Annotated in this window: 98 protein-coding genes, 5 tRNA genes and 1 other RNA gene (2 of these 104 only partly in view); 53 read left to right on the top strand and 51 right to left on the bottom strand. The window is 60.1% G+C overall.

Going from position 1 to position 114,608, the window contains the following annotated elements:
• A protein-coding gene (locus tag ACX3VQ_RS01340; RefSeq protein WP_462579153.1) for a LysR family transcriptional regulator crosses the window boundary here: on the top strand, nucleotides 1–243 show its end. 549 nt of this gene lie to the left of the window's left edge; 243 of the gene's 792 nt are visible here — the last part of the coding sequence; its start codon lies off the left edge, out of view; it ends in the stop codon at nucleotides 241–243.
• Here ACX3VQ_RS01340 and ACX3VQ_RS01335 read toward each other — a convergent pair.
• The 16 genes from ACX3VQ_RS01335 to ACX3VQ_RS01260 form a co-directional block, all read right to left on the bottom strand.
• Nucleotides 209–1,060, bottom strand: a complete 852-nt coding sequence (locus tag ACX3VQ_RS01335; RefSeq protein WP_462579152.1) for a sterol desaturase family protein — start codon at nucleotides 1,058–1,060, stop codon at nucleotides 209–211. The genes ACX3VQ_RS01340 and ACX3VQ_RS01335 overlap by 35 nt on opposite strands.
• Nucleotides 1,061–1,171: 111 nt before the next feature.
• Nucleotides 1,172–2,203: an AraC family transcriptional regulator gene (locus ACX3VQ_RS01330; protein ID WP_462579151.1), complete on the bottom strand. Its 1,032-nt coding sequence runs from the start codon at nucleotides 2,201–2,203 to the stop codon at nucleotides 1,172–1,174.
• 54 nt (nucleotides 2,204–2,257) lie between these two features.
• The gene (locus ACX3VQ_RS01325) at nucleotides 2,258–3,058 is read right to left on the bottom strand and encodes a hypothetical protein (RefSeq protein WP_462579150.1); all 801 of its coding nucleotides are present in this window, start codon (nucleotides 3,056–3,058) and stop codon (nucleotides 2,258–2,260) included.
• 31 nt (nucleotides 3,059–3,089) lie between these two features.
• Nucleotides 3,090–3,560 (bottom strand): A24 family peptidase, encoded by a 471-nt coding sequence (locus tag ACX3VQ_RS01320; protein WP_462579148.1) that lies wholly within the window; start codon nucleotides 3,558–3,560, stop codon nucleotides 3,090–3,092.
• Nucleotides 3,561–3,563: 3 nt separating this feature from the next.
• Nucleotides 3,564–4,418 carry a tetratricopeptide repeat protein gene (locus ACX3VQ_RS01315; RefSeq protein ID WP_462579147.1) on the bottom strand — a complete coding sequence of 285 codons (855 nt, stop codon included), beginning with the start codon at nucleotides 4,416–4,418 and terminating at the stop codon, nucleotides 3,564–3,566.
• Nucleotides 4,419–4,430: 12 nt separating this feature from the next.
• The gene (locus ACX3VQ_RS01310; protein WP_462579146.1) at nucleotides 4,431–5,393 is read right to left on the bottom strand and encodes a type II secretion system F family protein; all 963 of its coding nucleotides are present in this window, start codon (nucleotides 5,391–5,393) and stop codon (nucleotides 4,431–4,433) included.
• 1 nt (nucleotide 5,394) lies between these two features.
• Nucleotides 5,395–6,396 carry a type II secretion system F family protein gene (locus ACX3VQ_RS01305; protein ID WP_462579145.1) on the bottom strand — a complete coding sequence of 334 codons (1,002 nt, stop codon included), beginning with the start codon at nucleotides 6,394–6,396 and terminating at the stop codon, nucleotides 5,395–5,397.
• A gap of 3 nt (nucleotides 6,397–6,399) precedes the next feature.
• Nucleotides 6,400–7,791, bottom strand: a complete 1,392-nt coding sequence (locus ACX3VQ_RS01300) for a CpaF family protein (RefSeq protein ID WP_462579144.1) — start codon at nucleotides 7,789–7,791, stop codon at nucleotides 6,400–6,402.
• 1 nt (nucleotide 7,792) lies between these two features.
• Nucleotides 7,793–8,968 (bottom strand): AAA family ATPase, encoded by a 1,176-nt coding sequence (locus ACX3VQ_RS01295; RefSeq protein ID WP_462579143.1) that lies wholly within the window; start codon nucleotides 8,966–8,968, stop codon nucleotides 7,793–7,795.
• A gap of 17 nt (nucleotides 8,969–8,985) precedes the next feature.
• Nucleotides 8,986–9,609, bottom strand: a complete 624-nt coding sequence (locus ACX3VQ_RS01290) for a TadE/TadG family type IV pilus assembly protein (protein ID WP_462579142.1) — start codon at nucleotides 9,607–9,609, stop codon at nucleotides 8,986–8,988.
• Nucleotides 9,610–9,611: 2 nt separating this feature from the next.
• Entirely contained in the window at nucleotides 9,612–10,127 is a 516-nt protein-coding gene (locus ACX3VQ_RS01285; protein WP_462579141.1) for a TadE/TadG family type IV pilus assembly protein, read from the bottom strand.
• The gene (locus ACX3VQ_RS01280) at nucleotides 10,124–11,803 is read right to left on the bottom strand and encodes a TadE/TadG family type IV pilus assembly protein (protein WP_462579140.1); all 1,680 of its coding nucleotides are present in this window, start codon (nucleotides 11,801–11,803) and stop codon (nucleotides 10,124–10,126) included. The genes ACX3VQ_RS01285 and ACX3VQ_RS01280 overlap by 4 nt, the downstream gene beginning before the upstream one ends.
• A gap of 22 nt (nucleotides 11,804–11,825) precedes the next feature.
• A complete protein-coding gene (locus ACX3VQ_RS01275; RefSeq protein WP_462579139.1) occupies nucleotides 11,826–12,113 on the bottom strand; it encodes a hypothetical protein in 288 nt (95 codons plus the stop codon).
• Entirely contained in the window at nucleotides 12,103–13,551 is a 1,449-nt protein-coding gene (locus ACX3VQ_RS01270) for a type II and III secretion system protein family protein (protein ID WP_462579138.1), read from the bottom strand. The genes ACX3VQ_RS01275 and ACX3VQ_RS01270 overlap by 11 nt, the downstream gene beginning before the upstream one ends.
• 4 nt (nucleotides 13,552–13,555) lie before the next feature.
• Nucleotides 13,556–14,497 carry a Flp pilus assembly protein CpaB gene (gene cpaB / locus ACX3VQ_RS01265; RefSeq protein WP_462579137.1) on the bottom strand — a complete coding sequence of 314 codons (942 nt, stop codon included), beginning with the start codon at nucleotides 14,495–14,497 and terminating at the stop codon, nucleotides 13,556–13,558.
• 53 nt (nucleotides 14,498–14,550) lie between these two features.
• The gene (locus ACX3VQ_RS01260; RefSeq protein ID WP_462571972.1) at nucleotides 14,551–14,736 is read right to left on the bottom strand and encodes a Flp family type IVb pilin; all 186 of its coding nucleotides are present in this window, start codon (nucleotides 14,734–14,736) and stop codon (nucleotides 14,551–14,553) included.
• Nucleotides 14,737–15,685: 949 nt separating this feature from the next.
• Between ACX3VQ_RS01260 and ACX3VQ_RS01255 the strand changes: the two genes are divergently transcribed.
• The 6 genes from ACX3VQ_RS01255 to ACX3VQ_RS01230 are packed head-to-tail and all read left to right on the top strand — an operon-like array spanning nucleotide 15,686 to nucleotide 30,707.
• Nucleotides 15,686–24,001, top strand: a complete 8,316-nt coding sequence (locus ACX3VQ_RS01255) for an Ig-like domain-containing protein (protein WP_462579136.1) — start codon at nucleotides 15,686–15,688, stop codon at nucleotides 23,999–24,001.
• Between the two features lie 47 nt (nucleotides 24,002–24,048).
• Entirely contained in the window at nucleotides 24,049–24,750 is a 702-nt protein-coding gene (locus ACX3VQ_RS01250) for an OmpA family protein (protein WP_462579135.1), read from the top strand.
• 12 nt (nucleotides 24,751–24,762) lie between these two features.
• Nucleotides 24,763–26,166, top strand: coding sequence for a TolC family protein (locus ACX3VQ_RS01245; RefSeq protein WP_462579133.1), 1,404 nt, complete (start codon nucleotides 24,763–24,765; stop codon nucleotides 26,164–26,166).
• Nucleotides 26,167–26,194: 28 nt separating this feature from the next.
• A complete protein-coding gene (locus tag ACX3VQ_RS01240; RefSeq protein WP_462579132.1) occupies nucleotides 26,195–28,366 on the top strand; it encodes a type I secretion system permease/ATPase in 2,172 nt (723 codons plus the stop codon).
• Entirely contained in the window at nucleotides 28,363–29,418 is a 1,056-nt protein-coding gene (locus tag ACX3VQ_RS01235; protein ID WP_462579131.1) for a cell wall hydrolase, read from the top strand. The genes ACX3VQ_RS01240 and ACX3VQ_RS01235 overlap by 4 nt, the downstream gene beginning before the upstream one ends.
• Entirely contained in the window at nucleotides 29,415–30,707 is a 1,293-nt protein-coding gene (locus ACX3VQ_RS01230; RefSeq protein WP_462579129.1) for an HlyD family type I secretion periplasmic adaptor subunit, read from the top strand. The genes ACX3VQ_RS01235 and ACX3VQ_RS01230 overlap by 4 nt, the downstream gene beginning before the upstream one ends.
• 62 nt (nucleotides 30,708–30,769) lie before the next feature.
• Here ACX3VQ_RS01230 and ACX3VQ_RS01225 read toward each other — a convergent pair whose 3' ends face one another.
• From ACX3VQ_RS01225 to ACX3VQ_RS01200, 6 genes are all read right to left on the bottom strand, one after another.
• Nucleotides 30,770–31,822 (bottom strand): transglutaminase-like cysteine peptidase, encoded by a 1,053-nt coding sequence (locus ACX3VQ_RS01225; RefSeq protein WP_462579128.1) that lies wholly within the window; start codon nucleotides 31,820–31,822, stop codon nucleotides 30,770–30,772.
• A 253-nt stretch (nucleotides 31,823–32,075) separates the two neighbouring features.
• On the bottom strand, nucleotides 32,076–32,846 hold the full coding sequence (locus ACX3VQ_RS01220; RefSeq protein WP_462579127.1) for a cyclase family protein: 771 nt from the start codon (nucleotides 32,844–32,846) through the stop codon (nucleotides 32,076–32,078).
• Nucleotides 32,843–34,243: a peptide MFS transporter gene (locus ACX3VQ_RS01215; RefSeq protein WP_462579126.1), complete on the bottom strand. Its 1,401-nt coding sequence runs from the start codon at nucleotides 34,241–34,243 to the stop codon at nucleotides 32,843–32,845. The genes ACX3VQ_RS01220 and ACX3VQ_RS01215 overlap by 4 nt, the downstream gene beginning before the upstream one ends.
• 41 nt (nucleotides 34,244–34,284) lie before the next feature.
• Nucleotides 34,285–35,127 carry a sterol desaturase family protein gene (locus ACX3VQ_RS01210; RefSeq protein WP_462579125.1) on the bottom strand — a complete coding sequence of 281 codons (843 nt, stop codon included), beginning with the start codon at nucleotides 35,125–35,127 and terminating at the stop codon, nucleotides 34,285–34,287.
• A 20-nt stretch (nucleotides 35,128–35,147) separates the two neighbouring features.
• Entirely contained in the window at nucleotides 35,148–36,257 is a 1,110-nt protein-coding gene (gene aroB, locus ACX3VQ_RS01205; protein WP_462579124.1) for a 3-dehydroquinate synthase, read from the bottom strand.
• Nucleotides 36,248–36,817 (bottom strand): shikimate kinase, encoded by a 570-nt coding sequence (locus ACX3VQ_RS01200; protein WP_462571986.1) that lies wholly within the window; start codon nucleotides 36,815–36,817, stop codon nucleotides 36,248–36,250. The genes aroB and ACX3VQ_RS01200 overlap by 10 nt, the downstream gene beginning before the upstream one ends.
• Nucleotides 36,818–36,855: 38 nt before the next feature.
• Here ACX3VQ_RS01200 and ACX3VQ_RS01195 point away from each other — a divergent pair, with 38 nt between their 5' ends.
• From ACX3VQ_RS01195 to ACX3VQ_RS01175, 5 genes are all read left to right on the top strand, one after another.
• Entirely contained in the window at nucleotides 36,856–37,053 is a 198-nt protein-coding gene (locus ACX3VQ_RS01195; protein WP_462571987.1) for a hypothetical protein, read from the top strand.
• Entirely contained in the window at nucleotides 37,053–38,870 is a 1,818-nt protein-coding gene (locus ACX3VQ_RS01190; RefSeq protein WP_462579123.1) for a hypothetical protein, read from the top strand. Before ACX3VQ_RS01195 ends, ACX3VQ_RS01190 begins: the two co-directional genes overlap by 1 nt.
• Nucleotides 38,870–39,754, top strand: a complete 885-nt coding sequence (locus ACX3VQ_RS01185; protein ID WP_462579121.1) for a tyrosine recombinase — start codon at nucleotides 38,870–38,872, stop codon at nucleotides 39,752–39,754. Before ACX3VQ_RS01190 ends, ACX3VQ_RS01185 begins: the two co-directional genes overlap by 1 nt.
• A gap of 15 nt (nucleotides 39,755–39,769) precedes the next feature.
• Nucleotides 39,770–40,717, top strand: a complete 948-nt coding sequence (locus tag ACX3VQ_RS01180; RefSeq protein ID WP_462579120.1) for an acetyl-CoA carboxylase carboxyltransferase subunit alpha — start codon at nucleotides 39,770–39,772, stop codon at nucleotides 40,715–40,717.
• 112 nt (nucleotides 40,718–40,829) lie between these two features.
• Complete coding sequence (locus ACX3VQ_RS01175) at nucleotides 40,830–42,305, top strand: M48 family metalloprotease (protein ID WP_462579119.1); 1,476 nt, start codon at nucleotides 40,830–40,832, stop codon at nucleotides 42,303–42,305.
• A 90-nt stretch (nucleotides 42,306–42,395) separates the two neighbouring features.
• Here the strand turns inward: ACX3VQ_RS01175 and ACX3VQ_RS01170 are convergent, their stop codons facing one another.
• Both ACX3VQ_RS01170 and ACX3VQ_RS01165 read right to left on the bottom strand, forming a co-directional pair.
• Nucleotides 42,396–42,569, bottom strand: a complete 174-nt coding sequence (locus ACX3VQ_RS01170) for a Flp family type IVb pilin (protein ID WP_462571992.1) — start codon at nucleotides 42,567–42,569, stop codon at nucleotides 42,396–42,398.
• A gap of 125 nt (nucleotides 42,570–42,694) precedes the next feature.
• Complete coding sequence (locus ACX3VQ_RS01165; protein ID WP_462579118.1) at nucleotides 42,695–42,880, bottom strand: Flp family type IVb pilin; 186 nt, start codon at nucleotides 42,878–42,880, stop codon at nucleotides 42,695–42,697.
• A 63-nt stretch (nucleotides 42,881–42,943) separates the two neighbouring features.
• Between ACX3VQ_RS01165 and ACX3VQ_RS01160 the strand changes: the two genes are divergently transcribed.
• Both ACX3VQ_RS01160 and ACX3VQ_RS01155 read left to right on the top strand, forming a co-directional pair.
• Nucleotides 42,944–43,384 carry a (deoxy)nucleoside triphosphate pyrophosphohydrolase gene (locus ACX3VQ_RS01160; protein ID WP_462571994.1) on the top strand — a complete coding sequence of 147 codons (441 nt, stop codon included), beginning with the start codon at nucleotides 42,944–42,946 and terminating at the stop codon, nucleotides 43,382–43,384.
• Between the two features lie 47 nt (nucleotides 43,385–43,431).
• Nucleotides 43,432–43,508 (top strand) — tRNA-Arg (locus ACX3VQ_RS01155).
• A gap of 46 nt (nucleotides 43,509–43,554) precedes the next feature.
• Here the strand turns inward: ACX3VQ_RS01155 and ACX3VQ_RS01150 are convergent.
• Complete coding sequence (locus tag ACX3VQ_RS01150) at nucleotides 43,555–43,950, bottom strand: metallopeptidase family protein (RefSeq protein WP_462579117.1); 396 nt, start codon at nucleotides 43,948–43,950, stop codon at nucleotides 43,555–43,557.
• 143 nt (nucleotides 43,951–44,093) lie between these two features.
• On the opposite strand from ACX3VQ_RS01150, the gene folE reads away from it, so the two are divergent.
• Nucleotides 44,094–44,705: a GTP cyclohydrolase I FolE gene (gene folE, locus ACX3VQ_RS01145; RefSeq protein WP_462571996.1), complete on the top strand. Its 612-nt coding sequence runs from the start codon at nucleotides 44,094–44,096 to the stop codon at nucleotides 44,703–44,705.
• 6 nt (nucleotides 44,706–44,711) lie between these two features.
• Here the strand turns inward: folE and ACX3VQ_RS01140 are convergent, their stop codons facing one another.
• Nucleotides 44,712–45,335 carry a TetR/AcrR family transcriptional regulator gene (locus tag ACX3VQ_RS01140; protein ID WP_462579116.1) on the bottom strand — a complete coding sequence of 208 codons (624 nt, stop codon included), beginning with the start codon at nucleotides 45,333–45,335 and terminating at the stop codon, nucleotides 44,712–44,714.
• A 106-nt stretch (nucleotides 45,336–45,441) separates the two neighbouring features.
• Between ACX3VQ_RS01140 and ACX3VQ_RS01135 the strand changes: the two genes are divergently transcribed.
• Complete coding sequence (locus tag ACX3VQ_RS01135; protein WP_462579115.1) at nucleotides 45,442–47,796, top strand: TonB-dependent receptor; 2,355 nt, start codon at nucleotides 45,442–45,444, stop codon at nucleotides 47,794–47,796.
• 90 nt (nucleotides 47,797–47,886) lie between these two features.
• Here the strand turns inward: ACX3VQ_RS01135 and ACX3VQ_RS01130 are convergent, their stop codons facing one another.
• Nucleotides 47,887–48,366 (bottom strand): redoxin family protein, encoded by a 480-nt coding sequence (locus ACX3VQ_RS01130; protein ID WP_462571999.1) that lies wholly within the window; start codon nucleotides 48,364–48,366, stop codon nucleotides 47,887–47,889.
• A gap of 187 nt (nucleotides 48,367–48,553) precedes the next feature.
• Here ACX3VQ_RS01130 and ahcY point away from each other — a divergent pair, with 187 nt between their 5' ends.
• The 8 genes from ahcY (at nucleotide 48,554) to trxA (ending at nucleotide 61,414) form a co-directional block, all read left to right on the top strand.
• Complete coding sequence (gene ahcY / locus ACX3VQ_RS01125; RefSeq protein ID WP_462579114.1) at nucleotides 48,554–49,966, top strand: adenosylhomocysteinase; 1,413 nt, start codon at nucleotides 48,554–48,556, stop codon at nucleotides 49,964–49,966.
• Nucleotides 49,967–50,067: 101 nt separating this feature from the next.
• On the top strand, nucleotides 50,068–52,407 hold the full coding sequence (locus ACX3VQ_RS01120) for a PAS domain-containing sensor histidine kinase (protein WP_462579113.1): 2,340 nt from the start codon (nucleotides 50,068–50,070) through the stop codon (nucleotides 52,405–52,407).
• Nucleotides 52,404–52,847, top strand: a complete 444-nt coding sequence (tsaE, locus tag ACX3VQ_RS01115; RefSeq protein ID WP_462579112.1) for a tRNA (adenosine(37)-N6)-threonylcarbamoyltransferase complex ATPase subunit type 1 TsaE — start codon at nucleotides 52,404–52,406, stop codon at nucleotides 52,845–52,847. Before ACX3VQ_RS01120 ends, tsaE begins: the two co-directional genes overlap by 4 nt.
• Nucleotides 52,844–53,830: an aminoglycoside phosphotransferase family protein gene (locus ACX3VQ_RS01110; protein ID WP_462579110.1), complete on the top strand. Its 987-nt coding sequence runs from the start codon at nucleotides 52,844–52,846 to the stop codon at nucleotides 53,828–53,830. The genes tsaE and ACX3VQ_RS01110 overlap by 4 nt, the downstream gene beginning before the upstream one ends.
• Nucleotides 53,827–54,543: a nucleotidyltransferase family protein gene (locus tag ACX3VQ_RS01105; RefSeq protein WP_462579109.1), complete on the top strand. Its 717-nt coding sequence runs from the start codon at nucleotides 53,827–53,829 to the stop codon at nucleotides 54,541–54,543. Before ACX3VQ_RS01110 ends, ACX3VQ_RS01105 begins: the two co-directional genes overlap by 4 nt.
• Complete coding sequence (gene addB / locus ACX3VQ_RS01100; protein ID WP_462579108.1) at nucleotides 54,536–57,547, top strand: double-strand break repair protein AddB; 3,012 nt, start codon at nucleotides 54,536–54,538, stop codon at nucleotides 57,545–57,547. The genes ACX3VQ_RS01105 and addB overlap by 8 nt, the downstream gene beginning before the upstream one ends.
• Complete coding sequence (gene addA, locus ACX3VQ_RS01095; RefSeq protein WP_462579107.1) at nucleotides 57,544–61,044, top strand: double-strand break repair helicase AddA; 3,501 nt, start codon at nucleotides 57,544–57,546, stop codon at nucleotides 61,042–61,044. Before addB ends, addA begins: the two co-directional genes overlap by 4 nt.
• Before the next feature lie 49 nt (nucleotides 61,045–61,093).
• The gene (gene trxA / locus ACX3VQ_RS01090; protein WP_462572007.1) at nucleotides 61,094–61,414 is read left to right on the top strand and encodes a thioredoxin; all 321 of its coding nucleotides are present in this window, start codon (nucleotides 61,094–61,096) and stop codon (nucleotides 61,412–61,414) included.
• A gap of 3 nt (nucleotides 61,415–61,417) precedes the next feature.
• Here trxA and ACX3VQ_RS01085 read toward each other — a convergent pair whose 3' ends face one another.
• Complete coding sequence (locus ACX3VQ_RS01085) at nucleotides 61,418–62,185, bottom strand: inositol monophosphatase family protein (protein WP_462580655.1); 768 nt, start codon at nucleotides 62,183–62,185, stop codon at nucleotides 61,418–61,420.
• 29 nt (nucleotides 62,186–62,214) lie between these two features.
• Nucleotides 62,215–63,444, bottom strand: coding sequence for a bifunctional glutamate N-acetyltransferase/amino-acid acetyltransferase ArgJ (gene argJ / locus ACX3VQ_RS01080; RefSeq protein ID WP_462579106.1), 1,230 nt, complete (start codon nucleotides 63,442–63,444; stop codon nucleotides 62,215–62,217).
• Nucleotides 63,445–63,580: 136 nt separating this feature from the next.
• Between argJ and ACX3VQ_RS01075 the strand changes: the two genes are divergently transcribed.
• Together ACX3VQ_RS01075 and secA are read left to right on the top strand one after the other, a co-directional pair.
• Nucleotides 63,581–63,802 carry a hypothetical protein gene (locus ACX3VQ_RS01075; RefSeq protein WP_462572009.1) on the top strand — a complete coding sequence of 74 codons (222 nt, stop codon included), beginning with the start codon at nucleotides 63,581–63,583 and terminating at the stop codon, nucleotides 63,800–63,802.
• Nucleotides 63,803–63,899: 97 nt separating this feature from the next.
• Nucleotides 63,900–66,665: a preprotein translocase subunit SecA gene (gene secA / locus ACX3VQ_RS01070; protein WP_462579105.1), complete on the top strand. Its 2,766-nt coding sequence runs from the start codon at nucleotides 63,900–63,902 to the stop codon at nucleotides 66,663–66,665.
• Between the two features lie 12 nt (nucleotides 66,666–66,677).
• Here the strand turns inward: secA and ACX3VQ_RS01065 are convergent, their stop codons facing one another.
• Nucleotides 66,678–67,262 (bottom strand): GNAT family N-acetyltransferase, encoded by a 585-nt coding sequence (locus ACX3VQ_RS01065; RefSeq protein ID WP_462579104.1) that lies wholly within the window; start codon nucleotides 67,260–67,262, stop codon nucleotides 66,678–66,680.
• A gap of 91 nt (nucleotides 67,263–67,353) precedes the next feature.
• Between ACX3VQ_RS01065 and ACX3VQ_RS01060 the strand changes: the two genes are divergently transcribed.
• Nucleotides 67,354–68,094: a sulfite exporter TauE/SafE family protein gene (locus ACX3VQ_RS01060; RefSeq protein WP_462579103.1), complete on the top strand. Its 741-nt coding sequence runs from the start codon at nucleotides 67,354–67,356 to the stop codon at nucleotides 68,092–68,094.
• A 27-nt stretch (nucleotides 68,095–68,121) separates the two neighbouring features.
• Here the strand turns inward: ACX3VQ_RS01060 and ACX3VQ_RS01055 are convergent.
• Both ACX3VQ_RS01055 and ACX3VQ_RS01050 read right to left on the bottom strand, forming a co-directional pair.
• Nucleotides 68,122–68,196 (bottom strand) — tRNA-Asn (locus ACX3VQ_RS01055).
• Between the two features lie 108 nt (nucleotides 68,197–68,304).
• Nucleotides 68,305–69,084, bottom strand: coding sequence for an NAD kinase (locus ACX3VQ_RS01050; RefSeq protein WP_462580653.1), 780 nt, complete (start codon nucleotides 69,082–69,084; stop codon nucleotides 68,305–68,307).
• Nucleotides 69,085–69,209: 125 nt separating this feature from the next.
• On the opposite strand from ACX3VQ_RS01050, the gene ACX3VQ_RS01045 reads away from it, so the two are divergent.
• On the top strand, nucleotides 69,210–70,019 hold the full coding sequence (locus ACX3VQ_RS01045; protein WP_462579102.1) for an EAL domain-containing protein: 810 nt from the start codon (nucleotides 69,210–69,212) through the stop codon (nucleotides 70,017–70,019).
• Here ACX3VQ_RS01045 and mfd read toward each other — a convergent pair.
• The 3 genes from mfd to ACX3VQ_RS01030 all read right to left on the bottom strand — a co-directional run bounded on the left by mfd (nucleotide 70,016) and on the right by ACX3VQ_RS01030 (nucleotide 74,294).
• Nucleotides 70,016–73,495: a transcription-repair coupling factor gene (gene mfd / locus ACX3VQ_RS01040; RefSeq protein WP_462579101.1), complete on the bottom strand. Its 3,480-nt coding sequence runs from the start codon at nucleotides 73,493–73,495 to the stop codon at nucleotides 70,016–70,018. The genes ACX3VQ_RS01045 and mfd overlap by 4 nt on opposite strands.
• 14 nt (nucleotides 73,496–73,509) lie before the next feature.
• Complete coding sequence (locus tag ACX3VQ_RS01035; RefSeq protein WP_462572016.1) at nucleotides 73,510–73,788, bottom strand: FAD assembly factor SdhE; 279 nt, start codon at nucleotides 73,786–73,788, stop codon at nucleotides 73,510–73,512.
• Nucleotides 73,789–73,865: 77 nt separating this feature from the next.
• Nucleotides 73,866–74,294, bottom strand: coding sequence for a hypothetical protein (locus ACX3VQ_RS01030; RefSeq protein ID WP_462579100.1), 429 nt, complete (start codon nucleotides 74,292–74,294; stop codon nucleotides 73,866–73,868).
• A gap of 178 nt (nucleotides 74,295–74,472) precedes the next feature.
• Here ACX3VQ_RS01030 and recG point away from each other — a divergent pair, with 178 nt between their 5' ends.
• Nucleotides 74,473–76,533 (top strand): ATP-dependent DNA helicase RecG, encoded by a 2,061-nt coding sequence (gene recG / locus ACX3VQ_RS01025; RefSeq protein ID WP_462579099.1) that lies wholly within the window; start codon nucleotides 74,473–74,475, stop codon nucleotides 76,531–76,533.
• 37 nt (nucleotides 76,534–76,570) lie between these two features.
• Here the strand turns inward: recG and ACX3VQ_RS01020 are convergent, their stop codons facing one another.
• On the bottom strand, nucleotides 76,571–77,329 hold the full coding sequence (locus ACX3VQ_RS01020; RefSeq protein WP_462579098.1) for an SDR family NAD(P)-dependent oxidoreductase: 759 nt from the start codon (nucleotides 77,327–77,329) through the stop codon (nucleotides 76,571–76,573).
• Nucleotides 77,330–77,405: 76 nt separating this feature from the next.
• Nucleotides 77,406–77,482 (bottom strand) — tRNA-Pro (locus ACX3VQ_RS01015).
• A 112-nt stretch (nucleotides 77,483–77,594) separates the two neighbouring features.
• Here ACX3VQ_RS01015 and thyA point away from each other — a divergent pair.
• The 5 genes from thyA to ACX3VQ_RS00990 all read left to right on the top strand — a co-directional run bounded on the left by thyA (nucleotide 77,595) and on the right by ACX3VQ_RS00990 (nucleotide 82,465).
• On the top strand, nucleotides 77,595–78,551 hold the full coding sequence (gene thyA, locus ACX3VQ_RS01010) for a thymidylate synthase (RefSeq protein ID WP_462579096.1): 957 nt from the start codon (nucleotides 77,595–77,597) through the stop codon (nucleotides 78,549–78,551).
• 105 nt (nucleotides 78,552–78,656) lie between these two features.
• On the top strand, nucleotides 78,657–79,961 hold the full coding sequence (locus ACX3VQ_RS01005) for a 3-methyl-2-oxobutanoate dehydrogenase (2-methylpropanoyl-transferring) subunit alpha (protein ID WP_462579095.1): 1,305 nt from the start codon (nucleotides 78,657–78,659) through the stop codon (nucleotides 79,959–79,961).
• Entirely contained in the window at nucleotides 79,958–81,016 is a 1,059-nt protein-coding gene (locus tag ACX3VQ_RS01000) for an alpha-ketoacid dehydrogenase subunit beta (protein WP_462572025.1), read from the top strand. Before ACX3VQ_RS01005 ends, ACX3VQ_RS01000 begins: the two co-directional genes overlap by 4 nt.
• A 3-nt stretch (nucleotides 81,017–81,019) precedes the next feature.
• Entirely contained in the window at nucleotides 81,020–82,300 is a 1,281-nt protein-coding gene (locus tag ACX3VQ_RS00995; RefSeq protein ID WP_462579094.1) for a dihydrolipoamide acetyltransferase family protein, read from the top strand.
• An 88-nt stretch (nucleotides 82,301–82,388) separates the two neighbouring features.
• Nucleotides 82,389–82,465 (top strand) — tRNA-Asp (locus ACX3VQ_RS00990).
• Between the two features lie 13 nt (nucleotides 82,466–82,478).
• Here the strand turns inward: ACX3VQ_RS00990 and ACX3VQ_RS00985 are convergent.
• The 6 genes from ACX3VQ_RS00985 to ACX3VQ_RS00960 all read right to left on the bottom strand — a co-directional run bounded on the left by ACX3VQ_RS00985 (nucleotide 82,479) and on the right by ACX3VQ_RS00960 (nucleotide 85,226).
• On the bottom strand, nucleotides 82,479–83,537 hold the full coding sequence (locus ACX3VQ_RS00985; RefSeq protein WP_462579093.1) for an MBL fold metallo-hydrolase: 1,059 nt from the start codon (nucleotides 83,535–83,537) through the stop codon (nucleotides 82,479–82,481).
• 33 nt (nucleotides 83,538–83,570) lie between these two features.
• Nucleotides 83,571–83,786, bottom strand: a complete 216-nt coding sequence (locus tag ACX3VQ_RS00980; protein WP_462579092.1) for a DUF2842 domain-containing protein — start codon at nucleotides 83,784–83,786, stop codon at nucleotides 83,571–83,573.
• The gene (locus ACX3VQ_RS00975; protein WP_462579090.1) at nucleotides 83,786–84,358 is read right to left on the bottom strand and encodes a 5-formyltetrahydrofolate cyclo-ligase; all 573 of its coding nucleotides are present in this window, start codon (nucleotides 84,356–84,358) and stop codon (nucleotides 83,786–83,788) included. The genes ACX3VQ_RS00980 and ACX3VQ_RS00975 overlap by 1 nt, the downstream gene beginning before the upstream one ends.
• A gap of 16 nt (nucleotides 84,359–84,374) precedes the next feature.
• A non-coding RNA gene (gene ssrS, locus ACX3VQ_RS00970) (6S RNA) lies at nucleotides 84,375–84,545 on the bottom strand.
• 10 nt (nucleotides 84,546–84,555) lie between these two features.
• A complete protein-coding gene (locus ACX3VQ_RS00965) occupies nucleotides 84,556–85,035 on the bottom strand; it encodes a cell division protein ZapA (protein ID WP_462579089.1) in 480 nt (159 codons plus the stop codon).
• Entirely contained in the window at nucleotides 85,032–85,226 is a 195-nt protein-coding gene (locus ACX3VQ_RS00960) for a hypothetical protein (RefSeq protein WP_462579088.1), read from the bottom strand. The genes ACX3VQ_RS00965 and ACX3VQ_RS00960 overlap by 4 nt, the downstream gene beginning before the upstream one ends.
• 230 nt (nucleotides 85,227–85,456) lie before the next feature.
• On the opposite strand from ACX3VQ_RS00960, the gene tkt reads away from it, so the two are divergent.
• The 4 genes from tkt to ACX3VQ_RS00940 are packed head-to-tail and all read left to right on the top strand — an operon-like array spanning nucleotide 85,457 to nucleotide 90,103.
• Complete coding sequence (gene tkt, locus ACX3VQ_RS00955; RefSeq protein WP_462579087.1) at nucleotides 85,457–87,436, top strand: transketolase; 1,980 nt, start codon at nucleotides 85,457–85,459, stop codon at nucleotides 87,434–87,436.
• Nucleotides 87,437–87,451: 15 nt separating this feature from the next.
• Nucleotides 87,452–88,459, top strand: a complete 1,008-nt coding sequence (gene gap, locus ACX3VQ_RS00950) for a type I glyceraldehyde-3-phosphate dehydrogenase (RefSeq protein ID WP_462572034.1) — start codon at nucleotides 87,452–87,454, stop codon at nucleotides 88,457–88,459.
• A 12-nt stretch (nucleotides 88,460–88,471) separates the two neighbouring features.
• Nucleotides 88,472–89,671 carry a phosphoglycerate kinase gene (locus tag ACX3VQ_RS00945; protein ID WP_462579086.1) on the top strand — a complete coding sequence of 400 codons (1,200 nt, stop codon included), beginning with the start codon at nucleotides 88,472–88,474 and terminating at the stop codon, nucleotides 89,669–89,671.
• Between the two features lie 3 nt (nucleotides 89,672–89,674).
• On the top strand, nucleotides 89,675–90,103 hold the full coding sequence (locus ACX3VQ_RS00940; RefSeq protein WP_462579085.1) for a nuclear transport factor 2 family protein: 429 nt from the start codon (nucleotides 89,675–89,677) through the stop codon (nucleotides 90,101–90,103).
• Between the two features lie 22 nt (nucleotides 90,104–90,125).
• Here the strand turns inward: ACX3VQ_RS00940 and ACX3VQ_RS00935 are convergent, their stop codons facing one another.
• Nucleotides 90,126–90,881: a flavodoxin family protein gene (locus ACX3VQ_RS00935; RefSeq protein ID WP_462579084.1), complete on the bottom strand. Its 756-nt coding sequence runs from the start codon at nucleotides 90,879–90,881 to the stop codon at nucleotides 90,126–90,128.
• 152 nt (nucleotides 90,882–91,033) lie between these two features.
• Here ACX3VQ_RS00935 and ACX3VQ_RS00930 point away from each other — a divergent pair, with 152 nt between their 5' ends.
• On the top strand, nucleotides 91,034–91,924 hold the full coding sequence (locus ACX3VQ_RS00930) for a fructose bisphosphate aldolase (protein WP_462579083.1): 891 nt from the start codon (nucleotides 91,034–91,036) through the stop codon (nucleotides 91,922–91,924).
• A gap of 15 nt (nucleotides 91,925–91,939) precedes the next feature.
• On the opposite strand, the gene ACX3VQ_RS00925 is transcribed toward ACX3VQ_RS00930, so the two are convergent.
• Together ACX3VQ_RS00925 and ACX3VQ_RS00920 are read right to left on the bottom strand one after the other, a co-directional pair.
• A complete protein-coding gene (locus ACX3VQ_RS00925; RefSeq protein WP_462579082.1) occupies nucleotides 91,940–92,305 on the bottom strand; it encodes a hypothetical protein in 366 nt (121 codons plus the stop codon).
• A 94-nt stretch (nucleotides 92,306–92,399) separates the two neighbouring features.
• Complete coding sequence (locus tag ACX3VQ_RS00920; RefSeq protein WP_462579081.1) at nucleotides 92,400–92,792, bottom strand: hypothetical protein; 393 nt, start codon at nucleotides 92,790–92,792, stop codon at nucleotides 92,400–92,402.
• A gap of 70 nt (nucleotides 92,793–92,862) precedes the next feature.
• Between ACX3VQ_RS00920 and thiE the strand changes: the two genes are divergently transcribed.
• Nucleotides 92,863–93,519 carry a thiamine phosphate synthase gene (thiE, locus tag ACX3VQ_RS00915; RefSeq protein ID WP_462579080.1) on the top strand — a complete coding sequence of 219 codons (657 nt, stop codon included), beginning with the start codon at nucleotides 92,863–92,865 and terminating at the stop codon, nucleotides 93,517–93,519.
• Here thiE and ACX3VQ_RS00910 read toward each other — a convergent pair.
• Complete coding sequence (locus ACX3VQ_RS00910) at nucleotides 93,513–93,869, bottom strand: elongation factor P (RefSeq protein WP_462579079.1); 357 nt, start codon at nucleotides 93,867–93,869, stop codon at nucleotides 93,513–93,515. The genes thiE and ACX3VQ_RS00910 overlap by 7 nt on opposite strands.
• A 129-nt stretch (nucleotides 93,870–93,998) precedes the next feature.
• Between ACX3VQ_RS00910 and efp the strand changes: the two genes are divergently transcribed.
• The 4 genes from efp to ACX3VQ_RS00890 all read left to right on the top strand — a co-directional run bounded on the left by efp (nucleotide 93,999) and on the right by ACX3VQ_RS00890 (nucleotide 97,437).
• Entirely contained in the window at nucleotides 93,999–94,562 is a 564-nt protein-coding gene (gene efp, locus ACX3VQ_RS00905) for an elongation factor P (RefSeq protein ID WP_462572045.1), read from the top strand.
• Between the two features lie 5 nt (nucleotides 94,563–94,567).
• Entirely contained in the window at nucleotides 94,568–95,389 is an 822-nt protein-coding gene (locus ACX3VQ_RS00900) for an inositol monophosphatase family protein (RefSeq protein ID WP_462572046.1), read from the top strand.
• Between the two features lie 43 nt (nucleotides 95,390–95,432).
• Nucleotides 95,433–95,517 (top strand) — tRNA-Leu (locus ACX3VQ_RS00895).
• A 147-nt stretch (nucleotides 95,518–95,664) separates the two neighbouring features.
• A complete protein-coding gene (locus tag ACX3VQ_RS00890; RefSeq protein WP_462579078.1) occupies nucleotides 95,665–97,437 on the top strand; it encodes an SLC13 family permease in 1,773 nt (590 codons plus the stop codon).
• Between the two features lie 141 nt (nucleotides 97,438–97,578).
• On the opposite strand, the gene ACX3VQ_RS00885 is transcribed toward ACX3VQ_RS00890, so the two are convergent.
• Together ACX3VQ_RS00885 and ACX3VQ_RS00880 are read right to left on the bottom strand one after the other, a co-directional pair.
• Nucleotides 97,579–97,746 (bottom strand): hypothetical protein, encoded by a 168-nt coding sequence (locus ACX3VQ_RS00885; protein WP_462572048.1) that lies wholly within the window; start codon nucleotides 97,744–97,746, stop codon nucleotides 97,579–97,581.
• 11 nt (nucleotides 97,747–97,757) lie between these two features.
• Nucleotides 97,758–99,356, bottom strand: coding sequence for an isocitrate lyase (locus tag ACX3VQ_RS00880; protein WP_462572050.1), 1,599 nt, complete (start codon nucleotides 99,354–99,356; stop codon nucleotides 97,758–97,760).
• Nucleotides 99,357–99,505: 149 nt separating this feature from the next.
• Between ACX3VQ_RS00880 and ACX3VQ_RS00875 the strand changes: the two genes are divergently transcribed.
• The 4 genes from ACX3VQ_RS00875 (at nucleotide 99,506) to ACX3VQ_RS00860 (ending at nucleotide 105,629) form a co-directional block, all read left to right on the top strand.
• The gene (locus ACX3VQ_RS00875) at nucleotides 99,506–100,897 is read left to right on the top strand and encodes a helix-turn-helix domain-containing protein (protein WP_462572052.1); all 1,392 of its coding nucleotides are present in this window, start codon (nucleotides 99,506–99,508) and stop codon (nucleotides 100,895–100,897) included.
• Between the two features lie 225 nt (nucleotides 100,898–101,122).
• Nucleotides 101,123–103,243, top strand: a complete 2,121-nt coding sequence (gene prsK, locus ACX3VQ_RS00870) for an XrtA/PEP-CTERM system histidine kinase PrsK (RefSeq protein WP_462579077.1) — start codon at nucleotides 101,123–101,125, stop codon at nucleotides 103,241–103,243.
• The gene (prsR, locus tag ACX3VQ_RS00865; protein ID WP_462580652.1) at nucleotides 103,243–104,607 is read left to right on the top strand and encodes a PEP-CTERM-box response regulator transcription factor; all 1,365 of its coding nucleotides are present in this window, start codon (nucleotides 103,243–103,245) and stop codon (nucleotides 104,605–104,607) included. The genes prsK and prsR overlap by 1 nt, the downstream gene beginning before the upstream one ends.
• Nucleotides 104,608–104,666: 59 nt before the next feature.
• A complete protein-coding gene (locus tag ACX3VQ_RS00860) occupies nucleotides 104,667–105,629 on the top strand; it encodes a bile acid:sodium symporter family protein (protein ID WP_462579076.1) in 963 nt (320 codons plus the stop codon).
• On the opposite strand, the gene ACX3VQ_RS00855 is transcribed toward ACX3VQ_RS00860, so the two are convergent.
• Together ACX3VQ_RS00855 and panB are read right to left on the bottom strand one after the other, a co-directional pair.
• The gene (locus ACX3VQ_RS00855; protein WP_462579075.1) at nucleotides 105,604–106,686 is read right to left on the bottom strand and encodes a DUF475 domain-containing protein; all 1,083 of its coding nucleotides are present in this window, start codon (nucleotides 106,684–106,686) and stop codon (nucleotides 105,604–105,606) included. The genes ACX3VQ_RS00860 and ACX3VQ_RS00855 overlap by 26 nt on opposite strands.
• Before the next feature lie 6 nt (nucleotides 106,687–106,692).
• The gene (gene panB, locus ACX3VQ_RS00850; protein ID WP_462579074.1) at nucleotides 106,693–107,565 is read right to left on the bottom strand and encodes a 3-methyl-2-oxobutanoate hydroxymethyltransferase; all 873 of its coding nucleotides are present in this window, start codon (nucleotides 107,563–107,565) and stop codon (nucleotides 106,693–106,695) included.
• A 119-nt stretch (nucleotides 107,566–107,684) separates the two neighbouring features.
• On the opposite strand from panB, the gene ACX3VQ_RS00845 reads away from it, so the two are divergent.
• The 5 genes from ACX3VQ_RS00845 to ACX3VQ_RS00825 all read left to right on the top strand — a co-directional run.
• Entirely contained in the window at nucleotides 107,685–109,094 is a 1,410-nt protein-coding gene (locus ACX3VQ_RS00845) for a sodium-dependent transporter (protein WP_462579073.1), read from the top strand.
• A 106-nt stretch (nucleotides 109,095–109,200) separates the two neighbouring features.
• A complete protein-coding gene (locus tag ACX3VQ_RS00840) occupies nucleotides 109,201–110,007 on the top strand; it encodes an ImuA family protein (RefSeq protein ID WP_462579072.1) in 807 nt (268 codons plus the stop codon).
• Entirely contained in the window at nucleotides 109,892–111,493 is a 1,602-nt protein-coding gene (locus ACX3VQ_RS00835) for a DUF6504 family protein (protein WP_462579071.1), read from the top strand. The genes ACX3VQ_RS00840 and ACX3VQ_RS00835 overlap by 116 nt, the downstream gene beginning before the upstream one ends.
• Nucleotides 111,494–111,514: 21 nt before the next feature.
• On the top strand, nucleotides 111,515–111,901 hold the full coding sequence (locus tag ACX3VQ_RS00830; protein ID WP_462579070.1) for a hypothetical protein: 387 nt from the start codon (nucleotides 111,515–111,517) through the stop codon (nucleotides 111,899–111,901).
• 101 nt (nucleotides 111,902–112,002) lie between these two features.
• Nucleotides 112,003–114,608, top strand: partial view of an error-prone DNA polymerase gene (locus ACX3VQ_RS00825; protein WP_462579069.1) — the 5' portion only. Its footprint extends 841 nt past the window's final position; 2,606 of the gene's 3,447 nt are visible here — the first part of the coding sequence; its start codon is at nucleotides 112,003–112,005; the stop codon falls past the right edge of the window.

Raw genomic sequence — 114,608 nt, 5'->3', positions numbered from 1 at the left:
CCCGAGGATATCAAGCCCTGCGTGACCACCGGGAACCCCGGCCAAGCGCTGAGTTCAGCCATATCGGGGCTGGGCAAGGCTGCGCTGCCGCTGCCGCTGGTTGAAGAGGCGGTGGCCACAGGAAGGCTTGTCATACTTGAAGGGCCTGAAGAGGGCCGCCGTGGTTATTGGCTGGTCGCGCCGCTGCCGCAATGGCGCCAGAAGAAGGTCAAGGCACTGGTTGCACATCTGGCCGGGGATTGATCGCCTCCACCGCTGCGCCCCTGCCGAACAGTGGCTTCGCCGCGGCGCGAAAACGAGCCTTGTATTGCGGATGTTCGGTGCCCATCCACCGGTCCCACCAGGTGAAATACAGCCCGAAATTGTGGTTGCCCTGGCTATGGTGCAGATCGTGGTGCGTGGTCGTGGTCAGCCAGTCGAGCCACTTGCTGTCCACCCAGCCGGCCGGATGCAGTTCGATTCCCGAATGACCCATGACGTTGCGGACGATCATCCACGCCAGGAAGATAAAGATTGCAAAGTCGATATAGGCGAGGCCTGCCAGCGACACGCCCAGCAGGAAGATCGGCATGAACGCTGCCTCGGCAACGCCCTCCCAGGCCGAAAAACTGTAGGCTGCCCAGGCTGTTGGCGTGCGCGATTTGTGATGGTGCAGATGCGTGGCGCGGAACAACCGCCGGTGGTGCAGCGCGCGGTGCATCCAGTAGAAATAGGTATCATGCGCCAGCGTAATCGCCACTAATTGCGCCGCGAACAGGCCCGCCGGATAATCGCCCTTGTGGATATGGATCACCCCGCCTTCGACCATCAGCACGGTCGTAAGCCCGGTAAGCGCGAAGAAGAACACCGTGCGCAAGGATGAACCGATTTCGCGGACATAATCCGCCCGCCTTGCGCGCCGGTCCTGAATGCGCCGCGCATCGGACCAACCCTTTGCCAGCCACAGGATCAGCGTCAGCAGCCCCGCCGCGATGAAGTAGCGGCCCAGATCGAACGTGAATGTGGCGACGAAGTGCTCCTGAATGCGGGCGATCCAGAATTGAGCGGTACTGTTGTCCATTTGCGAATCTCGTAACGGTTGATGTTGGAGGGCACTGATTGGCAGCTTGCGCAGCACTTGGCCCCGCAGTGCCGAAAAAAGCCGAACAATTCCGGAATCGACCCGCTTTTTTCAGTTCCGGATGAACATCTCGCGCCGGTAATCGGTTGGCGTTGTTGCAGTTTCCGAACGGAAGGCGCGATTGAAGGTAGGCAGCGAATTATACCCCAGGTCCATCGCGATCGTCAGCACTGGCACGTCAACACGGTCGCGGTCGGCCAGAATCGCGCGCGCTTCGGCAATCCGGTGGTGGTTGAGAAACGCCGAGAAGTTGCGATAGCCAAGCCTGCGGTTGATCAGCGCGCGCAGACGGTGTTCGGGCACGCCCAGATGATCGGCCAGGTCGGTGATCGCCAGGCCTGGTGTGCGGTAATAGCCTGCGGCCATCGCCGCCTCGAGCTTTTCCTTGAGCACGGTTTCGGAAGCCGAAAGGTCCACTGCCGTGCGCTTGGCAACGGCGAGGTTAGATGCTTCGGCCAGCAGTTCCTCGTCGGTCCGCAGCAGCGCCAGCCCGGCAAACAGCGTGACCGTGAAGATCAACACCGCGTTGAGCAATTGTACCGCAGGATGCGCTGGCGCTTGTCCGGCAATCGTTTCGAACACCAGCACCCCGCCGGTTTGCGCGGCGACCAGCACCGGCAGCCATAGGCGGATGAGCCTGCGCTTCTCGACCAGGTCGTCGGCCCGCTGGCCCAGTGCCACGCGCAGCAGATCGGCCACCAGAACCAACGAAACGAAATGGATGCTGTAGAAGCCCGCCGGGTCGAAACGGGGAACAAAGTGAGCGATGAACCAGCTTGCGATCAACACGGCTGTGGTAGCCTGGATGACCCATTTTGGCGGCTCATCCTCGAACAATCGCCGTCCGAACAGCCATGTCCAGAACGGCGCGAATACTGAAGCGAGGTCAACGAAGGGCCGGATTGAAGGGGGCGGATGGATCACGGTCGAAGAATTGATAAGGTAGGCGGCCGCAGAGATGAGCAGCCCCCCAAGCGCGATCTTGATTGGCCTGCGCACCTGGCCTGCAAGTAGCAGTGTAAGCAGCAGCAGGCTTGCCCCCACCGCGATCAACCGCACCGACGTGTCCAGATTTTCAATCATTGCATGATGATTATAGAGACTTGCGCGCGCCAAGCCAGCGCACGTTTCGGCCGATCATGAGGCAGTGGAAAGCGAGACACGGTCCTTTATCGGGTCATATTCCACCACGATCCCCGCGCCGCGCAGTTCGTTGAACGGTATGAAGCCGGTGCGGGTGGCAAGCGCGTTGGCGATGCGGCTGGGCAATGTCTCAACACGAGGGCCGAGCGCGTCGGCGACCGAAGCGGTAGCGATCATGATTTGCGCGCCTTGTTCGATCCGGATCGTGGCGTTGCCACGGCTTTGCCCATCTACCAGCAGCGGTTTGCTGACTGTCAGACTGCCATCTTGTGCGTTGAATCGCGGTTTGCTGCTCGCAACAGTAACGTCCTGAGGTTCCCTTGGCGTCAGGCTTGCCAGATCATAATCAATCGCCAGCATTTCACCAGGTTTGAGATCGGGCAAAGGCTGTCGCGCCGGGGAGGCAGTAGAGCGGCGATGTGCGGAAGGTTCAATCAGCGCCGCAAATGCAGCGGCAAATCCGTTGCCGGTTGAACCGCCCAATTGTGTATCGCCCCTCTCGAGCAAGCCTACATCCGCCGCGCCCAGTCGCTCGTTTTTCTCGACTAGCGCCACCAATTCCTCGACAGGGATTGGCCTGACTTCAGGAAGTGTGATGCGCAGCGGATAATCGGGATTGGTGGCCATTCCCGGCTGACTTGCGACCAGCGGACGGGTTCCCGAAGAAGGCGGGGGCCATGCAAGTGTTGCCAGCCAAGCTACAACTATCAGCGCCAGCAAGCCAAGTCGGGACATGTGGTCAAGGCCATTGTCCACCCACTTTTGCCATGCTGGTGCCGTATCGTAGTAACTCATGGGCCAATTATGCCTCGCAATGGTTGCCGAGTCACGCAGCGAGAAAGCTGCTCCAGGCAACCCAAAGCCCGCCGCCAGTAATCGCCACGCCATAGGGAAATTTGGCGTGCAAGCTCTCTTTGTCAATCGGGCTGGAGCGTAAGATTCGCCGCATCCCAAACCAGATGATGATTGCCACAATCGCCGTGAGCGAAACCCATAACAGCAGAGTCAGGCCTTCGCCGAGCGGGAAATAGGCAGCGAGGCCAGCGTAGAATTTCGCGTCACCGCCCCCAATAATTCCCGCCGCAAACAGCGCCATGCCCACCACCAGTGCGATTGCCGCATGCGCGCCGTGCCAGCCTAGCGCCGTAAAACCACCCTGGCTGTAGCCATACGCAAGGCCCAGCAGCAGCAGAGCCAGCGAAAGCCAGTTTGGCAAGCGGCGATCTCGGATATCGCTTGCCGCGCCCAGCACCAGCAGCAGCGACAGCGCCGCTGGCCACATCAGTTCGGCGTACAAATCCTAGTCTCCGCGCCGCAGCGCCACACGCACCGGATAAGCCGCCTCGCGCAGTGTACTTGACTGTGCGGTGCCACCCCGTGTTATCGTGATCCGTGCTGGGGCGGCGTTGGCGCCAGCTGTTACCCGGCCGACCAGACTGATCCTTGCAGCCTGTGGCGAGGGATCGCTGCGGCTTCCGACCACAGGCATGGTATCAGGAACCTGTTCAGTTGTCTCGATGCGCGACGCCCGCACGATGATTTCAGGCGTGCGCAGCTTGACGTCAGCCGCCTTCTGCGGAACCGAGGTGATGCGCACCTCATTGCCAACGACACGCGTTCTGGCTTTTCCGGATTGAGGCAGCGAAACCGCGCCCCGGTGTTCGATTTCACCAGAAGAAGCCAACAGACCCTCTGCTTCTGCGGCCTTCTGCGCTTCCGCCAGCGCTTCGGCAGCTTCGCGCTCGCGCATGGCAAGCGCTCGCGCTGAAGTGCCAAGCGGCGAGTTGTAGAAATGTGCCAGATTGGCGGCGTATTTGGGATTGGACGAATCAAGCTCAAGCGCGGTCTTGAAATAGCGCTCTGCCAGATCAGCGCGCCCCAGCTTGGCATAGGCGACACCCAGGCCGTTGAATGCATCGGGCGCAGTGCGTTCATTGAGCGCTGCCATACGGAACTGCTGGATCGCAAATGCGATATGGCCCTGTTTCATGGCGAGGCGGCCATGTTCCAGTTCCTGACTACCGAAAGCCTCGGCACGCTGATCGACTTGGGCCGACTGCTTGGGGCCGAAACCGAGCGCCCCTATGAAGCTTTGACAGCCGCCCAGCGCAAGCGCGGCGCCGATGCAGCTCAATGTGCGGATCATCTGTTTCATTTTCTTCTCCCGCTAGAATGCCGGCAAGACTTCGCGAATTGTTCTCACGATTGCCGGTAAAATAAGAACGCCGATCATCGTCGGCAGCATGAACACCACCAGTGGAATCGAAAGCAAGACCGGTAGGCGGTGCGCCTTCTCTTCAGCGCGCATTCGGCGCGCTTCGCGCATTTCCGAAGCATAAACGCGCAAGGTCGTGGCAAGGCTTGTACCCAATTTGTCCGATTGGATCAGCAAGGTTGCGAATGAGCGGATCTCATCGACATTTGAATTTTCACCCAGCTTGCGGAGCGCGTCCTCGCGACTGGCGCCCGCTCGCATCAGCAGGGTGGTTTCTGTCAGCAATGCAGAAACCATCGGATGAGTTTCAGCCATCTCCCGACCGACCCGGTCGAGCGTTGCTTCAAGGCCGAGCCCGGCCTCCACGCATACTAGCATCAGGTCAAGGCAATCGGGAAAGCCGTTTATGACTTCGGTTCGTCTGCTAGCGGCCTTTGCTCGGATATACAGATTAGGGCCATACAACCCCAGTACCGCCAGGATCGCGCAGCTTATGTAAATCTGGAACACTGAAGGCGGCTCAGCCTGCGACACCGCATAGAGAAGATAAAGGCCGGGCTGGACGAACACGAGCAGCAGGCGGATCAGCGTATAGATACGAGGCGCGGCAGGAGAGGTAAAGCCGGCGGCTTTCAACTGTCTAGAAATCTCGCTTTCCGCTGTGTCACCCAGGTTGAGCCCCGCCTCTTCGATGCGTTTGACGATCCGCGCCCAAGCGCCCTCTGTACGCTGGCGCGTCAAAGTCTCGCTGCTTTGATTGCCTATTGCACCGCTAAACGTGGCGAGTTCGCGTGACACACGCAGGCGCCGTGAAATGAAATTGGAAACAAAATAGGCCGTGACTGCGACCGCTGCAAAAATGAGCAGCAGAGACAAAGAGCGCAGTATCCAGTTTGAAGTGAAAAATTCAAACATGTCAAACTTTCAAATCGATCAGTCGACGAATTATATAAACGCCCAATACATACATTATAGCCAAACCAATAAATCCATAAATAAAGATCGGGTCTTCAGCGGTTTCAAAGTAATATTGCGGTGTCAGCAAAAAAATGGAGACAAACGTGAAAACTGGCAGCACACTGAGCATCCACGCCGTCATACGGCCTTCGGAGCTGAGCGCGCGTACCTTCATGAACATCTGATGCCGATCGCGGATCACCTTCGAGATGTTATCGAGGATCTCGGCAAGGTTGCCACCAGTCTCGCTTTGCACCGAAATCGAGACCGCAAACATCTTCATGTCGTCAAGGTCCCAGCGCTCGGCCATGTGCGAGATTGCACCGATCAGGTCGACACCATAGGCGATTTCATCGCTGATCAGCCCGAATTCCGTACCGATTGGATCTTCCATTTCCTTGGTCAACAAATCAATTGCCGATGCGATCGGATGGCCCGAGCGTAAGGCGCGCACGAAGACGTCGAGCGCGATCGGGAACTGGTGCTCAATGCGCTTGCGGCGCGAACTTGCCATGCGGCTTACCGTCAGCAGCGGGGTCGCCACTGCCAGGGCAAGGCTGAAAATCAGACTGAGGACAAACGTACCGATCGCTATCGGATATCCAAAGATTGCCAGGCCAAACACGGTCAGCATGAAAACGGCGACAAAGCCGATGACTATGAATATCAGCAACTGCCCCAGGGTAATGGTGATGCCGGACTGGAACACCATGCGTTGCATGCTCATCAGGATGCCCTCGAGTGCCTCGGGCAATTGCGGCAGGCCCTTAGGCCGGGTTTTGACCAGCTGACCGACGATCTCTTCGCGATCGCGGCCGGCTGCGATTAACTTAAGTCGTTTGTTTACTGCGCCGCGATGGCTGCGCGATTGCTCAACCGAAGAGCCGATGAACTGTGTCGCCACGAATACCGCGGCAAAGATTGCCAGTAGGATGAATATGCGGATTATCTCTGCGGTCATGGCTCAGGTCAACTTCAGTTCCGGGCGGAACAACTCTGCTGGCAACGTTACACCGTAGGTTTCCGCTTCGAGCAGAAATTTGGGCCGGATGCCGGTTGCTTCGAAATGGCCAATTACCTTGTTGCTTTCATCAATGCCGGTCTTTTTGAAGCGGAAGATTTCCTGCATGGTAATCGTCTCGCCTTCCATACCGGTGATCTCGGAAAGGCTGGTTACCTTGCGGCGCCCATCGCTGAGGCGCGACACTTGCAAGACAACGTTGATCGCGGAAGCAATTTGAGCCCTTACAGCGCGCTGCGGCATGTCGATCCCGCTCATCAGCACCATCTGTTCAAGGCGGCTTAAAGAATCGCGCGGATTGTTGGCGTGAACCGTGGTCATGGATCCATCGTGGCCTGTGTTCATCGCCTGAAGCATGTCAAATGCTTCGCCGGCGCGAACTTCGCCCACGATGATGCGGTCAGGCCGCATGCGCAGCGCGTTCTTGACCAGGTCGCGCTGGCTAACCTCGCCGCGACCCTCGATATTGGGCGGACGTGTTTCGAGCCGGGCGACATGGATCTGTTGCAGCTGCAATTCGGCAGAATCTTCGATTGTCACAATCCGTTCGCGCTCGTCGATGAATGACGAGAGTGCGTTGAGCATGGTTGTCTTGCCCGAGCCGGTGCCACCGGAGATCAGCACGTTGCGCCGCGAACGCACGATCGCGGCAAGCACTTCGGCCATCGCCTGCGGAACCGATTCAAGATCGATCAGCTTCTTCATGCTGATCGGGATCTTCGCGAATTTACGGATCGAAAGCAGCGATCCATCGAGCGCCAGTGGGGCAATGATGGCGTTTACGCGGCTGCCATCCCTGAGGCGTGCGTCGACGAAGGGCGAGCTTTCGTCGATCCGGCGGCCCACCGCGCTGACGATCTTCTGGATGATACGCATAAGATGCTTTTCATCCTGGAAGCGGGTCGGCGCGCGCTCGAGCACGCCCGAACGTTCGACGAAGACGATTTGCGAGCCGTTGACCAGAACATCGGTAACGGTCTCATCCTTGAGTAGTGGTTCAAGCGGTCCAAGCCCGAGCAGTTCGTCCATCACCTCGTCGACCAGGTTCGAACGTTCTTCGCGGTTGAGCGGTTGGTCGAATGTCACCAACAATTCGGGAATCAATTGGGTGATTTCGGATTTGATCTGCTCTTCTGGGAGCTTGTCGAGCATGGAGAGGTTGAGCCGGTCTAGCAGACCCTGGTGGATCGCCATGCGCAGCCGCAGCAAAGTGTCCTGCCGCTGGTCGGCCCCAGTGTTCAGCTGAATCACCGGCGCAGCGTCAGGGGCTGCGCTTTGTTGCTCAGCTTGCTGCTCTTGCTTCTCTTCCCCCGGGGGGCGTTTGATTTGCCACATATCAGTCTGCCTCCGCTATGCGGGCGGCAACGAGTTCGCTCAGGAGCATGATATCCTTGCTGAACTTGTTGCGTTTCTGGAGGGCATAGACGAGTTGGCCTTGATCCTGGGCAGCGCGCAGAAGCGCCTGCTCTTGGCAAATACAGGCCAGGATTGGATGTTTGAGCGCTTTCGCTGCATCATGAGCGCTAATGCTTTTGAACAGGCTCTTTTCAACCTGGTTCAGCACCACGCCGATCGCATCCTTTGCGATTCCCATCGAAACCAAGAAATCGAGCTGGCGCTTGGCGTGGCGCAGGCTGGGAATGGTCAGCGTGCCTACAATCAAAGAAAGATCGGCAGCGAATACGGTGGAAAGCGACCAGTTGGTGAAGCTTGCTGGAAGATCGACGATCACCACGTCATAATTGCGGCGGGCAATGGTGATGACGCGCATCAGCTGATCGAAATCGATCGATTCGATTGGAACGATGTCAGACGGCGCGGCTATCACATCGACCAGATCGTGGCCGGTCGCGGTGACGGAACGCACAAGTTCGTCATCCAGCCGTTCGGGTGTTTCGACCAGATCGGCGAGGGTCAACTTGGGGCTGCAGCCGAGATAGGAAGCAACATCCCCCGATTGTAGATCGAGGTCTATCACGCAGGCGCGATGGCCTGCGCCCAAATCATGCGCCATTTGTGCGGCCAGATGGGTGGCGATGGTGGTCGAACCAGCGCCGCCAATGCTTTTGATCATCGCAATGAAAGGGGCAAGGCGGACATTGGCCTTGTTATCCTTAAGTTCCTGTTGCGCGGTATCAACAATGGCAGTGACCAGCTCATCAAGCGTGAATGGCAGGGCAACGATGTCGCTCACACCGCGGCGCAGAAGCTGGCGCGAGGTGGCGATATCGACCTTGGCCAGGCCTGCGATTACCGGCAGGTGCGGCCATTGGCTGCGCAACAGATCGACCCGCTCAAGCGAATTGCGCGATGCCGGATCAACCTCGATCACGATGATCGATGCATTTGCCAGTTCGGCAATGGGAAGCGGGTCTTCGATGCCGCAAGTGATGGCGGTGACATGCCCGGCAAGCCCTTCGAGCGCGGCCAGCTGAGTGGACTGAGCCACAATGTGCACGCCGCCCGGGACATCGAAAGCCTGGCCCACTGCGTTTTCGGAAATGTCGTTCATTTTTCCCATCATCTGTCTCAATTCGATGCCGTACCGCTGGAATCTTCAGCGGTAATTGAATAGGCGAAATCCGGCAGGTTCACGGTGCCGCCGAAAATGTTCAGGCTGGTCGGTGTATAGCTCATCCCGGTCAGCCTCACGGTTATAAGCGGAGCCATGTCTGGCCCGTTGGGGTCACCGGCAAAGCCAAGCCCTGAACCTGCATATTCGATCTGCACATTCTCAGGGGCGATCTCTGGATAGACCAGCTGCATGCGGTCGGTAAGATTATCGAATGCGATCGCATCCTTGGTATAGGTCCCGCGCACGCAGTCTGAACCGGTGCAGCTGCAAGTGGTTCCCGCCGAAGTGCAGGTGATCACGAAATCGGCGATCGGGATGCGATCTCCCTGTCCGATGAAGGTGCTGTCGATGGTACGGCCGATGTAGCTGTCATCGGTGATTTCTTCTGCCACCGGATTGGTCACAGCGGCAAAACGTGCGCCCCATTGGGTGGCCTTTTCACCCTGGTTGAGCCGCCAAGCATAGACCCCCGCCTCGATGGTGCCGAGCACGAACAAGATCAGCAACGGAAGAACCAGCGCGAACTCGGCGGCCATGCCGCGCTCGTCGCGTATCAGGCGCAGGAGGAGGTTGCGCATCGTCATATGCCCATCACCACCGCTTGCTGTGCAGCGTTAAGCGAAGCGCTGTCGGTCAGCACGCCCAGGCCATTGAACAGTGAGTCATAGTCTACCGTGGCTTCAACGATTACAGTCGGCGCCGGTTCAGTTGCGCGGAAGATTCCCGTATGCTCGGTTTCACCTGGAAGCGGGGGAGGACAATCACCGCCGACAGTCACTTCAGCGTCTGACCAGCTCGCAATGCGCGGCGTGCCGCCGGTGATTTGGCCGGTTCGGGTAAGGTTGATTATCCTGTCTTCCAGATCAGAATCATTGATGACCCATGTGCCGCTTCGGCAGTTGATGTCATCAAAGCTGTGCCGCGCAGCATAGCGTGCCCCGTCGCGCACCGCCTTCACCACCTGGTGCTGCTGATACAGATAATGCGCGCCTTCGACAGAGGTGAACAGCAGCAGCACAGAAATTGGCAGGATCAGTGCCATTTCCGCCGCTGCTGCGCCGCGCGTGCAAGAGAGGAAACGCGCCAGCATCGTCATCGCACCAGATACGGGACATCGCGGCGGACCAGCGGGCCGCTAGGGGCCCCAGTGCGCGACACATCCGTTTTGCGGATTACTTCGAAATAGATATCGGCTTTACTAGTGCGGCCGCCCTCGCGATCGGCCGAGGGCTGAACCAGGAACACGTCGATCCAGTCGGCGATCTGTACATCGCTGGTCTTGCCGCGCACGCCCTCTGCGGTGCAGTTGACGATCGCCACCGTCATCACGCGGCGGTCAGGCGTTTTCATGTCACCGGCATAGCCATTGTGCTGGCTGCAGATGGGTGTGGCCTGTTTCAGTTCGGTGGCGCCGGTGGCCCCAACTGGATGGGGATCAAGGATAACCACCCCGTCGACCAGGTCGCCTTCGCGCTTCACTTCCCACTCATAAACTTCGTAGCGGGTGGGTGTGCTGGTGGTTAGCGCATCGGTGCCATGAGTAAGATTGTATTCCCAATCTACCTGAGTCCAGCTCGTGCCGATTGCTTCACCATTGCGGCCGGTAGAGGTACGAACGTAATGGCTGCGGAAATAGGCATCGCGGTCCCAGATACCATCGCCAAAGCGGCCACCGGTGCAGGTGCCGCCGGCGCTCACCGCATGGCAGATATCGCGCGGGTGGCCCATGGAATATGGCGTGGTGGTGGAGGGAAGCGGTGCAACACTCGATGGCAGGTACTTTGTGGCCGCGGATTCCTTCCAGCCGCTGCTGTTGATTGAGCAGGCATTGGTGCTCGAGGCTGGCGTGTCCTGCGCTTCGCGGATCAGATCCTTGCGTGAATTGAACGCAGCCGGGCACTGGCCAGGCGATTTGCAGGTCGAGTTGTTTTGATAAATGTCAAAGCGAGTGTTGATCGAATCAATCGCGCCCGCTTTTAGGCCGGGCTCTGTATCTGGCGCGATGGTTTCATTGCCGTCGATCGCTATACAATTGTCGAGCGAGGTCAGCCAGCCGAGCCCTTCGGCAACCGCGCTTGCACCGGCTCCGAGGTCAAGAAAGCCGAAATTGCCCGGTTCCCAGTAGCTTGGCCCCGAACCGGTCGGCCCGGCGACCACGCGCACGCCTGTGCCGCGCCGCGTTGCGATATCGAAGGTCGAATTTGGATTGCCAGTCGAACCGCGATCGGTCTCGTCAGGGTTACAGATCATCAGCGGCGGAATGCGGCACAAAGAGGAACCCATCCCAGCCACTGCGGAGGCAATGAGGTCGCCCGCAATGGCGCCTACCACCGGTGTAAAGGCGTATTCTGCAGCGCGTTCTTCGACAGTAACCTGTACGAAACCGGCCTCTGCAAAACGGGTTACATCGGTGAAGCTGTTGGTGCCGGCCTCTGCGTCTGCACGGCTGGCGTAGAATACAATATCGGCATCGGGCACATCTATGTTGGTGCCGGTGCCATCATTGGAGAACAGCGTAGTGTTGGAAACCAGCCCGCCCTGGATCGCGGCAATCGCGCGCTCCATCGATCCGCTGGTCCGATCCAGCTGTGAAGCGCCAGCCAGCGCGGCCTGATCAGCCGCATTCTGAAGTTCTGTATCCATACCCACCAGGCGGGTATAGTCATAGGCAAGCCCGATAATGGCGACCAGCGGGATCAGCGCGATGGCATAGATTGCTGCCACCGCACCATCGGCGTTTCCGACGAATCGTTTAAGCTGATCCCTTTTCATCGCGTGACATGTCCTTGCTTGCCTAGCTGCCGCTGCTCGTGCCTTCAGTGGTATCTATCCGTTCCGGTCGCTTGACCGCATCGTTGCGATAACGCTCGATCGCCTTGGCCGCGTGCTCCGCGCTGGTGGGTGGGATCGGCGTGTCATATTGCGGATCAGGGTTGACCACCATCGCGGCATAGGTGGCGCGATTGGCCTCGCCAAAGCCGGGATCCTGATAACCAAACAATTCCTTGTCGGCCACGCTGGTGCAGCCGCCAAGCGTGGTCGCCGCTGCGAGGAGCGCAATCGTGTGCTTCTTAAAGTTCATAATCGCTCTCCTCGCCTGTTGGTGCGCCTTCACCGTCATCATTGGGCTCAAGTTCCTTGGGCCGGTACATGGTGCCGTTGAGCAGTACGTCGGCCTGAACCGGATCGGCCACGCGGTCTGTTGGCAGGCGAACCTGATCTGGCCGGATGGGCTGCACCAATCGCGGTGTGACCACGATCAGCAACTCTGTTTCGCCCTTGCGGAAGCTCGACGAACGAAACAGCGAACCGATGATCGGCAGTGAGCCGAGCAGCGGAACCTGGTCAACCGTGGTTTCGAAATCCTGCTGGATCAACCCGGCAATCGCAAAGCTTTCGCCATCGCGCAGTTCCAGCACGGTGCTGGCGCGGCGGGTCGAAAGGCCGGGAATGGTGAGTCCGCCGACAGTGATCGAAGCGCTGGGGTCGATCGAGCTTACTTCGGGTTCGACCAGCAGGTTGATGGTGTTGTCGGAAAGCACGGTAGGGGTGAAGCCCAGGCTAACGCCGAAGGGCTTGAACTCAACCGTGATTGCGGTGCCGCCCCCGTTGTTCTGTCCCCCGCTACCCTGAGTTACCGGTATCGGGAATTCGCCGCCAGCCAGGAACGAAGCGCGTTCGCCAGATAGCGCGATCAGAGTCGGTTCGGCCAATGTTTTCGACATGCCCTTTGCTTCAAGCGTGTCGAGCGCGACATCGATATCGAGGCCCAGCACATCGCCAAAGCTGCGGGTCAGCACGCCAAAGGATTGCGTCACCGCCGATACGCCCAGCACGCCAATGCCGTTCTCATCAGGAGTCAGGCTGGCACCCGATCCGATCGCGCCGTTGAAGCGACCGCCGCTTGAGCTGAACAGCGATCGAACGCCCAGATCCTTGCCCACGCTGCGGTTGACCTCGGCAAAGCGTACTTCCAGCATTACCTGCTGGCTGCCGCCCAGCGCCATCAGATTGACAACATTGTTACCGGCATAGGCGCGGGCCAGCTGCACCGCGCGGTCCGCCGCGCCAGCACTGCTGACCGTGCCCGAAAGCACGATTGACTGGTTGGAAATGCGCGCCTCGATCCGCTCGTCAGGCATCAGCTGTAAAACTTGTTCGCGCAGGCCGATCACGTCCGGGCCAACCGCCACATCCATCACCGCGAGCACATTGTTCGAGCGGTCATACAGAGTGAGGCTGGTGGTCCCAAGTTCCTTGCCCAGCACATAGACCGAACGATCGGAGATCGGGAAAATGTCAGCGATCGCGTCATTGCCGATCATCGCGCGGGCGATCGGCCGGTCAGCGGTAATCACCTGGCTCTTGTTCACCGGCACTTCGATCGAGCCGGCATGGATGGACTGCTGGCCGTCCTGCGCGGCAAGGGGCTGAATCGTGCCGGGAATGGCCCCGCCTGACAGCCCTATCAGCGCGGCAGCACCGATCAGCTTTATGCGCGTCTTGAGGTTCGTACGCATGGTTTCAATTCCCCCCTTTGCGCTTGACATCATACGTAGTCGGCTCAACCCCGCGGACGATCAACATTGTCGGGCCGCGCGGGCGGCGCACCACGGGTGCCCTGCCGCCAGACGAGGCCGGCAGCACCGCCGGAGCCGGGCTGGTTTCACGGGCCGCGATATAAAGCCCCGCGCCGCCCAGATCAGAGGTGGTAACCACCCGCGTGCCGCCAACATCCTGATTCTCGACATTGCGCAGAGCCAGGCTGAGCGCGCCAACCTGGCGCGCCAGTGTAAGCTTCTGCGCGCCGATGATATCGGTTTGCACGGTTGCGGTCTGGCCCACTTTGGGTTCGGTTTCGCTTTCGCTTGCAATCTGATCGATCGCCAGCACCTGCACGTTTTCCAGCACCACATGGGTCATCTGGTCAGAAGGGGATGCCCCATCGCCCGGGATCTGCCGCGTCAACAGCACATCCACAACGTCGCCCGCGCGCACGAAACCAGCCACGCCAGTAACCTGGTTGACCGGGATCGTAACCGCCCGCAATTCTTCGGGCAGGATCGCTGACAGTGTGGCGCGGCCACCTTCGCCGCTGACCTTGCTGGCAAGTACAGGTTCGCCGATGGTGATCGGGTGCAGCGCCACTCGGCCGCCGCGGGTCGCTTCATCCACGGTAACAAAGGCGCCTTGCGGCACCGAATTGGCTGGCCAATTGGCCAACCGCAAATTGGTGGTGGTCAATTGCGTGCCGAACTGGAAGTCCTGCGTGGCAACGACGATGCGCGCCATGCGGTTTTCCTCCGCCTCGCGCGCCTGGCGCTGATCAACGCCGGAGAAATACGAATTTGCCAGATATACCGCGACCAGGCCGAGTAATACGGCCAGCCCGATAATAAGAAGATTTCGGCCCCTCATATTAACCCCCACTGCTGCCAGAAACCGGATGAATTTCCCGCGGCCCATCAAGAACCGCGGGAAATCTTACGCGAAAATTGCGATCTCAGCTAAGCTGATTATTAGCATTCGTTCGTCGGATCGGTGGAAGCGATGCAGTCAGCGGTTTCGTTCATTTCGTCGCCGATCGCAGTGCCAAGGTTGACGGCGCCAAGCACGATTGCCGCGCCGACAATGGCCAGGATCAGAGCATATTCGGCCGCCGAGGCGCCGGATTCGTCACGAAGGAAAGTTTTGATGAAAGTCATGTCAATTACCCCATAAATGGCACCGGATCCGGAGAGGATTTGTGGTGCTGTCCAGTTCAAGGTTTCCGGCTTCTATTTCCGGATGAACCTGCCCCGAGGGGGGTAATGCGTTGGAACCGGCGCGACCCGTTTATGTTTTCCCGGCTTCGCGCCGGATCTTCGCGCTTGGTTCCCCTCGGAACTGTTTTGAATCTTCATAGGTTAACCCGCTAGGGTCAACATTATAGAGTTTGCTTTGAACTATCTCCGAAAAACAAATACTTAAGCTGCCAGTCCGCTAACAAACTCGGTTAACACGTGGCTTGATTGACGCACATTGTATGCGAATCATTTCGCCTTGTCGCCCCAATTCGCACCAATCGTGTTGATTCTCAAAGCTATAGTGATTCGCAAGTAGTTACCAGCGCGGGCAGGGCGCGGGCAGGGCGGGCCAATCACACTGCCACCGCGATTGCTGCGGCGTGCGATATATATAGCGCACATTCGGGGCACAGCTGAAACGCATCGGGGGTGTGCATCGGCCGCAGCCCCTATCCCGGCCTATATATAAGGCGGCGCCTGGCGCCCCGGTTCCGGCCCCGAAATCACCGGAGGGGGCAGGCGCATTTCAGCCCGGGTTATTCAGCTCTTGCCAAGCGCATGTGCCAGATTGGGACGGGCGCAAGCCCCGATGCCCGCAATATGGTTTTTCAGTAGGTTGCGAGTGCCGTAAAGAATCCGGAATATGGTTACCAGCCTTGCAACCAAATCGATTCACTGTTTTTCTGTGCCTAACGAAAAGCCCCCGTTTCCGAGTCGTTCGGAATGATGAGTGGGCAAAGCAACGGGCCGCAAGATCGAATTCTCCGGGTTCCGGGGTGATTGGAAACGGCAAATGCGGCTGGGTCTCAAACAAATCGGTCTTGCTAGCTGAACCGGATGGTCCGGTTCACCTTAGAGGGGTTCTAAAATGGTTGATTTCGAAGGCGGCAAGCGCGGTGGTTTCGAACGTGACGAGAGCTTCAACGATGCTCTGCTGAACGGCTCGAACGAGTATCAGGAATCGCCCGCAAACATCTCTGCCGGAAGCCGAATTATGGTTGCCGATGCCAATGGCGTTGTGACTCTTCCGGCTGGAACCACGCTTGACGATTTCGTCGTCCAGGGCCGCGATCTGGTGATCAAGCTGGCCGATGGATCGACCATTCTGATCCCCGATGGCGCGATCAATACGCCGCAGATCGTGATCGATGGTACCGCGATCTCGCCGATGGCGGTTTCGGCTGCCCTCAACGGCCTGCCGATGTCGCCTGACGATGAAGGCTTCAACCCCGATGCGCTGCCAAACCCGCCGTCCAGCTCGGGCGGAAGTTTCGACGATGGCGACCTGTTCCTGCAGGACGCATTCGATCTTGGTAACCTTCTTCCCTATACCGAACTGGCCTTCGAGCCGCAGCCGGAAGAGGAAATCATTCCGGGTTTGGAGGACGAAGATCCCGATGTGGTGATCGAGACGCCGGACAACCCGATCGGCGTCGAAAACGCGATCGCCACGGTGGCCGAACGCGGCCTGCCCGCGCGCGGCGACGAGCCGCAGGGCACGGCAGACGAAACCAGTGCCGAAACCACCACCGGCACGATCATCTTCAGTGCGCCTGACGGGCTTTCGGCGATCATCCTCAACGGCGTGGAAATCACTACTGTCGGCCAGGAATTCGTCACTCCTTTCGGCACGCTCACCATCACCAGCATCAATCTGGATTCGGGTGAGATCGGCTTCAGCTACACGCTGGCTGACAATCTGCTGGGCCTGACCGAGGACGGCAATTTCTTCGTCACCGTGGTTGATCGCGACGGCGATACCGCCGATGCATCGCTGAAGATCCTGGTTGAGGATGACAGCCCGATCGCGGCGGATGACATCGGCATTGTTGCTGGCGGCACTTTCGGCCCGATCGAGGGCAATGTTCTCGACAACGACGAATCGGGCGCCGACGATTATCCCGCTGGCGAGGGCGGCGTTGAAGCCGTCACCGGCTTCAGCAACGAAGGCGGTTCGGCGCAGCCGGGCGATTCGCTTCAGGGCGAATACGGCGTGCTCACGCTCAACGCTGATGGCAGCTATAGCTATACCCGCGATTACAATACGCCTGGCGATGTCAGCGACGTGTTCACCTATACGATCATCGATCAGGATGGCAGCACCGACACCGCGATACTGACAATCAACATCGCTGACGCTCCGAATACGATCGAGATTCCTGACATCGGCGAAGGCACGATTGTGGACGAGGGCGGCCTGCCAGAACGCGGCGATCCGTTGGAGCCGGAAGGCACAGATGCCGGTTCCGGCAGCGATTCCACCGGTGGCACCATCACCTTCAATTCGCCTGACGGCCTCGGCAGCATCACCATCGGCGGCGTCGAGGTGAACCTCGACAATCTTGCCGGCAATGACGCCGACGACCAGGTCATCATCGACGATGCGACCGGCACGCTGGTGATAACCGCGGTCACCTATGATCCGGTGACCGGTGACGGCTCGATCACCTATGAATACACGCTGGGTGACAACACCTCGGGCGACGACACTTCGGTTTCGTTCGAAGTGGTGGTGACCGATCTCGACGGTGATGATGCAACGGATGACCTGGTCATCAACATCGTGGATGACGAGCCTGAAGCATTCGACGATTCTGCCACGCAGGATTCGGAGAACGCTCCCGTCACGGTCGATGTGTTTGCCAACGATATCGAAGGCGCTGACGGCGTCGCGCTCGATACCATTGTGCTGGTTGAGGGAACGCTCACCGGAGCCGGCGAACTCGTCAACAATGGCGACGGCACTTTCACCTACACGCCCGCCGCGGGCGAAGAAGGAACGGTGACGTTCGATTATTCGATCACCGATGGCGATGGGGACAGCTCGACCGCCACGGTAACGATCGACCTGCTCGACGATTCGACGCCCCAAATCAGCACCGAGGGTGGTGATGTGGTCAACGAATCCGGCCTCGACGGGCCGCCCGCTTCGACCTTCGAAGGTTCGAACAGAGGTGCGGACAGCGAAGTCACCACGGGCGTGATCAACATCAGCACCGGCGGCGATACCGTGGCATCGCTGGTCATCAACGGGGTTGATGTGACGGGCGGCGGCACGGTGGCGGGTGCTTATGGCACGCTGACCGTGTCGTTCGACGGCACCGATTACAGCTACAGCTATGAACTCGGCGACAACATCACCGATGTCGATCTGGTGGACGAGGTTGACAGCTTCAGCCTGACCGTCACCGACAGCGATGGCGATGAAGCCAGCACTACGCTCGACATTACGGTGATCGATGATTTGCCAGATGCGCAGGACGATACTTTCAACCAGCAGGCGGAAAATGCGCCCGTAGTGGGCGATGTCTCGACCAATGATGTTGGCGGCGCGGACGGCGCAGCGAGTTTTGCCGAGAATGGCGATCTGAGCGGCACTGGCACGCTGGACTTCAACTCCGACGGCAGCTTCACCTACACGCCCGGAGCGGGCGAGCAGGGCACTGTGACATTCACGTACACGGTGACCGATGGTGACGGTGATCCTTCGACCGCGACGGTGACGATCAATCTGCTCGAGGACTCGGTTCCTGCGCCGAACAATGCGGTTGCGGCGGTCGACGATGACGGCCTGGCAGGCGCCAATTCGGGCGCGGATGCTGCGACCGATCTCGACGCCGATGCGGGCGATAGCGGCGCTGGCCTGGGCGACGAGAGCGTGTTTGTGGGCACCTTCACGGCCGACTTCGGCGCGGACGGGCCCGGCACGTTCACTCTTGCGGGCATGGACGCGACAAGCGGCACGGTCGGCACCGAGAATGTCGATTACAGCTGGGATGCGGGCACCAACACGCTAACCGCGACGATCAACGGCGGCGACCGCGACGGGACCGATCTGTTCACGGTTGCGGTGGACCCGGCCTCCGGCCAGTACACGGTGACGCTGCTGACCAATGTCCTGCACACCGATGACGGCACCGATACCGAGAACGATGCGAGTGCGGTTCTGACCTTCACCGCAATCGACAGCGATGACAACGATGCTGTCGACGGCACGCTGACGATCACCTTCGACGATGACGTGCCGAGCGCGGCGGATGACACCTACAATCAGGGCGATCAGGGCGGCGAGAACACCGCGGTCACCGGCGATGTGTCGGACAACGATGCAGAGGGTGCGGACAGCCCGGCGAGCTATGCCTACAACAACGACCACAACGGTACCGGCACGCTCGATTTCAACTCCGACGGCAGCTTCACCTACACACCCGCTGACGGCGAAGAAGGCACGGTTACTTTCAGCTATACGCTGACCGATGCCGATGGTGACGAGAGCACCGCCTCGGTCACGATCAACCTTGAGGACGACTCCACCCCGGCGCCGAACAATGCGGTGGCGGCAGTCGATGACGACGGGCTTGGCGGCGCCAATGCGGGCGCGGATGCAGCAACCGATCTTGACGCAGACGTGGGCGACAGCGGTGCTGGCCTGGGCGACGAGAGCGTGTTTGTCGGTACCTTCACGGCCGACTTCGGCAATGATGGGCCTGGCACGTTCACGCTTGCAGGCATGAACGCGACGAGCGGCACGGTCGGCGCCGAGAGCGTCGACTACAGCTGGGATGCGGGTTCCAACACGCTGACCGCGACGATCAGCAGCGGCAGCCGCACTGGCACCGATCTGTTCACGGTTGCAGTGAACCCGACCTCGGGCCAGTACACGGTGACGCTGCTGACCAACGTCCTGCACACCGACGACGGCACCGATACCGAGAACAATGCAAGCGCGGTTCTGACCTTCACCGCAATCGACAGCGATGATAACGATGCTGTCGACGGTTCACTGACGATCACCTTCGACGACGATGTACCTACCGCCAATAACGACGGTTCGCCCGGCGCGCCGATCGCGATTGCGGAAGACACTCCGACGCCGATCGATGTATTTGCCAATGACGTGGAAGGCGCGGACGGGGTTGCCTTTGGCGACATAGCGCTGGAAACCGATGCGACCAACGGCACGGCAGTTTATAACGGTGATGGCACGTTCACCTACACTCCCGATGCGGGATATGCGGGGCCAGACAGTTTCACCTACACGATCACCGATGGCGACGGGGACACCTCGACCGCGACGATTTACGTCAATGTGGGCGCGGATTCGGCTCCGGAATTCAACGCGGGCAATGCCGTGGTTGACGAGGACGGCCTTCCTGGCGCCAATCTCGACAGCAATCCGCTGCAGGTGAGCCCGGCCGAGACCGACTCGACCGAGGACAACACCGATACGGTGAACTTCACGGTCGATTTCGGCAACGACACTCCGCTCGATGTGGATGCGGCGATCGCCTTCATCAATCCGGACAGCCTTGACGGCCAGCTCAGCTCTGATGGGCAGCCTGTTGACTTCGCGCTCGATGGAAACGGCGATCTGGTTGGCACCGTCGATGGCGGCGCGACCGAAGTGATCCGGATTTCGCTCAATGCGGGAACGGACCAGCTCGATGGCACGGTCGATTACAGCTACACGGTGACGCTGTCGCAGCCGCTCGACCATGCCGATGACGAGAGCGAAAACACCGCGCTGCTGACCGGCGTCACCATCGAGGTGACCGACAGCGATAGCACGCAATCGACCGACACCTTCACGGTGACGATCGTCGACGATGTTCCCACTGCCAACAATGATACCGACAGCACCGCAGAGGGTGGCTTCACGGCCGGCAATGTGGTTCTCGGCACCGGCAGCCCTGACGGCACGGCCGGAGCCGATGTGAGCGGAGCGGATGGCTTTGGCACTCCCACCGTGATTGGCATCACCAGCGTAAACCAGGGAACTTCGGACAGCACGGCTGACGATGGCTTCGGCAACTTTGTGCTGGCCGGCGAATACGGCACGCTGACGCTGAACCAGAACGGCAACTACGTTTACCAGTCGAACCCTGATTCGGTCCTGCCTCCGGGCGAAACCGATGTGTTCACCTATACCATCGTCGATGCGGACGGGGACACTTCGACCGCGACGCTGACGATCACCATTCTCGATGTTTCGCGGCAGCCCGACAACCAGACCAAGACGGTGTTCGAAGCCGCGCTTGACCTGAATCAGGATGACCGGACCGGCACGCTCAACGATGACCTGGCAGCGGGCAATGTGGAAGGCAGCCAGCCAGGGCTTGATACCGAGACAGTGTCGGGTCAGCTCAACGTGGTTGGCGCAACCAGCTACACGCTGATCAGCTTCACTGATAATTATGGTGAATTCCAGCTCAATGCCGACGGCAGCTACACCTACACGCTGACCGATCCGGTGCTGAGCCCGACCGGCAACAACTCGACCAACACCTTCACCGGTGTCGAAACGATCGTCTACCTGGCCACGGATGCCAACGGCAACACGGTGCAGGGTACGATCACGATCGACGTGGTTGACGATGTGCCAACGGCAAACGATGACACGTTCAACCAGGTAAGCGAGAATGCGGACGTGGTTGGCGATGTGAAACTCGACAACGGCAATGGCGCCGATGTCGAGGGTGCCGACGGTGCGGCAAGCTATGTTTATAACGACGACATTGACGGCACGGGCAACCTTGTCTTCAACGCTGACGGAACCTTCACCTACACGCCGGCTGACGGCGAAGAAGGTACGGTTACTTTCAGCTATACGCTGACCGATGGCGACGGTGACGAGAGCACCGCTACCGTCACGATCAACCTTCAGAATGACAGCACGCCATCGGCGGGCACGGTCACCGCGCGCCTTGATGACGACGGATTGCCCGGCGGCAACGATCCGAACAATGCGGGCGACGATCTCGACGCCAATACCGATGGCAACAATAACGACATCGTTTTCGTCGGCACGTTGACCGGAAGTGTGGGCAATGACGGCCCGGCCACTTTCAGCTTCGCGGGCATGGATACCTTGACCGGTACTGCCGGAACGGAAACGGTGACCTATAGCTGGGATGCACTCACCGACACCTTGACCGCGACGGTCACGGGCGGCGATCGCGATGGCACCGATCTGTTCACGGTCGAGATCACCGATGTAAACACCGGCGCCTACACCGTCACGCTGCTGACCAACTTCCTGCACGACGGCGGCGATGATGGCGAGATGGCGGGCGGGGTGGACTCGCTTAACCTCACCTATACGGTGAGCGACAGCGATACCCCGGCTGATACGGCCAATGGCACGCTGACGATCCAGTTCGGTGACGATGCGCCGAACGACTTCACTCCTGTCGATCTGACGGACACCACCAATGCAACAGGCACGACGCAGGACGATGCTCTCGTCAACAGCGGCACGGCAACTGCAACACGCCTGATCAATGATCCGAATAATGACGGGATCGGCACCAATTTCATCGGTGCAGATGGCTTTGGTAGCCTGACCTTCACTGGCGGGACCGATGGTGTGACGACGTTCGAGACCACTGGCGGTGTTCCGATAACCTCTGGCGGCGACACGATTTATCTGTTCGGCTTCGGCACGGGCACGCTGATCGGCACCACCGATCCGACGAATACCGATGTCGGGGCAAAGGTGTTCACGGTCACGCTTAACGCCGGCACCGGTGCAGGTAACGATGCCACCTACACGATCGATTTCGATCAACCGCTCGATGACGGTTCGGGGTTTGTGTTCGACGACTTCTCCTCCGCTCCCGCGGGTCAGAATCTGTGGATCGGACTCGATGCCGACGGAGTGGACATCAATCTTTCGCAAAACGACAGCGAAGATTTGCTGATCACCGGCCTTAATGGTGGCACGGTTAATACGAGCGCAACCGACATTGGCAGCAACAACCAGTGGATTGATGAGAACGAGGGTCTCCGACTCGATTACGTCACAGATGTTGCACGTGATCCCGGCCAGGATGAAAAGGATGCCGGGGGTTACACTTTCGACGCTCACTACTTGGTCACCGACTCTTCGTTCACGGTCATGCAGGTGAAAAGCGGCGGCGCACAGGCTGCGGTTACGATCTCGCTGTTCCTTGACTCTGATGCCGCCCCCAAGGACACGCTTAGTGGGACACCGGTTGCTGTCGACATTACCTCGCTGACGGTGACCGATGCCAATGGTGTGGACATCACAGCGCTGTATACCAACGGTAATCCGAACGACGGCAATTTCGTCGACAATCTGGATGGCACCGTAACAGTAACTGGCCTTGGTGCGGGTTACACCGTCTCCTTCGAGGGTGTGACTGACTTCAATGCAGTCGAATATAGTCATGGTGGAGGCGATGATTTCGCGCTTGGTGCGTTCGGCTTCAATTCGGCGACAGCTGGCAATGACCTGACGTTCAACTTTGACGTCTTGGCTACCGATGGCGACGGCGACACCTCGACTGGAACCATCGATATCACGGTAACTCCGGACACTTCCGTCACCCCCGTCGTGCTTGATCTCGATGGTGGCGGCAATGAGTTCACCAGCCTCAGCGGCGGTCTTGCCTATGATTACAATGGCGACGGTGTGAAAACGCAGACCGCGTGGATTGCCGCGGGCAGCGCGATCCTGGCTTATGATCTGAACGGTGACAACATCGTATCCGATGCCTCCGAATTTGTGTTCGGCGGCAACGGGATGACGGACCTTGAAGCCATCGCTGCAAAGTATGACACCAATACTGATGGCAAGCTCGACGCGAATGACGATGCTTATGGTAAATTTGGGGTTTGGATCGACGCCGACCTCGATGCGGTTTCCGATGCGGGCGAATTTGTCAGCCTCGCCGATGCCGGGATCAGCTCGATCCAGCTAGTGTCAAATGGCATCCCCACGATTGAGGCTGATGGTGATGTCACCGTTTTCGGTACGGCCAGCTTTACCATGGAAGATGGCAGCACCGGTGCGGTATCGGATGCGGCTTTTGCCACCGGCAGTGATGTCGACCCGGCGATGATGGAGGCGCTGCTGGCGCTGCAATCTTCACCGGAACCTGCAGATGCCAACCTGGCCGATGCGACAGGCATGGATCAATCGGAAGAGGCGCCCAAACTGGCCGCCATCGTCGATGATATCATGGCTGAGAACGCAATCGACACCATGCTTGACCATCTTGCAGGAAAAGACGCGGATTTCGTTGGAATCTCTGAAGAAGGCGGCTATCTTGATGATGGTGCCTTGGCCCAGATGATTGAAACGGGCGCGTTTGCCTTCACCGGCAATATGGTGGCTGACTTGCACGAAGATGCAGCAGCTCTCGCGACAATACACGCTTGATATAGAATCCTTTGACCAGGGGGAATGATATGCGGTTGACCAGAATTATGGCGACAGGTGCGTCGCTGGTGGTGGCACTTGCCACGCACCAGGCCGCGCTGGCCCAAAGCAGCGATTTCGATCGGCTGATGGGCATGGACGTCAGTAGCCTTCGCGGCGAGATCCAGATGCGTTTTGACGCGGCGCTGGCGCTCTCCAAGGATCCGGCGATCATCAATGCCGATAATCCGCGCCATGTGTGGGCGAATGAGGCCAAGGCCCAGTGCGGCATCGCACTGGGTTATCTCAAATCGCGTACGAAGGATCCGGTGTCGGTCGGTAAATGCCTCAATGCATACGAGTTGATGCAGGAAATTCCCGCACCGCCGCCACCGCCTTTGCCACCACCACCACCGCCGCCACCGCCGCAGTGCGACAATCCGGCGCTGGTTTTCTTCGAGTGGGACAACCCGGTTCCGCCCGCAACCGAAGCGCAGCAGGTGGTGGATTTCATCGCCGAGTTCTATCAGGTCTGCAAATGGACCAACCTGACCGTGGTCGGCCATGCCGACAAGTCTGGCTCGAATTCCTACAACATGCGCCTTTCGCAAGAGCGGGCAAACAATGTTGCCAACATGCTGCGCCCTGCCGTTTCCGGCACCACCGTAACGGTGGAATACAGAGGCGAGGAAGAGCCGCGAGTTCCGACTGAAGACGGTGTCCGCGAGCTGCAGAACCGCCGGGTCGAAATCCAGGTGCCATCCAATTAAGGGAGGGGTGAGATGAAGAAAACAACTATAACGAGCTTCGCCGCCGCTGTCCTGCTGGCCACGACATCACCGGCGGCCATGGCGCAATCGACCGGCGATGTGGTTTCGATGCAGGAAGCGATCGAGACGGCAATGCTGTCTAATCCAGAGATTATGCAGGCACAGTATAATACTGAAGCGATCCAGATGGAGCGCGAGCAGGCGCAATCACTGTATTATCCGCGCGTCGACCTGGAAGTTTCTGCGGGCGTTCGCCGGCTGGAAAACAGCACTCGCCGCAATCTGGGCATTGCCGATAACGAGCTTTACCCGGTTGAAGGCCAGGTGACGGCAGATTGGACGCTGATCGATTTTGGCCGCCGCCGCGGCGAATTGTTGCGCCAGGCAGCGCGCGTTGATGGTGCATCGCTGCGTGTTATCGAGCGTTCGGAATTCATCGCGCTTCAGGTTGCCCGCCAGTATCTCGACGTGCTGTTGCAACAGCGTGTTGTTGCAGCAGCAGCCGATAACCGGATGTTCCACGAGAACCTGGTCAGCGATCTGACACAAGGTGTTGAGCAGGAATCGATCTCGGTTGCTGACCTGCAGCAGGCTGAAGAACGGCATCAGTCCGCCATCGTGCAGGAAGAAGAGGCGAAGCTGGCACTCGAAACAGCCCAGAATTCGCTTCGTCGGCTGACCGGCCTGAATATTTACCAGGCCAGTCTACCGCCGGAACTTGGCACGGCTTTGCCGGCCTCGCGCGATATGGCGATCGGCATGGCGCGCACCGACAATCCGCTGGTGCGTGAGGCTCAGGCTGATGTTGATGCTGCGCATGGTCTGGTGATGAACGCCAAGGGCGATTTCAATCCCACGATTGGCGTCGATGTGCGTGGCCGTGTTGGCGAAGACATTGATGGCTTTTCTGGCGAAACCAACGATGTCCAGGCACGCGTCTACTTGCGGTGGAACGTCTTTAACGGCGGTTTGACCCAGGCAAAATATCAGGAAATGGTGCATCGCGCGTCGCAGGCACGCTATCGCATGCACGAAATGATCCGCCAGGCCGAAGAAGATGCGGCCAATTCCTGGACCGCGATGGAAGCCCAGAAAAGTATCGGTCAGGCATTGACACGCCAGGCTGAAGTCAATGATGATCTGCTGCTGAGCTATCGTAGCCAGTTCAATGTGGGGCGGCGCTCGCTGCTTGACGTGCTGGACGCGCAGAACACGCGTTTCAACACCATTGTTCGGCTGGAAACTTCACGTTTTTCTCAGCTTTTTGCGCAATATCAAATACTGGCAGCTACCAACCGTTTCCTGACCTCTCTTGAAGTGGCTCCGGGTGCGGGTGCAGGCAAGAACGAGCGCGTGCGGTTTGACTATGGTCCTCCGAAGGATGCTGAAACCGACTATCGCCGTTACGCCAACTGAGTCTGGTTGAAACAAATGCGAGGTTTTCGTGCTGCAGAACAGGAAGTTGGACGCGCTGCAGGCGAATGACCCGCTGATTCGCTGCATCGGGGAGTTGGCCCGCCGTTATGGTGTGGCCTTCTCCCCGCTGATGTTCGATTCGCTTGCGCGTGACGGGGCAGGGCGCTTGCCCTTCCACCAGTCTGAGGCAGCGATCGAACTGGCCGGGCTCGATTTCGACCGACATGATTACAAGAAATTACCAACCCGCGATGCTGACTATCCGGCGCTGATTTCTACTGTCAATGGTGCGGCGGCGGTGATCGAGCAGGCGCGCGAAGGGGAATTGCTGCTTTGGACCCCGGACGCCGGGGAGGCGAAATGGTTGCCGCGCGATGAGGTAGCGACCGAATATGCCGGGCAGTTTCTGAGCATTTACGGTGACCCGGATTCGCTGCGTGAGCAGGAGGCGCCGTGGCACCAGAAAGCACGCCATCACTGGTTCTGGGGTGAGCTGCGCAAGGAGCGCAAGTCTTTCCGCGTGGTGCTGGTGGCTTCGCTGATCATCAATTTACTGGCGTTCGCGCTGCCGCTCTTCACCATGAATGTCTATGATCGGGTGATCCCGAACCGCGCGGTCTCGACACTATGGGTACTCGGCATCGGTGTGCTGCTGGCCTTTGCGATGGAGTTTGCACTGCGCGCCGCGCGCACCAACGTAATTGACGAAATCGGGCGGCGGCTTGACATCAAGCTATCCCAGAAGATTTTCGGCCGTGTGCTTGGCCTGCCATTGGCTTCTCGCCAGGGCAATACGGGCGCGCTGGCGGCGCGGGTCAGCGAATACGCCATGGTGCGCGATTTCTTCGCCTCGACAACGATTGTGTTGATGGTCGATATTACCTTCCTGGTGCTGTTCGTGGGCGTAATTGCCTATATCGCCGGCTGGCTGGCACTGGTGCCGGTTGTGGCGATGATACTGATGGCTACCGCCGGTTTCTTCCTCCAGCGCAAGGTGGCCGATGCGGCGCGCGATGCGCAGGCCGATCATGGCCTGCAGCAAACCTTGCTGGTCGAATCGGTCGCCGGGATGGAAACGCTCAAGTCGATGAATGGCGAACGGGCGATGATGGGCCGGTGGTACAATCTGGCCGATATCGGCAGCCTGTCGCAACAGCGGCTCAAGAAGATCCAGTCGATCGCGGTCGGGCTGGCTCAGACTTTCCAGCAGGTCTCATCCATCTCGCTGGTTGTGGGCGGTTATTACCTGTTCGACGCCGGGAAGATCACCATGGGCGCGATTATCGCGATCGTGATGCTGTCTTCGCGCTCGCTCGCCCCGGCAGGACAAATCGCATTTCTGCTCACTCGCTTCCGCCAGGCGCGCGAAACGCTTGGCTCGATCGAGCGGTTGTTCGAGGTTCCCGACGAACGCAAGTTCGGTTCTTCAACGCTGCCGGCGTCGGTGCGTGACGCCACCCTCAAGCTTGAGGATTTGAGCTTTTCCTATCCCGAAGCGCCAGTGCCCGCGCTCGACGGAATCAACCTCACCATCAAGCCTGGTGAAAGGATTTGCCTGATCGGGCGTGTCGCTTCGGGAAAGTCGACGCTGGGAAGGTTAATTTGCGGCCTTTATCAGCCGAGCGAAGGCGCTTTCTTGGTAAATGGTATCGACTCGCGCCAGTTCCGCCCGCAGGACTTGCGCAATGCATTCCGCTTTGTGGGACAGGACGCCACCTTGTTTACCGGTTCGATCAAGGACAATCTCGCTCTCGGCGCGCCCGAGGTTGAAGAAGTGCGTTTGTTTGAGGCTATGCGCATGAGCGGGGCGGACGAGTTTCTGGCGCGCGATGATAGCGGATATGACCGTGCCGTGGGCGAGCAGGGGCGCAGGCTGTCAGGCGGGCAACGCAGCTTTTTGGCCTTGGCTCGCGCCTTTGTCAGCCCGTGTGAACTGTTGTTCCTCGATGAGCCGACTGGCGCGATGGATTCTCAGACAGAGCGTCAATTCGTCGAACGGGTGAAGAAATCGCTCGAACCCAACCAGACGCTGCTCATTTCGACCCACCGACCCGCTCTGTTCGACCTTTGCGAGCGAATCATCGTGCTCGACAAGGGGCGCGTGGTGGCTGATGGCAGCAAGCAGGAAATCCTTGCCCGCGCAGCCAATCAGGCCGGAATGGGCCAGACAAGTTCGGGCAAGGGAGAAAGTTCCAAGTGAGCGGCAGCATGGCCTCCATCGCCAGGGCTTGGCGCGACACCGGCGGGGCAACTCGCGGCCGAATAGCGCTGGGCGGCGGGTTTGCGAGCGTGCTTGGCGTGGCACTGGCATTTGTGATTGGCAATCCGGGGCCCAGCCGTGCGGAAGCCGGAATGGCCATGCGTTCGAGCGAGGTGGCGCGGCTCAAGAATCTTGACCAGGGCGCACAGGCCGAACTCGTGATCGAAGGGAAGAGTGCGCAACAACGCAACGCCATGATCCCGACAGCCGATCTGCCGCTCATCCGGCAGGCCGGATTTAGCTCGATTTCCAAGGGCACAGCGCAATTTAACAGTGCGCTCACCTGTCTGACGCAGGCGATCTATTACGAGGCAGTCAACGAGCCGGTGAAGGGCAAGCGTGCAGTGGCGCAAGTGGTGCTCAACCGCCTGAGGCACCCGGCCTATCCCAACTCGGTATGCGGCGTGGTATATGAAGGTGCTTACCAGCGCGTTTGCCAATTCAGTTTCACTTGTGATGGCGCATTGCTGCGCCAGCCGCTGGCGCGCCAGTGGAGCGAGGCTCAGGCCGTGGCGAAGGATATGCTCGCCGGCAAGGTTGAGCCCTCTGTCGGCACGGCAACGCATTATCATGCCGATTATGTCGTGCCGCGCTGGGCCTTTACGCTCGCGAAGATTGAGCAGATCGGAACCCACATTTTCTATCGCTTTCCAGGCGGCGCGGGCGATAAGTCCGCCTTCAGCCGCAGGTGGAACGGTTATGAGGCGGTTCCGACGATCGATTTCGATCGGCTGCGCGGATTGTTGGCCGCCAATATTATCGAGCCGGAGGAACCGGAATATACGCCAGGCCTTACGGTTGCACCGCATGTTGCCGACCGCCACGCACCGAGCGATGTAGGCGGCCGGATCGACACCACCAAGAACTGGCGCCCGTCGATTCCCGATCCAGTCAATTCTGTGGGCTCTTATGGCGTGGCCCGTGCGAAGCAAGGTGAATCCAGCGGCGGCGCCAATATTGCCATCGCCGATCTCGATGAGGGTCGACAGTGAACGCGACAATAAACGCGACTGTGAAGAAGTGGTACGAGACGGTTTCCGATTGGGATGCCAATCGTAAGCTCATTGCGGCGTGCGCGCTGACATTCTTCATCCTGTTGCTTTGGGCCAGCGTGGCGCAGACAGAAGAGGTGACGCGCGGCATGGGCAAGGTCATCCCATCGTCCAAGGCTCAATTGGTTCAACCCGCCGAGGCTTCAGTCATAGAAGAGATACTGGTGCGCACCGGGCAGAGCGTGAAGAAGGGCCAGCTGCTGGTCAGGCTTGACGATGATATCGCAGATTCAGAGCTGAGTCGGCTGCAGACCGAAAATGCGCGGCTGACTGCGCGATCGGAGCGGCTCGAAGGCGAGGCGACCGGGACCGAACTGGGCTGCGAAGAAGGCAGTACTTGCGTAGAGGAACAGCGCCTGCAGGAAGTACGTTTGGCGACTGCACGCAGCCAGCAACTGTCGCTCGCCTCTGCCGTGGAGCAGCGCCGGCGCGACCTCAGCGAAGCCCAAGCAACTGTATCCACGCTGGAAAACAGTGCCCGTCTGGCTCAGGAACAGGTTAGCATGCTCGAGCCGTTGGCGGCGCAGGGTATCGTTCCGCGTACAGAATTAATCACCGCCCAGCGCGACCTCATTGATACGCGCGGCCGGTTGGCTGCCGCGCGTCAGGCTGTTGCGCGTTCACAGGCTGCGATCCGCCAGGCCCAAGCCGATCTTGCTGCTGCGCGCAGCGAATTCCGCCAGCAGGCGCTCAACGAACAGTCTGAAATCAACACCCGCATTGCGGTGAATCAGGAGACAATTCGCGGGGCACAGGCACGCCGCAACCGCAATGAATTGCGTTCTCCCGCCGATGGCATCGTCAACAATGTCCAGATCACGACAGTGGGCGGATTTGTGGGCGCGGGCGAAGAGATCATGCAGGTGGTGCCGGTGGGCGACAAGCTGCTGGTCGAAGCGCGGATCAACCCCAAGGACATCGCGTTTATCGCGGTGGGCGACCGGGCCAATGTAAAGGTCACCGCCTATGACTTTGCCACCTATGGCGGGCTGCGCGGTGAAGTGCTTCAGGTGAGTGCGGACAGCGTCTATGACGAAGTCGAGCGCGAGACCTACTACACTGTGCTGATCGAGACCGATCGTTCGTTTCTTGAACGCGGCGGGCAACGCCTGCCGATCGTGCCCGGCATGATCTGTGACGTCGAGGTCATTACCGGCAGCAAGAGCGTGCTGAGTTATCTGTTGAAGCCGATCTCTCGCGGCCTCAACGAGGCGTTGACCGAACGCTGAGGCGAATGCCGGGTGGGGTCTTGGCCCTGCTCAAACCCTGGCGAAATTTAAGCAAATTCTCGTCAGTTGGCGTAGGCAACGCGCATGGTGCGCGGACCCGGAGGCCCACCCAGGGTAGTGCCGTGGATAAAGCGCTCGCCCGCGGCAAAACTCATTACCGGGCGATAGCCATAATCTGCACTGGCAGGGGCAACCCGGTCGCTCGCCATGTCAAGCATGAACCATTCGCCTTCGTGCCGCACTAAAAGAACCGCGTGATCGGCCCGGCGCAATGTGTCGCGCGCCAACGTGAGCATCATGTCCTCGCGTGCAACTCCCGCCGCGCCCAGCAATTGCATCTTGAGGATCGCATAGTCCTCGCAATCGCCCATGCGGCTGCGCAAAGTGGTGCGCGCATCGGCCCAATAGTCGCGCCGTCCGAATTGTGCGTTGTCAAGGCGATAGGTGATCTTGTTATTTACCCAGCGGTTGACCGCCATCATCAGGTTGGTGCGATCGCTTGGCACATCGCCCAGTGTAGACGCTACATCGCTGGCGGAAAGCTGTTGTGTGGCTACCCGCTCCCACGAGGCATCGAAGCGGGTGCGACCGATGCGGATACGTTCTGTGCCGAGGAAGCGGCCCGCGCTGCGAATGGTCGGCCAGCGGCTGCCATTGGCGGTGATGGTGCTGGTTACGGCATAGGAGGCTGTAAGCGTGTCGGCGGCGCTAGAGGGGGTGCGTGCACCCAGCAATTCGCATGCGCGGGCCTGCCCGGCGGTTAGTGCAGGCGCGGCCGCCACGGTGGCGGCGGCCTTGGGCAGCGCTGCAGGAATTACTTGACCGGCCTGTTCCATCCGCATCCGCTCAAGCGCGCTCATTTGCCCGCCCAGGATTGCGGCGCTTTTGGCCATGCGCGCGCCGGTAAAAGAAGCCGCGAGCGGGTGCGAGCCGGCCGCCAGTTGGGGCACCAGTTGCGGCATGCAGGCGGCCTCAGAGATGCCCACGGCGGCAAGTGGCATCGCGCTCGGCATGGTTACGGCCAATTGCGGAGAGGCGGCGGCCAGCGGCGCGGCAGCAAGCCCGGCAAGAAGGCTCGACCCGAGCCCTGCGGCAAGATGGGACCTTTTGATCATGGTCCCGCTTTGCACCCGCACCTCTCACCATGAGGTTTGAAGAGAGGGTTACCAAATCGCTAGGGAAGATTGACGGCAATTGCATGCCACCTTCACGGCAGGCACGTGCTAACGGGGTTTGGATGGTTAACGCGGCGTTTGCGTCCGTGGGTGAGCTTGGTGAAAAAGCTATGCCCTGCTTGCATCAAGCGCCCATGCGCGCGGCAATCCTGCCCGGCCAGCCGCTTGCCACAGTAGAGGCGATAAGGGCCGATTACCTCTCAAGGATCGCCACGGCCCGGATCCACCCCGCGCTGGCGCGTTCGATCTTCACCGGGAAACAGCTGAACATAAAGCCGAAATCCGGCAGCGCGGCAAGGTTGGTCAGCTTCTCGATCTGGTAATAGGGGCGAATGCGGCCGGCCTTGTGCCCTTCCCAGATGATCGAGGGATCGCGCGTCTCGGCCCAGCGCTTCGCGGTGTGGCTGAACGGCGCGTCCCAGCTCCAGGCATCTGTGCCGACAACTTCCACACCGCGCTCGGTCAACCACAGCGTGGCCTCCGCGCCAAGCCCCACGCCCTGATCGGTAAAATTGTCCGTTCCATAGACCGCGCCGGACTGGACCAGCACGATGTCGAGCGGTTGCAGTTCGTAGCCTATCTTGTCGAACGCTTCCTCCAGCTCCGCTGCACTCACTACATGGCCATGCGGCAGGTGGCTGAAATCGAGCTTCACGCCCGGCCGGAAGAATCGATCAAGCGGCGCTTCGTCAATGCTGGGGGCAGGGTGCTGGCCGCTGTCTGTCGTCGAATGGTAATGCCACGGCGCATCCATATGCGTGCCGTTATGCGTGCTCAGCTCAAGGAATTCGACCGCCCAGCCTTCGCCGTCGGGCAAGTCATCCTGCTCCAGCCCGGGAAAGAACATGGCGATCTGCTGCCATGTGTCCCGGTGGGTCATATAGGTGATCCTGGGCCGCATAACCTCGGGATCGGAGATCACCTCATTGGTGATCGGGATCGAAAGATCGATAAAGCGGGTCATGCCAGTGCTACTTCCTCCGAAGATGCTTCATGCATCAGGCGCGGTGCGAGCAGCAGCTTGAACAGCACGAAGACCGCGCCGGCACCAGCAGCAAAGCCCATGTGGATCAGCCAGAATTGCGTTACCGGCATGGTTTCAAACCAGCCACCGACATAACCCACAATCGAATTGGCTGCGAAGAACGAAAGGAAATATAGCCCGATCACCGTGCCGGCGATCTGCCTGGGCGCGAGGCGAGCGAACAGGGCAAGGCTGACCGGCAGCATGTGGGCAAAGCCGATCGAGTTTACGATATGAAACATCACCGGCCAGAATAGCCCGATCTTTTCTCCTGCTGGAGTGGTAGCCGCAGCCATGTAGAGGCAGGCCATCCCCCCGATCGAGAATAGGGAGCCGATGATGATCTTGGACAGTTCGTCAGGCTCGGTCCATCTCGTTTTCCACCAACGATAGAAGCCGGCGACACCGGCCAGGAAGCTGACGGAAACGATCGCGTCCAAGGTGATCAACCAGGTAGTAGGCAGTTTCTCTTCGCCCCAATAGAGCGCGAATTGCTGGTCTCCCCAAACCAGATAAGCATTGAATATCTGGTTGTTGGGAACGATCGCAACTGCCAGAACAGGGATTAGCAGCAGCAAAGCAATAGTGGCGAGCCAATCCTTCCGGTTCATCGGGTCGCTTGCTTTCTTTGCCTTTTTGTCCGGCACATCAAAATGCTCTTTCGGCAAATATTTCTGCCCGGCGACATAGATTGCCAAGCCAACCAGCATGCCCACACCCGCAGCACCAAAGCCCCAGTGCCAGCCCATCGTCTCTCCCAGCGTACCAACCACTAACGGGCTTGCGATGACACCGGCGTTGATACCAAGATAGAAGATCTGGAATGCATCGGCACGGCGCAGATCTTCGGGCCTGTAGAGGCTGCCGACCTGGCTTGAGATATTACCTTTGAACATGCCCGAACCTAGAATCAGGCAAAGCAGAGCGAACAAGAAGGTGATATTGAATGCCATCAGAAAATGGCCCAATGCCATGGTGATGGCGCCAAGAAGTACCGTACGGCGTTTGCCCAGCACCTTGTCGGCCAGCAGACCGCCCAGGATCGGTGTCAGATAGACGCTGGCAGCATAAGTGCCGAAGATAGCACTTGCGAATGCCTGGCCTTCCAGTCCGCCATAAATCGCGCGCAATTGCTCTATGCCTGCCACTTGCTCGACATTGCCGGGCAAAAGCAGAAAATTGACCATGTAAAGCACCAGCAATGCCTGCATGCCGTAAAAGCTGAACCGCTCCCACGCTTCGGTGAAGGCGAGGTAGCCCAGGCCCTTGGGGTGCCCCAGGAAACTCTTGTCGTCCCAGTCGAAATCGAGATCTGGTGTTGCTTCGCCAACGGTCATTTGTGCATCCTCATTGGTTATGCTGGCTCGCGGCCATGGGTTCACTCGTCGTCTGTGTCGCGATTGATCGGATATCCGCTGGCCGGCCCCAGCATTGGCTGGATCAGCATCCGGTCGAGCCACAACTCGCGGGTGTTGCGGAACTGTTCGATGCCGATCGTCATGCCTTCGTGGCCGTCCCGAGGCTGCGCGCGATAAGTGCCCAGCAGCCGGTCCCACCATGGCAAATTAAAGCCGAAGTTCGAATTCGTTTCGCTGGGATGGATCGAATGGTGGACCCGGTGCATGTCTGGCGTAACCACGATCAGGCGCAGCAGGCGGTCGACCCTCTGCGGCAGAGCGATATTGGAATGGTTGAACATGGATGTGGCGTTGAGCAGAACCTCGAATACCAGAACAGCGAGGGCAGGGGGCCCAAGCGCAGCAACTACTGCCAGCTTGTAGGCCATCGACAGCAGGATTTCGACTGGATGAAACCGCAGCCCCGTGGTGACGTCGAACTCGAGATCGGCATGATGCATCCGGTGCAGGCGCCACAGGCCGGGCACGGCGTGAAACATCACATGCTGGAGGTATATGGCGAGGTCAAGCGCGAGCAGTGACAAGATGAATGTGAGCCAGAAAGGCATATCGAAAGCGTTGAACAGCCCCCAGCCGCGCTCTTGCGCCATCAGCGCCAGCCCCACTGCGACAAGGGGGAAGGCCAGCCGCACCAGCAACGTGTCAAGCGCGACGATGCCGAGGTTGCTGCTCCAGCGCAGCAGGCGCGGGATTTCGCGGCGGCGGCGTGGGGCGGCCACTTCCCACAATGCCATTGCGGCGAGAACGCCGAGGAAGAAGCCCATGCGGATCAGCGGTTCGTTTGTCAGAATGATCGCTGTCATTGATCTGGCCCTTGTCTCGTTCAGGCAGCCTGCAACTGTTCGTCCAGGAAGGCAGCGATATCGCTCAATTCAATATCGCGGGCCAGAAATGCTGCGCCTATGCTGCGCAGCAAAATGAACGGTAATGTTCCTGCGTCCATCTTCTTGTCGTGCAGCATGTGACCGGCCAGCTTGCGTCCGTTGCAGTCGAGATTGAGAGCGGCGATTTCAGTGGGCAAACCGGCGTTCGCTATCGCGGCGGCAACGCGTTTTGCATCGCTGATTGAGATCAGTCCGCGCCGCGCCGAATAACGGGCGGCCAGTACCATGCCCAGTGCTACGCCTTCGCCGTGCAGCAGCTGGTCGGAAAATCCGGTTTCGGCTTCGAGCGCATGCCCGAATGTATGCCCGAGGTTCAGCAGCGCACGCATACCTTGTGTTTCGCGCTCATCCTCCGCCACGATCCGCGCTTTGGCCGCAACGCTGGTTGCGACCGCATGTTCAATTGCCGCTGGCTCGCGAGCGACTACTTCGGGACCATGTTCGCCAAGCCAGTCGAAGAAATCGGAATCGCCCAAAATACCGTATTTGATCACTTCGGCATAACCGGCGCGCATCTCGCGGTTGGGCAATGTGTCGAGTGCGGTCAAGTCTGCCAGCACCAGTGAGGGCTGATGGAACGCGCCGATCAGATTCTTGCCCGCCGCAGTATTGATCGCCGTCTTGCCGCCAACCGAGCTATCGACCTGCGCCAGCAGCGTGGTTGGGATCTGCACGAACCCGCAGCCGCGCTTGAGGATCGCGCAGGCAAAGCCGGTGAGATCGCCCACCACCCCGCCGCCCAGGGCAAACACATGGTCGCCGCGTTCGACACCTCGCTCAAGCAGCCAGTCTGTAAGAGATTGCAGCCCCTGCCAGCTCTTGGAGCCTTCTCCCGGGGCAACATCGTACCAGTCAATTTCGCGCTCATCCGCACGTAGCGCAGTTTCGAGCTTTGCGCCGTGGTGCGCACGCGCATTGGCATCTGCAACAACCGCAACCCGCTTCTTGCGGAGAAACAGGGCGGCATGCTGCGCGACCCCTTCAATCAGGTCGCGCGCGACAAGCACGTCATAACTTCGGCCTGCCAGTTGGACCGGGATCACAGCCATTTGTCGAGCGCCTCCAATATCTTCGCCACAGTTGCATCCTGCGGTCCAGTGTCGCTCATGACATGGATCGGCGCCTGCGCATAGAAGGGGCGGCGCTCGTCATAAAGGCGGGAAAGGATCTCGCGCGGGTTCCCGCCTTTGAGCAAAGGCCTCGTCTCGCGCCTGCTTGTGCGGTCAACCAATGTGTCGATCTCGCAGTCGATCCACACCGCTACCGCTTGTGCCAGGATCAGTGCACGGGTCTGGTCGTTGACAAAGGCTCCGCCGCCGGTGGCTATCACCCCGCTTTCGTTCTCGATCAAACGTGCAATGACGCGCCGTTCACCGTCGCGGAAATAGCCTTCACCGAATTCCTCGAATATTTCGGAGATGCTGCGCTGTGCGGCATTTTCGATTTCTTCATCGGCATCGACGAAATTGCAGCCCATTATATTCGCGAGGCGCCGCCCGACGGACGATTTGCCTGCGCCCATAAGGCCGACCAGCACCAGAGGGCGGTCGAGCCTGGCCGTGATGCCGGAAAGCAGCTCCGCGCTGAAAGAAGAACGTTCTTCGGTCATTGCCCAGCGGCCTATAGATCGGCTAGTGGCCATGCAATATGGCACGCAAGCGCAGCTCAATACTTTCGCTCGATGGTTCCGCACCGCGCCCGCCTGGCAACAAGCGGGTGTATGGTGGGCGGATTTGGTTCTGGCTCGGCCTTCTCGGTGCTGTGCTGGTGCTGGCCTGGTTTGATGGAGGGGAAGAGCCGATCCGCCCGATCACGCATGAAATACCCTTGCCGGGGGCCGGTTGATGGCTAGCTGGAAATGGTTGGGCGGGGCAGCGATTGCTCTCACCGCTACACTCTCATTCGCTCAGGACGCGCCCGAATCGCTTCTTCCGCCGGGATTTGACGATCCCACCCCTGCACCCACACCCAGGCCCGGCCCGGATGCGCCGACAACCCCGGCTGTGCCGGGCGCGCCAACGGTCCAGCCTCTGCCCGGCGAATTCACCCCGGGGCCGGACTTCTCGCAGTTTGACTTCAGTTCGATTCCGACGATCGAGCAGATCGAGGAAATGACGCCTGACGAGCTTGACGAGCTGCTGGGCCTGCGCCCTAGCTACGATATTCCGCCTGCTGCCCAGCGCGCGATGACACGTGTTGGGGTTGTCGACGCCAGCGAAGGCGGATTGCCGTCGAGGTCGCTCGCGCGCCAGCCGGCGGGGTTGGTGCGTGCAGTGCTTGAAGGGCTTGGAGGCCCGGTGGTTTCGCGCTGGGGGCATATCCTGCTGCGCCGGGCGCTTGCCAGCCGCCTCGAGACCCCAGCCGGGATGAACCCGGTCGAATTCGCGGGGTTAAGGGCGCAGGCGCTCAATCGCATGGGCGAATATGCGGCAGCGCGCGCGCTGGTGCAGGATGTCGATACCGGCAATTGGGACGACTTGATGGTCGACAATGCGCTGGAGGCTTATCTGGCGACAACCGATGTGATTGGAACCTGTCCGATCGTGCGGCTGCGCGGGCCGGATCGCGATGATGCCCAATGGCAGATGCTGCGCGCTATCTGCAGTGCCTATTCAGGCGATGGTGTGCTTGCCGGGTCGCAGCTCGACCGTGCGCTGCGTACCGAGCTTGCGCCGCAGATCGATGTGCTGCTGGCGCAGCGGCTGGCGGGTGCAGCCGGGCGTGGGCGGCGCGCGGTCGATATCGAGTGGGAAGGGGTCGAGGAATTGAACCCCTGGCGCTTTGCCCTGGCCAATGCCGTGGGTGAGGAAATCCCTGAACCGCTCCGCCGCGACTTCGATCCCTACTATGAACGAATCTCGGCGTTCACCCCAATGCTGCCGCTAACCTTGCGAGCGCAAGGGGCAGATCGCGCGGCGCGCGAAGGTATTTTCTCCGCCCAGGCAATGGTTGATCTATACAGCCAGATCTATGTTGATGAGAGTGTTGTGGGTGATGCCGCCGATACCGCCACTCAATTGCGCGAGGCCTATGTCGGCACCGATCCGCAGGCACGGTTGGGAGCGATGCAGGCGATATGGGGCGGTGATGTCGCCAGAGATTACGGTCGTTATGTGCTGACTGCCTATGCCGCAGCGCGGATGCCGGCTTCGGCCGATTATGTCGATGCAGCGCCCGCATTGCTGACTTCGATGCTTACCGCAGGGCTGGATCGCGATGCCAACGCGTGGAGCCGTGTGGTTGAACCGGGGAGCGCTGGCTGGGCGCTGGTGACTTTGGCAAGGGCGGGAACAGGCACGGCTTCTAGGCAAGCAGTAGACGGATTTATCGACGACGACGACAGCGGCAATTACCGCCGATCAAAGCTGCTGCTGGCGGGGCTTGCCGGTTTGGGCCGTGTTTCCGGCGCCGATCTGGGTAATTTTTCAAGCCGGGTTTCGCTTGATCTGGATCGCGAAACGCGCTGGTCCCGCACCATTACGCGCGCTGCCGAGGTGAACAACCGTGCGCTTGTAGCACTGCTGGCGGGGCTGGGTATGCAGGGTGAAGGGTGGCAGCGGATGACACCGCGCCATCTTTATTACATTGTATCTTCGCTACGGCAGGTGGGGCTGAATGCCGAAGCCCGCATGATCGCTGCGGAGGCGATCGCGCGCGGCTGATGGGCGCGGCAAGCCAGGCCTTCCTCGAGATGCTGGCGGCAGAACGCGGGGCAGCGGTCAATACTCTGGCTGCCTATCGCCGCGATCTTGATGGGGCGGAGGAACTGATCGGCGATTTGGCGCAGGTTGCCCGCGATGATGTTGCGCGGTTGGCGGCGGCGTGGTCAGGTCTCGCGCCCTCGACGGTTGCGCGCAAAAGCTCGGCGCTGCGCCAGTTTTTCGGCTTTGCGGTGGATGAAGGTTGGCGGAAGGATGATCCGTCTTCCGCGTTACCCCGCCCCCGCGCCCGCCGCCCGCTGCCCAGAATTCTCTCACACCAGGATGTAGAAAAGCTGTTCGATCACGCAGAGCTCGAGGCCGATAGTGGCAGCCCCTCGGCGATCCGTCAGCTCGTGCTGATCGAATTACTCTATGGCTCCGGTCTGCGCGCAACCGAGCTTGTCTCACTGCCGCTTTCCGCCGTGCCGCGCGATGCGCCGCTGCTGACGGTAACGGGCAAGGGTGGGCAGGCGCGCATGGTGCCGGTGAGTGAGCGCGCACGCGAAGCGCTGGTTCGCTGGCTGGCCGTGCGTGCCGACACAGGGGCACAAACATCGCGCTATCTGTTCCCTTCGCGGGCCGGCCATCTCACTCGGGTGCGGCTGTTTCAATTGCTCAAGGAACTGGCTGCGCGCGCGGACATCGATCCCGCAGGCGTCAGCCCGCATGTGCTGCGCCATGCCTTTGCCACCCACTTGTTGGAGGGTGGGGCAGACCTTCGGGTGCTGCAAACATTGCTTGGCCACGCCGATATTTCGACCACGCAGATATACACGCATGTCGATGCGGCCCGGCTTGTGGCGTTGGTCAATGCACGCCATCCTCTTGCCCGACGCGCCACTTAAGACTAGCGGGGCAGGATGATTTCCTACCTCGATTTCGAGAAGCCCGTTGCCAAGCTGGAAGAGCGGATCGCTGAACTGCGTTCCGCCGCCGAGGGTGGCGAGGTCAAAATCACCGCCGAGATCAAACGTCTCGAGAAGAAAAGCCGCGATTTGCTGACCGGCACCTATGCTTCGCTCACCCCGTGGCAAAAGACGCAGGTTGCGCGCCATCCGCAGCGGCCGCATTTTCGCGATTATGTCAAACATGCGTTTGACGAATTCGTGCCGCTGGGCGGCGATCGCCATTTCGGCGAGGATGAGGCGATCATGGGCGGCTTTGCCCGGCTGAAGGGCCGGCGTATTGTCCTGATCGGTCACGAAAAGGGGCACGACACAGAAACGCGGTTGAAACACAATTTCGGGATGGGCAAGCCTGAGGGTTATCGCAAGGCGATCCGCCTGATGGAACTTGCCGGACGGTTTGGCCTGCCGGTGGTGACACTGGTCGATACTTCCGGGGCATTCCCGGGGGTCGAAGCGGAAGAGCGAGGCCAGGCTGAAGCTATCGCTCGCTCGACTGAGGCTTGTCTGGCCCTGCCAGTGCCGATGGTGGCGACAATCGTGGGTGAAGGCGGTTCGGGCGGCGCGGTAGCGCTGGCAAGTGCAGAGCGCGTGCTGATGCTTGAGCATGCAGTCTATTCTGTGATCTCGCCCGAAGGTTGCGCATCGATCTTGTGGCGTACCGCCGAAAAGGCGCCGGATGCGGCGGAGGCGATGAAGGTCACTGCGCAGCACCTAAAGCGCCTCAAGGTGATTGACCGGATCGTGAAAGAGCCTGAGGGCGGGGCGCATCGTGCGCCCGACACGATGGCGCGCGCGCTTGGCAATGCGATTGCCGAAGAACTCGACAAATTGGCGAAAAAGTCCGCCGAAGAACTCAGGCGCATGCGCGAAGAGCGCTTTCTGCAGATTGGCGCTAGCTGAGCCGCAGTTCCTTATCGGGCGAATACCCTTGCGATGCGGCGTGCGATAAGCGATGATGCAATTGGCGATGGGTGGAGCGAAGGGAGCGAAGAAAAAGAACGGGAGAAATCTCATGGCATTCTGGTACAAATCGCTTGCTCTCACCACTGCTGCACCGCTTGCTCTGGTGCTTACCGGTTGCATGGGCGGTGCCATTCCAAGCGCCTCCACACCCATCACCCAGGCAGAGGCCCAGCAGGGTGCCGAATTCCATCCCCAGTTGCTGGCTGAATTTGGCGGCGCGATGAGCGGCTCACAGGCCACCTATGTCGCGCAGGTGGGCAAGAATATCGCGGTGCAATCAGGCTTGGGCAATGCGCGCGAAAGTTTCACCGTTTCGTTGCTCAACAGTTCGGTCAATAACGCCTTCGCGGTCCCCGGCGGCTATGTCTACACCACGCGCCAGCTGGTTGGATTGATGAATAACGAGGCCGAACTGGCAGCGGTTTTGGGGCATGAAGTGGCGCATGTGGCAGCGCGCCATTCGCAGCGCCGCCAGCAGGCCGCACAGCAGAATACCTTGCTGGGGGCGGCAGGGGCGATCTTGTCGGGCGTCTTGCTTGGTAACAGCGCCATCGGCGACACGTTGAGCCGGGGGTTTTTGCAGGGTTCGCAGTTACTGACGCTCAAATTCTCGCGCAGCCAGGAACTTCAGGCGGATGATCTTGGTATCCAGTATCTGACCAAGGCGGAATATGATCCGCGCGCTATGAGCACGGTTTTGTCCAGTCTGGCCGCGCAGAACGCGCTTGAGGCGCGGCTAACGGGGCAGGGCGAGACAAGGCCGCCCGCATGGGCCTCCACCCACCCCGATCCCGCCAGCCGGGTGCAGACCGCGCTGAGCAAGGCGCAGGGTTTGCCGGGCTCGGTGGTCAACCGCGACACCTTTCTGACCAGCATTGACGGGCTGATTTACGGTGATGATCCATCACAAGGTATGGTCGAGGGGCGCAATTTCATTCATCCCGATCTGCGGCTGAGCTTCACAGCTCCGCAGGGATTTTACATGATCAATGGCACCCGCGCAGTCAGCATCAATGGCCAATCGGGCCAGGCGCAGCTGACACTCGCGCCATATAGCGGTGACCTGGCCACCTATGTGCGGCAGCAATTCACCGCGCTTGGCGGAGATCAGCAACAGCTTGCCCCGCAAACGCTTGAACGTACCACGATCAACGGGATTCCCGCCGCCTATGGTATGGCGCGGGTGAACAGTGGCAACAGCCAGGTCGATGTGGTGGTCTATGCCTATGAATTTGCCAGAGATCGCGCTTATCACTTCGCCACGATCACGCCAGCTGGCCAATCCAATGTGTTCAATTCGATGTTCCAGTCGATGCGCCGGATCAGCGCGAGCGAAGCGGCGGCGGTGGTTCCGCGCCGGGTCGACGTGGTGACGGTGCAGCGCGGCGAAAGCGTGGCGTCGCTGGCACGGCGCATGGCGTTCGACAATGCGCAGGAGGATCGCTTTCGCGTACTCAACGGGCTTGGTTCGGGTGACCAGGTGCAAGCCGGGCAAAAAGTGAAACTGGTGGTGCGGGACCGGTAAGAGCGCGAATTGGCGCTTTTCAGATCTACTGCGGACAAAAGAAAAGCGGCGGGGAAATCCCCGCCGCTTTCTTGTTCGTTCGAATGACGATTAGGCGTTTGCGTCAGCCATCGAGGTCGAAACGGTGTTGAACGTCGTGGTCAGGTTGTCGCCGAGGCTCTGCATCGCAGTAATCGCAGCAACGGCGATCAGCGCGGCAATCAGGCCGTATTCAATGGCGGTGGCGCCCTGTTCGTCACGGAAAAGCTTGTTGATGAACTTCATGTCTAGTCTCCTGGTTTCAGTCTTCGGTACCCGTGCCCGCCAGCCAAAGACCGAACGGACGATTGCAGCGATAATCGGCAGCTATTGAAAAACCCCTAAGTCGGAACCTTTCAAAAAATTTACCATTAGCCTTCGACCGCACCGCTGATCTTGGTCGTGACCACAGCCCAAATTCCGTCGTTTTCGTTCGCTACTGCGTCGAAAGCGCCGATTGAGGCGATCACGATCAAGCTCACAATCAGGCCGTATTCGATTGCGGTTGCCCCCGAGTTGTCGGTTCCGATACGCTTTAGGAAAGCCGGCAATTTCATGGACAAGCCCCTATGATCGCGTCCTGATTTGAGCGTTTTGCAGCGCAGCCGGTTAAGAAATGGTTGAGAAGGGCCTTTGAATTGGAAAAAAAACCGACATGGCTATTGGTGGTTGCAGGTGCTCTGAAGCGCGCAGACGGGCGTTGGTTGATGCATCGCCGCCCTCTCGCCAAGCATCATGGCGGGCTGTGGGAATTCCCTGGGGGAAAGGTTGAACCTGCTGAAATTCCAGCGGAAGCTCTTGCGCGCGAACTGCGCGAAGAGCTGGGGATAGAGGTTGCATGTGATGCCTTGGCACCGTTTGCATTCGCGCAAGGTCGCGGCGAAACAGACGCAGTGACGATTGTCATCCTGCTTTACAGAATCGATGCTTGGCAAGGTGAGCCCGCCGCCTTGGAAGGCGAAGAAATAGGCTGGTTCGCTGTAGAAGAGATCGAAGCGCTGGATATGCCTCCACTTGATATCGACCTGGTAAGAGCACTGTTTTCGCAAGAGGCCGGATAGGGGATTGCCAAGCACGGCAAGGCCCCCTAAATGGCGCCCCCTGGCGAGCACCCGTAGCTCAGCTGGATAGAGCACCAGACTACGAATCTGGGGGTCGGGCGTTCGAATCGCTCCGGGTGCGCCATAAAAAGGGACTGGCTAGCAAGGCCGGTCCCTTTTTTGCTTGGGCCTCAGCCTTCTCCGTTCTCGATCGTGTGCATATCTTCGTCGGAAAACCCGAAGTGATGACCGGCTTCGTGGACGACTACGTGATGCACCAGATCTTCCAGAGACACGCCAGTTTCATACATTTCGGCAAGCAGAGGCTGGCGGAACAGGCTGATTACAGGGGGCATCTGGCCCGATTCCCAGATTGTGCGATCGGGCACAGGCCGCCCTTCATACAGCCCGCTTAGTTCCCATCGGCTCTTTATCTCTACTGATTCCAGTTGCTCGCGGCTGGCGAATTCCTCGATTCGCAACACGACACTTTCGAGTTCGGCACGAAACTGGCGCGGCATGGTGCCAAGCGCCTTGCGTGCCATTCGCTCGAACTCAACCGCTGATGGGCCATGCAATTCCCGCATATCACCCTGCAATATGGGAATTGTCGACTTTAGGGCAAGCTCGTGGAACCCAATTGTGATCCGGTCATTTGCCAAGGAAGGAATTTTCCGCAAAGGGAAAGTGAGCCCTGCGGGGCTGCACGGAATCGAACCAGGATGACCGCATGAGCTGCCAGCACGAAGATGAAACCGACAACCCGCATGGCAAGCGTGATGTGCCAGACCATGTTCAGGATGCGATCCGCACGATCATAGAATGGGCAGGGGATGATCCCGCGCGCGAAGGATTGCTCGACACACCCAAACGGGTGGGCCGCGCCTGGCTTGAATACTGTCAGGGCTATCAGGAGGATCCGGCGATCCACCTTTCCCGCCAATTTGAGGAAGTGGGCGGCTATGACGAGTTGGTGCTGCTCAAGGACATTCCCTTTCAAAGCCATTGCGAGCACCACCTGGCGCCGATCACTGGAAAGGCGGCGATCGCCTATATGCCGCGCGACCGGGTAGTGGGCATTTCCAAGCTTGCCCGCGTGCTGCACGGCTTTGCACGGCGACTTCAAATCCAGGAGCGCCTGACGGCGGAAGTTGCGCAGTGCATCTGGAACAATCTCGAGCCGCATGGCGTTGCAGTGGTGATCGAGGCCGAACACGGCTGTATGACGGGGCGCGGGGTGCGTACACCGGGCGTCACGATGGTCACCAGCCGTTTGCTGGGTTGTTTTCTGGATGATCCGCGCAGCCGCAAGGAAGCGCTCAGCCTGATGGGTTACGGCTGATCCCGGTCAATCCGGCCCGGTAAGCCCTCGCGCCAAGATATCGCGTGCGATATCGGGAACTACATCGGGCTCATCGCCGGGGCGCGCCCAAACGGCATAGCGCAGCCCAAGGAAAACGTTCATGCCCATGATCGCCCAGGCATGCGCTTCTTCCATTTTCTCGTGAAATTCGCCAGCTTCGGCGCCCGCGCGCAACCGATCAAGAATTCGGCGTGCCGTGTTTTCGTAATGCGCGCGATAGCTTTGGGGATCGACGAATTCCGCCTCGTCGATGATGCGATAGATTTCGTTATGCTCGCGGGCAAAGCGAAGAAATGCGGCCAGGGCATCTCTTTCCTTGTCCAAAGCCGAGGCGCTGTGCCCTATCCCGCTTGATGCGGCGATGCGTACACCCTCGCTGAAATCGCGCACCAGCGCCTGGAAGATCGCCTCTTTCGATTCGAAATAGGTGTAGAAACTGCCCAGTGCCACGCCCGCACGGCGTGTGATCCCGCTGATCGAGGCATCGTGAAATCCGCGTTCACCGAATTCATGCGTGGCCGCATCCAGCAGCTTGCGCCGCGTGCGCCTGCCGCGTTCGGTCACCGGCTCTAATCCAGCGCTTTCATTACTGTCTGGCTTAGTTTGCATGCAGGGAGACTATGCCGGTTGTCGCGCCTTCACAAGCACAAACTTGAAATATGATTCAACTTTCAATATATGCCCGGGCAACATGGTTCTTGGGTGAGGATTCGACATGAAACTGAAATCTTTCGATACACGTATCTTGTTTGTTGGCTGCGGGATGCTGGCGCTAGCGGCCGGTCTCGCTCCGGCTCCTGTGGTGGCACAGGAGATATCGGGAGGCGATGAATCTCCAATCGCGTCTGAAACGGAAAATGTGATTTATGTCACGGCTCGGCGGCGCGAGGAGCGCGCGCTCGATGTGCCAATTTCAGTGACTGCCATTAGCGGTGAAGAACTGGCACGAAACGGCACGCTGGAACTGACGGAAGTTGCCCAGAAAATGCCCAACGTGACGCTGGAGATCAGCCGAGGCACCAACACCACGCTCAGCGCCTTCATCCGCGGCGTGGGCCAGCAGGATCCGGTCGCCGGGTTCGAGGCGGGCGTAGGGCTATATGTTGACGATGTATATCTCAACCGCCCGCAGGCAGCGGTGCTCGATGTTTATGACGTCGAGCGGATCGAGGTGCTGCGCGGGCCGCAGGGTACGCTCTATGGCCGCAATACCATTGGCGGCGCGATCAAATATGTGACCGCGCCGCTGCCGGATGAAACCCAGGTCAAGATTCGCGGTACTTATGGCAAATACGACCAGGCCGACCTGGTTGTGACCGCATCGACCCCGCTGACCGAGAACCTGCGGATCGGTGCCAGCGGTGCGCGGCTTTCGCGCGGCGGCTTTGGCGACAACCTCAACCTCGGCACCGAGAATTACAACAAGGACGTCTGGGCGGCGCGCGGTACGCTGGAATTCGACAATGGCCCGGTGTTCATCCGCCTGTCGGGCGATTATGTGAAAGACAACAGCGAAGCTCGCCAGGGACACCGGCTCATCCCCGGCCTGCTGACCGGCGCACCCGTGCTCGACAACGTGTTTGACACGCGCGCTGGGCTCAATGTCGTCGACCAGCAGGTTGAAGCCTATGGCGGTGCGCTCAATATCGCGGTCGAACTGAGCGATACGATCACACTCAAATCGATTACCGGATATCGCGAGGACAAATCGACAACCCCGATCGATTTCGACAGCCTTCCCGCCGCCGATCTCGATGTGCCTGCGATTTATGAAAACGATCAGTTGAGCCAGGAATTGCAGCTTCTTTATGAGGGTGATCGGCTGAACGGCGTTCTGGGCTTTTATTACCTTGACGCAAATGCCTTCACCGCATTCGACGTGGCGCTGTTCACTACCGGCGACCTGCTTAGCCTGCCCGGCCTCAACGCGCAGACGCTGGGTGATGTGAAGACCAAGACCTGGTCGGTTTTCGGCGATTTCACCTATGATATCACCGATAAGCTGAGCGTATCGCTGGGCGGCCGCTTTACCAGCGACAAGCGCAGCAGCCGCGTTCTGCGCACCACTTTCATTGGCGGCTTCTCCGACCTTTTCCCGCCGTCGACCGCCATCCCGATCGCGGTCACCAGCGACTTCGAGGGCAGCGACACCTTCGAGGAGTTCACCCCGCGCGGCTCGATCAGCTTCAAGCCGAACGAGAACCACAATATCTATTTCACCTATTCACGCGGGTTCAAGGGTGGCGGGTTCGATCCGCGCGGCCAGACCAGCGCGGCACCTGATCTTGACGGTGATGGCGACATCGATTTCGATGATCAGTTCGAATTTCTGCGCTTCGAGCCCGAAACGGTGGACAGCTATGAATTGGGCTGGAAGGCCTCGCTGCTCGACAACCGCCTCAACATTAGCCTCGCCGGTTTCATGGGCAATTACAAGAACGTGCAGATCCCCGGATCGGTTGGCGTGGACACAAATAATGACGGCGTGAATGACAGCTTCATCGGTATCACCTCAAATGCGGCAAGCGCCGATGTCAACGGCATCGAGTTTGAGGGCAATGCGCTGGTCGGGCGCGATTTTGCGGGTGATGGCAGCAAGCTCACATTCAACTGGTCGTTGGGCGTACTAGACGCCAAGTTCAACACCTTCATCGACAATTTCGGCAATGATGTCGCCGACAGCCGCGTGTTCCAGAACACGCCCGATATCACCGCGCACATGGGCGTCGATCTGGGCTTGCCTGTTGCGAGCGGAATCGTCGATTTCATCGGCTCTGTCTCGCTGCGCGGTGATGCCAGCCAGTTTGAGGTACCCAACCGCTTCCTCGATCAGGACGGCTTCGCCCTGGTCGATGCCAGCATTGTCTACACTGACGATTCGGACCGTTTCTCGATCGGCGTTCACGGCAAGAACCTGTTCGACAAGCGCTATATCGTATCGGGTTATAACTTTGTGAGCGGTGACGGCATCAATACGCCGTTCGTGCCGACATTGGGCCGGGAGGGCACGTTGACCGGCTTTTATGGCGATCCGCGGCGCTTTTACGTGACCGGCGAAGTCAAGTTCTGACGAATTCCCCGTCGGAGAATACGGCAGACAAGAAAGGGCGCCCGTTCTCTCGCCGGGCGCCCTTTCGCATTGCTGGTTGAAGTTTACGGCCTAGAGTTGGCCGAGCATATGCTCAGCGCTCGACACCGAGAAATCGCCGGGCGCCTCGACATTGAGCTCGGTAACCACGCCATTATCGACCACCATCGAATAGCGCTGCCCGCGCTTGCCCAGGCCAAAACCCGAACCGTCCATCGTCAGGCCCACGGCTTCGGCAAAGTCGCCATTGCCGTCTGCCAGCATGGTGATGTCTGCGCTGCCGGCGGCCTTGTTCCATGCCCCCATCACGAAAGCATCGTTGACCGCCGTGCAGGCGATCTCGTCAACACCCTTGGCCTTGAGTTCCGCCGCCTTGTCGACATAGCCCGGCAGGTGGCGCGCGGAGCAGGTGGGCGTGAAAGCGCCAGGAACTGAAAACAGCGCCACTTTCTTTCCGGCGAAATACTCGTTTGACGAAACCTGTTCCGGCCCGCTTTCGGTAGCCTTGACCAGGGTTACTTCAGGAAGTTTGTCACCAACCGAAATTGCCATTGCGTAATATCCTTTCGTGTTCCCGTTCTTCTGCGCTCGATATAGGCGCTTGGAACCACTCCGCAACAATCAAGCATATAAAGATTCTTTTATATTTGCTTCGAACGGGTCGCTTCGCTAGAGGCACGGCCTTGTAAGTTTCATGAGCGCTGCCCTTCGCCGCGCTTTGCATTTTCAGGAGTTTTTCGTGGCTAAGCTTGCCCAGGACTACATCATCAAGGATATTTCGCTCGCTGAATTTGGCCGGGACGAAATCACGATTGCCGAAACCGAAATGCCGGGCCTGATGGCCCTGCGTGAGGAATATGGCACAGCGCAGCCGCTTAAAGGTGCTCGGATTACCGGTTCGCTGCACATGACAATCCAGACCGCGGTGCTCATCGAAACCCTGATCGCCTTGGGTGCCGAGGTGCGCTGGGCCACCTGCAACATTTTCTCGACTCAGGATCACGCGGCGGCCGCGATCGCGGAACAGGGCATTCCTGTGTTCGCTATCAAGGGTGAGAGCCTGACCGATTACTGGGACTATGTCGGCAGGATTTTCGACTGGTCGACTGCTGACGATCCGGATCTTACTGCCAACATGATCCTGGATGATGGCGGCGATGCCACCATGTTTGCGCTGTGGGGCGCGCGGCTGGAGGCGGGGGAAACCATGCCCGATCCGGCCAACGCCGAGGAGATCGAATTCCAGCGCGCGCTCAAGGCCTTTATCAAGGCAAAGCCGGGCTATCTCACCAAGTCGGTCAAGAGCATCAAGGGCGTGTCGGAAGAAACCACCACGGGCGTGATGCGGCTTTACCAGATCGCCAAGCAGGGCAAACTGCCGTTCCCGGCGATCAATGTGAATGACAGCGTCACCAAATCGAAGTTCGACAATCTGTATGGCTGCAAGGAATCGCTGGTCGATGCCATCCGCCGCGCGACCGACGTCATGCTGGCTGGCAAGGTTGCCTGCGTGGCCGGCTATGGCGATGTCGGCAAAGGCTCGGCCGCTTCGCTACGCGATGGTGGCGCGCGCGTTATGGTGACCGAAATCGACCCGATCTGCGCATTGCAGGCGGCGATGGATGGCTATGAGGTTGTTTCGATGGAGGAAGCGGCCAGGCGTGCCGATATCTTCGTTACCGCCACTGGCAATGAAGACGTTATCACCGGCGAACACATGAAGGCGATGAAGAACATGGCCATCGTGTGCAACATCGGCCACTTTGACAGCGAAATCCAGATTTCAGCGCTCGACAATTATGAGTGGAAGCAGATCAAGGAAGGTACCGACAAGGTTACCTTCCCCGATGGAAAGTCGATCCTGGTATTGGCCAAGGGTCGGCTGGTGAACCTGGGCTGCGCCACCGGCCATCCCAGCTTTGTGATGAGTAGCAGTTTCACCAACCAGACGTTGGCGCAGATCGAGCTGTTCACCAAGTCGGATGAATACCAGAACGATGTTTACGTGCTGCCCAAGCATCTCGATGAAAAGGTCGCCGCGCTGCATCTTGAAAAGCTAGGCGTACGGCTAACTCAGCTTAGCCAGAAGCAGGCTGATTATATCGGCGTACCGGTGGAGGGGCCGTTCAAGCCCGATCATTACCGCTACTGAGCCATCAATTCATCGGATTAATACGGAAAGCCCTCGCTTTGCGGGGGCTTTTCCTTGTCTGGGGCGTTGCATCCGGCCCGCGCCGCGCATAGCTGAATGGGATGGAGTTTTCGTCCACCGCTATGGCATTGATTGGATTGCTGCTCGCCGCATGGACGGTTGCGGCGGCGCTGATCATGCTGCGTACGGCCCAGCGATTGCGCCGTTACGAAACAATGCGGCGTTCGCTTGCGCGGGTTAACGGAATGCTCGACGAAGCGCCCGCCATTCCGATGCTGGTGCGTGCCGACGGACGTATCGAAGTGCATGATCGGCTGGCAGGCTGGCTTGGGCTGGAGGGGGCACCACAATATCTCAGCGAACTTTGCGGTGCTGACGGATTTGGACTTGATCCCGCCCAACTCGAGCAGCTTTCCGAAGCTGTTCAGCGTACGCAAAAGGCGGCAGCACCGTTTCGGCTATCGGCCAGCCTGGCAGGAACCGGGCGCAGCTTCGCCTTTCGCGGGACGCTGGCCGATCCGCGTGTGGCGCCCGGCGGCGCGGCATTAGTCTGGATCTTCGATTTCAGCGAAAGCGAGGGTGAGCTGGCGCGCCTGCGCGAAGAAGCGGCTCAGGCCCAAGGTGACTTTACCGCGCTGGTTGGGCTGATCGAAGCCGCACCAATTCCGATGTGGTTCCGCGGGCGCGATTTGCGTCTGCGGCTGGTCAATCGCGCCTATGTCGAAGCGGTCGGCGCACAAAGCGCCGATGAAGTGGTTGGCAAGCAGATCGAATTGCTTGAACCCGAGCAGGGTCAGTCTGCGGGCGACATTGCACGGCTTGCGGCGGAGCAGGGCGAGATACGCGAGCGCACGGTTCCGGCAACGATTCATGGCGAAAGGCGCAGCCTGCGGGTGAGTGACCTGCCGATCGGCGAGGAAGGTATTGCCGGCTATGCCATCGACATTGAGGAAATGGAGCAACAGGCACGCGAATTTCGCGCCTTTCGCCAAGCGCAGCGCGCGATGCTGGACCAGCTTTCATCTGGCGTGGCGCAGTTTGATGCCGCGCGCGAGCTGGTTTTTGCCAATCGCCCTTTCCTGCGCCTGTTCGATCTGCCGTTTGGCATCGTTGGTGAGGCCATACCATTCGATCGCTTCCTCAGTGACGCGAGAGAGAAACGCCGCACACCCGAGGTGCGCGATTTTCCGGCGTGGCGGCGCGAACATGTCGAATGGTTCGGTGCGCGCGAGGCCCAGGAAGAGGCCTGGCCGTTGCCGGGCGGGCAACATTTGCGGATCGTCGCCCAGCCGATGCCCGACGGTGGGCTGGTACTGTTCGCAGAAGACCGCACCGAGCAGCTCGCGCTCTCGGCCACGCGCGATACGCTGCTGCGTACCCGCACCGCGATGCTCGACAGCCTGTTCGAAGCGCTAGCTGTCTTTGCGCCTGATGGCTCACTGCAAGTGTGGAATCGCAGTTTCGCCGGAACTTGGGGACTTGAGCCGGAGCTTCTCGACAATCACCCTTCCGCAGATGAGTTGCTGGCAGCAATTGCGCCCAATCTTGCACGGCCAAGACAGGTCAAGGCGATTGGCGAGATCGTGCGCGCAGCCACGCTCGATCGGCGCGAAAAGGGCGGGCGGGTCGAACTGGCTGACGGGCGGACGCTCGAATTTGCCGGGGTGCCATTGCCCGATGGCAATGGATTGCTGACCGTGCTCGATATTACAGATTCGCAAATGGCGGAAACCGCGCTGCGCGAACGCAACCAGGCGCTGGAAGAAGCCGATGCTGTAAAGACGCGTTTCCTAGCCAACATGTCGTATGAATTCCGCACCCCGTTGACTTCGATCGGCGGATTTGCCGAACTGATTCAGAGCGGCGCCGCCGGGCCGGTGAACGACCAGATGAAGGAGTATGTCGAAGCTATTCTGGCGTCGGTTGCAAGGCTGACTGAACAGGTTGAGAACGTGCTCGACCTGTCGCAGAGCGAGGCGGGATTGCTACCGATCTCTAAGGAGCGGCTTGAACTGCTGCCTTATGTGACTGAGATTGTGCGTGAACGCGAACAGGCGATTTCGGCTGCGGGCCTTTCGCTGGACTTGCGCGGAAATCCGGGTGGCGCGATAGAGGGCGACAGGCGCCAGCTGGGCCGAGCGATCGGCCAGCTGCTCGACAATGCGATTGCGGCGACGGGCAAGGGCGGGAAGATCCTGGTTGACATTGCGCGCACAAGGGAAGGCGCCAGGATCGTGGTATCTGACAATGGGCCGGGCATGACTGTTCAAGAGCTTGAGCGGCTGCAGGAAGGCTTGCGGGTGTTGCCCGATGGCAAGGTGGAGCGGCGTCAAGGCCTCGGCATTCCGCTCGCCCGGCAGCTGGTCGAGGCGCATGGTGGCACACTTAGTTTGGAAAGCCGAAAGGGGCAGGGTACCACGGCGATGATCTTGCTGCCGTGACAGTCGATCTTCCCGACCTTGCTGCGATGGAGGCGTTTGGAGCGCGGATTGGCGCAAGGTTGCGGGCCGGAGATGTGGTCGCACTCGAGGGCGATCTGGGCGCCGGCAAGACAACGTTGGCGCGTGCTATCCTCAAGGCGCTGGGGCACTCGGGCGAGGTGCCATCACCCACTTTCACGATCATCGAAACCTATGCAGCGCCTCCGCTACGGTTGCCGGTGGTGCACGCCGATTTCTATCGCCTTGAGGACCCGGCCGAGCTGCGTGAGCTGGGGCTCGACGAATATCGCGAAGGCGCTGCACTCATCGCGGAATGGCCAGCACATGCCGGCGGGTTTGGCCACGAACCGGCTTGTCTCGAAATCACACTTGAAACTGTGGGGCAGGGACGGCGGGCAATTGTCGAGCCGGGTACCGATTGGCTAGAGCGCTTGCCATGAGTGAACTTCCAGCTGGAATTGAAGCCTTTCTTGGCGTTGCCGGGTGGGGCAATTCGCATATCGATCCGATCCCCGGCGATGCTTCGTTCCGGCGCTACTTCCGCATTCGCAAGGGCGATGAAGGCGCCATGCTGATGCATGCTCCGCCGCCGCATGAAGACCCACAGCCCTTTCTCGACGTCGCTGCCTACCTCGCTGCACATAATGCGCGGGCGCCAGAGATCTACGCCGCGGATGTGGCGAGTGGCTGGGTGCTGCTGGAAGATTTTGGCAATGACCGCATGCGTGACTGGATCGATGCCAATCCTTCGGGTGAAATGGCGTCCTATGAAGGCGCGATTGATGCTTTGGTAGAGTTGCACCGCCAGCCGCCGGGGCCGTTCCTGCCATACGACATGGCGGCCTATGCCCGCGAAGCCGCGCTTTTCACAGAGTGGTATTGCCCTGCTGTGGGAATCGAGGTTGATGTTGCCGGCTACCGGCGAGCATGGGAGGCGGTGACCCAGCCCTTGCTTGCGCGGCAGCAGCCGGGCGTGACAGTGCTGCGTGATTATCACGCCGAGAATATCATGCTGCTGGGTGATCCTCGCGAGGGTGGGGCGCAAGGCCTGATTGATTTTCAGGACGCGTTGGTGGGGCATCCTGCTTATGATCTCGTCTCGTTGCTGCAGGACGCGCGGCGCGACGTGGCACCAGAGCTTGAGCGGGCAATGCTCGATCGCTATCTTGCGGTCATTGATGCAGGGCCTGATTTTGAGGCCGACTATGCGCGGCTAGGCGCACAGCGCAACGCCAAGATCGTCGGTATCTTTGCGCGACTGTATAAACGTGACGGAAAGCCGCGCTATCTGGATCTGATCCCGCGCGTCTGGGCGCTGATGGAGCGCGATCTTGCGCATGATGCGCTGGAGCCGGTCGCCCGCTGGTTCGACGCGAATATTCCTGCAGAATTGCGTAAGCACGGCGGCGGAAAGATCGCATGACCGCCTTGGCGAGCGATACGGCGATGGTGCTCGCTGCCGGGCTGGGCAAACGTATGCGGCCGCTGACCGCGAGCCGGCCCAAGCCGATGGTACGCGTGGCTGGCAAACCCTTGATCGACCATACTCTCGACCGGCTGCACGAAGCGGGGATCGTTCGCGCCATCGTCAATGTGCATTACCTTGCTGATGCGCTGGAGGCGCATTTGCGTGAACGTGCCGCGCCAGCGATCAGTATTTCGGATGAACGCAGCCTGCTGCTCGAAACCGGCGGCGGGATGCTGAAAGCAATGCCTGACCTGCCCGATCCGTTTTTCTCGCTTAATGCTGACAATATCTGGCTCGACGGGCCACGCAACGCCTTCCACGAATTGTCTGCGCGCTGGGATCCAGCCGAAATGGATGCGTTGCTGCTGGTGGTGCCGCATGCGCGGGCAATGAACTTCAGCGGTCCCGGCGATTTCGATATGGACCAGATCGGGCAGCTCAGGCGCCGTGCACCGGGCCGCATAGCGCCCTTCATCTTCACCGGCATCCAGCTGGTTTCGCACCGATTGCTGCGCGACGCGCCGGAGGGGCCATTTTCGACAAATACCCTGTGGAACCGGGCAATAGAGGAAGGGCGGCTGTATGGCACGTCCTTCACCGGCCAATGGTACGAAGTAGGTACGCCTGAGGCGATTGCGCCGACCGAGGAAGCGCTCGGGCGTGGGTGAGCGGGGCAAGCCTGACGTATTCTCAATTGCCGCGCATCGCGGTTTTGCCGATGCGCTGGTTGCCGGACTGGTACCGCGCTATGCAGAGAGTGACGTGGGCCTTGCCCGGCTGACCTTGTTGCTTCCTTCGAGCCGTGCGGCGCGCAGCGTCAGCGAAGCGTTCATTCGTCATGCGGGCGAGATCGGCGTGCAAGGCCTGCTGATGCCGCGCATGGTGATGGTGGGCGATGTCGAGCTTGACGAGGCGCTTGGTGCAGCGCTCGACCCTCTCGGGGCTGAGGATATCCCGCCAGCAGCCGATCCCACGCGCCGCTGGTTCGAACTGGCGGCGATCCTGCGCGAAGCGATGGCGGTTGAAACGAAACAGGTGCCAGGCAGTGCCGGACTGCTTCGATTAGCCCGCGAGCTGGGCGGAACGATGGACCGGTTGCTGGCGGAGGAAATCACTTTCGAGCAATTGCTCAGCGAGCAGGTGGTTGGAGCGAGCAAGGAACTTGCGCGGCACTGGCAGGACAGCACGCGGCTGTTCGCAGTGGTGCAGGCGCACTGGCAAGCGCGGCTGGCCGATCGCGGAGAGGTTGACCTGGCGACCCGGCGAAACCTTTTATTTGATCACGCGGCGCGGCGCTGGCGCGCAAATTCTCCCGCAACGCCGATTGTGGCGGGGGGCATCACCAGCGCATCGCCTGCGCTAGCACGCTTGCTGCGGGTAATTGCGGAGACGCCGCAGGGCGCAGTGATCCTGCCCGACTTTGACCTGACGATGGACGATACGACCTGGGATGAGCTGGGGCGCGCGGGTCATGCACCTGAGCCGGGAGAAGCCGCCTTCACCCGCAATGAGGCGGCCACCCATCCGCAATACCATCTGAAGCTGCTGCTCAACCGCATGGGCGTGGCGCGCGGCGAAGTGCGCCCTTGGCATCGCAAGGGTATCGGCGCCGCCCCGCCAGAGCGCAGCCATGCGATTTCCTCGATCTTTCTCCCGCCCGAGGCAAGCAAGGTCTGGGCCGGGCTGGATGCGTCGAAACGACACCTTGCTGGAGTGCGCATTCTTACCGCTGCGACCAGTGAGGAAGAAGCGCAGGCAATCGCGCTGATGATCCGTGCGGCGCTCGAAGTGCCGGAAAAGCGGATTGCCTTGGTCACGCCCGATCGGGCACTGGCTCGCCGCGTGGTTCAGCACCTTGCGCGCTGGAATATCGCGGCAGACGATAGCGCGGGACGGCCGCTCTCACTGACGGCCGCCGGGCGGTTGCTGCTGCAATTGGCTGAGCTGATGAGCGAGGGACCGGCACCAGTGCAATTGATCGCCGCGCTGGCGCACCCGCTGGTTCGCCGGGGCGAGGGTCGACGGCTGTGGCTTGAGGCTCTCCGTGCATTCGAACGCGAGCTGCGCGGGCCGCGCCCCGCGCCGGGGCTTGAGGCATTGCGGGTGATCGCGCGCGAGGCTGGCGTCGAAACATGGTGGCAAGGCGTCGAATCCCTGATTGAGCCGCTCAGGGTGCTTCCAGGAAGCGAAATGTCGCTCGCCGACGCGCTCGATGCGCTGGCGGGCGTTGGTGAAGAACTGGCGGGCGAGGGCCTGTGGGCGCAGGAGGATGGCCGCGCACTGGCGCGGCTGGTTGAGGAACTGCGCCTGCACTCGCGCGAGGCAGGCACAGTTGTCGATCCCATCGAACTGCATGCCATATTGCGCGATGCGATGGCGCAGGTCGCGGTGCGGCCGCCCTATGGCGGGCATCCACGGGTGGCGATCTATGGCCTGCTCGAATCGCGCATGACAAGGGCGGACCTGGTGATCTGTGGCGGGCTCAATGAAGGGACATGGCCGCAGACGCCGTCGCCCGAGCCACTACTGGCACCGGCAATCCTGCGTGCGCTGGGCATGCCGGGACCTGAATTTCGCATCGGACTGGCGGCCCACGACCTGGCCAGCGCGCTGGGTGCGCCTGAAGTGGTGCTGACGCGGGCGATCCGCGACATGGACGGGCCGACCATCCCTTCGCGCTTCCTGCTGAGGGTGCAGGCGCTGCTGGGCGAGGGCGCGAAGGATCACCGGGAGCGCGAGATTCCGGCGCTTGCCGCGCTGATTGACAGGCAGGTGCCACCAACCGAGCCCTATCCCCGGCCCGAACCGCGCCCCGATGCGAGGCTGCGCGACGTGCCGATCAAGGTCACCGGGCTCGACCGGTTGCTGGGCGATCCCTATCAGTTCTACGCGCAGGAAATCCTGGCGCTGCGCAAGCTTGACCCGCTTGACGCCGATCCAGGCCGCGACTTCGCGTGGCAGGGAACACAGGTCCATGCGATCCTGCAGAGGTGGCACGAGGCGCGGCTCAAGGGCGAAGATGCCGATATCCTGCAAGTGGCCGATGATCTGCTGCGCGAGGCGAATATCCATCCTTTGATGTGGGGGCTTTGGCGCCCGCGCATCCGCCAGGGGCTGGCCTGGGTGGCGGACGAAATTGCCGTGCAGACTGACCGCAAGCTGATTGCCGTCGAGCGGAAGGGCGAGATGCTGTTCGACGGTGTGAAAGTCTATGGCCGGGCTGACCGGATCGACCGGCTGGCTGACGGAACGCTGGCGATCGTGGATTACAAGACCGGCAAGCCGCCCTCTGCTGCCCAGGTTGAAAAGGGGTTTGCGCTGCAACTCGGCACGCTTGGCCTGATCGCGCGCGAGGGGGATTTCAAGGGGCTTTCAGGCGACGCATCCCGATTTGAATACTGGTCGCTGGCGAAGAATGACGATGGAGGCTTTGGCTATTGGGATGAGCCTCTCAAAACCGGAAGGAAGCAAAAAGGTCTGGTTCCCGAAGAGTTTCTGCCCAGGCATGAGCAGTTCCTGCGCGAAGCCATCACCAAATTCATCAAGGGTGCTGATCCCTTCACCGCACGGCTAAACCCAGATTATCCCGGCTACCATGACTATGACCAGCTGATGCGGCTTGAGGAATGGCAGATCCGCTTGGCCGACGCCGATGAAGGGGGCGAGCCATGAGCAGCGGCATCGTCCATCCGCTCCACGGCAACCAGCGGGCCGCCGTCGATCCCGAACAGAGCGTGTGGCTGTCCGCCTCGGCGGGGACGGGCAAGACGCAGGTGCTCTCGGCGCGGGTGCTGCGCCTGTTGCTGCGCCCCGATGTGCTTCCGGAGCAGATTCTGTGCCTCACTTTCACCAAGGCGGGTGCGGCGGAAATGGCGAACCGCATCAACGATGTGCTTGCCCGCTGGGTCCGGATCGACGAGGCGACACTTGGCAAGGAGATGATCCATCTCGGCGCGCCTAACGATCCCGAAACCCGCGCCCGCGCGCGCACCCTGTTTGCCAGCGTACTCGATTGCCCGGGCGGCGGCCTCAGGATCGATACGATCCACGCATTCTCGCAATGGTTGCTGGCGAATTTCCCGAACGAAGCCGGGTTGCTTCCCGGTATGCGGCCGATCGAGGACCGCGAGCGGCATCTGCTTTCGCGCCAGGTTCTGGGAGACATGCTGGTCGAGGCAGAGCAGGCTCGTGACTCTGCCACGCTTGAAGCGGTCGAGAGTTTTACCATCGCCAAGGGCGCGGACGCGCTGCAGGCATGGCTGATGCGCTGCGCCAGCGCGCGCGAGCTGTGGGAAGGGCGACGAGCCTGGCAACCGCCGATGGCTCCCCAGGTGCGGCAATTGCTGGGAATTCCGAGTGACGCGGATCAGGATTGGGTCGATGAGATCTTGTCACCCGAGGTTTTCCCCGATCATCAGCTTCAAGCCATGCTTCCGGCGCTCGACGGATGGAAGGCGAAGACCGGGGCGGAAGCAGCCGAATTTATCCGCGAGTGGTTGCGCATTGAATCCACTGAACGCACAGGACACGTAAGCCGTTTCAGCGAAACCATCCTGAAGAAGGACGGCACGCCACGCTCGATGAAGAAGCCAAGCGAGGCAGACCCTTCTTTTATATCGAGGCAAGAGGAAATCGCCGAAGCGATCCGGTTGCATGCAGAGCGAAAGAACTTGCTTGAACTCGCCGGTTTCCTCGCTCCTGCGCTCGAACTTGGGCGGGCATTTGCGCTGCGATGGGACGTGGCCAAAACCCGCGAAGGGCTGCTCGATTTCGACGATCTCATCGAGCGCGCCGCGCGATTACTCAAGGAGCAGGTTGCAGGTGACTGGATCCGCTACAAGCTCGATCGCCAGTTCGACCATATACTCGTCGACGAGGCACAGGATACCAATGAAGCGCAATGGCGCATCATCGACGCGCTGATCGACGATTTCTTTTCGGGCGAAGGCGCATCCGGCGACAAGATCCGCACCATTTTTACCGTGGGCGACTACAAGCAGGCGATCTTCGGCTTTCAGGGGACCAGCCCTGAGAATTTCCGCAAGGCGAAGGAGCGGGTGCAGGCGGCGATGCAAGCTGCGGAAGAGAACGCGCAGGTTGTGCGCGTGAACCGCGTGCGCCGGAACTTGCGGGATCTCGACCTTGGGCAGTCTTTCCGGACGGCGATTCCGGTACTCGAATTCGTCGACCATGCGATCGAGGCTATCGGACCTTCGGAACTGGGCCTTAGCGATGACCATCATCCGCATGTGGGGCAGCCGCGTCCCGGCCTCGTAACACTGTGGAACCCGGTCCATGACCAGCGCGGGGAAGACGATGGCGAGCCGGAAAGCGAAGGCAAGGAAAGCTGGCTGGCCAAGCATGATCGGCAGATGGCTGAAAAGATCGCTCGGCAGGTAGCCCGCTGGACTCAAGGCGTAGAACCTTTCTCGCTTAAGAAGGGCGAGCACCGCAACGCTCGCCCGGGCGACATCATGATCCTCGTTCGCAGCCGCAAGGATCTTGCCGGGCTGATCGTGGCGCGGCTCCATGCGTGCGGAGTGCCGGTAGCAGGTGTTGACCGCTTGCGCCTGGGCGAGCCGCTGGTGGTGAAGGATTTGATGTCGGCGCTGCGGTTTGCCGCTCAACCGCTCGACGATCTCGAACTGGCGAACCTGCTCTCCTCGCCGTTGATCGGCTGGACGCAGGATGATTTGCTGGCTTTTGTCCCGCGCGAGAAGCAGCAGCACCTGTGGCACCATCTGCGCAATCACGCTGCGCCATTGGTGCAGGCGACGGTTGCCAAATTGCGCGAATTGCTGGCGCTGGCCGATTTCCAAACGCCCCAGGCGCTTCTGCAATGGGTGCTGGTCGGGCCGTGGCAAGGCCGCGCGCGGCTGGTTGCCCGGCTGGGTCTCGAAGCCAATGACCCGATCGATGAATTGCTCAACGCGGCTTTCGCCTATGAGGGTGTGCATACACCGAGCCTGGCAGGCTTCATCCAGTGGTTCGATGCGGGCGAGGGCGAACTCAAGCGCGATCCGGACGATGCCCCCGATCTTGTGCGGGTAATGACCGTGCACGGCTCCAAGGGCCTCCAGGCGCCGATCGTGATACTCGCAGATGCGACCAGTGAGCCAGGCCGGATGCGTGATCTGTCCCTGGCGGAAGAAGTGCCAGGTCATGGCAACGATCTGGTACGAAAAGTGCCATTGCCTGCTGTCAGCAAGGAGCAACAGGCCGGGCGAATTGCGGCAGCCTATGAAGCCGCCAAGGCAACCGAGCTTCAGGAGCATTGGCGGCTGCTCTATGTCGCAATGACACGCGCGGAAGAGGCACTCTTCATAGGCGGCTCGCTTGGTCCGAAGGCGAAGAACGGGCCGCCGGCGGATAGCTGGTATGCCAGGCTCGCCCCGCTGTTCGGAGAGGATGCGCTGGAAGACGACCTGTGGGGCGCGCGCCGTGAATGGGGCGAGCGCGCACGGGAAGTAGAGGCGCGACCAGACACCCAGGCGGAGGTGCAGGTCGAGGAACCTGCGTGGCTGCATCAGCCGATCGGACCCGAACCACGCCCGCCGCGCCCGCTCGCACCGAGTTCGGCTGGTGAGGAGCAGGGCAGTAATCCGCCGCTTCCACCAGAAATTGCTCGCGAAGCAGCGCGCCGCGGATTGCTGATACATAGCCTGCTGGAACGATTGCCGATGGTTGAACCTGGCGAGCGAGCCGATGCTGCGCTGAGCTGGCTGGCGAGGCAGGCACGCGAGCTGGATCAGGCGGATCGGCAGGAGATCGCTCATCGCGCGCTTGAGGTGCTGGGCCAATCCGGTTTTGCGGACGTGTTCGGGCCTGGTTCTCTGGCCGAGGTTCCTCTCGCCGCGGTGGTGGAGGGGCAAGTGGTGGCCGGTACAGTCGACCGGTTGCTAGTGACGCAGGAGCGTGTGACCGTGGTCGATTTCAAGACTGCGCGACGCCCGCCCACCTTGCTCGAAGAAATTCCCGAAAGCACGCTGAGGCAAATGGCCGCCTATGTCACCGCCTTGGGCAAGATATATCCCGAGCGCGAAATCCGCGCGGCGGTACTCTATACCCAGACACCAGAAATATTCGAGTTGCCCCAATCGCTTATTAGGTTACACAAAAAGGCCTTCCAGACCGCGCAGCAAAGCTTTTTACCTTCAGGCGTTGAGTGACGCGGAAAAATTCCTAGGTAGTGTCCAACGAAAATTCAGGAGATTCCCCATGGCAACCGTAAAGGTCACCGATGCCAGCTTCCAGAACGATGTGCTCCAGTCCGACAAGCCCGTGCTGGTCGATTTCTGGGCTGACTGGTGCGGCCCCTGCAAGATGATCGCGCCCGCGCTCGAAGAAATCAGCGACGAGCTGGCCGATCAGGTTACCATCGCCAAGATGGACATCATGGAAAACCCCGGTGTCCCGGGCCAGCTGGGCGTGCAGGGCATTCCCTTCCTCGCGCTCTACAAGGGTGGACAGAAGGTTGCCGAACTTACTGGCGCGCGCCCCAAGAGCGCGCTCAAGCAGTGGCTTGAAAGTGCGCTCTAAGACTTAAGAGTCGCTAAGCGCCCGCTTGGCGAATTCATCCCAGATAGCCGGGCTTGATGCACCAATCAGGCCCGGGCTGTCATGCTCGTCAACTCGGTAGGCGCTGCCGTCGATCCGTGCAGCCTTGCCGCCTGCCTCATTGAGCCACAAAACGCCTGCGGCATGGTCCCAGGGCAGGGTTCGCTTGAAACTCGAGATGTCATTCTCGCCCAGCGCCAGACGCGGATATTGCTCTGCTGCGCAGCGCGGAATGTCAACCAACCGGTAATGGGGGGCCAGCCGTGCATCGACTAGCGCGCGCTGCTCGTCGGTCAGGAAAATCCGCGAGATCGCGGCGACCGGCGGGTTTTCGCCCGTGATGCGGGCATGAATGCGATCGCCATTCACGAACGCGCCCGAGCCGCGATGCGCATGGCAGAAACGGCCTGACAGGCAGTCATAAATCCAGCCAGACTGGCATTCGCCGCCGCCTGCTTGCGCGACGATGATCCCGAACGGCGGCTTGCCGTGGGCAAAATTGTGCGTACCGTCGATCGGATCGACGATCCAGCAATCCTCCGACAATTTGCCCAGCAGCGTTGGATCGGCATGCGAGGCCTCCTCACCAACCATCGCCAGCGAGGCATCGATCTGTGCCAGGCCTTCTGCCAGAAGCTCTTCTGCTTCATGATCGGCAATGGTCACGAAATCATCGGCTGCCTTCTCGTCAATCTCGTGTTGCGCGAGGTTTCGGAAGCGCGGAAGAATCACCCGTTCACTGACATCCCGCATAAGCGCGAGGATGGAAGCGTCGACTTCGTTCACGAGCGGTAATCGGCGTTGATCGAGATGTAGCCGTGAGTGAGGTCGCAGGTCCACACTGCGGCGCGGCCCTCGCCCAATCCGAGTTCAACCGCAATGTCGATCTCCTGGCCCTTGAGATGGGCGGCAACCGGGGTTTCGTCATAGCCTTCCACTGGCAGTCCGTTGCGCGCGGTCCAGACGCCGCCGAAGGCGATCGAAAGCCGGTCGCGGTCTGCCGGTTCGCCTGCCTTGCCCACCGCCATCACCACGCGGCCCCAATTGGCGTCTTCGCCGGCAATTGCCGTCTTCACCAGCGGTGAGTTGGCGATGCTCATCGCGACGCGGTGCGCGCTTTCATCCGAAACCGCGCCCGACACGCGGATGGTGATGAACTTGCTCGCGCCTTCGCCGTCGCGCACCACCAGCTGTGCGAGCTGCCGGCACAAATCGGTGAGCGCCGCCGCGAAGGCGTCTGCGCCCGGATCGTCGTACGAAGCAAGCGGGGTATTGCCCGCTTTGCCCGTGGCAAATGCAAGCACGGTGTCGCTGGTAGAGGTATCGCCATCGACGGTGATGCATGAGAACGTCTCACGATTGGAGCGCGACAGCAACTCTTGCAGGAAGGCCGGTTCCACCGCTGCGTCGGTGAAGACATAGCCCAGCATGGTGGCCATATCCGGCGCGATCATGCCGGATCCCTTGATGATCCCAGCCAGCTCGACACGGGTTTCACCAAGCATCGCACTGGCACGGGCACCCTTTGGGAAAGTGTCTGTGGTGGAGATTGCGGTAGCCGCTTCCTCCCAATTGCATGGTTCGGCTTCCAACGCGGCGGCAACACCGGCATATGCCTTGTCCTTGGGCAAGGGAACACCGATCACGCCGGTTGAGGAGACGAAGACGTCGGAAGGTGCACAGCCGATATGCGCGGCGACCTGACCCATGATCTGTTCCACTGCCTCGCGGCCACGATAGCCTGTAAATGCATTGGAATTGCCTGCATTGACTATCAGCGCCCGGGCGCGGCCGAGTTTCGCCTGCTCGCGGCCCAGTTCGACTTCGGAAGACGCGCAGGCGCTTTGCGTGAAGACCCCGGCCACATTCGTTCCTTCCGCCAGCTCGGCATAGGTCAGGTCGGCCCGGTCCCAGTTCTTGTACCGAGCCCGCGCGACGCGCAGCGTTACCCCGGCAATTTCGGGAATGTTTTGGGGGAATGGCAGGGCAAGTGGTGAAGGTTTGAGATCCATGAATTCGCGCTAGCGCGAGTAGGCTGCACAGTAAATCCGCCATTCGAACTGGACGAAGTGCACAAGACAACATATCTTGGAGCGCATGTTACGTCGCATGCTTGCTTGTCTGGCGCTCCTTACCGGTCTTGTGGCCGTGAGTGCGCCTGCGCATGCGTCGATTGCCGACATGCTCGATTGCGAGATCGGTGTTACTGCCGACATGGCTGACGCCAGCGGCGATGATCGCCGCACGTGCCATCGTGACGAAGCTGGTAGCCAGGCTGACGAGGGCGACAAATCGCAGAAGCCCGCCAAGCGGGCACGCCGCGTAGTGCGACCTCCTGTGCTTTACGGGATTGATCGCGCTTACGAATAGCGCGCAACCAAGCATATCCCCGATGTAGTTCCGGCAGTCGGCGCAATGGGCGTGCGGCTGCACTTCACACAATTCAAGTCCCGTCAGGACCGTCTCCATGTTTCAGACCATTGCCAAATCTCTGTTCGGCTCTTCGAATGACCGTTACGTCAAGTCACTCGGAAAAATTATCAGTCAAATCAACGATCTCGAACCGCAAATCCAGGCGTTGAGCGATGATGAGCTGAAGGCCCAGACCGATAAGTTCCGCCGCCAGCTCGACGATGGAGCTACGCTCGACGATATCCTTCCCGAAGCCTTCGCGACCGTGCGCGAAGCCTCGGTGCGGGTTCTCGGGATGCGGCATTTCGATGTCCAGCAGATCGGCGGCATCGTGCTCCACCGCGGCGAAATTGCGGAGATGCGGACGGGCGAGGGCAAGACGCTTGTGGCGACATTGGCAACTTACCTCAACGCAATCGAAGGCAAGGGCGTGCACGTCGTTACCGTGAACGATTATCTTGCCCAGCGCGATGCCGAATGGATGGGCCAGCTGTATGGCTGGCTGGGCCTCACGGTGGGTGTGATCGTGCCCAACCTCAACGAATTCCAGCGCCGCGAAGCCTATAATGCCGACATAACCTACGCCACCAACAACGAGCTCGGCTTCGATTATCTGCGCGACAATATGAAGCATTCGCGTGATCAGATGGTGCAGCGGCCGTTCAATTTTGCGATCGTTGACGAAGTTGACTCGATCCTGATCGACGAAGCGCGCACGCCGCTGATCATCTCTGGGCCCACAGAAGACAAGTCTGATCTCTACGTTGCGCTCGACGAAGTGGTAAAACAGATCCCCGAAGACTGGTACGAAAAGGACGAAAAAACCAGGAATATTCAGTTGACTGAAGAGGGGACTGACGAGATCGAGCGGATCCTCTTTGCCAAGGGGCTGCTGCAGACCGAAAACCTTTACGACATCGAAAACACGCTGGTGGTCCACCACCTCGACCAGGCGCTGAAAGCGAACATCATGTTCAAGCGCGACACGGACTATATCGTGAAGGACAACAAGGTTGTTATCATCGATGAATTCACCGGGCGCATGATGGATGGCCGCCGCTGGTCGAACGGCCTACATCAGGCGGTTGAAGCCAAGGAAGGGGTGAAGATCGAGCCCGAGAACCAGACCATGGCTTCGATCACCTTCCAGAACTACTTCCGCATGTACCCCAAGCTGTCTGGCATGACCGGCACAGCCGCCACGGAAGCTTCCGAATTCTGGGACATCTACAAGATGAATGTGGTCGAAATCCCGACCAACGTTCCGGTCCAGCGGATCGATGAGGAAGACGAGTTCTACAAGAACACGCTCGACAAATTCGGCGCGATTGCCAAGGCGATCAAGGAAAAGAACGAAATTGGCCAGCCTGTGCTGGTGGGCACAGTGTCGATCGAGAAGTCCGAACTGCTCAGCCAGTTTCTCGACAAGGAAGGCGTCAAGCACGAGATTCTCAACGCCCGCCAGCATGAACGTGAAGCGCGTATTGTAGCGCAGGCCGGGCGGCTGGGCGCTGTCACTATCGCCACCAACATGGCGGGCCGCGGTACGGACATCCAGCTGGGCGGCAATGTTGAATTCCGCATTGGCGACGAGCTGGCAGACATTGCCGAAGACGATCCCAGGCGGCAGCTCGAAATCGATCGCATCAAGGCCGAAGTTGCAGCGGAAAAGCAGAAGGTGCTCGAGGCGGGTGGGTTGTTCGTGCTTGGAACTGAACGCCACGAAAGCCGCCGCATCGACAATCAGTTGCGCGGTCGTTCCGGCCGCCAGGGCGATCCGGGCCTGTCGCGTTTCTATCTCTGCCTGGAAGACGATCTGCTGCGCATTTTCGGGCCAGATACGCTGTTCTCGAAGATGATGAATTCAAACCTTGCAGACGGTGAGGCAATCGGTTCGAAATGGCTCTCAAAGGCGATTGAAACCGCGCAGAAAAAGGTCGAAGCGCGCAATTACGAAGTGCGCAAGCAGGTTGTCCAATATGATGACGTGATGAACGATCAGCGCAAGGTAATCTACGAACAGCGCGGCGAAATCATGGAAGCTGAACGGGTCGACGATGTCGTCGATGACATGCGCCATGACACCGTAAACGCGATTGTCGGCGAGGCATGCCCTCCAGGTTCCTATCCCGAGCAATGGGATATTGAAGGCCTGAAGGAAAAGGTCGAGGAAGTCTTTGGGCTTACTCCGCCAATTGAGAGCTGGCTGGAGGAAGACCACGTCGAGCCGGAACTGCTTGAAGAACGGATCCTGGCAGCAGCAAATGAAGTCATGGAACGCAAGATTGCCGACGCTGACGTCAACATCTGGCGCCAGGTCGAGAAGTCGGTGCTGCTCGAACGGCTCGATTATCACTGGAAGGAACACCTAGCCACGCTTGATGCGCTGCGCCAGGTGATCTGGATGCGCGGGATCGCGCAAAAGCAACCGATCAATGAATACAAGCAGGAAGCGTTTGGCCTGTTTGAATTGATGCTCGACTCTTTGCGCGAAGACGTGACCAAAATCCTGATCAAGTCCGAGCTGCGGATCCAGCAGCCCCAGTCCAGGACACTGCCCGATCTGCCCGATTTTCTTACCGGTCATATCGATCCGTTCACTGGGCTCGATGATTCGAATGACGGTGATGGCTCGGATGAGCGGCCGGCCCTGTTCGGGGCGCTCGCCGGTAGCGCGCGAGCGGCCTTTGGCCCTGGCGGTTCGAATGCCGACAATCCTTTTGCCGACATGGATGTCAACCGCAATGCGCCGTGCCCTTGCGGTTCGGGCAACAAGTACAAGCATTGCCACGGCGCTGCAGGGCCGCGCGCCGGCGCTTAATGAGTCCTGACCCTAGCTTGCAGGCAGCCGCGGCTGCCTGATCATGGCTTCGAGCGGGGGGCATCCTTCGATGGGATGGATCATCTCAACCCGCTCGAACCCATGTGCGCCATAAAAGCCGCTATTTTCAGGGTTGGAGTTCTCCAGGTAAGCGGGAACTCCTTCGCGATCACATGCTGCGAGCATCGGTTTGAAAAGTTCGCGACCCAGGCCCTTGCCTTGGGCGGAGGGCCTGACACCGATGGTGAAAAGGTAAGCGTGTGGAAATTTGGGATGATGCGCTTCCATCGCATCTATCGTGCGCATGATTCGCTTCATACCGCCGGAAGAGCTGCGAAGAACCGCATGGAATACGGCAGGCAAGGCTGAAAGCGGCAGGTTGCTGTTCCCGCCAGGCAGCATCCACATTGCCGCCCCTTGGTCACCCAGCCGGTAACAAAATCCGCGTTTGGTATAGAGGTGCCGTGCCAGCCCGTGGAAGGCGACTGCCATCGCATCGAAATTGCCAAACAACCAATTGTTGAAGGGATCGCTGCGGAAGGCGTCAGCCGTGATATCTCCGATGATCCTTGCTTCGCCTGGTCCAGCAGCAGCCAACTGAGCCCCTAAATCAATCCGCATCCGAAACCTTCCTGAATTCGACCAGTATTGGCTAGCACTGGATGGCCCCGTTCACTAGTGGATCAGCATGCCCCTGCTCGTGATTGCATTTTTCATAACTGCGGCTCTCTATGCTTCAGTGGGGTTCGGCGGGGGCTCGACTTATGCCGCGCTGCTGGCGCTGTCTGGCCTGGATTACCGGCTGCTCCCCGTATTGGCGCTGGCCTGCAACATCGTGGTGGTTGCTGGCAGTTCGGTTCGTTTCGCCCGGGCCAAAGTGACGCCTTGGCGCGGCGCGATAGTGCTTACCGGGCTCGCAGCGCCTGCTGCCTTGCTGGGCGGACTTACTCCGATCGGGCGCGAGGCTTTCATGACCCTGCTGGGCGCGAGCCTGTTGCTGACCGGCGTAACCATGCTGTTGCCCATTCCCGATGCGTCCAAGGGCGAAGCACATCCCCTTGCGCGCATGGTTCCCTTCGCTGCTGTGCCCCTTGGCTATCTGGCTGGGTTGGTGGGTATTGGTGGCGGAATTTTCCTTGCTCCGCTGCTGCACCTGACGCGCTGGAACAGCGCGCGCGCAATCGCGGCTACTGCCAGTTTCTTTATCCTGGTGAATTCGCTGTTCGGGCTTGCCGGGCAATTGCTCAAGAACGGGCCGCAAATGTTTGGGCAGGCGATCGGGGGCGGGTTGCCGCTGCTGCTGGCAGTGGCGATTGGCGGGCAGATCGGCAGCCTGATGGCGGTTCGGTTTCTGCCGCAACGCGCTATTCGCTGGCTGACGGCGGCACTTGTGATGTGGGTGGGGGCACGGCTGCTGTGGGGGCTTTGAGCCTGCCACGCGATCAATCCCGCGAAATGGCTCCCCGAGTTGGATTCGAACCAACGACCAAGTGATTAACAGTCACCTACTCTACCGCTGAGCTATCGGGGAGCAGCCTTATCGGCAGGGGTGCGCCTATATGGGTGCCGGATTCGTTTGGCAAGAGGCTGTTTTGACTTTTGCCGATGGGCGCCAATATGCACCCCGAGCGGGGCAAGGTTAGACAACGAATTGTTCGGCCACGATCCGCTCATCAAGTGCATGGCCGGGGTCAAACAGCAGGGTCAATTCGCATTCGCGCGCAATGGCGAGCGAGACTTCGGCGACATCGCGCACTTCCTTTTGATCGGCAACGACCGAAACCGGGCGCTTGCGGGGTTCGCGTACCGTCATCTTTATCATGCTGCGATCGGGCAGGATGGCCCCGCGCCAGCGCCGCGGGCGAAACGGGCTGATCGGCGTGAGCGCCAGCAATTGCGAATCTAGCGGGAGTATCGGGCCGTTGGCCGAGAGGTTGTAAGCTGTCGAGCCGGCCGGCGTCGAAACCAGCACGCCGTCGCAGACCAGCTCTGGAATGCGCACTTTACCATCCACGGCCACTTCGATCTTGGCAGTCTGGCGGGTTTCGCGCAGCAGTGATACTTCGTTTATGGCAAAAAAGCGATGCGTGCCATTGTCCTGCGTTACGGCATCCATGCACAGGGGAGCGATCGCAATGGCACGGGCGCGGGTCAGGCGCTTCATCACGTCCATGCCGGTGCGATAGCGATTCATGAGAAAACCAATTGTGCCGAGATTGACGCCGTAGGCGGGGATCACCCGCCCCCGGTCGAGCATGGCGTGCAAGGTCTGCAGCATGAAACCGTCGCCGCCCAGAACAACTACCGCATCGGCCTGCTCGAGCGGAGTCCATTCGCGCGTAGGCAAGAGCTCGGCATAGGCTTCCTGTGCACGCTCCGTATCCGAAGCGATCAAGGCAATGCGCTGTAATTCCTGAATCTTGGCCAAGTGGTTGTCCCTTTCGCCCGCTTGCCGGTTGCCTTCTCTATGGCGGGTTGTGCCATTTTTCAACGGATGCGATTCTTTGCGGGCGCTCTTTCGCTGCGGGGTGTAACTGACCGGACATGGCGATACTCGACCGAACCAGGCACTCAGAGCCGAAAACTTTCCTGTTTGCGCAGTCTTCTGGAACTTTAGCCGACGAACTTGAGCTAGCGTTGCGGCTTGGCCAGATCGAGATCCGGTTTCAGCCGCAATTTTCCTGCACGAACGGTCGCTTGATCGGCGCAGAAGCCCTCGCGCGGTGGATACACCCCTCGTATGGCAAGATCAGTGCACATGAACTGTTTGAGCTTGCTGCCGCGGCCGGGCTTGCAAACGAACTGCCATGGCATGTGTTCTCGCTGGCGATCCGGCAGGCGGGGCAATGGCCAATTGGGCTGGGCCTGTCGCTCAACGTGACCTCCAGGCAATTGTTGGGGGAGGGCTTTGTGGCCCGGGTGATAGCCGAGCTATCATCGAGCGGCCTGGATCCGCATCAAGTGACGTTGGAAATCACCGAAGAGCTGCTGCTGGACGATCTCGATCTCGCTGCGCGCCGGCTGGTAGCCTTGCGGGACCATGGGCTACGCATCGCTTTGGACGATTTTGGTGCAGGATTTTGTAATTTTGACTATCTCAAGCGCCTGCCGCTCGATGCACTGAAGCTCGATCGTTCGATGGTGCAGGGCGTTGCGACAAGTGAGCGTGATCGGGCTGTGCTGCGCGCGATCGTAACACTGGCACGTGTACTTGAACTCGATGTCGTGGCCGAAGGGATCGAAGAAGCAGCACAGCGTGATGCGGCGATCGAGGAGGGCTGTACCTATTGGCAGGGCTATCTAGGCGCAAAGCCGCTGACCCGCGCTGCGCTGATGACAATGCTTGAAGTTTAGGCCGCTTTGGTCGCCTTTCTGGCGATGTTCGACAATCCCTTGGTAAGCTGGATCAGCCCGTTGAGGCGGCTTTGTGGATCGGCCCAGGCACGGTTGATCACCAGTTTCATGTCAGGTCGTAACTTGGCCGTACCCTGCAAGCGTTCGACATAGGCAAGCAGGCCTGCGGGGTCGGGGAAATCATCCTTGTGGAAGCTTACCAGCGTCCCGCGCGCACCAACGTCAATCTTGGCGATGTTGGCCTGGATCGCCTGGTGCTTGATTTCGATCAGCCGAACGAGATTGGCTGTGGCGGCGGGCAGCGGACCGAAGCGATCAATCATCTCTGCAGCCAGCGCTTCGATCTCTGCCTTGTCTCTGGCATCGTTGAGACGCCTGTATAGCGCCATGCGCACCGCCAAATCGGGCACATAATCTTCGGGGATCATGATCGGTGCGTCGACGGTAATCTGCGGGCTCAGAGTGTCGCGTTCTGCCGAAAGGCCCGTTTCACCTGCCTTGGCAGCCAGGATCGCGTCCTCAAGCATTGATTGGTAAAGCTCGAAGCCAACCTCGCGGATATGGCCCGACTGCTCATCTCCCAGCAGATTTCCGGCACCCCGGATATCAAGATCATGGCTGGCAAGCTGGAATCCAGCGCCAAGCGAATCAAGATCGCCCAATACTTTCAGGCGCTTTTCAGCCACTTCTGAAAGCTGGACACCCTTTTCATAGGTGAGATAGGCATAGGCACGCAGTTTTGCGCGCCCTACGCGTCCGCGCAGCTGATAGAGCTGTGCCAGGCCGAACCGGTCGGCGCGGTGAATGATGATGGTATTGGCGCTCGGGATATCCAGCCCGCTTTCGACGATGGTGGTTGAGAGCAGCACATCATACTTGCGATCGTAGAAGGCGCTCATGCGCTCTTCCACTTCGCTGGCGCTCATCTGCCCGTGTGCGGAGATGACCTTCACTTCGGGGGCGTGCTCGCGCAGCCACTCCTCGACCTCGGCCATGTCTGAAATGCGCGGAACCACGATGAAGCTCTGTCCGCCGCGATGGTGCTCGCGCAGCAGCGCCTCCCGCATCACCATGTCGTCCCATTCCATCACATAGGTGCGCACGGCCAATCGGTCGACCGGAGGTGTCTGGATGGTCGAAAGCTCGCGCAGCCCTGTCATTGCCATCTGTAAGGTGCGCGGAATAGGCGTGGCGGTAAGCGTCAGCACATGCACGTCGGTGCGCAGCGCCTTCAAGCGTTCCTTATGGGTGACGCCGAAACGCTGTTCCTCATCGACAATCACCAGCCCCAGATTGCGAAATTTGGTGCTTTTCGACAGGATCGCATGCGTGCCGATCACGATATCGACATCGCCTTTCTCCAGCCCCACGCGCGTGTCTGACATTTCCTTCGCCGGGACCAGACGCGAGAGCCGCCCAACCTTGAGCGGGAAGCCGGAAAAACGCTCGGCGAAACTGGTGTAATGCTGCCGCGCCAGAAGGGTGGTTGGAGCGACCACAGCGACCTGCTGGCCGCTCATTGCAGCGACAAAGGCGGCCCGCAGCGCAACCTCGGTCTTGCCGAAACCGACATCGCCGCACACCAGCCGGTCCATCGGCTTGCCGCTTTCCAGATCGTGCAGCACATCGGAAATAGCCGCATCCTGGTCGTCGGTTTCTTCCCACGGGAACTTCTCGACAAACTGGTTGTAGGCTGACGGTTCGGGTTCGAGTACCGGCGCCTTTCTCAATGCGCGCAGTGCAGCGATCTGCATCAGTTCGCTCGCGATCTCGCGGATGCGCTCTTTCAGCCGCGCACGGCGCTTCTGCCAACCTTCGCCTCCGAGCCGGTCAAGCATCACCGCGTCTTCGGATGATCCATAGCGCGACAGGACGTCAATGTTCTCGACCGGGATGTAGAGCTTGTCGCCGCCGCGATACTCGAGCATCACGCAATCGTGCTGGCTCTTGCCAACGGCAATGGGCTCAAGCCCCAGATATTTGCCGATCCCGTGTTCGACATGGACTACCAGATCGCCGCGATTGAGCGATTGCAATTCCGCCAGAAAAGCGTCCGAATCCTTGCGCCGTTTCCGGCGGCGAACCAGCCGATCGCCCAGAACGTCCTGTTCGGTGAGCAATTCCAGCTCGCTATTGGCGAAGCCGCTTTCCAGCGGAAGCACCATGGCAACGGCTTGACCCTTGGCCGAAAGTCCCAGCGCTTCCTGCCAGCTGCCAGCCAGCTTTACGCTGCAACCTGCTTCACCCAGGATTGAGGCGATGCGTGCGCGGCTGCCGGTCGAATAGGCCGCGAGCAGCGGGCGCTTACCCGATTTGCCAAGCGCCGAAAGATGCTTCGCGGCCAGCTCATAAACATTGTCACCGCGCGCTCGGTCGGGTGCAAAGTCGCGCGCCGACGAAAAGCCGAAGTCGATCACGCCATCGCTTTCGGGTTCGGCAAAGATCACGCTGCGATGAACGCCATGATCCACCAATTTGGCGTCAAACTCATCCTTGCCCAGATAGAGCGCGTCCTCGGCAAGCGGGCGATAGCTGCCAGCGGCCTGGCCAGCTACCTTCTGACGTGCATGGTGATAGTCTGTGACATCCCTGAATCGCTCATCTGCAGCGCCCATCGCGCCATTGTCGATGACCAACACATCGTCGGGCGAAAGATAGTCGAACAAGGTGGCCAGTCGATCTTCGAACAGCGGTAGCCAGTGTTCCATCCCGGCGAGGCGGCGCCCTTCGCTGACCGCTTCATATAGCGGATCCTGTGTTGAAGCCGCGCCGAACAGTTCGCGATAACGGCCGCGAAAACGCTTGATGCTACCCTCGTCAAGCAGCGCTTCGCTTGCCGGAAGCAGCAAATGTTCGTCGAGCGTGCCCACTGTCATCTGTGTGCCGGGATCAAAAAGGCGCAAGCTTTCGATCTCGTCGCCGAAGAAATCGAGCCGCAGGCCCTGTTCGAGACTGGAAGGGAAGATGTCGACGATCGATCCGCGCAGCGCATATTCGCCGTGGTCCACCACTGTATCGGTGCGCGAATAGCCTTGCCGCTGGAGAAGCGCGGAAAGGCTGGCATGCCCGATCGTTGTGCCCGGCCTGAATTCGCGAACACTCTCGCGAATGCGGAACGGAGTGAGCACACGCTGCAGCGCCGCATTGGCGGTGGTGGCGAGCAGTTGCGAACCTGCCCCGCCAGCTTGCAGGCGGTGCAGCGCCGCGAGCCGTTTGGCGCTTACCGAAAGGGCTGGGCTAGCCCGGTCATAAGGCAGGCAGTCCCAGGCCGGAAACTCGATCACTTCAAGCTCGGGGGCGAAGAACTGTGCGGCGTCGGCCACCGCGCGCATTGCGGCTTCGTCGGGCGCGATGAACACCGCGCGCGTCTTGGCTGCCCGTGCCAGGTCGCTCATTACCAATGGCTGAGCGCCGCGCGCGACCGAAGCGAGTGTCAGCGGCTTCGTAGCCGAAAGGACGCGTGAAAGGTCAGGCATGGGATATCAACCGATCAGCGCGGGATATCGACATAATCAAGCCGCTGCATAAGTTCCATGAGCAGGCCGGCAAATCGCTCAGGCACCGGCGCGGTTTGCAGAGCCCAGGCCATTACATCAACATCGTCTTCGTCGAGCAACGCTTCGAACCAGCGCAATTCCGCTTCGTTCCATTCAGTATGGTATCGGTCGAAATACCCGCCGACCATGAAATCGGCTTCGCGCGTGCCGCGATGCCAGGCGCGGAATTTGGCACGTGCCAGGCGGGCTTCGAAAGTCAGGGCATCGGACATGGAACAGGAGCGCCACTCAATTAGGGAATGGCGCCCCTGTGTCTGATCATCTGCCTGCGATCAAGTGCAGTATCGCATCACGGGTGGGTGTGGCTGAAGGTCGTCACCGAATTGGCAATGAGCGCTTCGTCCTCTTCCCATATCTTCTTGGCTTCTTCCTCGCTTCCGGCAACCTTGATCAGTGCCTTGCGGAACGCCGCCTGTTCGGGCGAGGCGTGGGAATCTAGCGAGGCCATGCCGCGCGGCATTTCGAATACCATCATGATGTCCCAGGGGCCGCCCATCAGCCAGTGCACGGTTGGACGCTTGAGACCTGCTTCATCGGTGGCCGGACCGAAATACTTCTCTCCCAGTTCATTCCAGCGGTTGCCAGAACCCGGTTTGAACTTGAGGTACTCGATTCTGTAGGTAGTGCGCGCTTCGTCGGGTTCGTCCTGGGCGAATGCCGGGGCTGCGCCGAGTGCCATGGAAGCTGCGGCAATAGCAATTGTAAGCTTGCGGATCATATCTAGTCCCCTCTGTTGATAGTCCGCGACCCGTGAGGCTACGCCGGATCAGTGCAGAGAGGATGCGACCTTTCCCCCCAAAAACGTCGCCTGTGCCCCGTTTAGAGCGCAAAAAAGCTCCACTGGCAAGCGCTGCGGGGTGCTTCGCACAACGTGCCAAAGCGGCTAGGGAAACGTCATGCGTCCTGAAGTCCTAAACCCGTTGTTCGTCGAGATAGATGCACTTGAAGGCGTAGGCCCCAAGGTGAAGAAACCGCTCGACAAGCTCGGGCTCACCAGGGTGCGGGACCTCGCTTATCATCTGCCAGAGCGCTTCGTGTCTCGGCGCGCGGTGGAATCGCTCGACGATGCGGGCGAGGGCGAGCAGATCGTGATCGCGCTCACGCCTACCGAGCACCGTGCGGCGCGCAACAACCGCGGGCCATACCGGGTGCTGGCGCAGGATAGCGTCGGCAATATCTGCGCGTTGACCTATTTCGGGCGGGCCTCGTTCGGTGCGAAAAAGCAGCTTCCGGTAGGCGAGAAGCGCTGGGTGGCGGGTCGGCTCGACCGTTATGGCGACATGCTGCAGATTGTTCACCCCGACCATGTCGAGAAGGAGGGTGGGGCAACCCTCGCGCGGCTGTGCGAACCGGTTTATTCACTGTCTGAAGGACTGACCCAGCCGCGTGTTGCAGGCTTGGTGCAACAAGCGCTCGCACGTTTGCCCGAATTGCCCGAATGGATCGAACCCACACAGTTTGAAAAGGCGGGGTGGCCGATTTGGCGCGATGCGCTGCGTCTGGCGCACAAGGCGGAAAACACGCCGGCGCGCGACCGGCTCGCCTATGACGAGCTGCTGGCGAACTCGCTGGCGCTGATGCTGGTTCGCGCAGACAATCGCCGCCGCAAGGGGCAGCCACTGGCAGGCGATGGGCGCTTGCGCGGTAAGCTGCAACTGCCGTTTCCGCTCACCGGGGCGCAGGTTCGCTCGATTGACGAAATCGAAGGCGACCTCGCGCAGCAGGCGCCGATGCTGCGCCTGCTGCAGGGGGACGTGGGCGCGGGCAAGACCGTGGTTGCGCTCTATGCCATGCTGATCGCGAATGAGGCTGGCAAGCAGGCGGCGCTGCTGGCGCCTACCGAAATCCTTGCGCGGCAGCACTACGAAACGCTGCGCCAGATGGCCGCCCCGGCCGGCGTGGAGATTGCGTTGCTCACGGGCAGGGACAAGGGCAAGGCGCGCGAAAGCATATTGATGGGGCTGCTCGATGGTTCGATCGATATCGTTGTGGGCACGCATGCGATTTTCCAGGAAAGCGTGAACTACAAGGACCTGGGGCTGGTCGTGATCGACGAGCAGCATCGCTTCGGCGTGGCGCAACGCTTGCAACTCGCCAGCAAGGGCAAAACCTCGCCGCACACACTGGCGATGACCGCCACTCCAATCCCGCGCACGCTCACCCTTGCGCAATATGGCGAGATGGACGTCAGCCGGCTGGACGAGATGCCGCCCGGGCGAAAGCCGATCATTACCCGCGTGATGTCGATGGAGCGAATAGGCGAGATCGTTGACGGGATCGCGCGTCACCTGGCCACCGGGCAACAGGCCTTCTGGGTCTGCCCCATGGTGCATGAAAGCGAAAGCGCCGATCTGGCAGCTGCCGAGGCGCGCTACGCCGCGCTGAAGGAGCGCTTTGGCGAGGATGTCGTGCTGGTCCACGGACAACTCGCTCCCGAGGCCAAGGATGCCGCGATGGAGCGCTTCGTAGCGGGCGAGGCGAGGCTGATGGTGGCGACTACTGTGATCGAGGTTGGCGTGGATGTGCCCAATGCCACGCTGGTGGTGGTCGAGCAGGCCGAGCATTTCGGGCTCGCGCAACTCCACCAGCTACGCGGGCGCGTGGGGCGCGGATCGGAACAGGCGGTGTGCCTTCTGCTGCGCAGCGATAAACTGTCGGAAACGGCACGAAGGCGGCTCGCGCTGATGCGTGAAACGCAGGATGGCTTCCGCATTGCGGAGGAGGATCTCGAGCTACGCGGCGGGGGCGAATTGCTGGGCACGCGGCAATCCGGTGATACGCCGTTTCGCGTCGCCAACCTTGAGCAGATAACGCGCCTGCTTCCCGCCGCCCATGCAGATGCGCGGCTGCTGATCGAACGCGACGGCGGCCTGGCGAGCGAGCGCGGCCAGGCGGCTCGCTTGCTCCTCTACCTGTTCGAGCGTGACTGGGGCGTGCAATTGCTGCGCGGCGGCTAGCCACCAAAGTGCCGGGGCGCCGGGGCCGAAGCCCGGCTCAGCTGATTGATAGCCCCCCATCGACCGGCAGGCACTGCCCGGTGATGTAATCGCTGTGCGATGAGGCGAAGAATACCGCGAGCCCCTCCAGCCCCTCGTGATCGCCAAAACGCCGCAAGGGAATGCGCTTGGTCATCCATTCAGCGAAGCGCGGGTCGGCCTGGGCAGTCAGATCGGTCTCGTAAAATCCGAACAGCAAGGCGTTGGCGGTGATCTTGTAGCGCGCCAGTTCGAATGCGGCGGCGCGGGTTAGCCCGTTCACTGCGGCCTTCGACGCGGCGTAGTTTGAGCTGCGATTGACGCCCATGATCGATTGGCCTGACGAGGTAGCGATCAGCTTCCCACCTTCGCCTCGTTCGACCATGTGTTCACTCACATAGCGATAGGTAAGCGCCGGCCCGCGCGCATTGACCGCCATAACCCGGTCCCACGCCTCGGCGGTCATTTCGGGCAAGGCCATGCCTTGGCCGATCCCGGCATTGGCGAAGCAGATGTCCACCTTGCCGAGGCGGTCCAGTGTCGAAGCCATGGCAGAGGCGATCGTTTCCTCTTTCGCCACATCGCATGGAAAGGCGACCGCCGTCCCGATGCCAAGCGCATTGAGCTCATCGACGGCAGCAGCGTTCTTGGCTTCATTGCGCGCCCAGATCGCCACATCGGCCCCGGATTTGATGAGCCCGCGGGCAAAGGCAAGCCCGATGCCGCTATTGCCGCCGGTTATGACTGCGGTCTTCCCGCTTAGGTCGAACAGGTTCATGACCCTAAGCGTGCCCGATACGAACGGCGCGGGCAACTATCACGAAAGCAGTCGAGAAAATTCCATGCAAGGAAACTGGTCGGGGAGAGAGGATTCGAACCTCCGGCCCCTGCCTCCCGAAGACAGTGCTCTACCAGGCTGAGCTACTCCCCGACCGTGTCGTGCCCACAAAGCTGCAAAAAGCTGTGGGACGAGGCAAGGCGCGCCCTATAGGAGTGCGCGGACGGGGTGGCAAGCGGGCAAATGCAGGTTTAGGGATGGTGGCATGGCCAGCGCTGCGATTCCCTCTGCCGACATCCCCTCGCGCCATCCCGAATGGCAATATCTCGACCTAATGCGCCAGATCTGGGAGCACGGCAGCGAGCGCGTTGACCGCACCGGGGTAGGGACGCGTTCTATCGCCGGGGTGATGCTGCGATTCGATCTGGCAGGCGGAGCGATGCCGCTGCTCACCACCAAGCGGGTCTATTGGAAAACCGCCACGCGCGAGATGCTGTGGTTCCTGACCGGCGAAACCAATATCCGCCCTCTGGTGCTCCAGGGCGTGAAGATCTGGAACGAGTGGCCGCACGCGCGCTACATTAAGGAAGCCGGAGACGACATTCCGCTCGACGATTTCGTGGCGCGGATCGCCGAGGACGAGGAATTCGCGGCAAAGTGGGGCGATCTTGGCCCGGTCTATGGCAAGCAGTGGGTCGATTGGCCTACCTGGCGCTATCGTGCCGACGGGCTTTATGAAAAGGGCGAGGGGATCAATCAGGTCGCCGAAGTGGTGACAAGCCTAAAGAATAATCCCGGCAGTCGCCGCCATATCATCGAAGGCTGGAACGTGGCCGAGCTTGACCGGATGGCGCTGCCGCCGTGTCACAAGACTTACCAGTTCCATGTGGCCGGAAACCGCCTCAACTGCCTGCTCTATCAGCGCAGCTGCGATGTGGCTCTGGGCCTGCCGTTCAACCTGTGGTCTGCGGCGTTGCTGATGCGAATGATGGCGCAGCAGACCGATCTGGAGCCGGGCGAACTGGTGTGGATGGGCGGGGATGTGCACCTCTACCTCAATCACGAACATCTGATTACCGAACAGCTCAGCAGGGAACCAACCGGGCATCCGGTGCTTGAGATCAAGCGCAGGCCGGAAACAATTTTCGATTACCGGATCGAGGATTTCGTTGTGCATGATTACGCGCCGCTAGCTCCCATCAAGGCACCTGTTGCGGTCTGATCCCTTAGACATGCATCTGCTTGACCAACTGCGCGGTGTGAAATAAAATAACGCGCACTTAAAAGATTGCTACAGACCTGCATCAGGCAGGGGGAGAGCCAGGATATGGCCGACAGGCCTGACACTTCACGCCCGTCCGGCAGCAACAAGCCGGCGCTTGAGTTGCACGTTCCCGAGCCGAAGTATCGGCCCGGCGACGAGGTGGATTACAGTGACCTGGATATTCCCGCACCAGGTGCGCAGCCGCGCCCTGACGAGACTGCCGATCCCAAGGATATGCGCGAACTCGCCTATGGATTGGTGCGCGTGCTGGGCGAAGATCACCAGGCGCACGGGCCGTGGGATCCCAAGCTCGATCCCGATACTCTTCGGACAATGCTGTACAACATGGCACTGGTGCGGGCTTTTGATGACCGCATGTTTCGCGGTCAACGCCAGGGCAAGACCAGCTTTTACATGAAATGCACTGGCGAAGAGGCAACCAGCGTTGCCGCTGCCATGGCGCTGGCGTCAGATGACATGGTGTTTCCGAGTTACCGCCAGCAAGGCATATTGATCGCGCGCGGCTATCCCATCGTCGAAATGATCAACCAGATCTATTCGAACAAGGGCGACAAGCTGAAGGGTCGCCAGCTGCCGATCATGTATTCCAGTCGCGAGCACAGCTTCTTCTCGATCTCGGGCAACCTCGCCACGCAGACCCCGCAGGCGGTAGGCTGGGCGATGGCCAGCGCGATCAAGGGCGACAGCCGGATTGCGGCGACCTGGGTAGGGGAAGGGTCTACTGCGGAGGGCGATTTCCATTCCGCCTGCACCTTTGCCGCAGTCTATAACGCGCCGGTGATCCTGAACGTGATCAATAACCAATGGGCGATCTCCAGCTTCTCCGGCTTCGCCGGGGCTGAACGCACCACCTTTGCCGCGCGCGCGCTGGGTTATGGCCTGGCGGGCCTCAGGGTCGACGGCAACGATGCACTGGCCTGCTATGCCGCGCAGCAATGGGCGGCCACACGCGCCCGTGCGAATGCCGGGCCGACGCTGATCGAATATTTCACCTATCGCGCAGAGGGGCATTCGACATCGGACGACCCAAGCGGGTACCGCAGCGCCCAGGAACGCGAGGAGTGGCCGCTGGGTGATCCAGTCATGCGCCTGAAGCGGCATTTGATCGCGATCGGCGAATGGGATCTTGAACGACAGGAAAAGATGGATCTCGAATGTGCCGAACGGGTCAAGGCAGCGACCAAGGAGGCCGAGAAGAACGGCATTCTCGGCCACGGCATGCATCATCCGTTCCACACCATGTTCGAGGATGTTTACGAAGAGCTGCCCTGGCATCTTGAAGAGCAGGCCGCGCAGGCGATCCGCGAACGCGAGATCAAATGGCCCGAAGGAAGGCCCAAATCATGAGCGGCCAGGTGAGCGAAGCAGCTATTCAGGACGGCGTGACCGAACGCCGCATGAACATGATCGACGCGATCAATGATGCGCTCGACATCATGCTTGAGCGCGATCCCGATGTGATCGTGATGGGCGAGGACGTGGGCTATTTCGGCGGCGTATTCCGCTGCACCGCGGGCCTGCAGGAAAAACATGGTAAAACCCGCGTGTTCGATACGCCGATCAGTGAATGCGGGATCATTGGCGTTGCCGTGGGGATGGGGGCTTATGGCCTGCGCCCGGTTCCGGAAATCCAGTTTGCAGACTATATCTATCCCGGCCTTGATCAGCTGATTTCCGAGGCAGCGCGACTGCGCTATCGCTCCGCTTGCGATTACATTGCGCCGCTTACCGTGCGCTCACCCTTTGGCGGGGGCATCTTCGGCGGGCAGACCCACAGTCAGAGCCCGGAGGCCATTTTCACCCATGTTTCAGGGCTGAAAACGGTGATCCCGTCAACGCCATACGATGCCAAGGGCCTGCTTATCTCGGCGATCGAAGATAATGACCCGGTCATTTTCTTCGAACCCAAGCGGATTTATAACGGGCCGTTCTCAGGCTATTACGACAAGCCTGTCGAACCGTGGAAGAAGCACCCACAAAGCATTGTTCCCGAAGGATATTACAAGATCCCGCTGGGCAAGGCGCGCAAGGTTACCGAAGGCGATGCGTTGACCATTCTCGCTTACGGCACAATGGTACACGTCGCCGAAGCAGTCTGCCGCGAGAAAGGCGTCGATGCGGAGATCCTTGATTTGCGGACGCTGGTACCGCTCGATATCGAAGCAATCGAGGCATCTGTTGAAAAGACCGGCCGCTGCATGATCGTGCACGAAGCCACCCGAACTTCAGGCTTCGGGGCTGAGCTCTCCGCGCTCGTTACCGAACGCTGCTTTTACCACCTCGAAGCACCGGTCGAGCGCGTTACCGGTTTCGACACACCCTATCCGCACAGCCTCGAATGGGCCTATTTCCCCGGTCCCGTGCGCATTGGCGATGCGATCGACAAGATTCTGAAGGACTGAACAATGGCGAAATTCACCTTCAACATGCCCGATGTCGGCGAAGGCGTTGCTGAGGCCGAAATCGTGGAATGGCACGTAAAGGTTGGCGATATTATCCGCGAAGACCAACACCTGGTTGACGTGATGACTGACAAGGCCACGATTGACATCGAAAGCCCGGTTGATGGCAAGGTCATCCAGGTTTCAGGCGAAGCGGGCGACACGATTGCGGTCGGCTCTATGCTGCTGGTTGTCGAGGTTGAAGGCGAAGTCGAAGATGAGGCTGACGAAGTCGCAGAGGTTGGTGAGCCGGAAAAACCCCTTCCTGTGGGAGAAGGGGTTGGGGATGGGGGGGCGAAGCTCGAGACCTCGCACACCGCCGCACCCTCAGACACCCAACTCCCGGCGCCCTCGCCTATGGGAGGGGGAGAGGTAAAGGTCCTTGCCTCCCCCGCAGTGCGCCAGCGCGCGCGCGAGTTGGGCATCGATCTTGCTGAAGTGAAACCCGCCGAGGATGGCCGGATCCGGCACGGTGATCTCGACCAGTTCCTGGCCTACAATGCTGGCGGCGGTTTTGCCCCTGCTGGCCGCGCAGGCCCGGACGAATCGATCAAGGTGATCGGTCTGCGCAAACGCATTGCGCAGAACATGGCTGCCTCAAAGCGCCACATTCCGCATTTCTCCTATGTCGAGGAATGCGATGTCACCGAGCTTGAGCGCATGCGCGCTGATCTCAACGCCAATCGTGGCAGCAAGCCGAAGCTTACCATGTTGCCGCTGTTGGTCAGCGCGATTTGCCGGGTGATTCCGCGTTTCCCGATGATCAATGCCCGCTATGACGACGAAGCAGGTGTGGTGACCCGCCACGGCGCAGTGCACCTGGGCATGGCGACGCAGACCGACAACGGGCTTATGGTGCCGGTAATCCGCGATGCACAAAGCCGCAATCTGTGGCAGCTCGCGAACGAAATCGGGCGGTTGGCGCAGACCGCGCGTGATGGTTCAGCCAAGTCCGAGGAGCTTTCGGGCTCAACGCTGACGCTGACTTCACTCGGCCCGCTTGGCGGGGTGGCGCACACGCCGGTGATAAACCGGCCGGAGGTGGCAATTCTGGGTCCGAACCGGATCATCGAGCGCCCGATGTTCGTGCCGGATGGCATGGGCGGCGAGCGGATCGAGAAACGCAAATTGATGAATATCTCGATCAGCTGCGACCACCGCGTGGTCGACGGTTATGACGCGGCCAGTTTCATCCAGGAGATCAAAAAGCTCATCGAAACGCCGGTTCTGCTGCTAAGCGAATAAAGTTCTTTTTTTCGCGCCGAGGGCCGTTGACAGCATCTGTGCCCGGCCTTATTGGCGCGTCTCCCAAGAGGCGCTGCCGCCGTAATGCGCGGGTGTAGCTCAGTTGGTTAGAGTGTCGGCCTGTCACGCCGAAGGTCGCGGGTTCAAGTCCCGTCACTCGCGCCACTTGGGACTTTTTCTAAAGCAGTTGGTCCAGGTCGATCGTCTGGCTTTTTGCCGGCAGGCTAACCAGCATTCCGTCCCTTGCCAGTTTCAGCGGGCCGTCAAACAGATCGGTTGCGTCTCCCGTGAACGCCGGCTCAATCAGCCGCGTAGGCGGAGCGGGAACGAGGTGATAGAGCACCAGCATCTTCGCCCCTGCCATCTGCGCCACGCGCGCCGCTTCTTGCGGGGTGGCATGATAGTCTGGAATGTCGGCCATGATCTTTGCGGCATCTGCATTCCCCCGCGCGGCCAGGGTCTGCCCCAGCTTGCCGGTCATCTCTGGGTTTAGCGCTTCATGGAAGATTACGTCGGCGCCTTCTGAAAAACGCGCGAGCCCTTGAGAAAAGCCGGTGTCTCCGCTGATAACGATGACTCGCCCCTTGTAATTGATCCGAAAGGCCAGGGCATTGTCGACCGGCGCGTGATCGACTTTCATGGCGCGGATAGCCAGCCCGTCATCTTCGAAAACCAGCCCGCTCCTGATGATCCGGGCTTCGCCGCCGAAACCGCCTGGGCGTGCAACGCCCGGCCCGTGGTGCGCGATGCGATAACCACGATCGATTTCATAGGCTTGCATGAACCCTGCAACAACGCGGTCAGTCCCCTTGGGGCCATAGATCGGCAGCGGTGTATCGCGGCCCCCCGCCATCCACGCTTGCAACATCAGTTCCCCAAGCCCGTCGAGATGATCGGAATGAAGATGGGTCAGGAAAGTGGCCTCGAGCCGGCCCATCGGGAAACCCATTGCGCCAAGCTTGCGGATCGACCCCGATCCTGCGTCAAAAATGAATCCCTGCCGCCCGGCAAGCACGGCAAGGCACGGCCCGGCGCGGTCGGCATCGGGCATGGGCGATCCGCTGCCGCAGAGATAGACATGCAATCCATCAGGAAGTTTGGCAGAGCGATCAACGCCAGCTTGCCGCTCGACAGCGGCATTGAATACGCGCTCACCGATCCAGCGCTGGCCGAACATCCAGGCCGCTCCGGCCGCAAGAACAAGAGCCAGCGTTACCCAACCAATCAGTCGCTTCATCAAGGCAACCTCCCCTTCGGACGCTAGGCTAGCTCAACCCCAGCGCCCTGTCTCCATCCAGATAAGGAAGCGTTTGAGTGGAAGCAGCCAGACGACGCCCAGAATGACATAGGCCAATGTCTGGAGCCAGATCGGCCATGCCCCGATCAGGCCCGGTGCATAGCGGGCAATGACAATGCTATAGACGGTCAGCCCCGCCAGCAGGCCGAGAATGCCAATTGGTATTCGCCAGGTAGGTTTGTCGCGCATCAGAAAGGGCCGTAAATCCGTGTTGGAGTGACGACGGCGTCAAGCGCCACGTCATGCGGTTCGCCCGGCAATTCATTGCATAGCTGTGCGTCCCACGCCAGGCCAATGGCGATCCTGCCGGGATGTTCGGCAAGCCAGCGATCATAATGCCCGCCGCCTTGGCCAAGCCGTTCACCGGTGGCGGTAAAACCGATCAGCGGCAGGAACAGGACATCGGGCGTGATGTCGATCGCATGGCTAGCTGGCTGGAGCATGCCGAAGGGTCCCACCTCAAGATCGCTCTCGCCATACGGGTCGGAATGCAGCTTGAAGGTCATTTCTGCATCGCGCGAGGTGAAATGTGGCAGGGCCACATTGTGGCCAGCTTCGACGAAATGCCTAACGTAGCTGGCAGTGGGCGCTTCCCAGGGGCCCGCGTGATAAAGGCCTATCACCGAACCGGACGCGATCTTTTCCAGCAGCGGAGCAGGAGGGCGGTGGAACAGCAGCTCCCGAATGACATCGGGTTGCGCTTCCACATGCTTGCGGCGGCGAGCGCGCAATTCCTTTCGCAATGCGGCCTTGTCTTGCATCTGTCCCCTCGCAAGTGGCGGAACCACCATGGGTCGGTTGCCCGAGAAATCCTCTGACGCCTCAACGTCAGGTGGGCGCCGTATGCCCCAACTCCCAGGACGAACCCGTGAACTGGGGCAGGGACAGCTCCCAAGGATTGCTTATAGCCTCAGGGATATTCAAACGGCTCGTGCCGGGCAGTCCCGCCGATCCCTATCTAGGTGGCTGCGAGCTTGCTCTCAAGCACAACCGCACATTTTTCGACCAAATCGGCCAACTGCTCAAGCTTTGGCGCGATGTCGCCCCCTTCAAACAGTGGTTCCTGACCACCGGCAGCAGAGTGGATATTGGCAAGATCGTTTGCGATCGTGTCGCGCTCTGCGCGGACAGCCTCAAGTTCAAGCGCGGTTTCGCGCTGCGCATTGGACGAGGTGCGCGCTTCTGCCTCAAGTTCCCTGACACGCTCAGCCAGCCTTGCAGGATCACCGCCCACCGCTTCGCGCGCCTCGTACAGCTCGTCAGCAAGCAAGATGGCGGCAAATAAAAGGTTCTGCGCATCGCTCGGCGCCAGAATCCCTTCCATCTGCTTGAACTTCCCGTCGACCATGTTCCCCAGCTTGGCCAATTGCGCTTCCTCACCGTCAGCACAGGTAACCTTGTAGGCCTTGCCGCCGATGCGAAGCGTAACCTCGCTCATGGATTGAGCCCTTCAATCAGCTCGTCAAGATCGCGCAGGGTAGCGGCCACTTCCTCGCGTAGCGCGTGATGGTTGTTTGCAAGTCTGGTGGCAGCACCGGAATTGGGGGCGAACGCATCTGCCGCCGCTTCAATGCGGCCCAGTGCAACTTCGATCCTTCGGACCGCCTGCTCGACGCGGTGCCTATCCATGTAGGTAATTTAGCCAATTTGCCGAGAGTGAGCAAAGCCTTGGCTGGGCCTGTTGATAAGTTGTCTTGACGATGCCGTATAAAACAATTTTTCCGCCAGCCGGTGAAAGGACGCGCCGCGCGGGTTGACCTCATTCCCGCCCTCCGCAAAGGGTCCGTCAATGCGTCGAATCGACGCGCCGGGCCGATGCAGCATGGCGTCGCTCGCAGCAGTTCAGGAGCAATTTGCGCATGAGCATTGATCCCGCCCGCCTCCAACCCATGGCCAATGCTATCCGCGCGCTATCAATGGATGCCGTGCAGGCTGCGAACTCTGGCCACCCCGGGATGCCGATGGGCATGGCCGATGTCGCAAGCGTGCTATGGTCGAAATATCTCAAATTCGATCCATCCGCACCCGATTGGGCCGATCGCGACCGTTTCGTGCTTTCGGCGGGCCACGGCTCGATGCTGATCTACAGCCTGCTGTATCTTTCTGGCTATGAACAGCCGACCATCGAGGACATCCGCAACTTCCGCCAGTTGGGCAGCCCCTGCGCTGGCCACCCGGAAAATTTCATGTTGCCGGGAATTGAATGCACCACCGGCCCGCTGGGCCAGGGGCTGGCAATGGGTGTGGGCATGGCGATGGCCGAACGGCATCTCAATGCTGTGTTCGGTGACGGCTTGGTCGATCATCGCACCTGGGTGATCGCGGGCGACGGCTGCCTGATGGAGGGCATAAATCACGAAGCGATCGGGCTGGCTGGCCATCTGAAGCTCGGTCGGATGATTGTGCTGTGGGATGACAATGACATCACCATCGACGGTAGCACCGAGCTTTCAACCAGCGAAGACATCAAGGCGCGCTATATGGCGACCGGCTGGCATGTAACGAGCTGCGACGGGCACGATTTTGCCGATATTGCCCGCGCGATTGACGAAGCGGTGGCAGACGATCGCCCTTCACTGGTGGCTTGCAAGACAGTGATCGGCAAGGGTGCCCCGAACAAGCAAGGCACCAGCGCGACCCATGGCGCTCCGTTGGGGGCAGACGAAATCGCTGCCGCGCGAAAAGAGCTGGGCTGGGACGCTGAGCCATTCGTCATTCCCGACGGTATCCTGACACACTGGCGCGCCACCAGCGAACGCGGCAAAGCCGCTCATGGCGACTGGAACGAGCGACTGGAGGCGTCAGGCGACAAGATAGAGTTCACTCGCCGCATGGCGGGTGAATTGCCTGATGGCGATGCGATGAAGGACTATGTTGCCTCACTTATTGCGGAACCGAAGAACGTGGCAACCCGCAAGGCCAGCGAGATGGCGCTGGGGGCGATCAACCCGGTTTTGCCCGATACGATCGGCGGCAGCGCCGATCTTACCGGTTCCAACAACACCAAGGCGGGCGGTATCGAGGCCTTTACTGCCGAAAACTACGGCGGGCGCTACGTCTATTACGGCATCCGCGAATTCGGCATGGCGGCGGCGATGAACGGAATGGCGCTGCATGGTGGGGTGATTCCCTATGGCGGCACATTCCTGGTCTTTACCGACTATGCGCGCGGCGCGATCCGCCTGTCCGCGCTGCAGCAGGTCCGCGCGATCTATGTCATGACGCATGATTCGATCGGGCTGGGCGAGGACGGGCCGACCCACCAGCCGATCGAACACCTTGCTTCACTGCGCGCCATGCCCAATTTGCTGGTGCTGCGCCCGGCTGATGTGGTCGAAACCGCCGAGGCATGGGAAATCGCGCTCAAGCAAACCAGCCGCCCCAGTGTGCTGGCACTGAGTCGCCAGAACCTGCCCCAGCTTCGCTTGGAGATGCCGGGCGAAAATCTCTCGGCGCGCGGCGGCTATCGCCTCAAGAGCGCCGGGGCAGCGCGCAAGGTTGTGTTGATCGGAACGGGTTCCGAACTCCATGTCGCACTTGAGTGCGCCGAGGCCCTTGAACAACAGGGCGTGGGCGCCGATGTGGTTTCGATGGTTTCGACCGAGCTGTTTGACGAACAACCTGCAGAATATCGTGCAGACGTATTTCCCGCCGGTTGCCTCAAGGTTTCGATAGAAGCCGGTACAACCTTCGGATGGGAGCGTTACACGGGCAATGACGGATTGAACATCGGCATCGACCGCTTCGGTGCATCTGCCCCGGCGGAAGAATTGTTTGCCAAGTTCGGTTTCACCGTGGACGCGATCGTCCCCAAGATACTTAATAAACTCAACGGCTAATCAGGAGCATTTTCCATGGCGACCAAGGTTGCGATCAACGGTTTCGGACGTATCGGACGGCTTGTTGCGCGGGCTATACTTGAGCGGGACGACCACGATCTCGAGCTCGTTTCGATCAATGACCTTGCGGACACCAAGTCCAATGCACTGTTGTTCCAGTATGACAGCACGCATGGCCGCTTTCCCGGCTCGGTGGAAGCCGCCGATGGCGAAATGATCGTCAATGGCAAGGTCATCAAGGTCACGGCCGAACGCGATCCTGCAAACCTGCCGCACGCCGCGCAGGGCATCGACATCGTGATGGAATGCACCGGCTTCTTCCAGTCTGACGAAGCAAGCCGCCCGCATCTGGCCGCTGGCGCCAGGCGCGTGATCATTTCAGCCCCCGCAACGGGCGTTTCCAAGACGATCGTATATGGCGTGAACCATGACACGCTGACGGCGGATGACGTGATCATTTCCAACGCCAGCTGTACTACCAATTGCCTGGCTCCCATGGCCAAGGTGCTGAACGAAACGGTGGGGATAGAACGTGGTTTCATGACCACGATCCACAGCTACACCAATGACCAGCGCATCCTTGACCAGATGCACAAGGATATGCGCCGTGCACGCGCGGGTGCCGCCAACATGATCCCAACCACCACGGGTGCCGCTCGCGCGGTGGGACTGGTGCTGCCAGAGCTCAAGGGCAAGCTCGATGGTTCGTCCGTGCGCGTTCCCACCCCGAATGTTTCGATGGTCGATCTGGTGTTCACGCCGGGTCGGGACACGAGCGTGGAAGAGATCAATGCCGCGCTAAAGGCGGCTGCCGAAGGGCCGCTGAAGGGCGTGCTCGACTATACCGACCAGCCGCTGGTATCGAGCGACTTCAATCATTATCCGGCGAGCTCGACCATCGACAGCCTGGAAACTGCAGTAATGGAAGGCAAGCTGGCCCGCGTCGTCAGCTGGTATGACAATGAGTGGGGCTTCTCGAACCGCATGATTGACACTACTGGTGTGATGGCGAAGTTCCTTTAAGGAGCCATTGCAATGGCAGCTTTCAAAACCCTGGATGACCTTGGCGACCTCACCGGCAAGGTCGCGCTCGTTCGGGTCGACCTGAACCTTCCGATGAAGGACGGGTCGGCGACCGATGTGACGAGGGTTGAGGCTGCCAAGCCCACCATTATCGAGCTGTGCGACAAGGGGGCCAAAGTCTTGCTGCTTGCGCACTTCGGCAGGCCGGGCGGCCAGCGCAGCTCGGTGCTGTCTACCAGCATGGTGCAGGGCGATGTCGAGAAGGTGCTCGGCAAGGAAATCATGTTCATCCCCGAGGTCGCGGGTCCAGTGGCGCAGCAAGCCATCGGTATTCTGCGACCCGGCGACATCGGGCTGATGGAAAACGTCCGTTTCTGGCCGGGCGAGGAAGCGAACGATCCGGGTTTTGCGGCATCGATTGCCGAAAATGGCGATATCTTTGTCAATGACGCCTTTTCTGCCGCGCACCGCGCACACGCCACGACCGAAGGGCTGGCGCATGTGCTGCCTGCCTATGCAGGGCGGGCGATGGAAAAGGAACTGACCGCGCTTGAAGTGGCATTGGGCGCGCCGAATCCTCCAGTCGCGGCAGTGGTCGGCGGGGCCAAGGTTTCGAGCAAGCTGGCCGTGCTCGAAAATCTTGTTGGCAAAGTGCAGCACCTCGTCATCGGTGGCGGCATGGCCAATACCTTCCTCGCCGCGCGCGGGGTGGATGTGGGCAAATCGCTGTGCGAACACGATCTCACCGAGACTGCAAACAAGATCATGGATCAGGCTGACCAAGCCGGCTGCACGGTCCATCTGCCCTATGATGTGGTGGTGGCGAAGGAATTCGCACCCAATCCGCCCAGCCTGCGCACTTGCAACGTCCACGAGGTAGCCGCCGATGAAATGATCCTCGACATCGGCCCTCAAGCGGTCGAGGCGCTGGGCGATGTGCTCAAGACCTGCCGAACGCTGGTGTGGAACGGGCCGTTGGGCGCATTCGAAATCCCCCCGTTCGACGAGGCGACTGTGGCACTGGCGCGCACGGTTGCCGCATTGACCCAGGAAGGCTCGCTGATCTCGGTGGCCGGCGGCGGCGATACCGTCGCGGCGCTGGCGCATGCGGGCGTGATGGGTGAAATAACCTACGTTTCGACCGCGGGGGGGGCCTTCCTCGAATGGATGGAAGGCAAGGAATTGCCCGGCGTCGCCGCACTTCGGGCCTGAACAGTGTCTGACATCTCGGCGACAATCGAAGCACTTGAAAACCAGTTGATGCGCGCCTGGATGAACCGCCAGGCGGCTGAATTGCGCAAACTGCTGTCGCGTGATTTCCTGATGATAGTTGGAAGCGATCGGCCGCAATTGCTCGACAGGCCCAGTTTTGCCGAGGCGAGCAAGGGAGCCTTCGCGTGCACCGGTTTCCGCTTTCGCGAAGTGTTCGTGCGGCAACACGGAAAATGTGCATGGTTTGCAGCCGGCGTGGACCTGGACTTGAAATTAGGCAGGCTGGAATGGTCTGGCCCGTTCTGGTTAACCGATCTTTGGTGCAAGTCGGCGATCAGGCGTCGCTGGATGCTTGAAGAACGTAGCCTTTCCCGCATGGAGACGAATGCCGAGGTGCCGCCTGCCATACGCGATCTCCAGCTTTGGAAATAGGCCGGCGCTGAAACCGCCCTGTTTAGCGATGCTCGGGATTGGGCGCGTCGAACCGGCAGCCCTCGTTCCACAACTCGCGCGAATTCCCATGAGCAGGCAAGCCATCGGCATCCTTCAACATGCGCGCCATGTGCATCAAGTTCCAGGTCATGAAGGTGGTGTTGCGGCGGGTAAAGTCATTGTCGAACCCGGCGCGTGAGCCGTCGTCAAGCTCGTCGCCAAAGCTGGGGCCGGGGCCGGCCTCTCCGATCCAGCCTGCGTCGGCCTGAGGCGGGATGGTAAAGCCAACGTGCTGCATGCTGTAGAGCACGCCCATGCCGACGTGCTTGATACCGTCTTCATTGCCGGTGACGAGGCAGCCACCCACCTTGCCGTAGAAGATATACTGGCCCTTGTCGTTGGTCTGGCCCGAGTGGGCATATAGCTTTTCTATGATGAGCTGGCAGACCGAGCTTTTCTCGCCCAGCCATATCGGTGTGCCGAGCACGACTATGTCGGCAGCGGCTACTTTGGGCCACATAAGTGGCCAGTCATCACGCTGCGCACCGTGCTCGGTCATGTCCGGATATACGCCATAGGCGAGCTGGTAATCGCTCGCCCGGATCCGTTCGACCTGCACGCCATTGCGGCGCATGATCTCGGCCGACATGTCGATCAGAGTGTCGGTGTGCGAGGTTTCAGGCGAATATTTCAGTGTGCAGTTGATGAAGAGAGCTTTGAGATCGCCAAAATCGGTCGGGTTATTGTCGCAAAGCTTGCTCTGGATGTCGTCCAGCATGTCTATTCCCTTTTGTTGCATAAGGGATAAACGACCAAGGCCGCAGATAAGTTTCGAAATCTCTTTTTCGGGATGTTGCAGCGCAAAGCTGCGGCCGTTATGGGCGCGTGCATTCGTATGCATGAATTTACCTTCAAGGTAGGACCTTCCAGATGAATTTCGACCAGATGGCCGCAACAATCGCCAGCGCCGATGGCTTCATCGCCGCGCTTGACCAGTCCGGCGGATCGACCCCCAAGGCGCTGCGCGGCTATGGCGTCGAAGACAGCGAATGGTCAGGCGATGACGAGATGTACGCGGCGATCCACGCCATGCGCAGCCGGGTTATCACCGCACCCAGCTTTGCCAGCGGCAAGGTGATCGGCGCGATCCTGTTCGAGAAGACGATGGACGGTCTGGTCGAAGGCGTGCCCACTGCCGATGCACTCAAGCAGCGCGGCGTTGTGCCATTCATCAAAGTCGATCAGGGCCTGGAAGACGAGGCCCAAGGCGTCCAGTTGATGAAGGACATGACAAAGCTCGACGCATTGCTCGACAAATCGGTCGCGGCGGGAATGTTCGGGACCAAGATGCGTTCGGTGATCAAATCAGCTGATACGGCCGGGATCGCGGCCATCGTTGCGCAGCAGTTCGAATATGGCAACCGGATAGCCGATCGTGGGCTCGTGCCGATCCTCGAGCCCGAGTATGACATCACGGCGGCCGATCGTGCACAGGGCGAAGAAATCCTGCTGGCCGAAGTGATGAAAGGTCTCGACGCCTTGCCTGAAGGCCGCAAGGTGATGCTCAAGCTCTCGATCCCGGCTGTTCCCAACCTGTACGCGCCGGCGATTGCGCATTCCAACGTGCTGCGTGTGGTCGCGCTGTCGGGCGGCTATTCGACCGGGGATGCCTGTACACATCTGGCGAAAAACAAAGGTATGATCGCCAGCTTCAGCCGTGGTTTGTTGCAGGATCTGCGCAAGGGCCAGAGCGACGCCGAGTTCGACGCCACGCTGGGCGCCGCCATTGATGCGATTTACCAGGCTTCAGTTGCGGGCTGACCCGGCGGGGCGATCTTACCGGTCAGGCTCGAACAGATAGGTCAGCCCGTATTCCGCAAGCGGGATAGCGCCATTCTCGCGCGGCATGGCGGTGGTCGAGACCAGTGTCAGCCAACCGCCATAGACGCGCAGCGGCACGCCCAGTTCCATCGCCACACCGGTGCGCTTGCGCCCGTCCATCACCACAGTCGCTACCACCAGCCGCTCTTCGCGGAAGCACAATTCGCGATCCGGGCAACGCGTGTCGTCGAGCACGCCAACAGTGTAGAGCGATAGCCCCGCAGGCAATTCGACCTCGTCGAACATCGCGACCTGGCTGGTAACAGGGGCACTGGCGGCCGCAGCAATCGCGGCAGCGCTCGAAAAGAGAAATGCAGACATAGGATGACCTCCCGATTGGGCTGATGTTACCTTAGGGCTGGCCCAAAGTCTGTGGCGCAATGGCCAGTATCCCGCCTTGGCACAGTATTGGTGGTCATCTCACGGTCTGTTCCATCGGCTCATTGTCCATCAAATCGGGCACAAAGCGGAAGGCAAAGCGGTAGTGTTCAGGCGCAATGGGTGACCATTGGGTCGACATGTCGGGGGCAACTTCCGCAACCGAAAGAAGCCCGGCGTTGATATGCATGGGTTCACTGCTGTCGAGCAAGACCGTGATCACCTCGTGCCCCAGCTCAAGCTCGGTTTCGACCACCACGCGGCCAGCCCAGACGCATTCAGCCTCGATCGGGCAGCGGCTGTCTTCCTTGACCGAGATAGGCCGTGCGGCAAGGCCGGGTGCCAGCCGTTGCTGTTCGCCAATGGCTATGCAATCGAATTGCCGGCAGCCAGGCGGTTCCTGCGGCGTCATACAGGCTGCAAGTGGCATTGCGGCGAGTGATAGGAGCAGCTTGCAGCGATGCATTGCGCAATCATTGCGGAACGTTATTGAGCGCAGCATGAACGATCTCCTGCCCATGACTCAGCTTTACCTCATTTCGCCGCCCGACGTGACTGGCGATTTTCCCGAGCGTTTGACGCGCGCCCTTGATGTGGGCGCGGGGCTGGTCGCGGCATTTCAGTTCCGGGTGAAGGGATTCGACCAGCACGAGGCGGCAAAATTGGCCGCACCGCTTCAGGCAATCTGCGCCGAGCACGATGTGGCCTTTATCGTCAATGACAGCGTGGCACTTGCCAAACGCATCAAGGCGGACGGGGTACATCTGGGGCAGGGCGATGGTTCGCCGAAGCAGGCACGCGAGGAACTGGGCCGTGAAGCGCAGATCGGGGTGACTTGCCATGCGTCGCGCCATCTTGCGATGGAAGCGGGCGAGGCGGGCGCGGACTATGTCGCCTTCGGCGCTTTCTTTCCTTCGACCACTAAGGATAAAGGCGATGCCGAAAGGCCTGAGCCCGAACTGCTCGAATGGTGGAGCCAGTTGTTCGAAATTCCCTGCGTCGCGATCGGTGGGATCACGCCCGATAATTGCGCGCCGCTGGTCAAGGCAGGTGCCGATTTCCTGGCTGTGTCAGCTGCTGTGTGGAGCGGTGATGAGGCGCGGGCGGTGCGCAATTTCGCCGCTGCGATCAAGCGGGCGTCAGGACCTGATCAGTAGTTACTTCCCACGCGAACGCAGATCATGCGGCCAGTTTTTTCATTGTCGTTGATCTGGCGCAGTTCATTGGTGCCAGTCCGGCGCAGGCGCTGCCCGTTCTTCGGCCCGCTGGTAAAGGTCAGTTCGTCACCCTTGAGCAGGTAAGTGCCGCGCCCTTCGGTGTTGCGATAGCGCGAGGCGCGCGAAATGGTGAAGCTTTGCTCGGCAAGGGGGAACCATGCAGTGTCTGCGGCATTGCCTGGTAGCGCGCATTCATAGGGTCCGTGCGGCATGGTCTTGAGCATTTCGCCATGTGCCGGGGCCGAAATGGCAAAAGCAGCAAACAGTACGGGCAAGATAGATCTTTTCATGGCCAGAAGCGCTACCATGTTCTCTCGCTGCTCGCCAGCCGCCTTGCCCTGCGTTCGCGCCTCGGCTAAGGGCGCGCGCAACAATGCGTGGGGCGCGGCCCCGCAGGTTCCTTGAAAAGGTTAGCACCCATGAAGATCAGCGGCGTCGATATTCGCCCAGGCAATATCCTTGAGTATGAAGGCGGCATCTGGAAAGTCGCCAAGATCCAGCACACCCAGCCGGGCAAGGGTGGTGCCTATATGCAGGTCGAAATGAAGAACCTGCAGGATGGGCGCAAGACCAACGTGCGCTTCCGCAGCGCCGATACGGTCGAGCGCGTGCGGCTCGACACCAAGGAATTCCAGTTTCTGTATGAAGACGGCACTATGCTGGTGTTCATGGACAATGACACTTACGAGCAGATCAACCTGCCAAGCGACCTTTTGGGTGATGCACGCCCCTTCCTGCAGGACGGGATGCAGGTAACGCTTGAGCTGTGGGAGGAAAAGCCGATCAGCGTCGACCTGCCGTCGCAGGTCGAGGCCACCATCGTCGAAGCCGACGCAGTGGTGAAGGGACAGACCGCTTCATCAAGTTACAAACCAGCGATGCTCGACAATGGCGTGCGCATAATGGTTCCGCCGCATATTGAAAGCGGCACGCGCATTGTGGTTGACGTGTACGAGCAGTCCTACGTCGGGAAAGCCAGCTAACACCCATGTCCATGTATTCCGGTCTCATTCGCGTGATGGAAAAGGCGGCCCGCAAGGCGGGCGGCCGTTTGCGGCGTGACTTCGGCGAAGTCGAACACCTGCAGGTCAGCCGCAAGGGGCCGGCTGACTTTGTTTCCAAGGCAGATATGCGCGCCGAACGCGCGATCTATGATGAACTGCTTCATGCACGGCCCGATTGGGGCTTTGTGCTGGAGGAGGCGGGAATTATCGAGGGCGATCCCAACAAGCCGCGCTGGATCATCGATCCGCTCGACGGTACCAGCAACTTCCTGCACGGCATCCCGCATTTTGCGATCTCGATTGCGGTTCAGGAGCCCAAGCCGGATGGTTCAGGCTGGGATGAGGTGACTGCGGGTGTGATCTACCAGCCGATTACGGATGAGACATTCTGGGCAGAAAAGTCGCGCGGGGCCTGGTTGCAGGATGCCCGCCTGCGCGTATCGGCGCGTTCCCGCCTGTCTGAAGCACTGATTGCCACCGGCATTCCGTTCCAGGGAGCGGGGGACGCGGAAGAATGGATGAAGATCTACGCCGCGATCGGCCCCAATGTTGCCGGTATCCGCCGCTTTGGCGCCGCCTCGCTTGACCTGGCCTGGCTTGCAGCGGGCCGGTTTGACGGGTTTTGGGAAACCGGACTTAGCGATTGGGATACGGCCGCCGGCTGCTTGCTGGTGCGCGAAGCGGGCGGCTTCGTGAGCGATTTTCGCGGTCGATCGCAGTCGATCCATGCAGCACAGGTTCTGGCTGCGAATGACGTGCTGCACTCCAGGTTGCACAAATTGCTTGCGGGCGCATTGAAAACTTGAAGACTGTCGATGGCGCGGCTATCCGCCTCGCTCCCGTGACAGTGCCTCTGTGGCGGAATTGGTAGACGCGCTCGACTCAAAATCGAGTTTCTTCGGAAGTGCCGGTTCGACTCCGGCCAGAGGCACCAAGCTCACTTGCCAGGCTGCCTGGCCGGCCTGTTCGATTGGATGGTTACGGCGACCTGCAACGCTCCCTCAGGAAAAGCGCTTGTAATTTCGGCCTGGCTTTGGGATTCATACGGTTAGCGATGCTGGCCTTACCTTCCTTCCACGCCATGGCAGCGATGGTGGTCACTGTGGCCATGTTCATCGCATTCGCTCGCGGGCGGATGCCGATCGAGATCATTTCCTTGCTGACCATCGCTGTGATTGCGGTAGGGCTGTATTTCTTCCCGCTCGAAGGCACCCGTCCGACCGATGGCCTGATTCTCGCCTTCGCCGGTTTCGGGCACTATGCGCTGATCACCATCTGCGCGTTGATGATTATGGGCCGAGGGCTGGTAGTAACCGGTGCATTGGAACCAGCAGCGCGCATTCTGGAGCGGGTATTCAAGATTAACCTGCAGCTGGGCCTGCTGGTTTCGCTGTTGCTTGCGATGACCCTCTCCATGGCTGTGAATGACACGCCGGTGCTGGTTCTGCTGATGCCCATTTTTGTGGCGCTGGCTGCACGGGGTGCCATGCCCGCTTCCAAGACTTTGATCCCGCTCAATGCCGCGGTGCTGATCGGCGGCATGGCAACGACGATAGGCACTTCCACCAACATCCTTGTGGTCTCGATTGCGGTTGACCTGGGCATGCCGCAGATGAGTGTGTTTCATTATACGCCGATTGTGCTTGTGGCGGCACTCGTGGCGCTGCCCTATCTATGGCTTGTCATGCCGCGCCTGCTGGGTGACAACAGCGTAACGGATAAGTCCGTCAAACGCCGGTTCCATACCCGCCTCAGAATCGGGCCGGAGAGTGCGCTTGTAGGCGAGGAAATCGCGACGATCGTCCCGCGCCTGTCAGATGACATTCTTTTTCATGATCAACCTGGCGGTCCGTTGCAACCTCAACAGCGCTTGCACATTTCAGGCACGCACGAGGCACTGGAGGATGCGGTGCGCGTGTTGAAGGGCCAACTTGCCCCCAGCTGGGTGGTTGACCGTATACGGCGCGAATCTGCTGCCAAGGGGCAGGACATTACCGTTGTCGAAATGACTGTGACGGCCGATTCCCGGCTTATCAATCGCACGTTACCTACATCGGGGATCGCGGATTTGTACGGGGTCGCAGTTCTCGGAATCCACCGGCCCGAAAGGCTGATGGGCGAGCGCGATCAATATAGCGAAGGCGGTGACCTGCGCATCTCGGAAGGCGATGTGCTCCTCGTTATGGGCCTGCCTGAGAGCCTGCAAGAATTCGCCGACGCCGACAGTCTTCTGATGCTTGAGGGCGCGCGGGAGCTGCCGCGCAAGTCCAAGGCTGTGCTTTCCGCAGCAATCATGTTTTTCTCGGTCTTCACTGCATCGATCGGCCTTTTCCCGATTGCGATTTCTGCGCTGGCAGGCTCGATCCTGATGTTCGTGACCGGCTGTGTGAAGTTTGACCGAGTTGGACGAGCACTTTCAGGCAAGGTCATTGTGCTTGTGGCTGCCAGCATAGCGATCGGGCGGATCATCGATGACAGTGGTGCCGCTGCCTGGCTGGGCGAAACGATGTCGCTGGGGCTGCAACATCTTCCGGCGGCGGCAGTGCTTGGAGTAATCATGCTGTTCGTGACTTTCCTGACCAATTTTGCGTCAAACGCCACGGCGGCAACAGTGGGCACTCCGATCGCCTTCAACATTGCAAACCAATTGGGCTTGCCGCCAGAGCCATTGATCCTCGCAGTGTTGTTTGGCTGCAATCTTTGCTATGCAACGCCGATCGCATACCAAACCAATATGCTGATCATGTCCGAGGGTAGTTACCAGTTCAAAGACTATATCCGCACCGGTGTTCCGTTGGTGCTGTTGATGGTTGCCACGCTTTCGATCCTGCTGGTGAAGACTTACGGGATGTAGCTGTGGGCGTTGGCCCGGATGGCTGCATAAAGTTGGTGATCGCGGAAAAGTGACGGCCGCCGGAACGGGGGGCGTTCCGACGGCCGTGTTCTCCTCCCCAGGAGAATGTGTGCAGGGCAGGCGAGTGCCCCGGATCTGTGATCAGCTATATGTGCCCAATCGGTGGTGCAACGCGTTGATCTTGGCCAGCTCGTCACGGTCATCCGTGGCGCGGGCGTGGCTTTCGAGCGCGCGGCGCAGCAGCTTGAAATCGGCGGTGGAGAGCAGGGCGCGTGCGCGGCCCGGTTCCTTGGTGGGGGTATCGCTCATGTCCGCTCTCCTTATGCAGCTTCGAACTGGTTCATGGTGTTTTCCTTGCCGCCGGCTTTGAGGGCCGCTTCGCCAGCAAAGTATTCCTTGTGGTCGTCACCGATGTCGCTGCCGGCCATATTCTGATGCTTCACGCAGGCAATGCCTTGGCGAATTTCCTCGCGCTGGACCTGTTTGACATAGCCCAGCATGCCCTCCTCGCCGAAATAGCGCTTGGCGAGGTTGTCCGTGCTCAACGCGGCCGTGTGATAGGTCGGCAGAGTAATCAGATGATGGAAGATTCCCGCCTGCGCAGCGGAGTCGCGCTGGAAGGTCTGGATCCGGCGATCGGCTTCGTCAGCGAGCGCGCTACCATCGTAGTCGATGCTCATCAGCTTGGCCCGGTCATAATTTGACAGATCGCGACCCTCGGCTTCCCAGGCGTCATAGACCTGCTGGCGGAAATTCAGCGTCCAGTTGAAGCTGGGCGAGTTATTGTAGACCAGCTTTGCATTAGGGATCACTTCGCGGATGCGGTCTACCATGCCGCCAATCTGGCCGATATGCGGCTTCTCTGTCTCGATCCACAGCAGGTCTGCACCGTTCTGGAGCGATGTGATGCAGTCGAGCACACAGCGATCTTCACCCGTGCCGGCGCGGAACTGGTAAAGATTCGAAGGCAGGCGTTTGGGGCGCAGCAGCTTGCCTTCGCGGCTGAGAAAGACATCCCCGTTCCTGATGTCGGACGGATCGACCTCTTCGCAATCGAGAAAGCTGTTGTACTGATCGCCCAGATCGCCCTCTTCCTTGGTGTAGGCGATCGACTTGGTGAGGCCTGCACCAAGCGAATCGGTGCGGGCAACGATGATCCCGTCTTCAACACCCAGTTCCAGGAAGGCATGACGGACCGCGCGGATTTTCTGCAGGAATTCCTCATGCGGAACCGTAACCTTGCCATCCTGATGGCCGCATTGCTTTTCGTCAGAAACCTGGTTCTCGATCTGGATCGCGCAGGCGCCTGCTTCAATCATCTTCTTGGCGAGCAGATAAGTTGCCTCGGCATTGCCGAAACCTGCATCGATGTCAGCGATGATGGGCACAATATGTGTCTCATAATTGTCGATCGCGGCTTCAATGCGCTTGGCCTCGATTTCATCGCCGCGCTCACGCGCCGCATCGAGATCGCGGAACATCATGCCCAGTTCGCGCGCGTCGGCCTGCTTGAGGAAAGTGTAGATTTCCTCGATCAGGGCAGGCACGCTGGTCTTTTCGTGCATCGATTGGTCAGGTAGCGGGCCGAATTCGCTCCGCAGCGCAGCAACCATCCAGCCAGATAGGTAGAGATAACGGCGCTTGGTGCTACCGAAATGCTTCTTGATGCTGATCAGCTTCTGCTGGGCGATGAACCCGTGCCAGCAGCCCAGAGACTGGGTGTAATTGGCCGGATCGGCATCATAGGCTGCCATATCCTCGCGCATAATCTTCGCGGTGTATTTCGCTATGTCGAGGCCCGTGCGGAAACGGTTCTGCATTTGCATGCGAGCCGCGCCTTCCGCGTCGATCGCGTTCCACGGCGCGCCATTCGTTTCGATGGTCTTGCGCATCGCTGCGATGGAAGCCTGGTAGGTCATTCTGTGTCTCCTGCTAGGGCGGGGAGGCGCCCCTTGCAGACATCAATGACGGACGAAACGCTACGATGACAGGAAAAATTACAAAATATCTTGTCTTCGTGAGCATTTTTGGGCTTCCAACGATGTAAAGATGTAAATATAGTGACAAAATGGCTGACGCTTCTCTTCTTGCCGGCCCCGCATTGCGCCGTTTGCGCAAGCGCGAGGGGCTGACCCAGGCGGCAATGGCCGCAACATTGGGCATCAGCCCCAGCTACCTCAACCTGATCGAACGTAACCAGCGCCCACTATCCGCACGAGTGCTGGTGCAGGTAATCGAGCGATTTGACTTCGATCCACGCACCTTGCGCGAGGATGAAGCGATTGGCGGCGTGGACGGGCTGGCGCGCAGATTGGCGGACGAGCGCTTTGCCGATCTGGGCATAGACCGTGAAGAAGTGAGCGAATTGCTGGCGGTCGCGCCTCAGGCCGCAGCGGCGTTCGCCCGGCTTTACGATCGCAGTGGCCAGGAAACAGGCGGAATCAACGATTCGCTAATCGCCTCAAGGCGCGAGATCGAGCGTTGGCGAAACCATTTCGCCGATCTCGATCACGCTGCCGAGGATCTGGCTGACGAACTGCGTCTTTCCCATAGCGACCTTGGGGCGGCGCTGACCGAACGCCTGCGTGACAAACACCAGCTCACCGTGCGCATTCTACCGCTCGACGTCATGCCCGATTGGCTGCGCCGGCTAGATTTGCACGCCCGCCAGCTCCAGCTGTCCGAGATGCTTGATCGATCCTCACGCAATTTCCAGATTGCCGCGCAATTGGTGGCGCTGGAACAGCGCGAAGCGATCTCCAGGCTGGTCGCCGGTGCCCAGCTTGACGATGCCGCATCAAGGCAGTTGTTCGAACGGCACCTGACGGCATATTTCGCGGCGGCGCTGCTGATGCCCTATGGCCGGTTCCTGCGCGCATGCGAGCAGACCGGATATGACTTCTTGGTGCTGCAACGGCGCTTCGGCGTCAGTTTCGAACAACTCGCGCATCGTCTCACTACAATGCAGCGGGTTGGTCAGCGCGGCCTGCCGTTTTTCATGGCAAGGCTTGACCGTGCGGGCCAGTTTTCCAAGCGCTTTTCCGGTGCCAGCGGGGCGACCCTGCTTGAAAGTGATGCCACATGCCCGCTTTGGGTGGCACACATGGCATTTGAACGGCGCGGAGATTTGTGTGTTCAGCCGGTGATGGTTGAAGGTGCGGATTCCGGGCCTGCTCACTGGCTCACCTTTGCCCGGACGGTCGACGCGATTGGTGCGGGCGACGATGCCCGTTTTGTGATCGTGCTGGGCGTCGAAGCGCGTTTTGGCAGTCAGATGGCTGCGGCGAAGGGCGTTTCGCTAGATCCAAAGGCTGCCGACCCGATCGGGCTTGGCTGTGCGCGGTGTTACCGGGAAGGTTGCCGTCAACGCTCGTTGCCGCCGCGCGGCGCGCCCTTGCGTGTCGATCGGGTCACGCGCGGCGTTACTCCGTTCGAATTCAATCCCTTGCGCGATCGCTAGCACTATGCCGGTCATAAATGCGTCAATCACGCAATGAGGCTGGAATGCTGATGAAAAAGGCCGAGTGTAAAATTTACCGACATTTCATTTCTCCCTCTTAAAACGCGATGTGATTGGCATTGCGAGGCAACCACACGCGAACATGCAGGGCGAACGGTCCATCTCTGATTCCTACACGCGCTGCGGCACATATGCCGTAGCGTCTTGCGAAAGGAATTCGGTGTGATGCTCGGAACCGACCTTTCGCTGCTGCCGCTAGCCGGTCAGATCGGCAATATTGGCGGCGCCGCCTTTTGCCTTGTTTCGGCTCTGTGGATATTGCGCATGGGAGACAGGACGCGGCTAGACCGCTGGGCCGCAATCCTTGCGATAATGCTGACCGGGCTCTGGGCCGCATTGTCTGCTGCCCTGTCACCTGCCTCGCTAGCTACAGGGCTCGCTGAATCGGCGCGCAACCTTTCGCTGGTCTATCTGCTGTTCCGCCTGTTCGCGAATGACGGACGAGACGAAAGCTTGCGGCCCATCCGGCCGCTGGTGGGCACCTTGTTCCTGGTCGAGCTGCTCCAGCCCTTGCTGTTGGCTGTTGGCCTGAGGGTTGCGGCAACGCCCGAGCTGGCAGCGTTGACGAACCAGATATCGGTCATCCTGCATCTTTTGGTGACGATCGGGGCGCTTGTATTGCTGCATAACCTGTATGGCGGGGCGGCGGTCGCCTCAAGGCAATTGCTGCGCTGGAGCGCATTCGCACTGGCGGGGATCTGGCTCTACGATCTCAATCTGTACACGGTCGCCTATCTCAGCAGCGAGCCACCCGAATTGTTGCTGGCGCTGCGCGGGTTGGTGACCGGATTGCTGACCCTCGCCTTGGCGATCGGCAGCAATGCTGGCACTGCGGGGTTGCAGTTTCGCCCGTCGCGTGCGGTCGCTTTCCGCAGCCTCTCGCTACTGCTGATCGCTGGTTACCTGATGGCGATGGTGGTGATCAGTCGCTCGCTGGCCTTGCTGGGCGGAGACCTTGGCCGTGTAACACAAGTGGGATTTGTGGTTTTCGCGAGCGTCGCAGCGATTATCTGGCTGCCATCAGCGCGCGCGCGTGCCTGGCTTCGGGTAGTGCTGGCCAAGCATCTCTTCCGCCATCGATATGACTATCGAGCGGAGTGGCTTCGTTTCACCGCAACCATGGGGCGCGGGGGCGCTGACGAAGGCAGCCTTAACCAGCGCGCAGTAAAGGCGATGGCAGACATTACCGATAGCCCTGCCGGATTGCTGCTTGCCCCCAATGAAGAAGCCGAGCTGGAACTGGTCGCCCGCTGGCAATGGCCCGAGATCGAAGTGCCTTCCCCGGCAGCCGAACATGACCTTGCGGGGCAGTTTGAGCGCAGCCAATTCATCTACGATATCGATGCCCTACGCTCTGGGGCTGTCCACCATCCCAATACGAAACCATTGCCTCAATGGTTGTGGGACGCTCCTGCGGCCTGGGCTGCCATTCCGCTGATTCATTTCGAGCGGCTGGTTGGCGTGGTCATCCTGGCCCGTCCACCGGTAGCGCGCGCACTTGACTGGGAAGACTTTGATCTACTGCGCGCGGCTGGCCGCCAGTTGGCCAGCTATCTGGCTGAACAAACGGGCCAGCAAGCCTTGATGGAAGCGGGCCGGTTTGACGAATTCAACCGCCGGATTGCTTTCGTGATGCACGACATAAAGAACCTGGCAAGCCAGTTGACCCTGCTTGCCCGCAATGCCGAAAAGCATGCCGAAAATCCGGAATTTCGTGCAGACATGCTGATCACGCTGCGTAACAGTGCAGACAAGCTGCAAATGTTGCTGGCCCGGCTCGGCCGCTATGGCACCGGCAAGATCGAGCGCCAGGCAGCGGTCAATTTGGCCGCGATGGCCGATGCGCTGGCCAACCGTTCCAACTCCCTCCACCCTGTCAGGGTTGCTCGCAGCGAAAGCTGTGTGGTGCGCGGTGATCCCGTGGCGATGGAGCAGGCGATGCAGCATCTTGTGCAGAATGCGATCGATGCCAGTGACGCCAATCTCCCGGTTTATCTCAATGTTTCCTGCGATGGATTGACCGGCCGCGTCGAGGTGATCGACAACGGAAAGGGAATGTCGCCCGAATTCGTGCGCAACGGCCTTTTCAAGCCGTTCGTTTCTTCAAAAGAGGGCGGGTTTGGCATTGGCGCGTTCGAAGCAAGAGAGCTTATTCGCGCGATGGGCGGGAGCCTGCATGTCGAAAGCCGTGAGGGGCTGGGAACACGATTTATCATCACCATGCCATTGGCGGAGGCGATTGATCCGCTGTGGCAGGGAAAAGAGTTTGAAAGCAAGGTGGCATGATGGCCGACAAGAAACCCGCACTGCTGGTCATAGAGGATGACGAGGGCCTGCAGGCCCAACTCAAATGGGCCTATGACGATTTTGAAGTCATCCCTGCCACAGACCGCGAAAGTGCAATTGCGGCATTGCGTCAGGTTGGACCGGCGGTGGTCACGCTTGACCTCGGTCTGCCGCCTGATCCGGATGGCACGAGCGAGGGTTTCGCCGTGCTCGATGCGATCATGGAGCTGAAGCCGGACACCAAGGTAATTGTCGCTTCGGGGCACGGAGCGCGCGAGAGCGCGCTAGATGCGATCGCTCACGGAGCCTATGATTTCTACCACAAGCCGGTTGATATCGAGGATTTGGGCCTGATCGTGCGGCGTGCCTTCAACCTGCACCAGATCGAAGCAGAAAACCGCAGGCTCAAATCGCAAAGCGGTGAGGATAACCGCGTGCTGGGCGCCATGATCACCGCTGCCCCCGAAATGGTGCAGGTTGCCCGCACGATCGAACGGGTGGCGAGAACCAATGTCTCGGTCATGCTGCTGGGAGCAAGCGGTACTGGCAAGGAATTGCTTGCCAAGGGACTGCATGATGCAAGCGACCGCAGGGAAGGGCCCTTTGTCGCGATCAATTGCGCGGCGATCCCGGAAAATCTGCTCGAGAGCGAACTGTTCGGACACGAAAAGGGTGCTTTTACCGGCGCGGTCAAGACCACCGAAGGCAAGATCGAGAATGCCGCAGGCGGCACTCTGTTTCTCGATGAGGTGGGTGATATACCGCTGGCATTGCAGGTCAAACTGCTGCGCTTTCTGCAGGAACGCACGATCGAACGGATCGGCGGGCGAAAGCCGATCGAGGTTGATACGCGTATCGTTTGTGCCACGCATCAAAACCTTGAGTTGATGTGCAGCGAAGGCAGATTCCGCGAAGACCTGTTCTATCGTCTGGCTGAAATCGTGGTGAAGATCCCGGCGCTGGCCGAACGGCATGGTGATGCGACCTTGCTGGCCAAGGCGTTCCTCAATCGCTTTGCCAATGAGATGAACCCGCAAGTGAGCGGCTTTGCACCCGATGCGCTGGCAGCGATCGATGCGCATGATTGGCCCGGTAATGTGCGCGAACTGGAAAATCGCGTTAAACGCGCGGTGATCATGACTGACGGCAAGCTGGTGGGCGCGGGTGATCTTGACCTTCAGCAAAGCGGCGAGGAGCGGGGCGATGTGCTCAACATAAAGACCGCCCGCGAAGAAGCTGACCGGCGCGTGATCCGCCATGCTCTTGCGCGCAGCGAAGGCAATATTTCCAGCACCGCCAAAATGCTGGGGATCAGCCGACCGACGCTTTACGACCTGCTCAAGCAATACGATCTTTCGGCCTGACCGGAGCCGGGTGCACGCAGGCACTCGACAAGCGTAAAGTGCGCGGGCAGTGCGGGCCAATGCGCAGGCTAGGCTCCTTTTTCGCTGACCCGATGATTGCGGTCCTTGTAATGGCGACCGGGCTGGTGCTGATCTTTCCTGCAGCAGGCGAGCTGCGCGACACGGCGCGCACTGTTTCAAGCACAGGCATATTCCTGCTTTTCCTGGTCAATGGCATGCGCATTGCCCGCGGCGAAATCACGCATGGTTTCAGAAACTGGCGCTATTTCGGCCCGCTGATGCTGTGGGTTTTCGGAGTGATGGCGCTTGGCGGCATGGGTATTTCGTTCATTGCCACAGCCCATCTGCCCCCGCTGGTTGCACTGGGGTTCCTCTATCTCGGTACCTTGCCGTCTACGATTCAGTCAGCCACTTCATATACCACGCTGGCAGAGGGCAATATCGCGCTCGCGGTGGTGGGGGCGGCTCTGATCAATATTGCGGGTGTATTCATCACCGCGCCGCTTTTCGCGTTGCTCGCCGGCAACGAGGCGGGCGAGATAGGCTATCAAGCGATCGTAAGGATTGCGGCGATCCTGGTGTTGCCTTTCATTATCGGCCAGGCGCTTCAAGGGTGGACCCGTGATTGGGTGATGGCGCGCAAGGCCAGGATAGTCTGGCTTGATCGGATCGTGATCGGGATTGCCGTCTATGTCGCCATGTCGGGGGCAGTCGAGCAGGGCCTGCTGCAGATGTTTGACGGAGCAAGCTGGGCATGGCTACTTATTTTGACAGTCATTTTCCTGGTTGCTGCGCATCTGGCTGCTTGGTGGGCGAGCGGGCTGCTTGGCTATCCGATCGCCGACCGCAAAGCATTTCTGTTCGCTGGAGCGCAGAAGAGCGTGGCGATTGGCGCGCCGCTTGCCGCCATTCTTTTCGTTCCCGACGTTGCCGGATTCGTGATCGCGCCGCTGCTGCTCTATCACCTGTTTCAACTGATGATGGCTGCACCCATAGCTAGTCGCCTTGCGCGGTTGCATTGAGATCTATTCTTTGCACGCCTTCGCGGCGGTTGTGCCTTACAGACCACAGGAAGCTTAGCCCGATCAGCGTTGCGCCAATCAGCCCGGTGATCGTTTCCGGGATGTGGAACCTGGCTGAAAACAGCATGATCCCACCCAGCACGATGATCGCCCAGAACGCACCATGTTCAAGATAGCGGTATTGCGCCAACGTTCCCGTTTGCACCAGATGAATGGTGATCGAGCGAACGAAGATCGCGCCAACTGACAGGCCCAGCGCTATGATGATCATGTTGTTCGACAGTGCGAAGGCACCAATTACGCCATCGAAGCTGAAACTGGCATCGAGCACTTCCAGATAAAGGAAACCGCCAAGGCCTGACTTCACGACGATGCCCGCTGCCCGTTTCTTCGCTTCGTGCTGTTCCAGCAGCGCTGCGATCGCATTGACGCCGATAAAGGTAATCAGTCCCAGGATGCCGGCCGTAAGGAAGGTATTGGCATCCTGCGGAGCAAGCAGGGTTGAAACGCTGTAAACCAGCGCCAGAACCAGCCCGATTTCGATTGCAGGCACAGTCGAAAAGCGATTGATCGTGCGCTCAAGTGCCGCGATCCAGTGCACTTCCTTGTCTTCCTCGAAAAAGAAAGTCAGCCCTACCATCGCCAGGAACGCCCCGCCGAACCCAGCGATGCCGATATGGGCGCCAGAAACAATACGTTCGTATTCTGCTGGATTGTTGAGTGAAAGATCGATTGCGGCAATCGGGCCAAGCCCGGCGGCAATCGCGACGATGGCGATCGGGAACACAATACGCATCCCGAACACGGCAATCAGGATACCAATGGTCAGGAAGCGTTGCTGCCACACCGGATCCATGGTGCGCAATACGGTGGCGTTTACCACGGCATTGTCGAAGCTGAGCGACACCTCAAGGATCGAGAGTACAAACACGATCCACAGGATGCTGAGCGTCGCGCCGATATTGCCTGTGCTGGCCCAGCCGTACCAGACCGCCAAGGCAAGGCAGACCAACGAGAAGGCCAGCGAGAAGCCGTAATACCGCAGCAGCGTTTGCATGATTGATCAGGCCTTGGGTTGGTAAGTCTGGTCTTCAGTAGGGAAGCTGCGACTACGGACTTCCTCGGCATATTGCACGACCGTTTTTTCGATGACGTCGGCGATATCTGCGTATTTTTTCACAAAGCGCGGGACGCGGTCGAACATGCCCAGCATGTCTTCGGTTACCAGCACCTGCCCGTCGCATTGGGCCGATGCGCCGATGCCGATCGTTGGGCACGATACAGCCTTGGTCGCCTCGATGGCAATGGGCTCGACCACCCCCTCGATTACGATCGCGAAGGCACCTGCTTCGTCCAGTGCCCTGGCATCCTTGACGATCTTCTCGGCCTCGGCATCGCTTCGCCCGCGCGCACCATAGCCGCCCAGGACATTGACCGCCTGCGGGGTCAGCCCGACATGGCCCATTACCGGAATGCCGCGCTGGTTGAGAAAGGCGACCGTTTCCGCCATCGCTTCACCGCCTTCAAGCTTCACCGCAGCCGCCCCGCTTGCCTTTAGCAGGAAGGATGCGCTTTCGAAGGCTTTCTCCTTCGAGCTTTCGTAGGAGCCGAACGGCATGTCGACCACAACAACCGAATGGTAAGAGCCGCGCACCACGGCTGCGGCGTGATTGGCCATCATATCAAGCGTGACGGGGACAGTGGAATCGAGCCCGTAGATCACCTGCGCGAGCGAATCGCCCACCAGCAAAATGTCGCAATGCGCATCAAGCAATTGGGCCTGCCGGGCAGTGTAAGCAGTAAGCATCACGATTGGCTCCGCAGTCACCCCGTCGGATTTACGGCGCCTGATCGCGGGGACGGTGAGCCGCCGCATCGGTTGCGGCGTGGGGTGGGCGCGGCTGGTCGAAGTATCGAGCTGGAAAGTCGTAGACATGGCGCGCTTTTAACCCAACAGGGGATTTGCGCAAATGCCTGCTCGACTGTGTCCGGGTTTCACGGCAGTAAGTGATTATAAAGACATTCCCCAAGGGAAGGTGAAGGAGGGTTTCATATATGGCAGTTGCACCATCTGGCAGCAGCGGTCGCGATGGCTGGTCATCGCGCACAGCATTCATATTGGCCGCGATCGGTTCGGCTGTTGGCTTGGGCAACTTGGTCAGATTTCCTGCAGAAGCAGCGAGCAATGGCGGCGGCGCCTTTGTGCTTTTCTACATTTTTTGCATTGCCCTGATTGGTTTGCCGGTTTTGCTCTCTGAAACCCTGATCGGGCGCCACGGACAATCATCGGCAACGCAGAGCGTTCGTCGACTGGCGGTGGAATCACGCGCTTCGCCTTACTGGGAGGGTATGGCCGGGTTGGGGGTGCTTGCCGCTTTTATGATCCTGGCGTTTTACTGCGTTATTGGCGGCTGGGTGCTCTATTACATCGTGCTGTTCTTCCTCGACTTGTTCCAGTCTGGCGTGACGGGAGGGGCTTTGCAGGGCATGAGTGCCGAGCAGATCCAGGCGATTTTCCCGGCGCTTCAGGCTGACGGCTTCACTATGTCGAGCTTTGATATCGCCTTCGTGGCAATCACGCTCTACTTTGTGGCGCGCGGGGTATCTGGCGGGATTGAGGTTGTGGCGATCTGGCTGATGCCGGCTTTTTTTGCGCTGTTACTGCTTATCACCATCTACGGTGCATTCGGTGGAGCTTTCACGGACACCTTGGGATATCTTTTCACGTTTGATTTTTCCAAGCTCACCGGAGAAGTGATGCTGGCCGCCGTGGGTCAGGCGTTTTTCTCGCTTTCGCTGGGCGTGGCCGGGATGATCACCTACGGGTCCTATGTAGGACGCGACGTCAACCTGGCTGGAACCTCTACCATCATCGCATTTGCCGATACGGCTGTGGCACTGGTGGCTGGGCTTTGTATTTTTCCAATCGTTATCGCCGCAGGGCTTTCTACCGAAGGCGGGTTGGGATTGATGTTCGCGACCTTGCCACACGCGTTCCAGTCCATGCCCTTCGGTTCGGTGATCGGCCTGGCATTCTTTATCATGGTTGGTTTTGCCGCTCTCACCAGTTCGGTGGCATTGATGGAGGTTCCGACTTCCTGGGCGATGGAGAAATTCAAGACCAGTCGGGCATTGACGGCAATAACTGTGGCGACGTTGGCCGGCTTGCTTGGTGTGGCATCCGCTTATTCGCTCAACACGATGTCCGGTTTTCACCCGCTTGGCTTCATCCCGCTGTTTGAGGGTGAGGGCGTGTTCTCGGCGCTGGATAGCGTCACGGCAAAGCTGTTCATGCCGATTGGCGCCTTGCTGGTGTGCATCTTTGTGGGTTGGATTGCCGATCCCAAGCTGGTCGATAGTGAAAATGGGCTTGATGGTGCGCTGCACAGGTTATGGCGTTTTCTGGTGCGGTATCTGTGTCCTGCCGCCTTGTTGGCGATCATGGTGGCCGGCCTATCCGGTTAGTCGGTTTTATGAGCGCGTGACAAAAGTGCCGTTCCCAGGCTGAGGGCGGCCTCTTGTTTGGCCAGGCGATTGCGAATCATCGCGCAATAGAACATAAAGCGAACAAATGAGTCGTTCGATTATGTTCAACCCTGCTCTCTCTATCTCTGGAAAGCTTGCCGTCAGCGGTGCGAGCGAAAGCGCTGCGGCGCTGGTCCGCACCAATCTGCCGCGCTGGCGGCCAGGGCTTGCGGCGCCTTGCCATAGCGAAATCTTTGCAAATAGTGACGAGGCGAGCGGGGCGGGGCTGGCTCTGGCGCTGGCACGCGATGCGATGAAGGTGGCAGCAAACCATGCCTCTCCGGCACAGGAGGACCGCCGCCAGGTGCTGTGGGTGCAGGACAGGGCGGCGGTGCGTTTGACCGGGAGACCCTATACTCAGGGCCTCCCGCCCGAGCTGCGCCACAGGTTGATCCATGTCGAGGCGAAGAGCTGCGAGGATGCGCTGTTCGCGCTGGAAGAGGGGCTGCGCTGCCGTGACCTGGCCTTTGTGCTGGGCGAGATTGTCGGCAATCCGCGCGCGCTCGGTTTCACCAGTTCGCGCAGGCTAAGCCTGGCAGCGGAAAAGCATGGCGTGCCGCTATGGCTGCTGCGGCTCGATGCGCAGGCAGACCTTTCTTCCGCGCGGATGCGCTGGAGGGTTGCTGCGTACCCTTCGCCGCCCCCGCGCTGGAACGCCGAGGCACCGGGTCACCCGGCCTGGCGGGCAGAGCTGTTCCGTGCGCGCTCGCACCCCACCGGAGAATGGAGCCTGAGCGATGACGGCAACACCCTCATTGCCAGTCGACCGCGCAGCAGCCCCGCAGGGGCCGCCACGCCGGATCATGTCGATCTGGTTGGCACAGTTCGCAGTCGATCGCTGGCGGCTCTCTAACGGTTTCACGCGCGGCGGAGTTGCAGACGCGGCGCCCACCGTATTGATTGCCGAGACTGCACATGGCCCTCGCATCGCCGCTGTCAACCATGCCGGGCGGGAAGCCGGGGCGCGTTCCGGCATGATGCTGGCCGATGCGCGCGCACTGTGCCCCGGGATCAAGGTTGCTCCGTCCGATCCGGCGGGAGATCTCGCCTTGCTCGAAAAGCTGGCGCTGTGGGCGCGGCGTTGGGGTCCGTGGAGCGCACTTGACCCGCCTGACGGGCTGATCGTCGATATTACCGCGGTGGCGCATCTGTTCGGTGGCGAGCGGCGCCTGATCGCTGATGCCATGGCAGCATTCGCCGCGCGGGATCTTTCCGCGCGTCTGGCGATCGCCCCCACTGCCGGGGCAGCCTGGGCGCTGGCGCATTACGGGCCGGATGGCGCGATCCTGGGTCCGGATGACGATGCTGCGATGCGCCTTGCCGAACTGCCGGTGGCGGCACTGCGGCTCGACCCCGACGTGCTCACCGTGCTGCGCCGACTTGGCCTCAAGCGGTTGGGCGAGCTCGGCGGGGTGGGGCGCGACGCGCTGCAGCGCCGCTTTCGCAACCGCAAGGCGCCCTCTGCCAACCCGCTGCTGCGGATGGATCAACTGCTCGGCCGGGTTCCCGAACCGCTGTTGCCAGTGGTGCCGCAGCACGCGCCACTGGTCGAACGGAGGCTGATGGAGCCGATCCGCCACCGCGACCTGTTCGATCAGGTGCTGCGTGACCTCGCCGCCGACATGGCGCGCGAGCTGGAAGGGCGGGGGCAGGGTGGGCGGCGGCTTGAGCTGGCGCTATGGCGGGTCGATGGCGAAGTGATCATTCGCGCGATCGAACTGTCCGCAGCAACCCGCGATCCTGCGCATATCTGCCGCCTGTTTGCCGCCAGGCTTGATGGCGTGGATGCCGGTTTCGGGATCGAATTGCTGCGCCTGCGGGCCAGCTGGATCGAACCCTTGGCATTGGCACAGCGCGATATCGAGGATGCCGCCGAAGCGCACGGCACCTCGCTCAGTACCTGCATCGACCGGCTGATGGTTCGCCTTGGCGCGGGCGCAGTGCGCCGCCCAGTGCCGTATGCCAGCCACTTGCCCGAACGCGCGCAGCGCTGGCAGTTACCACTGCAGCCTGAACCTGCCAGTCAGGGCGAACTGGCGTTTCACCAGCGCCCACTCAAGCTGCTCGACCGGCCTGAGGCGATCGCGGTGCTTTATGCCACGCCTGACGGCTATCCACGCGCGTTCCGTTGGCGCGGTACAGTCTGCGAAGTCGTGCGGATGGAAGGGCCCGAACGGATCGCGCCTGAATGGTGGCGCGAACGCTCGAACGCGCGTCTGCGTGATTACTACCGGATAGAGGACGAACGGGGGCGGCGATACTGGATCTATCGCCAAGGGCTGGTGGGTGACGGGCGCGGCGGTTTGCCCCTCTGGTACTTGCAGGGGCTTTATAGTTAATTGCCATACTACAATAAAGAAATGGAAACTGCCGATAGAGTTTTATTTACCAATTTCCGTCATGATACACGCATGAAAAAGATCGCATCATCCCGCTCATCCGAACGCAAGCTGCTTGAGATGTTGGTCAAGGGTCGTTCGCGCTCTCGCCCTCTTTATGTCGAAGTGATCGATGTTTCGGAAGGCGGGTGCAAGGTCAAGGGAAGCCCTGGCTTTGCCGAAATAGGTGAAAGCATTCTGCTGCGGATCAAAGGAATCCATACTCCGGTAGGCAAATTTGTTTGGGTCGACGGTAAATATGCGGGTATCGCGTTTGATGGCAAGATGCACCCGGCGGTGATTGAGCACCTCTACAGTGAACGGCTCAGGCAGAAGAAAGCGCAGGGCAGGGGCGAAAAGGCTGCCTGATTTCGGTGTATCGTCGGGCCCACTGCCCATTGAAATCCCAGCTAGGAACATATAGTGAACATAGAGTCGACCTGGTAATTACACCAGTCGCCCTGTGATCTATGCCCGATGTACCGCTGACCCCTGCCAAACGCCGGATCGAGCTTGATCCTGATACGATCGAGCTTCCCCGGCGCGCACCATTTGTCGAGCTGGGACTGGCAAGCTGTTTCACCTTCCTGCGCGGGGCATCGGATGCAGTCGATCTCGTGACTCGCGCCCGCGCGCTTGGCTATGACGCCGTGGGAATTGCCGACGCCAATTCCATGGCCGGCGTGGTGCGGGCCCATACCGAGGCGAAAGCACTCAAGTTGCGCCCGGTAATCGGCACACGGATCGAAACGGTCGAGGGGCTAACCTTCCTTGCCTATCCGCAGGACCGTGCCGCCTATGGGCGTCTGTGCCGGTTGCTCAGTGCCGGACGGATGACCACGCTCGAGGGTGAATGGCAGGGCAAGGGCGCGTGCGAGATTTCACTGCCCCTGCTTGCTGAACACAGTGAGGGCGTGCAGCTGATCCTGCTGCCGCCTGCCAACCTGGAGGTGAAGTGCCCGGTGCCCGCATGGGCAAACAATGTGGTCGCGCTTGACGGTCGCGAACTGCCGGAGACGGTTTCAGGGCGATTCATCGATCTGTTGCCGCATCTTGTGGCCGGGCTGCCCACCCTGCGCCACCTCGCCGCGAGCTATCTCTATCGCGGCGATGATGTGGCGCGGATCACCCGGCTTGATGCGTTGGCACGCGAGAACGGCCTCACCCTGCTGGCCACCAATGACGTGCATTACGCCACGCCTGACAAGCGTCCGCTGCAGGATGTGATGACGGCGATCCGGCACAAGACCACGGTTGCGCAGGCAGGACATCTGCTTGCCGCCAATGCCGAACGCCATCTCAAATCGCCCGCGGAAATGCAGCGTCTGTTCGCGCGCTGGCCGTATGCGATTGCTGCCGCGCGCGAGGTGGCTGATGCCTGCCGTTTCAGCCTCGACGAGCTGCGCTACGAATACCCCGAAGAGATCTACCCTGACGGCATGACGCCGCAGCAATATCTCGAAGGTGAAACCTGGAAGGGGGCGAGGGGGCGCTATCCCGAAGGCATTCCCGAGAACGTCGACAATACATTGAAACGTGAGCTTGGGTTGATCGCCAAGCTCGATCTCGCGCGCTATTTCCTCACCATCAAGGGCATCGTCGATTACGCGCGCTCGGTCGATCCGCCGATCCTGTGCCAGGGGCGCGGCAGTGCCGCCAATTCGGCGGTGTGTTATTGCCTCGAGATTACCAGCGTCGATCCGGCCAAGCACCAGTTGCTGTTCGATCGCTTCATTTCGGAAGAGCGCAAGGAGCCGCCCGATATCGATGTCGATTTCGAGCATGAGCGGCGCGAGGAGGTGATCCAGTATATCTATCGCAGATATGGTCGCCACCGCGCAGGGCTATGCGCGACGGTGATCCATTACCGCCCGCGCATGGCAATCCGCGAGGTCGGCAAGGCGATGGGGCTGAGCGAGGATGCTACCAGCGCGCTCGCACGCACCATATGGGGCAGCTATGGCCGCGAGATCGGTGAGAAGCATGTCGCTGAAACCGGCATGGACATCAGTGATCCGCACTTGCGCCGCGTAATCAAGCTGGCCGAGCAGATAATCGGCATGCCGCGCCATCTCAGCCAGCATGTCGGCGGCTTCATCCTCACGCAGAACCCGCTTACCGAAACCGTGCCGATCGGTAATGGCGCCATGCCCGATCGCAGCTTCATCGAATGGGACAAGGATGACATCGAAGCGCTCGGCATCCTCAAGGTCGATGTGCTGGCGCTGGGCATGCTCACCTGCATCAGGAAATGCTTTGACCTGCTGGAGATGCATCATGGCCGCGCACTGACACTCGCCACTGTGCCGCGCGAGGATATGGAAACCTACGCCATGCTGCGCAAAGGGGATTCGCTTGGCGTGTTCCAGGTTGAAAGCCGGGCGCAGATGAACATGCTGCCGCGACTGCGACCGCGCGAATTCTATGATCTGGTGATCCAGGTCGCGATTGTCCGGCCCGGCCCGATCCAGGGGGACATGGTGCACCCCTATCTCAAGCGGCGGCGCGGTGCGGAAGCGGTGGAAATTCCGGCTCCGGCGCCCGAACACGGCCCGCCTGACGAGCTTTCCAGCATCCTCGCGCGCACGCTTGGGGTGCCGATCTTCCAGGAACAGGCGATGAAGATCGCGCTCGACGCCGCGAAATTCACCGGTGCCGAAGCCAACCGGCTGCGCAAGGCGATGGCAACCTTTCGCAGCCGAGGCATGGTGCACGAGTTGGAGGATATGATGGTGGGGCGGATGGTCGCGCGTGGCTACGATCCCGATTTTGCCATGCGCTGCTTCAACCAGATCAAGGGCTTCGGCGAATATGGCTTCCCGGAAAGCCACGCAGCAAGCTTCGCGCATCTGGTCTATGTCTCAAGCTGGCTCAAATGCCATTTCCCGGCTGCCTTCGCCTGCGCGCTGCTCAATTCGCAGCCGATGGGCTTCTATGCCCCGGCTCAGATCGTGCGCGACGCGCGCGAACACGGCGTGCAAGTGCTGCCTGCCGATGTGAACCATTCGATGTGGGACAACACGCTGGAGAAGGCGGGCACGTTGGCCCTGCGCCTCGGCCTCAGGCAGATCGACGG

Source organism: Altererythrobacter chaiwopuensis, from assembly GCF_054957735.1.
Note: the sequence above shows the minus strand (reverse complement) of the source record. Positions and strands in the feature narration are given on the sequence as shown.

Excerpts from the sequence above, each read along its gene's own strand:
- ACX3VQ_RS01335 (WP_462579152.1), bottom strand. The coding sequence starts at position 1,060 with ATGGACAACAGTACCGCTCAATTCTGGATCGCCCGCATTCAGGAGCAC.
- ACX3VQ_RS01330 (WP_462579151.1), bottom strand. The coding sequence starts at position 2,203 with ATGATTGAAAATCTGGACACGTCGGTGCGGTTGATCGCGGTGGGGGCA.
- ACX3VQ_RS01325 (WP_462579150.1), bottom strand. The coding sequence starts at position 3,058 with ATGAGTTACTACGATACGGCACCAGCATGGCAAAAGTGGGTGGACAAT.
- ACX3VQ_RS01315 (WP_462579147.1), bottom strand. The coding sequence starts at position 4,418 with ATGAAACAGATGATCCGCACATTGAGCTGCATCGGCGCCGCGCTTGCG.
- ACX3VQ_RS01310 (WP_462579146.1), bottom strand. The coding sequence starts at position 5,393 with ATGTTTGAATTTTTCACTTCAAACTGGATACTGCGCTCTTTGTCTCTG.
- ACX3VQ_RS01305 (WP_462579145.1), bottom strand. The coding sequence starts at position 6,396 with ATGACCGCAGAGATAATCCGCATATTCATCCTACTGGCAATCTTTGCC.
- ACX3VQ_RS01300 (WP_462579144.1), bottom strand. The coding sequence starts at position 7,791 with ATGTGGCAAATCAAACGCCCCCCGGGGGAAGAGAAGCAAGAGCAGCAA.
- ACX3VQ_RS01295 (WP_462579143.1), bottom strand. The coding sequence starts at position 8,968 with ATGAACGACATTTCCGAAAACGCAGTGGGCCAGGCTTTCGATGTCCCG.
- ACX3VQ_RS01290 (WP_462579142.1), bottom strand. The coding sequence starts at position 9,609 with ATGCGCAACCTCCTCCTGCGCCTGATACGCGACGAGCGCGGCATGGCC.
- ACX3VQ_RS01285 (WP_462579141.1), bottom strand. The coding sequence starts at position 10,127 with ATGACGATGCTGGCGCGTTTCCTCTCTTGCACGCGCGGCGCAGCAGCG.
- ACX3VQ_RS01280 (WP_462579140.1), bottom strand. The coding sequence starts at position 11,803 with ATGAAAAGGGATCAGCTTAAACGATTCGTCGGAAACGCCGATGGTGCG.
- ACX3VQ_RS01275 (WP_462579139.1), bottom strand. The coding sequence starts at position 12,113 with ATGAACTTTAAGAAGCACACGATTGCGCTCCTCGCAGCGGCGACCACG.
- ACX3VQ_RS01270 (WP_462579138.1), bottom strand. The coding sequence starts at position 13,551 with ATGCGTACGAACCTCAAGACGCGCATAAAGCTGATCGGTGCTGCCGCG.
- cpaB (WP_462579137.1), bottom strand. The coding sequence starts at position 14,497 with ATGGGCCGCGGGAAATTCATCCGGTTTCTGGCAGCAGTGGGGGTTAAT.
- ACX3VQ_RS01260 (WP_462571972.1), bottom strand. The coding sequence starts at position 14,736 with ATGACTTTCATCAAAACTTTCCTTCGTGACGAATCCGGCGCCTCGGCG.
- ACX3VQ_RS01255 (WP_462579136.1), top strand. The coding sequence starts at position 15,686 with ATGGTTGATTTCGAAGGCGGCAAGCGCGGTGGTTTCGAACGTGACGAG.
- ACX3VQ_RS01250 (WP_462579135.1), top strand. The coding sequence starts at position 24,049 with ATGGCGACAGGTGCGTCGCTGGTGGTGGCACTTGCCACGCACCAGGCC.
- ACX3VQ_RS01245 (WP_462579133.1), top strand. The coding sequence starts at position 24,763 with ATGAAGAAAACAACTATAACGAGCTTCGCCGCCGCTGTCCTGCTGGCC.
- ACX3VQ_RS01225 (WP_462579128.1), bottom strand. The coding sequence starts at position 31,822 with ATGATCAAAAGGTCCCATCTTGCCGCAGGGCTCGGGTCGAGCCTTCTT.
- ACX3VQ_RS01220 (WP_462579127.1), bottom strand. The coding sequence starts at position 32,846 with ATGACCCGCTTTATCGATCTTTCGATCCCGATCACCAATGAGGTGATC.
- ACX3VQ_RS01215 (WP_462579126.1), bottom strand. The coding sequence starts at position 34,243 with ATGACCGTTGGCGAAGCAACACCAGATCTCGATTTCGACTGGGACGAC.
- ACX3VQ_RS01210 (WP_462579125.1), bottom strand. The coding sequence starts at position 35,127 with ATGACAGCGATCATTCTGACAAACGAACCGCTGATCCGCATGGGCTTC.
- aroB (WP_462579124.1), bottom strand. The coding sequence starts at position 36,257 with ATGGCTGTGATCCCGGTCCAACTGGCAGGCCGAAGTTATGACGTGCTT.
- ACX3VQ_RS01200 (WP_462571986.1), bottom strand. The coding sequence starts at position 36,817 with ATGACCGAAGAACGTTCTTCTTTCAGCGCGGAGCTGCTTTCCGGCATC.
- ACX3VQ_RS01195 (WP_462571987.1), top strand. The coding sequence starts at position 36,856 with ATGGCACGCAAGCGCAGCTCAATACTTTCGCTCGATGGTTCCGCACCG.
- ACX3VQ_RS01190 (WP_462579123.1), top strand. The coding sequence starts at position 37,053 with ATGGCTAGCTGGAAATGGTTGGGCGGGGCAGCGATTGCTCTCACCGCT.
- ACX3VQ_RS01185 (WP_462579121.1), top strand. The coding sequence starts at position 38,870 with ATGGGCGCGGCAAGCCAGGCCTTCCTCGAGATGCTGGCGGCAGAACGC.
- ACX3VQ_RS01180 (WP_462579120.1), top strand. The coding sequence starts at position 39,770 with ATGATTTCCTACCTCGATTTCGAGAAGCCCGTTGCCAAGCTGGAAGAG.
- ACX3VQ_RS01175 (WP_462579119.1), top strand. The coding sequence starts at position 40,830 with ATGGCATTCTGGTACAAATCGCTTGCTCTCACCACTGCTGCACCGCTT.
- ACX3VQ_RS01170 (WP_462571992.1), bottom strand. The coding sequence starts at position 42,569 with ATGAAGTTCATCAACAAGCTTTTCCGTGACGAACAGGGCGCCACCGCC.
- ACX3VQ_RS01165 (WP_462579118.1), bottom strand. The coding sequence starts at position 42,880 with ATGAAATTGCCGGCTTTCCTAAAGCGTATCGGAACCGACAACTCGGGG.
- ACX3VQ_RS01150 (WP_462579117.1), bottom strand. The coding sequence starts at position 43,950 with ATGCGGGAATTGCATGGCCCATCAGCGGTTGAGTTCGAGCGAATGGCA.
- folE (WP_462571996.1), top strand. The coding sequence starts at position 44,094 with ATGAGCTGCCAGCACGAAGATGAAACCGACAACCCGCATGGCAAGCGT.
- ACX3VQ_RS01140 (WP_462579116.1), bottom strand. The coding sequence starts at position 45,335 with ATGCAAACTAAGCCAGACAGTAATGAAAGCGCTGGATTAGAGCCGGTG.
- ACX3VQ_RS01135 (WP_462579115.1), top strand. The coding sequence starts at position 45,442 with ATGAAACTGAAATCTTTCGATACACGTATCTTGTTTGTTGGCTGCGGG.
- ACX3VQ_RS01130 (WP_462571999.1), bottom strand. The coding sequence starts at position 48,366 with ATGGCAATTTCGGTTGGTGACAAACTTCCTGAAGTAACCCTGGTCAAG.
- ACX3VQ_RS01120 (WP_462579113.1), top strand. The coding sequence starts at position 50,068 with ATGGAGTTTTCGTCCACCGCTATGGCATTGATTGGATTGCTGCTCGCC.
- ACX3VQ_RS01110 (WP_462579110.1), top strand. The coding sequence starts at position 52,844 with ATGAGTGAACTTCCAGCTGGAATTGAAGCCTTTCTTGGCGTTGCCGGG.
- ACX3VQ_RS01105 (WP_462579109.1), top strand. The coding sequence starts at position 53,827 with ATGACCGCCTTGGCGAGCGATACGGCGATGGTGCTCGCTGCCGGGCTG.
- addA (WP_462579107.1), top strand. The coding sequence starts at position 57,544 with ATGAGCAGCGGCATCGTCCATCCGCTCCACGGCAACCAGCGGGCCGCC.
- trxA (WP_462572007.1), top strand. The coding sequence starts at position 61,094 with ATGGCAACCGTAAAGGTCACCGATGCCAGCTTCCAGAACGATGTGCTC.
- ACX3VQ_RS01085 (WP_462580655.1), bottom strand. The coding sequence starts at position 62,185 with ATGCGGGATGTCAGTGAACGGGTGATTCTTCCGCGCTTCCGAAACCTC.
- argJ (WP_462579106.1), bottom strand. The coding sequence starts at position 63,444 with ATGGATCTCAAACCTTCACCACTTGCCCTGCCATTCCCCCAAAACATT.
- secA (WP_462579105.1), top strand. The coding sequence starts at position 63,900 with ATGTTTCAGACCATTGCCAAATCTCTGTTCGGCTCTTCGAATGACCGT.
- ACX3VQ_RS01060 (WP_462579103.1), top strand. The coding sequence starts at position 67,354 with ATGCCCCTGCTCGTGATTGCATTTTTCATAACTGCGGCTCTCTATGCT.
- ACX3VQ_RS01045 (WP_462579102.1), top strand. The coding sequence starts at position 69,210 with ATGGCGATACTCGACCGAACCAGGCACTCAGAGCCGAAAACTTTCCTG.
- mfd (WP_462579101.1), bottom strand. The coding sequence starts at position 73,495 with ATGCCTGACCTTTCACGCGTCCTTTCGGCTACGAAGCCGCTGACACTC.
- ACX3VQ_RS01035 (WP_462572016.1), bottom strand. The coding sequence starts at position 73,788 with ATGTCCGATGCCCTGACTTTCGAAGCCCGCCTGGCACGTGCCAAATTC.
- ACX3VQ_RS01030 (WP_462579100.1), bottom strand. The coding sequence starts at position 74,294 with ATGATCCGCAAGCTTACAATTGCTATTGCCGCAGCTTCCATGGCACTC.
- recG (WP_462579099.1), top strand. The coding sequence starts at position 74,473 with ATGCGTCCTGAAGTCCTAAACCCGTTGTTCGTCGAGATAGATGCACTT.
- ACX3VQ_RS01020 (WP_462579098.1), bottom strand. The coding sequence starts at position 77,329 with ATGAACCTGTTCGACCTAAGCGGGAAGACCGCAGTCATAACCGGCGGC.
- thyA (WP_462579096.1), top strand. The coding sequence starts at position 77,595 with ATGGCCAGCGCTGCGATTCCCTCTGCCGACATCCCCTCGCGCCATCCC.
- ACX3VQ_RS01005 (WP_462579095.1), top strand. The coding sequence starts at position 78,657 with ATGGCCGACAGGCCTGACACTTCACGCCCGTCCGGCAGCAACAAGCCG.
- ACX3VQ_RS01000 (WP_462572025.1), top strand. The coding sequence starts at position 79,958 with ATGAGCGGCCAGGTGAGCGAAGCAGCTATTCAGGACGGCGTGACCGAA.
- ACX3VQ_RS00995 (WP_462579094.1), top strand. The coding sequence starts at position 81,020 with ATGGCGAAATTCACCTTCAACATGCCCGATGTCGGCGAAGGCGTTGCT.
- ACX3VQ_RS00985 (WP_462579093.1), bottom strand. The coding sequence starts at position 83,537 with ATGAAGCGACTGATTGGTTGGGTAACGCTGGCTCTTGTTCTTGCGGCC.
- ACX3VQ_RS00980 (WP_462579092.1), bottom strand. The coding sequence starts at position 83,786 with ATGCGCGACAAACCTACCTGGCGAATACCAATTGGCATTCTCGGCCTG.
- ACX3VQ_RS00975 (WP_462579090.1), bottom strand. The coding sequence starts at position 84,358 with ATGCAAGACAAGGCCGCATTGCGAAAGGAATTGCGCGCTCGCCGCCGC.
- ACX3VQ_RS00965 (WP_462579089.1), bottom strand. The coding sequence starts at position 85,035 with ATGAGCGAGGTTACGCTTCGCATCGGCGGCAAGGCCTACAAGGTTACC.
- ACX3VQ_RS00960 (WP_462579088.1), bottom strand. The coding sequence starts at position 85,226 with ATGGATAGGCACCGCGTCGAGCAGGCGGTCCGAAGGATCGAAGTTGCA.
- tkt (WP_462579087.1), top strand. The coding sequence starts at position 85,457 with ATGAGCATTGATCCCGCCCGCCTCCAACCCATGGCCAATGCTATCCGC.
- gap (WP_462572034.1), top strand. The coding sequence starts at position 87,452 with ATGGCGACCAAGGTTGCGATCAACGGTTTCGGACGTATCGGACGGCTT.
- ACX3VQ_RS00945 (WP_462579086.1), top strand. The coding sequence starts at position 88,472 with ATGGCAGCTTTCAAAACCCTGGATGACCTTGGCGACCTCACCGGCAAG.
- ACX3VQ_RS00935 (WP_462579084.1), bottom strand. The coding sequence starts at position 90,881 with ATGCTGGACGACATCCAGAGCAAGCTTTGCGACAATAACCCGACCGAT.
- ACX3VQ_RS00930 (WP_462579083.1), top strand. The coding sequence starts at position 91,034 with ATGAATTTCGACCAGATGGCCGCAACAATCGCCAGCGCCGATGGCTTC.
- ACX3VQ_RS00925 (WP_462579082.1), bottom strand. The coding sequence starts at position 92,305 with ATGTCTGCATTTCTCTTTTCGAGCGCTGCCGCGATTGCTGCGGCCGCC.
- ACX3VQ_RS00920 (WP_462579081.1), bottom strand. The coding sequence starts at position 92,792 with ATGCCACTTGCAGCCTGTATGACGCCGCAGGAACCGCCTGGCTGCCGG.
- thiE (WP_462579080.1), top strand. The coding sequence starts at position 92,863 with ATGAACGATCTCCTGCCCATGACTCAGCTTTACCTCATTTCGCCGCCC.
- ACX3VQ_RS00910 (WP_462579079.1), bottom strand. The coding sequence starts at position 93,869 with ATGAAAAGATCTATCTTGCCCGTACTGTTTGCTGCTTTTGCCATTTCG.
- efp (WP_462572045.1), top strand. The coding sequence starts at position 93,999 with ATGAAGATCAGCGGCGTCGATATTCGCCCAGGCAATATCCTTGAGTAT.
- ACX3VQ_RS00900 (WP_462572046.1), top strand. The coding sequence starts at position 94,568 with ATGTCCATGTATTCCGGTCTCATTCGCGTGATGGAAAAGGCGGCCCGC.
- ACX3VQ_RS00890 (WP_462579078.1), top strand. The coding sequence starts at position 95,665 with ATGGCAGCGATGGTGGTCACTGTGGCCATGTTCATCGCATTCGCTCGC.
- ACX3VQ_RS00885 (WP_462572048.1), bottom strand. The coding sequence starts at position 97,746 with ATGAGCGATACCCCCACCAAGGAACCGGGCCGCGCACGCGCCCTGCTC.
- ACX3VQ_RS00880 (WP_462572050.1), bottom strand. The coding sequence starts at position 99,356 with ATGACCTACCAGGCTTCCATCGCAGCGATGCGCAAGACCATCGAAACG.
- ACX3VQ_RS00875 (WP_462572052.1), top strand. The coding sequence starts at position 99,506 with ATGGCTGACGCTTCTCTTCTTGCCGGCCCCGCATTGCGCCGTTTGCGC.
- prsK (WP_462579077.1), top strand. The coding sequence starts at position 101,123 with ATGCTCGGAACCGACCTTTCGCTGCTGCCGCTAGCCGGTCAGATCGGC.
- prsR (WP_462580652.1), top strand. The coding sequence starts at position 103,243 with ATGGCCGACAAGAAACCCGCACTGCTGGTCATAGAGGATGACGAGGGC.
- ACX3VQ_RS00860 (WP_462579076.1), top strand. The coding sequence starts at position 104,667 with ATGCGCAGGCTAGGCTCCTTTTTCGCTGACCCGATGATTGCGGTCCTT.
- ACX3VQ_RS00855 (WP_462579075.1), bottom strand. The coding sequence starts at position 106,686 with ATGCAAACGCTGCTGCGGTATTACGGCTTCTCGCTGGCCTTCTCGTTG.
- panB (WP_462579074.1), bottom strand. The coding sequence starts at position 107,565 with ATGTCTACGACTTTCCAGCTCGATACTTCGACCAGCCGCGCCCACCCC.
- ACX3VQ_RS00845 (WP_462579073.1), top strand. The coding sequence starts at position 107,685 with ATGGCAGTTGCACCATCTGGCAGCAGCGGTCGCGATGGCTGGTCATCG.
- ACX3VQ_RS00840 (WP_462579072.1), top strand. The coding sequence starts at position 109,201 with ATGAGTCGTTCGATTATGTTCAACCCTGCTCTCTCTATCTCTGGAAAG.
- ACX3VQ_RS00835 (WP_462579071.1), top strand. The coding sequence starts at position 109,892 with ATGACGGCAACACCCTCATTGCCAGTCGACCGCGCAGCAGCCCCGCAG.
- ACX3VQ_RS00830 (WP_462579070.1), top strand. The coding sequence starts at position 111,515 with ATGGAAACTGCCGATAGAGTTTTATTTACCAATTTCCGTCATGATACA.